110 protein-coding genes and 2 pseudogenes (1 of these 112 only partly in view) are annotated in these 110,295 nt (G+C 69.6%); 43 read left to right on the plus strand and 69 right to left on the minus strand.

Annotation, left to right across the window (positions count from 1 at the left end; translation table 11 throughout):
* Positions 1–503 precede the first annotated feature (503 nt).
* Entirely contained in the window at positions 504–1,499 is a 996-nt protein-coding gene (gene trpS / locus AB0D12_RS29150; protein ID WP_362689048.1) for a tryptophan--tRNA ligase, read from the plus strand.
* 71 nt (positions 1,500–1,570) lie between these two features.
* Here trpS and proC read toward each other — a convergent pair whose 3' ends face one another.
* Together proC and AB0D12_RS29160 are read right to left on the minus strand one after the other, a co-directional pair.
* The gene (gene proC / locus AB0D12_RS29155) at positions 1,571–2,380 is read right to left on the minus strand and encodes a pyrroline-5-carboxylate reductase (protein ID WP_362689051.1); all 810 of its coding nucleotides are present in this window, start codon (positions 2,378–2,380) and stop codon (positions 1,571–1,573) included.
* Positions 2,381–2,560: 180 nt separating this feature from the next.
* A complete protein-coding gene (locus tag AB0D12_RS29160; protein WP_362689054.1) occupies positions 2,561–3,487 on the minus strand; it encodes a L,D-transpeptidase in 927 nt (308 codons plus the stop codon).
* Between the two features lie 137 nt (positions 3,488–3,624).
* Between AB0D12_RS29160 and AB0D12_RS29165 the strand changes: the two genes are divergently transcribed.
* Both AB0D12_RS29165 and AB0D12_RS29170 read left to right on the plus strand, forming a co-directional pair.
* Entirely contained in the window at positions 3,625–4,137 is a 513-nt protein-coding gene (locus tag AB0D12_RS29165) for a SigE family RNA polymerase sigma factor (protein ID WP_362689057.1), read from the plus strand.
* Complete coding sequence (locus tag AB0D12_RS29170; RefSeq protein ID WP_362689060.1) at positions 4,130–4,744, plus strand: hypothetical protein; 615 nt, start codon at positions 4,130–4,132, stop codon at positions 4,742–4,744. Before AB0D12_RS29165 ends, AB0D12_RS29170 begins: the two co-directional genes overlap by 8 nt.
* Here the strand turns inward: AB0D12_RS29170 and AB0D12_RS29175 are convergent.
* Positions 4,741–5,478 (minus strand): ABC transporter permease, encoded by a 738-nt coding sequence (locus AB0D12_RS29175; RefSeq protein WP_327325320.1) that lies wholly within the window; start codon positions 5,476–5,478, stop codon positions 4,741–4,743. The two genes, AB0D12_RS29170 and AB0D12_RS29175, sit on opposite strands and share 4 nt — an antisense overlap.
* Positions 5,475–6,287, minus strand: a complete 813-nt coding sequence (locus tag AB0D12_RS29180; protein WP_362689064.1) for an ABC transporter ATP-binding protein — start codon at positions 6,285–6,287, stop codon at positions 5,475–5,477. The genes AB0D12_RS29175 and AB0D12_RS29180 overlap by 4 nt, the downstream gene beginning before the upstream one ends.
* A gap of 103 nt (positions 6,288–6,390) precedes the next feature.
* Here AB0D12_RS29180 and AB0D12_RS29185 point away from each other — a divergent pair, with 103 nt between their 5' ends.
* Positions 6,391–6,852 (plus strand): hypothetical protein, encoded by a 462-nt coding sequence (locus tag AB0D12_RS29185; protein ID WP_362689067.1) that lies wholly within the window; start codon positions 6,391–6,393, stop codon positions 6,850–6,852.
* A gap of 81 nt (positions 6,853–6,933) precedes the next feature.
* Here AB0D12_RS29185 and AB0D12_RS29190 read toward each other — a convergent pair whose 3' ends face one another.
* From AB0D12_RS29190 to AB0D12_RS29200, 3 genes are all read right to left on the minus strand, one after another.
* The gene (locus tag AB0D12_RS29190) at positions 6,934–7,698 is read right to left on the minus strand and encodes a class I SAM-dependent methyltransferase (protein WP_362689070.1); all 765 of its coding nucleotides are present in this window, start codon (positions 7,696–7,698) and stop codon (positions 6,934–6,936) included.
* Positions 7,699–7,726: 28 nt separating this feature from the next.
* Positions 7,727–8,212, minus strand: coding sequence for a hypothetical protein (locus AB0D12_RS29195; protein ID WP_362689460.1), 486 nt, complete (start codon positions 8,210–8,212; stop codon positions 7,727–7,729).
* Between the two features lie 113 nt (positions 8,213–8,325).
* A complete protein-coding gene (locus AB0D12_RS29200; RefSeq protein ID WP_362689073.1) occupies positions 8,326–8,658 on the minus strand; it encodes a peptidase in 333 nt (110 codons plus the stop codon).
* Between the two features lie 127 nt (positions 8,659–8,785).
* Between AB0D12_RS29200 and AB0D12_RS29205 the strand changes: the two genes are divergently transcribed.
* Positions 8,786–10,930 (plus strand): serine/threonine-protein kinase, encoded by a 2,145-nt coding sequence (locus AB0D12_RS29205; protein WP_362689076.1) that lies wholly within the window; start codon positions 8,786–8,788, stop codon positions 10,928–10,930.
* A gap of 93 nt (positions 10,931–11,023) precedes the next feature.
* Here the strand turns inward: AB0D12_RS29205 and ilvD are convergent, their stop codons facing one another.
* The 4 genes from ilvD to AB0D12_RS29225 all read right to left on the minus strand — a co-directional run bounded on the left by ilvD (position 11,024) and on the right by AB0D12_RS29225 (position 15,404).
* Complete coding sequence (ilvD, locus tag AB0D12_RS29210) at positions 11,024–12,874, minus strand: dihydroxy-acid dehydratase (RefSeq protein ID WP_362689079.1); 1,851 nt, start codon at positions 12,872–12,874, stop codon at positions 11,024–11,026.
* Between the two features lie 93 nt (positions 12,875–12,967).
* Positions 12,968–13,582, minus strand: coding sequence for a TetR family transcriptional regulator (locus tag AB0D12_RS29215; protein WP_362689082.1), 615 nt, complete (start codon positions 13,580–13,582; stop codon positions 12,968–12,970).
* Positions 13,579–14,406 (minus strand): sugar phosphate isomerase/epimerase, encoded by an 828-nt coding sequence (locus tag AB0D12_RS29220; protein WP_327325312.1) that lies wholly within the window; start codon positions 14,404–14,406, stop codon positions 13,579–13,581. Before AB0D12_RS29220 ends, AB0D12_RS29215 begins: the two co-directional genes overlap by 4 nt.
* 23 nt (positions 14,407–14,429) lie before the next feature.
* Positions 14,430–15,404: a Ppx/GppA phosphatase family protein gene (locus AB0D12_RS29225; RefSeq protein ID WP_362689085.1), complete on the minus strand. Its 975-nt coding sequence runs from the start codon at positions 15,402–15,404 to the stop codon at positions 14,430–14,432.
* Between the two features lie 40 nt (positions 15,405–15,444).
* Here AB0D12_RS29225 and AB0D12_RS29230 point away from each other — a divergent pair, with 40 nt between their 5' ends.
* Positions 15,445–16,254, plus strand: a complete 810-nt coding sequence (locus AB0D12_RS29230; protein WP_327325310.1) for a hypothetical protein — start codon at positions 15,445–15,447, stop codon at positions 16,252–16,254.
* Positions 16,255–16,884: 630 nt separating this feature from the next.
* Here AB0D12_RS29230 and AB0D12_RS29235 read toward each other — a convergent pair.
* Positions 16,885–18,576 carry a hypothetical protein gene (locus AB0D12_RS29235; protein WP_362689089.1) on the minus strand — a complete coding sequence of 564 codons (1,692 nt, stop codon included), beginning with the start codon at positions 18,574–18,576 and terminating at the stop codon, positions 16,885–16,887.
* A gap of 168 nt (positions 18,577–18,744) precedes the next feature.
* Between AB0D12_RS29235 and radA the strand changes: the two genes are divergently transcribed.
* Together radA and disA are read left to right on the plus strand one after the other, a co-directional pair.
* Positions 18,745–20,199 (plus strand): DNA repair protein RadA, encoded by a 1,455-nt coding sequence (gene radA, locus AB0D12_RS29240; RefSeq protein WP_362689092.1) that lies wholly within the window; start codon positions 18,745–18,747, stop codon positions 20,197–20,199.
* 44 nt (positions 20,200–20,243) lie between these two features.
* On the plus strand, positions 20,244–21,368 hold the full coding sequence (gene disA / locus AB0D12_RS29245) for a DNA integrity scanning diadenylate cyclase DisA (protein WP_362689095.1): 1,125 nt from the start codon (positions 20,244–20,246) through the stop codon (positions 21,366–21,368).
* Positions 21,369–21,419: 51 nt separating this feature from the next.
* Here the strand turns inward: disA and AB0D12_RS29250 are convergent, their stop codons facing one another.
* Complete coding sequence (locus AB0D12_RS29250; RefSeq protein WP_362689098.1) at positions 21,420–22,214, minus strand: hypothetical protein; 795 nt, start codon at positions 22,212–22,214, stop codon at positions 21,420–21,422.
* A 298-nt stretch (positions 22,215–22,512) separates the two neighbouring features.
* Here AB0D12_RS29250 and AB0D12_RS29255 point away from each other — a divergent pair, with 298 nt between their 5' ends.
* From AB0D12_RS29255 to cseC, 5 genes are all read left to right on the plus strand, one after another.
* Positions 22,513–23,427: an A/G-specific adenine glycosylase gene (locus tag AB0D12_RS29255; protein WP_362689101.1), complete on the plus strand. Its 915-nt coding sequence runs from the start codon at positions 22,513–22,515 to the stop codon at positions 23,425–23,427.
* A 205-nt stretch (positions 23,428–23,632) separates the two neighbouring features.
* Positions 23,633–24,199 (plus strand): SigE family RNA polymerase sigma factor, encoded by a 567-nt coding sequence (locus tag AB0D12_RS29260; RefSeq protein WP_327325304.1) that lies wholly within the window; start codon positions 23,633–23,635, stop codon positions 24,197–24,199.
* Positions 24,187–24,858, plus strand: coding sequence for a hypothetical protein (locus tag AB0D12_RS29265; RefSeq protein ID WP_362689105.1), 672 nt, complete (start codon positions 24,187–24,189; stop codon positions 24,856–24,858). The genes AB0D12_RS29260 and AB0D12_RS29265 overlap by 13 nt, the downstream gene beginning before the upstream one ends.
* A 12-nt stretch (positions 24,859–24,870) precedes the next feature.
* The gene (cseB, locus tag AB0D12_RS29270) at positions 24,871–25,575 is read left to right on the plus strand and encodes a two-component system response regulator CseB (RefSeq protein ID WP_362689108.1); all 705 of its coding nucleotides are present in this window, start codon (positions 24,871–24,873) and stop codon (positions 25,573–25,575) included.
* A complete protein-coding gene (gene cseC, locus AB0D12_RS29275) occupies positions 25,572–26,900 on the plus strand; it encodes a two-component system sensor histidine kinase CseC (RefSeq protein WP_362689111.1) in 1,329 nt (442 codons plus the stop codon). Before cseB ends, cseC begins: the two co-directional genes overlap by 4 nt.
* 45 nt (positions 26,901–26,945) lie before the next feature.
* Here cseC and AB0D12_RS29280 read toward each other — a convergent pair whose 3' ends face one another.
* The 3 genes from AB0D12_RS29280 to AB0D12_RS29290 form a co-directional block, all read right to left on the minus strand.
* On the minus strand, positions 26,946–27,392 hold the full coding sequence (locus tag AB0D12_RS29280) for a VOC family protein (protein WP_362689114.1): 447 nt from the start codon (positions 27,390–27,392) through the stop codon (positions 26,946–26,948).
* Positions 27,393–27,460: 68 nt separating this feature from the next.
* On the minus strand, positions 27,461–27,865 hold the full coding sequence (locus AB0D12_RS29285) for a helix-turn-helix transcriptional regulator (protein ID WP_362689463.1): 405 nt from the start codon (positions 27,863–27,865) through the stop codon (positions 27,461–27,463).
* Between the two features lie 226 nt (positions 27,866–28,091).
* Positions 28,092–29,669 (minus strand): MDR family MFS transporter, encoded by a 1,578-nt coding sequence (locus tag AB0D12_RS29290; protein WP_362689117.1) that lies wholly within the window; start codon positions 29,667–29,669, stop codon positions 28,092–28,094.
* Positions 29,670–29,774: 105 nt separating this feature from the next.
* Between AB0D12_RS29290 and AB0D12_RS29295 the strand changes: the two genes are divergently transcribed.
* Positions 29,775–30,335: a helix-turn-helix domain-containing protein gene (locus tag AB0D12_RS29295; protein ID WP_362689120.1), complete on the plus strand. Its 561-nt coding sequence runs from the start codon at positions 29,775–29,777 to the stop codon at positions 30,333–30,335.
* A gap of 25 nt (positions 30,336–30,360) precedes the next feature.
* Here AB0D12_RS29295 and AB0D12_RS29300 read toward each other — a convergent pair whose 3' ends face one another.
* Positions 30,361–31,026, minus strand: coding sequence for a M23 family metallopeptidase (locus AB0D12_RS29300; protein ID WP_362689123.1), 666 nt, complete (start codon positions 31,024–31,026; stop codon positions 30,361–30,363).
* Between the two features lie 538 nt (positions 31,027–31,564).
* Between AB0D12_RS29300 and dacB (AB0D12_RS29305) the strand changes: the two genes are divergently transcribed.
* On the plus strand, positions 31,565–33,163 hold the full coding sequence (gene dacB / locus AB0D12_RS29305) for a D-alanyl-D-alanine carboxypeptidase/D-alanyl-D-alanine-endopeptidase (RefSeq protein WP_362689126.1): 1,599 nt from the start codon (positions 31,565–31,567) through the stop codon (positions 33,161–33,163).
* Between the two features lie 91 nt (positions 33,164–33,254).
* Here the strand turns inward: dacB (AB0D12_RS29305) and AB0D12_RS29310 are convergent, their stop codons facing one another.
* Positions 33,255–35,780 (minus strand): ATP-dependent Clp protease ATP-binding subunit, encoded by a 2,526-nt coding sequence (locus AB0D12_RS29310; RefSeq protein ID WP_362689129.1) that lies wholly within the window; start codon positions 35,778–35,780, stop codon positions 33,255–33,257.
* Between the two features lie 432 nt (positions 35,781–36,212).
* On the opposite strand from AB0D12_RS29310, the gene AB0D12_RS29315 reads away from it, so the two are divergent.
* Complete coding sequence (locus AB0D12_RS29315; RefSeq protein ID WP_362689132.1) at positions 36,213–36,791, plus strand: SCO3374 family protein; 579 nt, start codon at positions 36,213–36,215, stop codon at positions 36,789–36,791.
* Here the strand turns inward: AB0D12_RS29315 and AB0D12_RS29320 are convergent.
* From AB0D12_RS29320 to AB0D12_RS29365, 10 genes are all read right to left on the minus strand, one after another.
* Entirely contained in the window at positions 36,770–37,105 is a 336-nt protein-coding gene (locus AB0D12_RS29320) for an Lsr2 family protein (protein WP_362689135.1), read from the minus strand. The two genes, AB0D12_RS29315 and AB0D12_RS29320, sit on opposite strands and share 22 nt — an antisense overlap.
* 143 nt (positions 37,106–37,248) lie before the next feature.
* Positions 37,249–37,770, minus strand: coding sequence for an amino-acid N-acetyltransferase (locus AB0D12_RS29325; protein ID WP_362689138.1), 522 nt, complete (start codon positions 37,768–37,770; stop codon positions 37,249–37,251).
* A 9-nt stretch (positions 37,771–37,779) separates the two neighbouring features.
* The gene (locus AB0D12_RS29330; RefSeq protein WP_362689141.1) at positions 37,780–38,175 is read right to left on the minus strand and encodes a BlaI/MecI/CopY family transcriptional regulator; all 396 of its coding nucleotides are present in this window, start codon (positions 38,173–38,175) and stop codon (positions 37,780–37,782) included.
* Between the two features lie 102 nt (positions 38,176–38,277).
* Complete coding sequence (locus AB0D12_RS29335) at positions 38,278–38,451, minus strand: hypothetical protein (protein WP_327325288.1); 174 nt, start codon at positions 38,449–38,451, stop codon at positions 38,278–38,280.
* 14 nt (positions 38,452–38,465) lie between these two features.
* Positions 38,466–39,089 carry a hypothetical protein gene (locus AB0D12_RS29340; protein WP_362689466.1) on the minus strand — a complete coding sequence of 208 codons (624 nt, stop codon included), beginning with the start codon at positions 39,087–39,089 and terminating at the stop codon, positions 38,466–38,468.
* 107 nt (positions 39,090–39,196) lie between these two features.
* A complete protein-coding gene (locus tag AB0D12_RS29345) occupies positions 39,197–39,994 on the minus strand; it encodes a type III pantothenate kinase (protein ID WP_108151068.1) in 798 nt (265 codons plus the stop codon).
* Entirely contained in the window at positions 39,994–41,022 is a 1,029-nt protein-coding gene (nadC, locus tag AB0D12_RS29350) for a carboxylating nicotinate-nucleotide diphosphorylase (protein ID WP_362689145.1), read from the minus strand. Before nadC ends, AB0D12_RS29345 begins: the two co-directional genes overlap by 1 nt.
* 2 nt (positions 41,023–41,024) lie before the next feature.
* Positions 41,025–42,722, minus strand: a complete 1,698-nt coding sequence (locus tag AB0D12_RS29355; RefSeq protein ID WP_362689148.1) for an L-aspartate oxidase — start codon at positions 42,720–42,722, stop codon at positions 41,025–41,027.
* Positions 42,719–43,729, minus strand: a complete 1,011-nt coding sequence (gene panC / locus AB0D12_RS29360) for a pantoate--beta-alanine ligase (protein WP_362689150.1) — start codon at positions 43,727–43,729, stop codon at positions 42,719–42,721. The genes AB0D12_RS29355 and panC overlap by 4 nt, the downstream gene beginning before the upstream one ends.
* Positions 43,726–44,646, minus strand: a complete 921-nt coding sequence (locus tag AB0D12_RS29365) for a DUF2520 domain-containing protein (RefSeq protein WP_362689153.1) — start codon at positions 44,644–44,646, stop codon at positions 43,726–43,728. The genes panC and AB0D12_RS29365 overlap by 4 nt, the downstream gene beginning before the upstream one ends.
* 133 nt (positions 44,647–44,779) lie before the next feature.
* Between AB0D12_RS29365 and AB0D12_RS29370 the strand changes: the two genes are divergently transcribed.
* Complete coding sequence (locus AB0D12_RS29370) at positions 44,780–45,922, plus strand: beta-eliminating lyase-related protein (RefSeq protein WP_362689156.1); 1,143 nt, start codon at positions 44,780–44,782, stop codon at positions 45,920–45,922.
* Positions 45,923–46,113: 191 nt separating this feature from the next.
* Here the strand turns inward: AB0D12_RS29370 and AB0D12_RS29375 are convergent, their stop codons facing one another.
* Positions 46,114–46,338, minus strand: coding sequence for a hypothetical protein (locus AB0D12_RS29375; RefSeq protein WP_362689159.1), 225 nt, complete (start codon positions 46,336–46,338; stop codon positions 46,114–46,116).
* A gap of 104 nt (positions 46,339–46,442) precedes the next feature.
* Here AB0D12_RS29375 and AB0D12_RS29380 point away from each other — a divergent pair, with 104 nt between their 5' ends.
* Positions 46,443–47,567: a DUF5937 family protein gene (locus AB0D12_RS29380; RefSeq protein WP_362689469.1), complete on the plus strand. Its 1,125-nt coding sequence runs from the start codon at positions 46,443–46,445 to the stop codon at positions 47,565–47,567.
* A 132-nt stretch (positions 47,568–47,699) separates the two neighbouring features.
* Here the strand turns inward: AB0D12_RS29380 and AB0D12_RS29385 are convergent, their stop codons facing one another.
* The 3 genes from AB0D12_RS29385 to AB0D12_RS29395 are packed head-to-tail and all read right to left on the minus strand — an operon-like array spanning position 47,700 to position 50,260.
* Complete coding sequence (locus tag AB0D12_RS29385; protein WP_362689162.1) at positions 47,700–48,302, minus strand: AAA family ATPase; 603 nt, start codon at positions 48,300–48,302, stop codon at positions 47,700–47,702.
* 33 nt (positions 48,303–48,335) lie between these two features.
* Positions 48,336–49,019, minus strand: a complete 684-nt coding sequence (locus AB0D12_RS29390; protein WP_362689165.1) for a response regulator transcription factor — start codon at positions 49,017–49,019, stop codon at positions 48,336–48,338.
* 41 nt (positions 49,020–49,060) lie between these two features.
* On the minus strand, positions 49,061–50,260 hold the full coding sequence (locus tag AB0D12_RS29395; RefSeq protein ID WP_362689168.1) for a sensor histidine kinase: 1,200 nt from the start codon (positions 50,258–50,260) through the stop codon (positions 49,061–49,063).
* Between the two features lie 99 nt (positions 50,261–50,359).
* Here AB0D12_RS29395 and AB0D12_RS29400 point away from each other — a divergent pair, with 99 nt between their 5' ends.
* Together AB0D12_RS29400 and AB0D12_RS29405 are read left to right on the plus strand one after the other, a co-directional pair.
* Positions 50,360–51,328, plus strand: coding sequence for an SAM-dependent methyltransferase (locus AB0D12_RS29400; RefSeq protein ID WP_362689472.1), 969 nt, complete (start codon positions 50,360–50,362; stop codon positions 51,326–51,328).
* 80 nt (positions 51,329–51,408) lie between these two features.
* A complete protein-coding gene (locus tag AB0D12_RS29405; RefSeq protein WP_362689171.1) occupies positions 51,409–52,551 on the plus strand; it encodes an NADH-quinone oxidoreductase subunit D in 1,143 nt (380 codons plus the stop codon).
* Between the two features lie 99 nt (positions 52,552–52,650).
* Here the strand turns inward: AB0D12_RS29405 and AB0D12_RS29410 are convergent, their stop codons facing one another.
* From AB0D12_RS29410 to AB0D12_RS29425, 4 genes are all read right to left on the minus strand, one after another.
* Positions 52,651–53,652: a hypothetical protein gene (locus AB0D12_RS29410; RefSeq protein ID WP_362689174.1), complete on the minus strand. Its 1,002-nt coding sequence runs from the start codon at positions 53,650–53,652 to the stop codon at positions 52,651–52,653.
* A gap of 84 nt (positions 53,653–53,736) precedes the next feature.
* Positions 53,737–54,708, minus strand: coding sequence for an ABC transporter substrate-binding protein (locus AB0D12_RS29415; RefSeq protein WP_362689177.1), 972 nt, complete (start codon positions 54,706–54,708; stop codon positions 53,737–53,739).
* 35 nt (positions 54,709–54,743) lie between these two features.
* On the minus strand, positions 54,744–55,421 hold the full coding sequence (locus AB0D12_RS29420; protein WP_362689180.1) for an ABC transporter permease: 678 nt from the start codon (positions 55,419–55,421) through the stop codon (positions 54,744–54,746).
* Positions 55,421–56,155, minus strand: coding sequence for an ABC transporter permease (locus tag AB0D12_RS29425; RefSeq protein WP_327325274.1), 735 nt, complete (start codon positions 56,153–56,155; stop codon positions 55,421–55,423). The genes AB0D12_RS29420 and AB0D12_RS29425 overlap by 1 nt, the downstream gene beginning before the upstream one ends.
* A gap of 126 nt (positions 56,156–56,281) precedes the next feature.
* Here AB0D12_RS29425 and AB0D12_RS29430 point away from each other — a divergent pair, with 126 nt between their 5' ends.
* On the plus strand, positions 56,282–57,436 hold the full coding sequence (locus AB0D12_RS29430; RefSeq protein WP_362689184.1) for a betaine/proline/choline family ABC transporter ATP-binding protein: 1,155 nt from the start codon (positions 56,282–56,284) through the stop codon (positions 57,434–57,436).
* A gap of 54 nt (positions 57,437–57,490) precedes the next feature.
* Here the strand turns inward: AB0D12_RS29430 and AB0D12_RS29435 are convergent, their stop codons facing one another.
* Entirely contained in the window at positions 57,491–58,603 is a 1,113-nt protein-coding gene (locus AB0D12_RS29435) for an alpha/beta hydrolase-fold protein (protein ID WP_362689187.1), read from the minus strand.
* Between the two features lie 145 nt (positions 58,604–58,748).
* Here AB0D12_RS29435 and AB0D12_RS29440 point away from each other — a divergent pair, with 145 nt between their 5' ends.
* The 6 genes from AB0D12_RS29440 to AB0D12_RS29465 all read left to right on the plus strand — a co-directional run bounded on the left by AB0D12_RS29440 (position 58,749) and on the right by AB0D12_RS29465 (position 63,717).
* The gene (locus AB0D12_RS29440; protein ID WP_362689190.1) at positions 58,749–60,578 is read left to right on the plus strand and encodes a phosphatidylglycerol lysyltransferase domain-containing protein; all 1,830 of its coding nucleotides are present in this window, start codon (positions 58,749–58,751) and stop codon (positions 60,576–60,578) included.
* Between the two features lie 131 nt (positions 60,579–60,709).
* A complete protein-coding gene (folP, locus tag AB0D12_RS29445; RefSeq protein ID WP_362689193.1) occupies positions 60,710–61,567 on the plus strand; it encodes a dihydropteroate synthase in 858 nt (285 codons plus the stop codon).
* Positions 61,564–62,010: a nuclear transport factor 2 family protein gene (locus AB0D12_RS29450; protein WP_362689196.1), complete on the plus strand. Its 447-nt coding sequence runs from the start codon at positions 61,564–61,566 to the stop codon at positions 62,008–62,010. Before folP ends, AB0D12_RS29450 begins: the two co-directional genes overlap by 4 nt.
* A 189-nt stretch (positions 62,011–62,199) precedes the next feature.
* Positions 62,200–62,559: a dihydroneopterin aldolase gene (gene folB / locus AB0D12_RS29455; RefSeq protein WP_327325268.1), complete on the plus strand. Its 360-nt coding sequence runs from the start codon at positions 62,200–62,202 to the stop codon at positions 62,557–62,559.
* Positions 62,556–63,179: a 2-amino-4-hydroxy-6-hydroxymethyldihydropteridine diphosphokinase gene (gene folK / locus AB0D12_RS29460; RefSeq protein ID WP_362689199.1), complete on the plus strand. Its 624-nt coding sequence runs from the start codon at positions 62,556–62,558 to the stop codon at positions 63,177–63,179. Before folB ends, folK begins: the two co-directional genes overlap by 4 nt.
* Before the next feature lie 61 nt (positions 63,180–63,240).
* Positions 63,241–63,717: a DUF3180 domain-containing protein gene (locus AB0D12_RS29465; protein ID WP_362689202.1), complete on the plus strand. Its 477-nt coding sequence runs from the start codon at positions 63,241–63,243 to the stop codon at positions 63,715–63,717.
* A gap of 280 nt (positions 63,718–63,997) precedes the next feature.
* Here AB0D12_RS29465 and folE read toward each other — a convergent pair whose 3' ends face one another.
* The 6 genes from folE to dacB (AB0D12_RS29495) all read right to left on the minus strand — a co-directional run bounded on the left by folE (position 63,998) and on the right by dacB (AB0D12_RS29495) (position 71,381).
* Complete coding sequence (folE, locus tag AB0D12_RS29470; RefSeq protein ID WP_362689205.1) at positions 63,998–64,603, minus strand: GTP cyclohydrolase I FolE; 606 nt, start codon at positions 64,601–64,603, stop codon at positions 63,998–64,000.
* 118 nt (positions 64,604–64,721) lie between these two features.
* The gene (gene ftsH / locus AB0D12_RS29475; RefSeq protein WP_362689208.1) at positions 64,722–66,752 is read right to left on the minus strand and encodes an ATP-dependent zinc metalloprotease FtsH; all 2,031 of its coding nucleotides are present in this window, start codon (positions 66,750–66,752) and stop codon (positions 64,722–64,724) included.
* Positions 66,753–66,924: 172 nt separating this feature from the next.
* Positions 66,925–67,464, minus strand: a complete 540-nt coding sequence (hpt, locus tag AB0D12_RS29480) for a hypoxanthine phosphoribosyltransferase (RefSeq protein ID WP_362689211.1) — start codon at positions 67,462–67,464, stop codon at positions 66,925–66,927.
* Positions 67,465–67,515: 51 nt separating this feature from the next.
* Positions 67,516–68,592, minus strand: a complete 1,077-nt coding sequence (tilS, locus tag AB0D12_RS29485; protein WP_362689214.1) for a tRNA lysidine(34) synthetase TilS — start codon at positions 68,590–68,592, stop codon at positions 67,516–67,518.
* A gap of 187 nt (positions 68,593–68,779) precedes the next feature.
* Positions 68,780–69,910 (minus strand): zinc-dependent metalloprotease, encoded by a 1,131-nt coding sequence (locus AB0D12_RS29490; protein ID WP_362689217.1) that lies wholly within the window; start codon positions 69,908–69,910, stop codon positions 68,780–68,782.
* Between the two features lie 67 nt (positions 69,911–69,977).
* Entirely contained in the window at positions 69,978–71,381 is a 1,404-nt protein-coding gene (gene dacB, locus AB0D12_RS29495) for a D-alanyl-D-alanine carboxypeptidase/D-alanyl-D-alanine-endopeptidase (protein ID WP_362689220.1), read from the minus strand.
* Between the two features lie 86 nt (positions 71,382–71,467).
* On the opposite strand from dacB (AB0D12_RS29495), the gene AB0D12_RS29500 reads away from it, so the two are divergent.
* Together AB0D12_RS29500 and AB0D12_RS29505 are read left to right on the plus strand one after the other, a co-directional pair.
* Positions 71,468–71,962, plus strand: coding sequence for an inorganic diphosphatase (locus AB0D12_RS29500; protein ID WP_108151010.1), 495 nt, complete (start codon positions 71,468–71,470; stop codon positions 71,960–71,962).
* Between the two features lie 171 nt (positions 71,963–72,133).
* Complete coding sequence (locus AB0D12_RS29505; protein WP_362689223.1) at positions 72,134–73,786, plus strand: threonine/serine exporter family protein; 1,653 nt, start codon at positions 72,134–72,136, stop codon at positions 73,784–73,786.
* A gap of 77 nt (positions 73,787–73,863) precedes the next feature.
* Here AB0D12_RS29505 and AB0D12_RS29510 read toward each other — a convergent pair whose 3' ends face one another.
* The gene (locus AB0D12_RS29510) at positions 73,864–74,559 is read right to left on the minus strand and encodes a VTT domain-containing protein (protein ID WP_362689226.1); all 696 of its coding nucleotides are present in this window, start codon (positions 74,557–74,559) and stop codon (positions 73,864–73,866) included.
* Between the two features lie 184 nt (positions 74,560–74,743).
* Between AB0D12_RS29510 and AB0D12_RS29515 the strand changes: the two genes are divergently transcribed.
* Positions 74,744–75,109, plus strand: a complete 366-nt coding sequence (locus tag AB0D12_RS29515; protein WP_362689229.1) for a YbjQ family protein — start codon at positions 74,744–74,746, stop codon at positions 75,107–75,109.
* Between the two features lie 73 nt (positions 75,110–75,182).
* Here AB0D12_RS29515 and AB0D12_RS29520 read toward each other — a convergent pair whose 3' ends face one another.
* Complete coding sequence (locus tag AB0D12_RS29520) at positions 75,183–75,941, minus strand: MerR family transcriptional regulator (RefSeq protein ID WP_362689232.1); 759 nt, start codon at positions 75,939–75,941, stop codon at positions 75,183–75,185.
* Positions 75,942–76,165: 224 nt separating this feature from the next.
* Here AB0D12_RS29520 and AB0D12_RS29525 point away from each other — a divergent pair, with 224 nt between their 5' ends.
* The gene (locus AB0D12_RS29525; protein WP_362689235.1) at positions 76,166–77,587 is read left to right on the plus strand and encodes a glutamate decarboxylase; all 1,422 of its coding nucleotides are present in this window, start codon (positions 76,166–76,168) and stop codon (positions 77,585–77,587) included.
* Positions 77,588–77,712: 125 nt separating this feature from the next.
* On the opposite strand, the gene AB0D12_RS29530 is transcribed toward AB0D12_RS29525, so the two are convergent.
* Complete coding sequence (locus AB0D12_RS29530; RefSeq protein ID WP_362689238.1) at positions 77,713–78,354, minus strand: PadR family transcriptional regulator; 642 nt, start codon at positions 78,352–78,354, stop codon at positions 77,713–77,715.
* Between the two features lie 40 nt (positions 78,355–78,394).
* Between AB0D12_RS29530 and AB0D12_RS29535 the strand changes: the two genes are divergently transcribed.
* Positions 78,395–79,045 (plus strand): VOC family protein, encoded by a 651-nt coding sequence (locus AB0D12_RS29535; protein ID WP_362689241.1) that lies wholly within the window; start codon positions 78,395–78,397, stop codon positions 79,043–79,045.
* On the opposite strand, the gene AB0D12_RS29540 is transcribed toward AB0D12_RS29535, so the two are convergent.
* The 3 genes from AB0D12_RS29540 to AB0D12_RS29550 all read right to left on the minus strand — a co-directional run bounded on the left by AB0D12_RS29540 (position 79,042) and on the right by AB0D12_RS29550 (position 82,132).
* Positions 79,042–79,590, minus strand: a complete 549-nt coding sequence (locus tag AB0D12_RS29540) for a DinB family protein (RefSeq protein ID WP_362689244.1) — start codon at positions 79,588–79,590, stop codon at positions 79,042–79,044. The genes AB0D12_RS29535 and AB0D12_RS29540 overlap by 4 nt on opposite strands.
* A gap of 151 nt (positions 79,591–79,741) precedes the next feature.
* Positions 79,742–81,199, minus strand: coding sequence for an aldehyde dehydrogenase family protein (locus AB0D12_RS29545; RefSeq protein WP_362689247.1), 1,458 nt, complete (start codon positions 81,197–81,199; stop codon positions 79,742–79,744).
* A 69-nt stretch (positions 81,200–81,268) separates the two neighbouring features.
* Positions 81,269–82,132, minus strand: a complete 864-nt coding sequence (locus AB0D12_RS29550; RefSeq protein ID WP_362689250.1) for a helix-turn-helix transcriptional regulator — start codon at positions 82,130–82,132, stop codon at positions 81,269–81,271.
* Between the two features lie 312 nt (positions 82,133–82,444).
* On the opposite strand from AB0D12_RS29550, the gene AB0D12_RS29555 reads away from it, so the two are divergent.
* The gene (locus AB0D12_RS29555; protein ID WP_362689253.1) at positions 82,445–82,951 is read left to right on the plus strand and encodes an ATP-binding protein; all 507 of its coding nucleotides are present in this window, start codon (positions 82,445–82,447) and stop codon (positions 82,949–82,951) included.
* 33 nt (positions 82,952–82,984) lie between these two features.
* Here the strand turns inward: AB0D12_RS29555 and AB0D12_RS29560 are convergent, their stop codons facing one another.
* Positions 82,985–83,227 carry a DUF397 domain-containing protein gene (locus AB0D12_RS29560; protein WP_327325248.1) on the minus strand — a complete coding sequence of 81 codons (243 nt, stop codon included), beginning with the start codon at positions 83,225–83,227 and terminating at the stop codon, positions 82,985–82,987.
* A 285-nt stretch (positions 83,228–83,512) separates the two neighbouring features.
* Between AB0D12_RS29560 and AB0D12_RS29565 the strand changes: the two genes are divergently transcribed.
* The 3 genes from AB0D12_RS29565 to AB0D12_RS29575 all read left to right on the plus strand — a co-directional run bounded on the left by AB0D12_RS29565 (position 83,513) and on the right by AB0D12_RS29575 (position 85,707).
* Positions 83,513–83,965, plus strand: coding sequence for a hypothetical protein (locus tag AB0D12_RS29565; protein ID WP_362689256.1), 453 nt, complete (start codon positions 83,513–83,515; stop codon positions 83,963–83,965).
* 386 nt (positions 83,966–84,351) lie between these two features.
* On the plus strand, positions 84,352–84,642 hold the full coding sequence (locus tag AB0D12_RS29570; RefSeq protein WP_327325242.1) for a DUF6355 family natural product biosynthesis protein: 291 nt from the start codon (positions 84,352–84,354) through the stop codon (positions 84,640–84,642).
* A 390-nt stretch (positions 84,643–85,032) separates the two neighbouring features.
* Positions 85,033–85,707, plus strand: a complete 675-nt coding sequence (locus AB0D12_RS29575; RefSeq protein ID WP_362689260.1) for a hypothetical protein — start codon at positions 85,033–85,035, stop codon at positions 85,705–85,707.
* Positions 85,708–85,758: 51 nt separating this feature from the next.
* Here the strand turns inward: AB0D12_RS29575 and AB0D12_RS29580 are convergent, their stop codons facing one another.
* From AB0D12_RS29580 to AB0D12_RS29600, 5 genes are all read right to left on the minus strand, one after another.
* Positions 85,759–86,136 (minus strand): ATP-binding protein, encoded by a 378-nt coding sequence (locus AB0D12_RS29580; RefSeq protein ID WP_362689263.1) that lies wholly within the window; start codon positions 86,134–86,136, stop codon positions 85,759–85,761.
* Positions 86,133–86,342, minus strand: coding sequence for a hypothetical protein (locus tag AB0D12_RS29585; protein ID WP_362689266.1), 210 nt, complete (start codon positions 86,340–86,342; stop codon positions 86,133–86,135). The genes AB0D12_RS29580 and AB0D12_RS29585 overlap by 4 nt, the downstream gene beginning before the upstream one ends.
* A 195-nt stretch (positions 86,343–86,537) precedes the next feature.
* Entirely contained in the window at positions 86,538–87,656 is a 1,119-nt protein-coding gene (locus tag AB0D12_RS29590) for a DUF2786 domain-containing protein (RefSeq protein WP_362689269.1), read from the minus strand.
* A gap of 119 nt (positions 87,657–87,775) precedes the next feature.
* A complete protein-coding gene (locus AB0D12_RS29595) occupies positions 87,776–88,615 on the minus strand; it encodes a nitrilase-related carbon-nitrogen hydrolase (protein ID WP_362689272.1) in 840 nt (279 codons plus the stop codon).
* An 86-nt stretch (positions 88,616–88,701) separates the two neighbouring features.
* Complete coding sequence (locus AB0D12_RS29600) at positions 88,702–89,394, minus strand: lipoprotein (protein WP_362689275.1); 693 nt, start codon at positions 89,392–89,394, stop codon at positions 88,702–88,704.
* 45 nt (positions 89,395–89,439) lie between these two features.
* Between AB0D12_RS29600 and AB0D12_RS29605 the strand changes: the two genes are divergently transcribed.
* A complete protein-coding gene (locus AB0D12_RS29605; protein ID WP_362689278.1) occupies positions 89,440–90,021 on the plus strand; it encodes a sugar O-acetyltransferase in 582 nt (193 codons plus the stop codon).
* On the opposite strand, the gene AB0D12_RS29610 is transcribed toward AB0D12_RS29605, so the two are convergent.
* Entirely contained in the window at positions 90,002–90,919 is a 918-nt protein-coding gene (locus AB0D12_RS29610; protein WP_362689281.1) for an NADP-dependent oxidoreductase, read from the minus strand. The genes AB0D12_RS29605 and AB0D12_RS29610 overlap by 20 nt on opposite strands.
* A 126-nt stretch (positions 90,920–91,045) precedes the next feature.
* Between AB0D12_RS29610 and AB0D12_RS29615 the strand changes: the two genes are divergently transcribed.
* Complete coding sequence (locus AB0D12_RS29615) at positions 91,046–92,314, plus strand: LuxR C-terminal-related transcriptional regulator (protein WP_362689284.1); 1,269 nt, start codon at positions 91,046–91,048, stop codon at positions 92,312–92,314.
* Positions 92,315–92,411: 97 nt separating this feature from the next.
* Positions 92,412–94,097, plus strand: coding sequence for a bifunctional 3'-5' exonuclease/DNA polymerase (locus AB0D12_RS29620; protein WP_362689287.1), 1,686 nt, complete (start codon positions 92,412–92,414; stop codon positions 94,095–94,097).
* 125 nt (positions 94,098–94,222) lie between these two features.
* Here the strand turns inward: AB0D12_RS29620 and AB0D12_RS29625 are convergent, their stop codons facing one another.
* A complete protein-coding gene (locus AB0D12_RS29625) occupies positions 94,223–97,072 on the minus strand; it encodes a BTAD domain-containing putative transcriptional regulator (RefSeq protein ID WP_362689290.1) in 2,850 nt (949 codons plus the stop codon).
* A gap of 269 nt (positions 97,073–97,341) precedes the next feature.
* On the opposite strand from AB0D12_RS29625, the gene AB0D12_RS29630 reads away from it, so the two are divergent.
* A complete protein-coding gene (locus tag AB0D12_RS29630) occupies positions 97,342–98,190 on the plus strand; it encodes a hypothetical protein (RefSeq protein ID WP_362689293.1) in 849 nt (282 codons plus the stop codon).
* 180 nt (positions 98,191–98,370) lie between these two features.
* Here AB0D12_RS29630 and AB0D12_RS29635 read toward each other — a convergent pair.
* The 5 genes and pseudogenes from AB0D12_RS29635 to AB0D12_RS29655 all read right to left on the minus strand — a co-directional run.
* A pseudogene (locus AB0D12_RS29635) lies at positions 98,371–98,673 on the minus strand (transposase); the annotation flags it as partial.
* Positions 98,674–98,738: 65 nt separating this feature from the next.
* Entirely contained in the window at positions 98,739–98,981 is a 243-nt protein-coding gene (locus AB0D12_RS29640) for a hypothetical protein (protein WP_362689295.1), read from the minus strand.
* Between the two features lie 25 nt (positions 98,982–99,006).
* On the minus strand, positions 99,007–99,105 hold the full coding sequence (locus AB0D12_RS29645) for a polymorphic toxin type 17 domain-containing protein (protein ID WP_362689297.1): 99 nt from the start codon (positions 99,103–99,105) through the stop codon (positions 99,007–99,009).
* A gap of 310 nt (positions 99,106–99,415) precedes the next feature.
* Positions 99,416–99,652, minus strand: a pseudogene (locus AB0D12_RS29650) (hypothetical protein); the annotation flags it as partial.
* Between the two features lie 64 nt (positions 99,653–99,716).
* Positions 99,717–99,920, minus strand: a complete 204-nt coding sequence (locus tag AB0D12_RS29655; protein ID WP_362689299.1) for an RHS repeat domain-containing protein — start codon at positions 99,918–99,920, stop codon at positions 99,717–99,719.
* 37 nt (positions 99,921–99,957) lie between these two features.
* On the opposite strand from AB0D12_RS29655, the gene AB0D12_RS29660 reads away from it, so the two are divergent.
* The 3 genes from AB0D12_RS29660 (at position 99,958) to AB0D12_RS29670 (ending at position 101,030) form a co-directional block, all read left to right on the plus strand.
* Entirely contained in the window at positions 99,958–100,455 is a 498-nt protein-coding gene (locus AB0D12_RS29660) for an RHS repeat-associated core domain-containing protein (RefSeq protein ID WP_362689301.1), read from the plus strand.
* Positions 100,391–100,663, plus strand: coding sequence for a polymorphic toxin type 24 domain-containing protein (locus tag AB0D12_RS29665; RefSeq protein ID WP_362689304.1), 273 nt, complete (start codon positions 100,391–100,393; stop codon positions 100,661–100,663). The genes AB0D12_RS29660 and AB0D12_RS29665 overlap by 65 nt, the downstream gene beginning before the upstream one ends.
* 181 nt (positions 100,664–100,844) lie before the next feature.
* A complete protein-coding gene (locus AB0D12_RS29670; RefSeq protein WP_362689307.1) occupies positions 100,845–101,030 on the plus strand; it encodes a hypothetical protein in 186 nt (61 codons plus the stop codon).
* A 1,197-nt stretch (positions 101,031–102,227) separates the two neighbouring features.
* Here the strand turns inward: AB0D12_RS29670 and AB0D12_RS29675 are convergent.
* The 7 genes from AB0D12_RS29675 to AB0D12_RS29705 form a co-directional block, all read right to left on the minus strand.
* Positions 102,228–102,929, minus strand: coding sequence for a response regulator transcription factor (locus AB0D12_RS29675; protein ID WP_362689310.1), 702 nt, complete (start codon positions 102,927–102,929; stop codon positions 102,228–102,230).
* A gap of 171 nt (positions 102,930–103,100) precedes the next feature.
* Positions 103,101–103,859 (minus strand): 3-oxoacyl-ACP reductase FabG, encoded by a 759-nt coding sequence (fabG, locus tag AB0D12_RS29680; protein WP_362689313.1) that lies wholly within the window; start codon positions 103,857–103,859, stop codon positions 103,101–103,103.
* A 75-nt stretch (positions 103,860–103,934) separates the two neighbouring features.
* Complete coding sequence (locus AB0D12_RS29685) at positions 103,935–104,135, minus strand: MbtH family protein (protein ID WP_362689316.1); 201 nt, start codon at positions 104,133–104,135, stop codon at positions 103,935–103,937.
* Between the two features lie 36 nt (positions 104,136–104,171).
* Positions 104,172–105,425, minus strand: a complete 1,254-nt coding sequence (locus AB0D12_RS29690) for a cytochrome P450 (RefSeq protein WP_362689319.1) — start codon at positions 105,423–105,425, stop codon at positions 104,172–104,174.
* Between the two features lie 4 nt (positions 105,426–105,429).
* Positions 105,430–108,450, minus strand: a complete 3,021-nt coding sequence (locus AB0D12_RS29695; protein ID WP_362689322.1) for an amino acid adenylation domain-containing protein — start codon at positions 108,448–108,450, stop codon at positions 105,430–105,432.
* 1 nt (position 108,451) lies between these two features.
* Positions 108,452–110,020 (minus strand): fatty acid--CoA ligase family protein, encoded by a 1,569-nt coding sequence (locus tag AB0D12_RS29700; RefSeq protein WP_362689325.1) that lies wholly within the window; start codon positions 110,018–110,020, stop codon positions 108,452–108,454.
* A gap of 34 nt (positions 110,021–110,054) precedes the next feature.
* On the minus strand, positions 110,055–110,295 hold the 3' portion of the coding sequence (locus AB0D12_RS29705; protein WP_362689328.1) for an SDR family oxidoreductase. Its footprint extends 467 nt past the window's final position; 241 of the gene's 708 nt are visible here — the last part of the coding sequence; its start codon lies beyond the right edge, outside the window; its stop codon occupies positions 110,055–110,057.

Raw genomic sequence — 110,295 nt, forward strand, 5'->3', positions numbered from 1 at the left:
TTCGGCTTTCCGGCGGTTCCGACTCTATCAGATCCTTTCGGGCCTGACCCCCAGTCAGCGGGTTTTGTCTTTCCGGCTGTTGGGCCGTTCCGACGAGTGAGACTTTAGCGGAATCCTGCCCCCCGACGCTAATCGGGGTTGCGCCCATTCGAACGCGGATTCCTCATTTCACAAAAGCGCACAGAAAGTCGGGCGACGGACTGTCGCTCGCTTGTAGTGGGTCTTGCGGAATGGCTGTCCGGGGACCGGCCGAAGTCGGTGCTCACGTCGGACAACTCGGAGAACACTACGGATGCCCGTATGTGCTGTCAACCTCGGGCCCGGCGGCGTACTCTCGAGCGCATGACAACGCGTACGTGCTTCCTTCAGTGGTGGGCCGCCTGACGGCGGCCGGCACTTACGTATGCACTCAACGGCCGCCGCTTCGGCGGCCGTTCTCGTTACTCCCCTCCGGGAGTCCGGCCGCTCGACGCGGCGGCTCCCATCAGGAGACGGAGAGCGGGATGACGCGGATCTTCAGCGGTATCAAGCCGACAGGGCATCTGACTCTGGGCAACTACCTCGGAGCCCTGCGCAGGTGGGTCGAGGTCGATCAGCATCAGTCGGACGCGCTGTTCAGTGTGGTCGACCTCCATGCGCTGACCATGGAGCACGATCCGGCGCGGGTGCGCAGACTCAGTCGGCAGGCCGCGACCCTCATGCTGGCGGCGGGCCTGGATCCGGAGCGGTGCACCGTATTCGTACAGAGCCATGTGGACGAGCACGCGCGGCTCTCCTATCTGCTGGAGTGCACGGCGACGGACGGCGAGCTGCGGCGCATGATCCAGTACAAGGAGAAGGGCACGCAGGCACGGGCCACCGGACAGAGTGTGCGGGTGTCGCTGCTGACGTATCCGGTGCTGATGGCGGCGGACATCCTGGCGTACGGGGCCGATGAGGTGCCGGTGGGTGACGACCAGGCCCAGCATGTGGAGCTGACCCGCGATCTGGCCGTGCGGTTCAACCAGAGGTACGGGCATACGTTCACCGTGCCGAAGGCAACGCATCCGCCGGTGGCGGCGCGCGTCATGGATCTGCAGGACCCCACCTCGAAGATGGGGAAGTCTCACGAGTCCGGGGCCGGGATCGTCTATTTGCTCGATGACGCGGACATGGTGCGCAAAAAGATCATGCGAGCGGTCACGGACAGCGGGCGCGAGGTCGAGTACGACCGGGAGAGCAGGCCGGGGATCGCGAATCTGCTCGAAATCCTGGCGTCTTGCGCAGGCGGGAACCCGAACGAGTTGGCCGGTGTATATGAGTCGTACGGAGCGTTGAAGAAGGACACGGCCGAGGCGGTGGTGGAGCTGCTCAGGCCGGTCAGGGAGCGGCATGCCGAGCTGGCGGCGGATCCGGGACACGTCGATGACGTACTGAGGAAGGGGGCCGAGCGGGCCAGGGGCATGGCGCGACCGAGGGTCGATGCCGCCTATCGGGCGATCGGGCTGCTGCCCGCGTAGCCGAAGACGGGAGACAGGGGGTCGGCTGCTCCCGCCGCCGTGGCGCCACGGCGGCGGGGTAGCGGCGATCGTCAGCCGTTGCCCGAGGCGAGCTCACGGCTGCGGTCGCGAGCCGCTTCGAGGGCGGCGATGAGAGCGGCGCGTACGCCGTGGTTCTCGAGTTCACGGATGGCGCTGATCGTGGTGCCTGCAGGGGAGGTGACTGCTTCACGGAGCTTGACGGGGTGTTCGCCGCTGTCGCGGAGCATCACGGCGGCGCCGATGGCGGCCTGGACGATCAGGTCGTGGGCCTGGGCGCGGGGGAGGCCGAGGAGGATGCCGGCATCGGTCATGGCCTCGACGAGGAAGTAGAAGTACGCCGGCCCCGAGCCGGACAGGGCGGTGGCCGCATCCTGCTGGGACTCGGGGACGCGGAGGGTCTTGCCGACGCCGCCGAAGATCTCCTCGGCATGGGCGAGGTGTTCGCTGGTGGCGTGGCTGCCGGCGGAGATCACGGACATGCCCTCGTCGACGAGGACGGGGGTGTTGGGCATGACACGGACCACGGGGGCGCCTGCGGTCAGGCGCTCCTCGATGAAGGAGGTGGTGATGCCGGCCGCGGCGCTGATGACGAGGCGGTCGGCGGTGATGTGCGGGGCGAGTTCGTCGAGGAGCTTGCCCATGTCCTGGGGCTTGACGGCCAGGATGAGAGTGTCGGCGCGCTTGGCGGCTTCGGCGTTGTTGACGGGCTCGACGCCGTAGCGGGTGCGGAGCTCTTCGGCGCGGTCGGCGCGGCGGGTGGTGACCAGTAGATCGGCGGGGCGCCAGCCGGCGCGGATCATGCCGCTGAGCAGGGCTTCGCCGATCTTGCCCGTGCCGAGGACTGCGACTGTCTGGGTCATGGCTCTGTTCACCTCGCCGGTGGGGATACGTGCCGTCATCCTCGCACCGGGGGCGTGGCTGTGCCGGGCTGTCCGAGGGGCGGTACGGGTGAGCATCGGTCCGCGCCCTCGGACGCCAGGGCCCTCACGGGAGCCGTCGGGACTGACAAGAGCCGCCGGGAATGGCAGGAGCCGCCGGGCCTAGAGGGCGCTGCGGGAGCGCCATTCGGGCCAGGAGAGGTTCCAGTCGCCGTAGCCATTGCCGGAAGCGACCTGGTCCTTGGAGTTGGTGACGCGGATGACGTCGCCCGGGATGATCTGCTCGTAGAAGCGGCGGGCGGTGCCGTCGGAGGGGAGGCCAATACAGCCGTGGGTGACGTTGCCGCGCCCGGCGTAGGTGTTGGCCTTCGGGTTCTCGTGGAGGTAGGTGCCCGAAGTGGTGAGGTGGACGGCGTAGCTGTAGTAGCCGGCATAGGCGTCGCCGAGGTTCACGGTTCGGGAGTTCATGAATACGCGGCGCTGCTTGTCCGAGACGACCATCGTGCCGTTCCAGGTGTCCAGGCCCGGACGGCCCGCGGTGATGGGGATGGTCTGGGTGGCGCCGTCCTTGACCATGGTCATCCGGTGGGCGCGGACGTCGACCGTGGCCACCAGGGAGCGGGCGATGGTGAGGGAGCGGGAGAGGGAGTCGCCGGCCTTGACGGTGACCCGGGTGCCCGGCTTCCAGTAGGTCCGGGGGCGGAAGTCGACGCGCTGGCCGTCGTGGAGATTGCGGTCCTTGATCCAGGCCCAGGCGCCGGTGACTCCAGGGTTGGCGGTGACCTTGAGTTGGCGTTCCACGTCGGCGCGCTGGGACTTGGGTATCGGGTGCTTGAAGGTCACCGATATCGGCAGGCCGACGCCGACGTGCTGGCCGTCGGTGATGTTGATGGTGGCGTCGGCCAGGTGGCCGAGGGTGGCGGCGGACGGTGGGGTGGCCGTTGGCCGTGGTGCTTCAGGAGTGGAGTTGGCGGCGGGCCGGCGCGGTGGCGCCGCGACGGCGTCCGGTGTCCCGCCCGCGCCGGAGCAGCCGGTGATCGACAGGGCACAGATCAGGCCGAGTACGTCGGCCCTGATGTGTCGTGGCATTGAGTTCCCCCCTGGGTCAGCTGATGGTCAGCCGTGTTGGTCCGGCTTCTGTACGCATGGGAAGGGAGGCAGGTTGCACCTGTGGCGGGGATGGTTTTCCGTGGAACCGGCGAGGCACCGGGGCTGTCCTACCGCTCGTGACGGAGGAGGAATTCGACGCCTTCTACGCGAGCGCCTTCCCCCGGCTTGTGGGGCAGCTGTACGCGTTGACGGGCGATCACGGCGAGGCGCAGGACGTGGTCCAGGAGGCGTTCGTTCGGGCCTGGGACCGGCGTGCCTCATTTCTGGCGGAGTCGGCTCCCGAGGCGTGGATCCGTACGGTCGCGATGCGTCTCGCGGTAAGTCGCTGGCGGCGGGCGCGGCGGTGGCTGGAGCTGGTGCGGCACCACGCGCCGGCGGACCGTACGCCGGGGCCCGGGCCCGAACACACGGTGCTCGTGGAGGCGTTGCGGAAGCTGCCCGAGGCGCAGCGGCAGGCGGTGGTGCTGCATCATCTCTGCGATCTGAGCATTGAGCAGATCGCCGCGGAGACAGGTTCACCGGCCGGTACGGTCAAGGCAAGGCTGTCGCGCGGTCGGGCCGCCCTCGCCAGGTTGCTGTCTCCCGGGGAGCCTGCCGACGAGGACGAGAGGGAGGGCAGCCATGTCTGAGACCGGTCGCGAGCGGGACGGACTCGACTCCGCGCTGCGTGTCCTCGCTGCCGGTGCGGAGGCGCAGCCGTCGCTGTCGGGTGGTCAGATCCGGCGGCGCGGCGAGGCTCGTGGACGTCGTCGGCGGGTGGTCGGGGCGACGGCGACGGCCGTTGCGCTGATCGCCGGTGTCGCGGTCGGGGTGCCGCAGCTGATGAGGGCGGACGAAGCGCGGCAGTCGCCTGCGGCGGTGCCGCCGAGCCCGTCCGTGTCGGTGCGGGCTCCGGCAGCCACCATCGAGCGCGGCACGGGGACGCTGACGGTCACCAAGGACGGCGGGCAGCCCCGTTCGGTGGTCGTGTTCCTGGGCAAGGTCGCCCCGGGCCGGCTGACAGTTGTGTCCAAGTCCCCGAAGCGCAAGGTGTCCGCGGACATGATCGGCATGGGCGACTACATGCTCAACGCGAGCTGGGTGGTGGAGCTGTCCAGGCCTGATGGCACCACCTTGTTCGTCACTCAGTCCCCTTCGGACAAGAACTTCTCCAAAAGCATGATCGGAGTGGGTTCCCTGGATGCCAAGTGGCTCTACGACCAGCTCGCGGTCGGGGACGTCATCGCCCTGAACTAGGCGGTACGACGGCGGAGCGTCGCCGCGCCCAGCGCCAGGACCAGGACCGCGCAGGCCGCGACGATCAGGACGTCGCGGGTGAAGTCCGCGGTGGCGTCCGGGTGGCCGAGGACCTGGGTCATGGCGTCGACGGCGTACGACATGGGCAGGACGTTCGAGATGCCTTCCAGGACGGGCTGCATCTTCTCGCGCTGAATGAACAGGCCGCAGAGCAGCAGCTGCGGGAAGATCACGGCCGGCATGAACTGGACGGCCTGGAACTCGGAGGCCGCGAAGGCCGAGACGAAGAGGCCGAGCGCCGTGCCGAGCAGGGCGTCGAGGAGTGCGACGAGCAGCAGCAGCCAGGGCGAGCCGATGACGTCCAGGCCCAGCGCCCAGAGCGCGAGGCCGGTGGCGAGGAGGGACTGGACGACGGCGACGAGGCCGAATGCCAGGGCATAGCCGCCGATCAGGTCGCCTTTGCCGAGCGGCATGGCGAGCAGTCGTTCCAGAGTGCCTGAGGTGCGTTCGCGCAGGGTCGCGATGGACGCCACCAGGAACATCGTGATCAGCGGGAAGATGCCGAGCAGCGAGGCTCCGATGGAGTCGAAGGTCTGCGGGCTGCCGTCGAACACATAGCGCAGCAGGAAGAGCATCACGCACGGCACGAAGATCATCAGTGCGATGGAGCGCGGGTCGTGGCGCAGCTGGCGCAGGACGCGGGTGGCGGTGGCGAGGGTGCGTGCGGTGCTCATCGGGCGTTCTCCTGAAGTGCGTCGGCCTCATCGGTGCCGGCCTGACGGGACTTGGCCTGGCGGGCGTTGGCCTCGTCGACCAGGTGGAGGAAGGCTCCCTCGACCGTTGCGGAGCGAGTGCGGGAGCGCAGGAAGTCCGGGCTGTCCTCGGCGAGGATCTCGCCTTCCCGCATCAGGAGCAGGCGGTGGCAGCGCTCGGCCTCGTCCATGACGTGGGAGGAGACAAGGATCGCCGCGCCGCGTTCGTCGGCGAGGCGGTGGAAGAGGTCCCACAGATCGCGGCGCAGAACGGGATCGAGGCCGACGGTCGGTTCGTCGAGGACGAGGAGTTCGGGTGTGCCGAGCAGGGCGACGGCGAGGGAGACGCGGGTGCGCTGGCCGCCGGAGAGCCGGCCGGCGAGTGCGTCGGCGTGCGAGGTGAGGTCGACGTCGGCGATGGCGCGGGCGACGTGTTCGCGCCGGGCATCGCGGTGGCGACGGCCTGGCTGCAGCACGGCGGCGAAGTAGTCGAGGTTCTGGCGGACCGTCAGGTCGTCATAGACGGACGGGTCCTGGGTGACGTAGCCGATACGGGAGCGGAGTGCGGCATCGCCCGCCGGTTTGCCGAGGATTTCGAGGGTTCCGGTGACCTTGGCCTGGGTGCCGACGATTGCGCGCATCAGGGTCGACTTGCCACAGCCGGACGGTCCGAGCAGGCCGGTGATCCGGCCGGGCGGGACGGTGAAGTCGATGCCGCGCAGGACGGTGCGGTCTCCTCGTACGACAGTGAGGCCGCGGGCCAGGACGGCAACCCCGGAAGAATTCATCATGTGATGAATAATGCTCCTGGAGCTCTGCCGCGTCAAGAGATGGGGGGTGCGTCAGGGGCATCCCCCATGGCGTTCCCGGGGAGGAGCGACGGACCGTGGACATATGAGCCACAACAGTGAGATCTCGAAGGCCGAGCGGCGGCGGCTCGCCGTCGCCGCGGCGACGCTCGGGCCGTGGCGCGCCGCCGCGGCAGTCGGTGCGCTGGGCGGCGGCGTCACCCTCGCACTCGGCACGATCGGCGACGGAATCGGACGCGGTGTGCTGGCCGGTGCGTTGTCGGTCGCGCTGATGCTGTTCTTCATGGTCGGCGGCGCGGGCGCGGTGCTCGGCGACCGGCCGGGCGCGGGCACCGGTGACGACCGCCGGATACGGCGCTGGGCCGCGGCCCACCCGTGGCGGGTCGCGGTCGTGCCCGGCGCTCTGATGGTCGCCACCGATGTGGTGGTACAGCAGGCGCTGACCGCGCGGGGGCTGTTCGGCAGCCTGTGGGACGGGCTGTGGCTGGGGGCGCTGGTGGTCGGTGTCGTGGGGCTGGTCGGGCGGTTCTCCGGTAAGCGGGCCTGAGCGGCCGGCGCTCAGCCCGCGCCCGGGATCAGCGGGATCGCGGCGGGCCGCAGGCCGCAGGCCGCAGGAAGCGATGCGGATCTACAGGGTGGATGTCCCGGGCGCGCGGAATGTGACCGTCAGGTCGACGGCGTACGCCTCCTCGACAACACCGTCGGGGAAGACCGCGAGCAGCTCGGCACGCTCCCGGGCGAGGAAGGCGGCCGTGGTCTCCTTGCCCAGCACCAGGAAGAGGGAGTGGCTGCTGAGGTTGTCGAGATGGGTGTCGAGCGAGACCTGACGGCTCCAGCGCACCCGGCGTGTCACGGAGTCCAGTCTGTCCGGCAGGCGCCGGTCGCGGCCGGCTGCGCCATGGGCAGCGCCGTGTGCCTGGCGACGGATGCGCTCGTCCTGTGCGGCGATCCAGGAGACGTCGGGGTCCGAAACGTTCCACCACAGGGCGAGCGCGCCGCCCGGCCGCAGCACCCGCAGGGCCTCGGGAGCGGAACGGGCCGGGTCGGTCCAGTGCCAGGACTGCGCGTACGTGATGAGGTCGGCGCAGCCGTCGGCCACCGGCAGCGCGTCTCCGAGGCCCCGGACGATCGGGATGTCAGGGAGGCCGCGGCGCAGCTGGTCGGCCATGCCGGGTCCCGGCTCCACGGCGGTGACGCGGGCGCCGCGGTCACACATGAGCCGCGTTGCTATACCGGTGCCCGCGCCGACGTCGATCACACGGGAGCCCTTGAGCGGACGGCCGGTCAGCTCCTCGACCGTGTCGAAGAGCGCGGGCGGGTAACCGGGGCGGGCGGCGTCGTACTGAGCGGCCGCCGAGTCGAAGGAGAGCGCGCGCAGCGTGTGATCCGTCATACGCCCATCCTCACGGGGACGCGCCTACCTACGCTTGGCCTTGGCGCCCTTTTCCCTTACGCGCGGCAGGGTTGCCGGTGCGCTTGCCGCGGCGCTTCTCGTACTGGCTGCGGGCCGTCTCGTACTCCTCGCGCCGCAGCTTCTCGCCCGGCGCCTCGGCGAGGGAGCGGAAGAAGTACGCGAGGAGCGCGCCGACGAACCCGATCGCCTTGAGGCTGCGCAGCGCGTCCTGGGTGGCGGTGCCGGTGGGGCGGCGCGTGAAGCTCTCCCAGGTCTTGCGGAAGGCGACGGCGCTGCAGATCGCGAACATGACGATGACCAGCATGTTGACGAAGCCGCCGACGGCGGCGATCTCCAGGCCCTGGTAGCCGAGGCGCAGGACCAGACAGCCGGCGACGGCGGCGGCGAGCGAACCGACGGCGACGCCGGCACGGCGCAGCCCGTAGCCCCCGTCGCGGCCGACCCAGGTCGTGCCGAAGAAACGGATGGGCTCGGGCTGCGGGCCGGTGCCGATGACGCCACTGCCACTTCCGGTGCCGGTGTGGCTACCGCTGTTCTCGTTCTGGTTGCTCTGGTCGCTCTGCTCGCTCACGAGGTCGATTATCCCCGGGCGAGGCCGCCGTCCCGTCAGGAGCAGCGGATGGTGACATAGCCGTCGCTTCCGGTCTGCACATAGGCGTCCGAGACGAACTGCCCGTTGGCGATGTTGTCCCAGATATTGGTGGTGCCGTACGGACCGCTCACCGACTCGCCCGGCTTCTGGCAGTTGATCGGCACCCGGGCTCCGAGCGGGAGCACCTTGATGAGCCGGTAGTTGGTGCCGGGGCCGCTGCGGACGTTCAGCTGGCACCCCGGTGCGACCGGATAGCGCTTCGCCCCCAGCGACTCGTCCGCGGCGGCCCCGGCCGCCGCCGCGACCTCGACGCCCTCGACCCCGTTCTGTACTTCTTCAACAGCCATCCGACTCTCCCCCGTTGAAACGTGCTCTCTGTACGCCGCGCAGGCTAGCAAGCCACCCCTGCATCGCACGCATCATCGACTAGGCTCCGTGCGTCGCGCTTGCGCACGATCAACACGGGGGTGGGAGATGCCACCGCTGCGCAGCACCGGGCAGTTCCCGGAAGCGGAGCATCCGGAATATGCCGGGCAGTACCGGCTCGAGGCATGCCTGGGCACAGGCGGCATGGGGGTCGTCCATCTGGCCACATCCGCCTCGGGGTTGCGCCTGGCAGTCAAGGTCATCCATGCCGACCATGCCTCGGATCCGGAGTTCAGAGCCCGTTTCCAGCAGGAGGTCACGGCTGCCCGCCGGGTCAGCGGGGCCTTCACCGCGCCCGTCGTCGATGCCGACCCCGATGCCGAACGGCCATGGATGGCCACGCTGTTCATCGAGGGCCCGACGCTCGCGGAGCGCGTGAAGCGGAACGGACCGCTGGATGCGGCGGAGCTGCGCAAGGCCGGCGCGGGACTGGCCGAGGCGCTGCGCGACATCCACCGTGCCGGCGTGGTGCACCGCGATCTCAAGCCGAGCAATGTGCTGCTGGCGCCCGACGGGCCCAAGGTCATCGACTTCGGGATCTCCCGTCCGGCGGACAGTGATCTGCGTACGGAGACGGGCAAGCTGATCGGTACGCCGCCGTTCATGGCGCCCGAGCAGTTCCAGCGTCCGCGCGAGGTAGGACCGCCCGCCGATGTGTTCGCGATGGGCGCGGTGCTGGTCCACGCGGCAACCGGACGAGGGCCTTTCGACTCGGACAGCCCGTACATCGTGGCGTACCAAGTGGTCCACAACGAACCGGACTTGGCAGGTGTGCCGGAGGATCTCGTACCGCTGTTCCGGCGCTGCCTCGCAAAGGACCCGGCGGACCGGCCGACACCGTACGAGCTGATGATCGCGCTGCGTGCCTCCTCGCCGTCGGCCTCGTACGACACCCAGGCCTACATACCTGAACAGCGGACGCCGGACCCCCGGGAAAGCGCGCCGCGTGGTCTCGCGGCCGGAATCCGGACCGCCCCCCGGGCCTGGCGCGGCAAGAGGATCCGGTGGGTGGCCGCCGCGCTCGCGGTGCTGGTCACGGCCGGAATCGTGACCGTATACGCGGTGGCGGACGGCGACAGTGCGGGATCCGCGCCCGACTCGCCACGCGCGGAGCAGCGCTTCCACCCCTGGAGCGTCCCGCTGCGCGGCGGGGACGCGGAGAACAGGACTCCGGTCTGCGCTTCCGCGGGCCCGGCGCTGTACTGCACGGCGCCCGGGATCAAAGCCGCCCGGCTGAGCCCGAACGACGGCGGGATGCTCTGGAAGGCGAAGGCGGGCGGCAGCGCGACGCAGACCGACGAGGGCATGACACCCCTGCTCTCCGGGGGGCTGCTGCAGGTCGTGACGCCCGGCGGGGACCGTCTTGAGGCGCTCGACCCGAAGTCGGGCGAGGTGCGCTGGGACCTGGACATCTCGCCGTACTCGACCGTCCGGCACGCCGCCGATGCGGTGCTGCTGGTGACGGACGGCGGGCTCGTGCGGGCCGTCGACGCCACGACGGGCAAGGAGCGCTGGACCCGCCATCGCGGCGGACGCGGCACCCAGTGGGTCTCCTCCCCAGGCGACGACGGACCGGCCCTCGCCGCGACACCCGCCACGAACGGGGCGTCCACGCTGGTCAGCGCGGTCGACCTGACCAGTGGCGACCTGCTCTGGGAGAAGCGCGTCAAGGGGTCGCTGAGCCCGGTGCAGCTCGCGGGCGGCGCCCTGTATCTGCTCTCCGCCAACATCGACGGCTTCACGGACGCCGTCGTACGGCTCGACACGGCCGGTAAGTCCCGTACCGTCCGCCGCATTCCGCTGTCCGCACCGGTCGACCAGGCCCAGGCGGCGGTGGCCGGTGACACCGTCTATCTGTCCGGCTCCGGAGGCTCCCTCCTCGCCGTCGACACCCGTGCCACCACCGGCACGAAGGCCGCTCAGCTCTGGCGGCTCGAGACCTCGGTCACCCATCTCTCGCGCCCCGCGGCCGACGGCCGCGCGGTCTATGTGACGGCCGGGGACGGCCGGCTGCTGGCCGTGGACGCCACCCGCGGCATGCTGCTCGGACAGTCGAAACCCCGTATGGACGACGGGCGTTACACCTTCGCGTCCGTACTGCCCACCCCTGTCGTCACCGACGGCAGGGTCGTCGCCGGCGCCCCGGACGGCTCGGTCTTCGCGCTCGATGCGCGGGACCCGGCGAAATGGTGAGCCAGGTCGAAGAGACAGCTGCCCGCCGCCCCCTCGGGCGACGGGCACACTGGGCAAGCACCACTGTTCGTGAGGCCGACGGTTAAGCCGTAGTCAGCCGAGTCGGGACACGTCCCGGACCGCACCCTTGTCCGCGCTCGTCGCCATCGCCGCGTACGCCCGCAGCGCCGCCGACACCTTGCGCTCACGCGACTTGGGGGCGTACACGCCGTCCAGCGCCTCGCGGCGGGTGGCCAGCTCGGCCTCGGAGACAAGGAGGTCGATCGAACGGTTCGGGATGTCGATACGGATGCGGTCGCCGTCCTCGACGAGCGCGATGGTCCCGCCCGAGGCCGCCTCCGGCGAGGCATGGCCGATCGACAGACCCGACGTGCCGCCGGAGAAGCGGCCGTCCGTCACCAGCGCGCAGGCCTTGCCCAGCCCACGGCCCTTCAGGAAGGACGTCGGGTAGAGCATCTCCTGCATACCGGGGCCACCCCTGGGGCCCTCGTAGCGGATGACGACGACATCGCCCTCCTTGATCTCCTTGCGGAGGATCTTGTCAACCGCCTCTTCCTGCGATTCGCAGACGACGGCCGGACCCTCGAAGGTCCAGATCGACTCGTCGACACCGGCCGTCTTCACGACACAACCGTCGACCGCCAGATTCCCCTTGAGGACGGCCAGTCCGCCGTCCTTGGAGTACGCGTGCGCCGCGTCGCGGATGCAGCCGCCGGCCGCGTCCGTGTCCAGGCTCTCCCAGCGCTCGGACTGCGAGAAGGCGGTCGCGGACCGCACACAGCCCGGCGCCGCGTGCCACAGCTCGACGGCCGTCTCGGACGGCGAGCCACCCCGGACGTCCCACGTTTCCAGCCAGTCCTTGATGCCGGGCGAGTGGACGCTGTGCACGTCCTCGTCGAGCATCCCGGCGCGGTAGAGCTCACCGAGGATGGCGGGGATGCCGCCGGCGCGGTGCACATCCTCCATGTAGTACGTGCCACCGGGGGCGACGTTCGGGGCGACCTTCGCCAGGCACGGGACACGGCGCGAGACCGCGTCGATGTCCTTGAGGTCGTAGTCGAGCCCGGCCTCCTGCGCGGCGGCAAGCAGGTGCAGGATCGTGTTGGTCGAACCGCCCATGGCGATGTCGAGTGCCATGGCGTTGTCGAAGGCGGCGCGGGTCGCGATATTGCGCGGCAGGACGGACTCGTCGTCCTGCTCGTAGTAGCGCTTGGTGATCTCGACGACGGTGCGGCCTGCGTTCTCGTACAGCGCCTTGCGGGCGGTGTGCGTGGCCAGCACCGAGCCGTTGCCCGGCAGCGAGAGGCCCATGGCCTCGGTCAGGCAGTTCATCGAGTTGGCGGTGAACATGCCGGAACAGGAGCCGCAGGTCGGGCAGGCGTTCTCCTCGATACGGAGGACATCCTCGTCCGAGACGTTCTCGTTGACCGCGTCCACGATGGCGTTGATCAGATCGAGCTTGCGGACCGTGCCGTCGACGAGCGTGGCCTGGCCGGCCTCCATCGGGCCGCCGGAGACGAAGACGACCGGGATGTTGAGGCGCAGCGCGGCCATCAGCATGCCCGGCGTGATCTTGTCGCAGTTGGAGATGCAGATCAGCGCGTCCGCGCAGTGCGCCTCGACCATGTACTCGACGGAGTCGGCGATCAGGTCGCGGGACGGCAGCGAGTACAGCATTCCGGCATGGCCCATCGCGATGCCGTCGTCGACCGCGATCGTGTTGAACTCGCGCGGCACCGCGCCCGCCGCCAGGATCGCGTCGGAGACGATCCGGCCGACCGGCGCGAGGTGGGTGTGTCCGGGCACGAACTCGGTGAAGGAGTTGGCGACCGCGATGATCGGCTTGCCGATGTCCGAGCTCGCTACGCCCGACGCCCGCATAAGGGCGCGGGCACCCGCCATATTGCGGCCGTGGGTGACAGTGCGGGACCTCAGATCGGGCATCGTCGCTCGCTCCTCAATAGGGGTAGGACTGCATTCGAGCGTACGCCGCGACTCCAAGATCTGGACGGCGCGTCCGTTATACGGGACGGCCGCTCACGCTTCGGTCAGGTACCGCTGAAGCGTCGGGGCCACCATCGCCACGATCTCCTCCGGGTCCGCCGAGGCCAGCGGCTCCACCTTGATCACATACCGCAGGATCGCGATGCCGATCATGTGCGAGGCCGCCAGCTCCGCCCGGAACTTCGGATCCGGTACGTCCAGGTCCCCCGCCAGCCGTTCGAGCAGCCGCCGCAGCACGAAGCCGCGCAGCACCTTGGCCGCCGCCTCGTGGGTGAGCGCGGAACGGACGATTGCCAGCAGCGGGCCCCGGGTCGCCGGGTTCTCCCACACGCCGATGAAGTAGCGGGCGAGCCGCTCGCCGATGCCGTCGGTGCCCTGTCCCAGGATCGCCGGGATGACCAGCGCCGGCTCGAAGGAAACCTCGATGGCGGCCGCGAAGACCTCGTCCTTCGTACCGAAGTAGTGGTGGACGAGGGCCGGGTCGACGCCCGCCGCCTTGGCGATACCGCGGACGGTCGTCTTGTCGTAGCCGCGCTCGGCGAACTCCGTACGGGCCGCCTCGAGGATCCGCTCCCGGGCGCCGGGGCCCTCGTCCGCCTCCGTACGGGCCGGGCGCCCGCGCCGCCGCGGAGCCGCAGCGCCCGTCATGATCGGCTGATCCCCGACGCGGCCGAGGCGAGATGGAGCCGGGTGAAGGCGAGCGCCTCCGCCAGATCGGCTTCGCGTTCGGCGGCGGACATCGCGCGCCTGGTGTTGACCTCGATGACGACATGGCCGTCGAAGCCGGTACCGGCGAGGTGCTCGAGCAGCTCGGCACAGGGCTGGTTGCCGCGGCCCGGGACCAGGTGCTCGTCCTTCGCGGACCCCTTGCCGTCGGCGAGATGGACATGGCCGAGGCGGTCGCCCATCCGGTCGACCATGGCCATGGTTTCGGTGCGGGACGTCGCCGTGTGCGAAAGGTCGATCGTGAAGTGGCGGTAGTCCTCCTTCGTGACATCCCAGTCGGGGGCGTACGCGAGCATCTCGCGGTCCCGGTAGCGCCACGGGTACATGTTCTCGACGGCGAATCGGACGTCCGTCTCGTTCGCCATCCGCCAGATCCCGCTCACGAAGTCACGCGCGTACTGCCGCTGCCAGCGGAACGGCGGGTGCACGACGACCGTCGACGCGCCCAGCTTCTCGGCGGCCGCCTGCGCGCGCTGGAGCTTCACCCAGGGGTCGGTGGACCAGACCCGCTGGGTGATCAGCAGACAGGGCGCATGGACGGCGTGGATCGGCACCTGGTGGTAGTCGGAGAGCCGGCGCAGGGCCTCGATGTCCTGGCTGACGGGGTCGGTCCAGACCATGACCTCGACACCGTCGTAGCCCAGGCGCGCGGCAATCTCGAAGGCCGTCGCCGTGGACTCCGGGTAGACGGAAGCCGTCGACAGGACAACCTTCGCATCCGGGATACGCACCACTGGTTCTGCCACGGGAGACAGCGTACGGGCCCGCGCTAGCGGCTCGGGAGCTGGTCCAGACGGGGCGGGAGCTGGTTCAGGCGAGGCGGGAGGTGGTCCAGCCGACGCAGAATCACGCCCTCACGCAGCGCCCAGGGGCAGATCTCGAGCGTCTCAGCGCCGAACAGATCCATCGCAGCCTCCGCGACCACCGCTCCGGCCAGCAGCTGGCGGGCGCGGCCCTCGGAGACGCCGGGGAGTTCGGCACGCTCCTCGACCGTCATGGCGGCGAGTTTGGGGACCCACTCCTGCAGTGATTTACGACTCAGTTCCCGCTGCACGTAAAGCCCCTCGGTGGAGCGCGCTGCGCCCGCGATACGAGCCAGCTGCCTGAAGGTCTTGGACGTCCCCACGACGTGGTCAGGCTTCCCGAACCGGCGGAACTCGCCGACCGTACGAGCGATTTCGGTCCGCACATGGCGGCGCAGCGCCTTCACGGCCTGGGGGTCGGGCGGGTCGCCGGGCAGCATTGCCGCGGTCAGCCGGCCCGCGCCGAGCGGCAGCGACACCGCGGTGTCCGGCTCCTCGTCGATCCCACACGCGATCTCCAGCGAACCGCCGCCGATGTCCAGGATCTGCAGCCTTCCGGCGGACCAGCCGAACCAGCGGCGGGCGGCGAGGAAAGTGAGCCGGGCCTCCTCCTCGCCGGTCAGCACGGCCAGATCCACGCCGGTCTCGGCCTTGACCCCAGCCAGCACCTCGTCGGCGTTGCCGGCGTCCCGTACCGCCGAGGTCGCGAACGGCAGCACCTGCTCGCAGCCCTGGTCCTCGGCGGCCTGCACCGCGCGCCCGATCGTCTCGATCAGCCGGGCGACGCCCTTGGGTCCGATCGCCCCGTCCTTGTTGAGAAGTTCGGCGAGGCGTAGCTCCGCCTTGTGCGAATGGGCTGGCAGCGGCCGGGCACCTGGGTGCGCATCCACCACCAGCAGGTGCACTGTGTTCGAACCGACGTCGAGGACTCCGAGTCTCATGGACCGAACGCTACTGCCGTCGCACGCATACCCTGGTGCTGTGCCAAAGACGAAAAAGGCGAAACCGGGCAAAGCCAAGCCCCCGCAGAAGCTCAAGCACGACGAGAAGGGTCTGGATTTCGCGCGCGCGTGGGTCGAGTTTCCCGACCCCACCGACGACGAACAGGTCTTCCGCTGCGATCTGACCTGGCTGACCTCGCGCTGGAGCTGCATTTTCGGCAGCGGCTGCCAGGGCATCGAGGCGGGCCGCGCGGACGACGGCTGTTGCACGCTGGGCGCGCATTTCTCGGACGAGGACGACGAGAAACGGGTCGCCGAGCATGTTGCCCGCCTCACTCCGGAGCTGTGGCAGTTCCACGACGTGGGTACGGAGTCGGGCTGGGTCCAGACCGACGAGAACGACGGCGAACGCCAGACGCGCCGCTGGGAGGGTTCCTGCATCTTCCAGAACCGTCCGGGGTTCGCGGGCGGGGCGGGCTGCTCCCTGCACATCCTGGCGCTGAACGAGGGCAAGGAGCCGCTGGAGACGAAGCCGGACGTGTGCTGGCAGCTGCCGGTGCGGCGTACGTACGACTGGATCGAGCGCCCCGACGACACGAAGGTGCTGCAGGTCTCGATCGGTGAGTACGACCGGCGTGGGTGGGGCGCGGGCGGCCACGACCTGCACTGGTGGTGCACGTCGGCGACGTCGGCGCATGGGGCGGGGGAGCCGGTGTATGTGACATACCGCCCGGAGCTGACGGAGCTGATGGGCAAGGAGGCGTACGACGTGCTGGCGGAGCTGTGCGAGGCGCGCTTGTCATCGCAGCTCCCACTGGTGGCGCCGCACCCGGCGGACCCGAAGAGGTAGCGAGGGGTTGCCTCCGGCGAGGTGCGGGGTGCGGGTTCTTGTCGGGCGGGGCCTGGGGTCGTCCGGTCTTGCCGGGCGGGGCCTGGGGTCGTCCGGTCTTGCCGGGCGCGGGCTGCCTCCGGCTCCGACGGGGTCTTGTCGGGCGCGGGCTCCGGTGCCCCTACGGGCTCGACTCCTCGAGGTCGGCGGCGTACAGGCCCTTGGTGCGTGACCCCGGTTTTGCCGCCAATCCCCACAAGACCGCTCGCCGCGGGGGTACAGCGGCTCGCCGGAGGAAACCACCCACGAAGAGCAACCCACCACGCCCCCGGCCCACGCTCACCACATGACCGAGCAACTGGCGGGGCCGACCCTGCACGGCACCTCCCCACCCGAACGAGACAAGACCGCTCGCCGCGGGGGTACAGCGGCTCGCCGGTGGAAACCACCCACCGAAGAGCAACCGACAACGCCCCCGGCCCACGCTCACCACATGACCGAGCAACTGCCGAAGCTGCCGCCGGGGGTGTGCGGGCGCCAGCCCCCACGTAACCCTTCCCCCGGCAGGGGGCCTGGGGGCGGAGCCACCAGTTTCGGGAAGGGGCGGGGTGGGGGAACGAACAGGCCCCGCGCCCGGCGCTGCGGCAGGGCTCAGCCCGAGGGCGGAGGCGCGGATGCGGAGTCCGACTCCGTGGGCGACGGGTCCGGCGAGGTGGGGGCCGGCGTCGGGTCCGAAGGCGGCGGGGTCGGGGTCGGGGTCGAAGGCGGTGGGGTCGGGTGAGACGGCGGCGACGACGGGTGAGACGGCGGCGACGGCGTCGCGCCCCAGCCGTCGATCTCCACCACCGCTCCAGACGGGTCAACCCCCACCCTCGCGCTCCACGACCCCGCCGGCTCCCGCCCGTGGTCCACGGTGACGTAGATCGTGATCGACTCGCCCGGGCTCAGCGTGCCCGAGGAGTGGCTCATGTACAGCCACGGCGCGTCCGTCCAGGCCGACCACGTCACCGGGGTGCCGCCGGACGCCGTGAGCGTGATCCGTGTGGTGTCGCCGGACGGCTGCGCCTCGACCGTGAGGCGGCCCGGGCCCGCCGCGCCGGGGCGGGCCGGTGGCGCGGGCGTGCCCGCGCTGATGACCTCGACCGAGACGTCCGAGCGGCTGCCCGCCGTGAACCTCGTGTCCGCTTCCGCACGCGCGTTGCCCGCGTTCTCGTAGTGGTCGTACGGACCGCCGTCGAGCCCGCCCCGCCGGTCCGCCTCGCTTGCGGTGACCGACACCCCGTCGTGCCCCTCCCCCGTCAGCGGCGCGCCGCGGTACGCCGCCCACAGGGCGAGCACCGGCGCCGCCACGACCGTCGCCACGACCGTGGTGGTCACCGCCCGCGCCCGCAGCCGGTCCCGCCGGGCCGCGTGGTCCTTGAGGTCCAGCGGGAAGCCGTCCGAGCCGAAGCGCGGCGCACCCGTACGGGCGCGCGGTACGTGCAGCATCGCGACGTACGCGGCGGCCCGCGGCGCCGCGACCAGCGGCAGCACGGCCGGGGTGACGGCCGACCCCGGCCACAGCCCGCCCGCGCCGGCGCGCTCGGCAACGCGGCGACAGCGCGGGCAGTCGTCGACGTGCCGGACCAGTTCCTGGCGGAGTGCGGCGGAGAGCAGCACCCGGTGGTCGTCGGTGAGCCGGGCGACGGCCGGGCAGTTGCCGGTCTCGACCACGGCGAGCGCGGCACGGGTGCGCTCCACCTCACAGGCCGCGGCGGCCAGCAGCTCGCGCGCCGCCAGAGCGTCCAGGCCGAGAACCGCGGCGACCTGGCGCACGCCGAGGCCGTGCCGTACGGCCAGTTCGAGGGCCTCGCGCTGTTCCGGGGTCGTACCCGCCGCCTCCGGCCAGGCCAGCAGCGTCAGTTCACTGCGGCGGCGCTCCGCGGCCTCCTCGGAGACTCGCGGCCCGGCCTCCTCGGGGACGGCGGGCCGCGCGGGGCGTCCGGTGTGCGTCCCCTGCCGCGTGCGCCGCTGCTCGGTCAGCCGGCGCAGACAAGCCCACCGCGCGAGCGCGTACAGCCATGCCTTCCGCTCGGCCTCGCCGGCCGGACAGCGCCCGTACTGCCGCTCGGCGATGGCGAGTACGTCGCCGAGGAGCCCCGTCGCCGCGTCGTGGTCGCAGAGCACGGAGAGGCAGTAGGTGAACAGGCCGTCGAGATACGGCTCATAGCGCGCGGGCGGGCGCTGCGCCGACGAACGGGGCGCGCGCCGGTGCGCCCGATGTGCGCCGGTGGTGTGCGTGGGTGGTTCCAGCCTGCTGCTCGTCACGTCGTGACCGTAGGCGCGGGACCGGATCCCGTTCATACCTCTTGAACACTTTTAATCCTTACGGGTGAACAGTTCGCCCGAAGGGGGACAGGAATCGTTAATTCCATCCCTAGTGGACCACCGGCGTTCGCCGGATGGCGACGACCCGCCATGACCAGAGACCGCGGCGACCGCGTTGTCAGTGGTCCCCGCTACGGTTTCCGCATGGCTGCCCGTACGAAATCCGCGAAGGACCGGCCGTCCTACCGCTGCACCGACTGCGGCTGGACGACCGCCAAGTGGCTCGGCCGCTGCCCCGAGTGCCAGGCCTGGGGCACAGTCGAGGAGTACGGCGCGCCCGCTGTCCGTACGACCGCGGCCGGCCGCGTCTCCACCGCCGCCGTCCCCATCGGCCAAGTCGACGGCCGGCAGGCGACCGCCCGCTCCACCGGTGTGGACGAGCTCGACCGGGTCCTCGGCGGCGGTCTGGTGCCCGGCGCGGTCGTCCTGCTCGCGGGCGAGCCGGGCGTCGGCAAGTCCACACTGCTGCTCGACGTCGCCGCCAAGGCCGCGAGCGACGACCACCGGACGCTGTACGTCACGGGCGAGGAGTCCGCGAGTCAGGTCCGCCTCCGCGCAGACCGGATCAACGCCCTGCACGACCACCTCTACCTCGCCGCCGAGACCGATCTCTCCGCGGTCCTCGGCCACTTGGACGCGGTCAAGCCGTCCCTGCTGATCCTCGACTCCGTACAGACCGTCGCATCGCCGGAGATCGATGGAGCGCCCGGCGGCATGGCGCAGGTCCGCGAGGTCGCCGGCGCCCTGATCCGCGCCTCCAAGGAGCGCGGGATGTCCACACTGCTGGTCGGCCATGTCACCAAGGACGGTGCGATCGCCGGACCGCGGCTGCTCGAGCATCTGGTGGACGTCGTGCTGTCCTTCGAGGGCGACCGGCACGCCCGCCTTCGTCTCGTACGGGGTGTCAAGAACCGATACGGCGCGACGGACGAGGTCGGCTGCTTCGAGCTGCACGACGAAGGCATCACCGGCCTCGCCGACCCGTCGGGCCTCTTCCTCACCCGCCGTGCCGAGGCAGTCCCCGGCACCTGCCTGACGGTCACCCTGGAAGGCCGCCGCCCGCTCGTCGCCGAGGTGCAGGCGCTGACCGTCGACTCGCAGATCCCTTCGCCCCGGCGCACCACCTCCGGCCTGGAGACCTCACGGGTGTCGATGATGCTCGCAGTCCTCGAACAGCGCGGCCGGATCACCGCGCTCGGCAAGCGCGACATCTACAGCGCGACCGTCGGGGGCGTGAAGCTCTCCGAACCCGCCGCGGACCTGGCGATCGCGCTCGCGCTGGCCTCGGCGGCCAGCGACACTCCACTGCCCAAGAACCTCGTCGCGATCGGCGAAGTGGGCCTTGCGGGCGAGGTCAGACGGGTCACGGGCGTCCAGCGCCGGCTCGCCGAGGCCCACCGGCTCGGCTTCACGCATGCGCTTGTACCGTCCGATCCCGGCAAGGTCCCGACCGGTATGAAGGTCACGGAAGTAGCCGATATGGGGGAAGCGCTGAGGGTGCTCCCGCGCGGGCGGCAGAAGGCTTCCGACGGGGCTCCTGACGCCGTCCCGAGGAGAGAGCGGTCGGAGGCCCCACGGGAGGCCGACACGCGCCGGTAGACTTTGCCCTGGTCTCGCCCATCCGTACGAGCCGGAGGAGTGCAGTGGCAGCCAACGACCGGGCAGCAGCACCCGGAAAGTCCGGCGGAGGCTCCGGCAACGAAGCACTGATCCGCGCCGCCCTGAGCGCTGTCGCGCCCGGCCAGGCCTTGCGCGACGGCCTGGAGCGGATCCTCCGCGGCAACACCGGTGGCCTGATCGTCCTCGGCATGGACAAAACGGTCGAGTCGATGTGCACCGGCGGTTTCGTGCTGGACGTGGAGTTCACCGCGACGCGGCTGCGCGAGCTGTGCAAGCTCGACGGCGCGCTCATCCTTGACAAGGACATCACCAAGATCCACCGGGCCGGTGTGCAGCTGGTCCCCGACGCGTCCATCCCCACCGAGGAGACCGGCACCCGCCACCGCACCGCGGACCGGGTCTCCCGGGCGTGCGGCTTCCCGGTCGTCTCCGTATCGCAGTCGATGCGGCTGATCGCGCTGTACGTGGACGGGGAGCGCCGCGTGCTGGAGGAGTCGGCCGCGATCCTCTCCCGCGCCAACCAGGCCCTCGCGACCCTGGAGCGGTACAAGCTCCGACTCGACGAGGTGGCGGGCACGCTCTCCGCCCTCGAGATCGAGGACCTGGTGACGGTCCGGGACGTGGGGGCGGTGGCGCAGCGTCTGGAGATGGTGCGCCGGATCGCCACCGAGATCGCCGAGTACGTGGTGGAGTTGGGCACCGACGGCCGACTTCTCTCCCTGCAGCTCGACGAGTTGATCGCGGGCGTGGAGCCGGAGCGCGAGCTGGTCGTCCGTGACTATGTGCCGGAGCCGACCGCGAAGCGGTCCCGTACGGTCGACGAGGCGCTCACCGAGCTGAACGAGCTCACCCACGCCGAGCTGCTCGAACTGCCCATAGTCGCACGGGCGTTGGGATACAGCGGCGCCCCCGAAACGCTCGACTCCGCGGTCTCGCCCCGGGGTTACCGGCTGCTGGCGAAGGTGCCGCGGCTGCCCGGCGCGATCATCGAGCGGCTCGTCGAGCACTTCGGCGGACTGCAGAAGCTTCTCGCGGCCAGCGTCGACGATCTGCAGACGGTGGACGGCGTGGGCGAGGCGCGGGCCCGCAGCGTGCGCGAGGGGCTCTCACGGCTCGCCGAGTCCTCGATCCTCGAGCGGTACGTCTAGCGAGCGGTACGTCCGGCCCGTCCGTGATTGAGGACGGGGACCGGCCCCTGCTCAGTCCTTCTCCAGGCGGAACGACGCCGGCAGCACCGTCACGCCCGGGATCTCCGCCTCCAGCAGGTACGTACCGGGCGGGACGGCCCCCGCGGGCGGCGTGGCGCACTGCGGCGCGCTCCGCCTGCGGTCCCACTCCACGGTGTGCGTGATGCTCGCGCCCGCCGGGACCCTCAGCAGCAGACTCCCCGCCGTGCGCGGGCAGTCCTTGGAGGACCACACCTCGTCGTCCTTGTCGTCGGCGACTTTCAGCACCGCCGCCTTGGGCCCGAAGTCCGCCTTGCAGGTCGTCGCCGACGAGTTGGCGGCGACCAGCTGGAACGTGGGCTTCACCCCCGACTCGTACGAGACTTTGAGGCTGCGCAGCGTGAACTTCAGCGCGCCTGGAGCGCAGTCGGGGAGGCTCGAGCCTGCAGGGACCTGCTGACCGCCCGGGCCGCCGCTGGAGGCGCCGCCCGTTCCGGTGTCGCCGTTCTTGCCCGGGTCGGCGCTCGAGCCCGCGTCCGTACCGCCGGTCGCGCCACTGCCGGTGTCGCCACCGGTGTCGCCCGACTCGTCGCGCCCGCCCGGCTGTTCACTGATCGCGGGCCCGGACTGGGCGGGTCCGGGCGTGATGGAGGGCGCGGGAGTCGAGCCGTTGGCGCTGTCGTCGTGCTCGTTCCCCTTGCCGCCGCCGGAACTGAGGGCCCAGGCGATCAGCAGCGCGAGGAGCGCGATCAAAGACGCCGCGACTGCCCTCCGTCGCCAGTAGATGGAGGAGGGGAGCGGCCCGATCGGATTGCGCAGAGATCCCACGGCCCAAACTCTACGAGAGATCCGGGGCAACTCCCGCCCCACCCGCCGCCCGACTTGGCAAGTTCACGGATCATCATCACGGACGGATCGGCCCGCACCCCCAACTTTCGTCAAGGTGTGCTCCGGTCGATCGCTATGGGTGACCGTCCGCGCGCGACAGGTACGGTCCGTGACCATGGAACGCAGGTCCGTACGGGCTTCGTGGTCCGGTTCTGCGGACCGGCCGCGGCCGACAGGCAGCGGCCTCCCGGAGCGTATGCACCGTCCGATCGCCATGACGTGCCAGGATCGGAGTGCCATGACTGACACCACCACAGACCCCGCCATCGCCATGTCTGACGCGGCTTCCCTCCACGCCCCCGTCATCGCCTGGTTCGACAAGCACGCCCGCGATCTCCCCTGGCGCCGCCCCGAGGCCGGCGCCTGGGGTGTGATGGTCAGCGAGTTCATGCTCCAGCAGACCCCGGTCAGCCGGGTGCTCCCGGTGTACGAGCAGTGGCTGGCCCGCTGGCCGCGCCCCGCCGATCTCGCGGCCGAGGCGCCCGGCGAGGCCGTCCGCGCCTGGGGCCGGCTCGGCTATCCGCGGCGCGCGCTGCGGCTGCACGGGGCCGCGCAGGCGATAACGGAGCGGCACGGCGGCGATGTACCCAGCGACCATGGGCAGTTGCTCTCGCTGCCCGGCATCGGTGAGTACACGGCGGCCGCGGTGGCCTCCTTCGCGTACGGGCAGCGGCATGCCGTCCTCGACACCAATGTCCGGCGGGTCTTCGCCCGCGCCGCGACCGGCATCCAGTACCCGCCGACCGCGACGACAGCGGCCGAGCGCAAGCTGGCCCGCGCACTGCTCCCGGAGGAGGAGGCGACCGCGGCCCGCTGGGCGGCGGCCTCCATGGAGCTGGGCGCGCTGGTGTGCACCGCGAAGAACGAGGACTGCGCGCGCTGCCCGATCGCCGGACGGTGCGCCTGGCGGCTGGCCGGGAAACCCGCGTACGAAGGTCCGGCGCGCCGTGGCCAGACATACGCGGGCACCGACCGTCAGGTGCGCGGCAAGCTCCTCGCCGTACTGCGTGAGGCGGTGGTGCCGGTCGAACAGGCGGCGCTGGACGCGGTCTGGCACGAGCCGGTGCAGCGGGCGCGGGCGCTGGACGGACTGGTCGCCGACGGCCTCGTCGAGCCCCTGGAGGACGGTGTCTACCGCCTCCCTCTCGGCTGAACCCACGCCGGGCCGCACCCGGTCCGCACCCGGCTTCGATGCCGTTTCCCACCCGAACCACACCTGAAACATCCGCTGTTACACAACCGATGGACGGCCGTGCGCCCGCCGACGGCTGCTCCGCACAGTGCCGTGACAAGTCCTCCGTAGCTTCTTGGGACGTAGGGCAAGGGCAATGCTTGTCACGGGGACGGAGGCGGTTGGAATGGCGCACGGCGAGGTGCTCGAATTCGAAGAGTACGTACGCACTCGGCAGGAGGCGCTGCTGCGCAGCGCCCGGCGTCTCGTCCCCGACCCGATCGACGCGCAGGACCTGCTGCAGACCGCTCTGGTCCGTACGTACGGCCGCTGGGACGGCATCGCGGACAAGTCGCTCGCCGACGCGTACCTGCGCCGAGTGATGATCAATACGCGTACGGAGTGGTGGCGCGCCCGCAAGCTCGAGGAGGTCCCGACCGAGCAGCTGCCCGACGCGAGTGTCGAGGACGGAAGTGAGCAGCGCGCGGACCGCGCCCTGCTGATGGACATTCTGAAGGTGCTGGCGCCCAAGCAGCGCAGTGTCGTGGTACTGCGACACTGGGAGCAGATGAGCACGGAAGAGACTGCTGCCGCACTCGGTATGTCGGCCGGTACGGTGAAGAGCACGCTGCACCGGGCACTCGCCCGGCTCCGCCAGGAGCTGGAGAGCCGGGATCTGGATGCCCGTGCCCTTGAGCGTGCCGAAGGACGGCGTGAGCGTGACGAACGGGGGCAGGAGCGGTGCGCGGCCTGACAGTCAGAGGCGGCATCAGGACACGAGCGGCGAGCGGCGCGGCGGTGGCCGGGCTCGCCGCTGTCGGCCTGTTCACCGTCGCCTGCTCCACAGGGGGCGCCGGAGTGCAGGACGAGGGCGCGGCCCATGCCGATACGGCGGACAAGGCCACCCCCTCCCCGATCACGCCCTCCAGCAGCACCGCGCGGAAGTCCCAGAGCGTCAACGCGGTGAAGCTGATCATGAGTGACCCTAAGGTCAGCGAACGGGTCAAGGCCGATCTCAAACCGTGCGGCCGGGACTCGTACCCTGTGGACACCTCGTACGGGAACCTCACCGGCGGGACCTCGCCCGATGTCGTCGTCAATGTGCTGACGTGCGGCGACGCGGTCGGCATGGGCACGTACGTGTACCGCGAGAACGGCGACAAGTACGAGAATGTCTTTGCCGCCGAGGAGCCGGCGGTGTACTCCGCGATCGACCGGGGCGACCTGGTGGTGACCAAGCAGGTGTACACCAAGGGTGACCCCGCGACCGGGCCCTCCGGCGAGGAAGTGACCACCTGGCGCTGGTCGGGCGGCAAGTTCACCCAGCAGTACTGGGTACGCAACGATTTCAGCAAAGCGGTCGGTGCGGGCGAGCCCGCCGCACCGGACGCTGCCCCAACGAGCGAGAACTGAGGCACCAGCAGGATGGCCGAGACCCATGTCCTGTTCGTCGAGGACGACGACGTCATCCGTGAGGCGACCCAGCTCGCGCTGGAGCGTGACGGCTTTGTGGTCACCGCGATGCCCGACGGGCTGCTCGGCCTGGAGGCATTCCGCGCGAACCGGCCGGACATAGCGCTGCTCGATGTGATGGTGCCGGGTCTGGACGGGGTGAGCCTGTGCCGCCGTATCCGGGACGAGTCGACCGTGCCCGTGATCATGCTGTCGGCGCGTGCCGACTCGATCGATGTGGTGCTCGGCCTGGAGGCCGGCGCCGACGACTACGTGACGAAGCCCTTCGACGGCGCTGTTCTGGTGGCCCGTATCCGCGCGGTTCTGCGCCGCTTCGGGCACGCGGGCGGACCGGCGGGCGGCGAGTCCGACCCGGCCGGGCAGCAGGAGCAGGGCGCGCTGTCCTTCGGTGACCTGGAGATCGATACGGAGGGCATGGAGGTGCGCAAGGCCGGTGAGACGGTGGCCCTGACGCCGACCGAGATGCGGCTGCTGCTGGAGTTCTCCTCCACACCGGGCACCGTGCTCTCGCGCGACAAGCTGCTGGAGCGGGTCTGGGACTACGGCTGGGGCGGCGACACCCGGGTCGTGGACGTCCATGTCCAACGGCTGCGCACCAAGATCGGGCAGGACCGGATCGAAACGGTCCGCGGCTTCGGCTACAAGCTCAAGGCATGAAGCGGCTCGTACTGCGCACCGGCGTCCGCTGGAAGATCAGCATCGCGATCGCGGCCGTCGGCGCGCTGATCGCCCTGGCGCTGAGCCTTGTCGTGCACAACGCCGCGCGGGTCTCGATGCTGTCCAACGCGCGCGATGTCCAGATGGACCGGGTGCTCCTCGCGCAGCGCTGGTACGAGACGTCCAAGAACAAGGACCCGCGCTCGCGCTTCAACGCCAAGATCAACGACCCCTCGCTGCCCAGGGACCTGCAGAAGCTGATGCGCGAGAAGCGGCGCGGCAGCTATGTGGCAGAGAACCACGGCGGCACGCCCGACATCTGGGCGGCCGTGCCGCTGGCCAACGGCGACGTCCTCTCCCTGCACAGCCAGCTCGCCGGCCGCAGCGCCACTGTGATGAAGGACCTCGACCGGGCGCTGATCATCGGCTCGGTCTCGGTGGTGTTCGGCGGCTGCGCGCTCGGCGTGCTCATCGGCGGGCAGCTCTCGCGCCGACTGCGCAAGGCTGCCGCGGCCGCCGGCAATGTCGCTCAGGGCAATACCGAGGTTCGGGTACGGGACGCGATCGGCGGTGTCGTACGCGACGAGACCGACGACCTCGCCCGCGCCGTCGACGCGCTGACCGACGCGCTGAACGAGCGCATCGAGGCGGAGCGCCGCGTCACCGCGGATATCGCGCATGAGCTGCGCACTCCGGTGACCGGGCTGCTCACGGCGGCCGAGCTGCTGCCGCCGGGCCGTCCCAGTGAGCTCGTACGGGACCGGGCGCAGGCCATGCGCACGCTCGTCGAGGACGTACTGGAGGTGGCCAGGCTCGACAGCGCGTCGGAGCGGGCCGAGCTTCAGGAGATCGCGCTCGGAGAGTTCGTCAGCCGCCGGATCGCGCTGCTGAACCCCGATGTGGTGGTCCGGGTTGTGCACGAGTCGTGGGTCAGCACCGATCCGCGACGGCTCGAGCGGATCCTTTTCAATCTGCTGGCCAACGCCGCCAAGTACGGCGGGGCGCCGATCGAGGTGGCGGTCGAGGGCCGCGTGGTGCGGGTCCGGGACCACGGCCGCGGCTTCCCCGAGGAACTGCTGCGCGAGGGCCCGAGCCGCTTCCGTACGGGCGCCAGCGACCGCGCGGGCACCGGCCACGGCCTGGGTCTGACGATCGCGGCGGGCCAGGCCCGCGTCCTCGGCGCCCGGCTGACCTTCCGCAACGCCGCACCGGAAGGCACCGAGACGCCGCTGGGCCAGTCCGGCGGTGCGATCGCGGTGCTCTGGCTGCCCGAGCACGCCCCGACCAACACCGGCAGCTTCCCGATGATGCAGCTGCCGGACTAGACCGCTACTGGACCAGGCCACGCCGGGGACCAGACCACTGCTGGACTAGCAGGACCAGTCCTTGTCGAGGTCGAGCCCGCCCTCGCGCTGCTGGGTGAAGGAGTACCAGTTGCCCGAGTCGTCCCGCAGGATCGCCTCCGTGCCGTACGGACGCTCCTGCGGCGGCTGGAGGAACTCCACGCCGCGCGCCTTGAGCTTCTCGTAGTCCCCGTGGACGTCGTCGGTGGCCAGCACCCCGGCGCCCATGACCCCCTTGCTGATGAGCGTCTTCATCGCCTCGGCCGCCTCCGGGTCCATCGCCGGCGCGCCCGGCACCATCAGCGTCAGCTCCACATCCGGCTGGTCCTTGGCGCCGACAGTCAGCCAGCGCATACCGCCGTCGCCGAGGGTCATGTCGGTGCGGACCTCGAGGCCGAGCTTCTCGGTGTAGAACTCCTTCGCCCGGTCCTGGTCCAGGACCCAGACGGTGGAAATGGCAAGACCCTTGATCATGAGGTGCTCCTCGGAGTGCGGTTGCCCTGCGTGCCGTGCGTGCCCTGCCACCGTAGGCAGCGGCCCGGTCAGCAGGCTTCTTCAGAATTGCGCTGCTTGCCCCGGCTCTCCCCGCCGGACTGCGTCCCGGGAAAGCCGCCCGCCCACAGCAGGGCGTAGCACCCCGGTATGAGCGCGGCTCCTTGTCCCACATGCCTGGCGCGGTACTCGCTCGGGGTCAGCCCGGTCTGCTTTTTGAACCGGGTCGAGAAGGTGCCGAGGCTGCTGAAGCCGACCAGCGTGCAGATCTCGGTGACGGACAGATTCGCCGAACGCAGCAGCTCCTCGGCCCGCTCTATCCGTCTGCGCGACAGGTACTGGCCGGGCGTCCGCCCGTACACCGCTTTGAAGGCGCGTACGAAGTGGTAGCGCGAGTAACCGGCATGGGCGGCCACCGCGTCCAGGTCGAGCGGCTCGGCCCAGTCGCGGTCCATGGCGTCCTTGGCGAGGCGCAGCTGCCGCAGACGGGCGAGGCGCGCCGGCGCCGCAGTGGTGCTCTCCACACACCTGATGCTGGCACGCACCACTGACAACGGCCCCCGGTGTGCACAGTGGGTGTGCACACCGGGGGCCGTCGGCCGGGGAAGCAGTACGAATCGGAGGGTCGGACCGAGGGTCGAACCGCGAGGGGTCAGTGCGGTGCGGGTCGGACCGTGCGGGTCAGACGGACTCCGCCACCTTGTCCTTGGCAGCGCCGGAAGCGTCATCCGCGGGCGCCGGTCCCGCGCCGCGCAGCGGCACCTCCTTGACGAAGAAGGCCGCGAGGAAGCCGATCACCGCGACCGCCGCCCCCAGCAGGAAGGCCGCGTGCGTGCCGGACGCCACCGCTGACTCGTACGCCTCACGCACCTCGTCCGGCAGCTTCGCCAGGCTCGCGGCGTCCAGCTGCGCGGAGCGCGCGGTGATCTGCGATCCGCCCCGGGCCGCCATCTCGTCCTGGACCCGGCTGGTGAAGAGCGCGCCCATGATGGCGACACCGAAGGAGCTGCCGAGCGTACGGAAGAGGGTGGCTCCGGAGGACGCGACGCCCATGTCCTTCAGCTCGACGCTGTTCTGCGCGACCAGCATGGTGATCTGCATCAGGAAGCCCATGCCGGCGCCGAGCACCGCCATGTAGATCCCGGAGCTCAGCCGCGAGGTCTCGGTGTCCATGGTGGAGAGCAGGAACAGACCCGACATCATCAGCCCGGCGCCGATGATCGGGAAGATCCGGTACTTGCCGGTGCTGGTGGTGACCCGGCCCGCGATCATCGAGACGACGAGCATCGAGAGGAGCATCGGCAGCAGGAGCAGACCGGAGTTGGTCGCCGAAGCACCCTGCACGGACTGCTGGAACAGCGGCAGGAAGAGCACCGCGCCGAACATCACGAAGCCGGCCAGGAAGCCGATCACCGACATGAGAGTGAAGTTGCGGCTGCGGAAGATGTGCAGCGGAATGATCGGCTCGGCGACCTTGGTCTGGGAGAAGACAAAGCCGGTGAGCGCGGCCACGCCGATCGCGATCAGCTCCATGATCACGGCCGAGTCCCAGTCGTACTCCGTGCCGCCCCAGGTCGTGACCAGCACGATCGAGGTGATGCCCACGGTCAGCAGCCCGGCGCCCAGATAGTCGATCCGCGCGTCGGTCCGCTTCTTCGGCAGGTGGAGCACGGCAGTGACCATCGCGAGCGCGACGGCGCCCAGCGGCAGGTTGATGTAGAAGCTCCAGCGCCAGCCGAGGTGGTCGGTGATGGTTCCGCCGACCAGCGGACCGCCGATCATGGCGATGGCCATCACGGCGGCCATCATGCCCTGGTACTTGCCGCGCTCCCGCGGCGGTACGAGATCGCCGATGATCGCCATCACGCCGACCATCAGGCCGCCCGCGCCGAGTCCCTGGATGGCGCGGAAGCCGATCAGCTGCCCCATGTCCTGGGCCATGCCGCTCAGTACCGAGCCGATCAGGAAGATCACTATGGAGGTGAGGAAGATGCCCTTCCGCCCGTACATGTCGCCGAGCTTCCCCCAGATCGGGGTGGAGGCGGCGGTGGCCAGGGTGTACGCAGTCACCACCCAGGACAGATGCTCGAGCCCGCCGAGATCGCCGACAATGGTCGGCATCGCGGTTCCGACGATCATGTTGTCGAGCATGGCCAGCAGCATCGCGATCATGAGCGCGAGGATCACGACCCGCACACTGCGCGGCTGTGGCTGTGACTCAGCGCCCTGCTGTTTCTCGACGTTCGCTCTACCGGCCATCGTTCCCACTCCCCGACACTTACTTGCCGCCCGGCTAGTTGACTACACTGGGGAAGGTAGCCCCGTAACTAGCCGGGCGTCAAGTAAGTTTTCTCAGGAGTGCCCATGGCCAGAGGCAACACCCGTCAGCGCATCCAGGACGTGGCCCTGGAGCTCTTCGCCGAGCAGGGCTACGAGAAGACGTCGCTGCGCGAGATCGCCGAGACCCTCGAGGTCACCAAGGCGGCCCTGTACTACCACTTCAAGACCAAGGAAGACATCCTGATCAGCCTCTTCCAGGACCTCACCAGGCCGATGGACGAGCTGATCGAGTGGGCGCAGACACAGCCGCACACCCTGGAGACGAAGCAGGAGATCCTGCGCCGCTACAGCGAGGCCCTCGTCGGCGCGGCCCCGCTCTTCCGCTTCATGCAGGAGAACCAGGCGACGATGCGCGATCTGAGCATCGGCGAGACCTTCAAGGACCGCATGCTGGCGATGCTGGAGCTCATCAAGGACCCGGAGGCGGCCCTGTCCGACCAGGTCCGCTGCATCAGCGCGCTCTTCACGATGCACGCCGGAATGTTCGTACTCAAGGACGTCGAAGGCGACCCGGAGGACAAGCGCAAGGCCGTCCTCGAGGTCGCCATCGATCTGGTGAGCCAGGCTCACGGCGTCACAGGCTGACGCCGGGTACTACAGGTGCGGTGCGTCAGACGGTGACGCCCGCGGCACGCAGGAAGGCCACCGGGTTGACCGCGGAGCCGTAGTTCGGGGTCGTACGGATCTCGAAGTGCAGGTGCGGGCCGGACGAGTTGCCGGTGTTGCCGGACCGGGCGATGTCCTGGCCCGTCTTCACCGTCTGGCCGACGCCGACGTCGATCTTCGACAGGTGGGCGTACTGCGAGTACTGGCCGTTGGCGTGCTCGATCACTATGGCGTTGCCGTACGCGGAACCGTCGCCGCCGCCGTTCGGGCCGGCCTTCACGACAACACCGCCGTGGGCGGCCTTGACCTGGGTGCCGACCGGGACGGCGAAGTCCTGGCCGGAGTGCTTGTGCGACCACATGGCGCCGCCCTGGTTGAAGCTCGCGGACAGCGTGTAGCCGGTGACGGGCTTGACCCAGGCGACGGCCTTCTTGGCGGGCTTGGCCTTGACTGCCTTCGCCGCGGCGGCCTTCACGGCCTTCACCTGCGTGTTGGCCTGGGCGGCCACGGCAGTGGCGGGATTCGCGACTGCCGTCTTGCCCGCATCGGCGGAGGCGACACCCGCACCGGCTCCGACGACCATCACGGCGCCGATTCCGGCGGCCACGACGGCACCACGGGTACGGAGCACGGACGGGCGGAGACGGTGGTTGATGACGCGCTTCGACATACGGGGTGAACCTCCGGGCATGAACGGACCCGGCGCACTCGCACCGGGCTGGCCATCCCTTGGTAGCCGATACGTCCACTTCCACTCAAACCCCCCATCTACGACATTGCGTCGTAGCCATAGCGTCGCAAATCAGACTCTTGACACCTTCCGGGATGGATCAGGAACCCCGCCGTAGAGCGGTTGAAATATCCGCAGAGGAAGAGGTTTAACCCCATATAGGGACCTAGCGGGGCCGACATTAGCCCCGGATGGGCGCCGCTCCCCCACCTGCGCCCCAAAGGCCCCGCCGCACCCCGGACCGAAGACCCCCGACAAGGGTCGAGCAGTACTCCTATTCCGGCTAGTAGAGCCGGATGGGCATGTGTGCCTTGTCACGGGCCCGGAGCCGACCGGGGCCCGGGGATGTTGCCCACGACACACCAACACACAGGTCGCATATGCCCCATTCACCCCGAAATCGGCACCTGTAAGCCGGACTCACACGGCCGATCTGCGTCCTTCCCGCCCGCACAGCCCTCCGGGATGCTCCTGTGCCATGAGTAGACCCGTGATTCGCACTGACCGGCGCCTGAAGCGCCACGGCTGGATCTGGCCCGCTGTCATCGGGCTCGTCTGCACACTCACGTGGAGCGCGCCCGCCGGGGCGGACCCCTCCGACACCGGACTCAAGGGCGCCATCGACAGGATCCTCGCGGACACCCGTATGGACGGCGGAGCCGCGAGCGTGGTGATCGCCGACGCCGCCACCGGGGAGCGGCTCTACCAACGGGACGGCACCGACCGTCTGATGCCCGCCTCCAACACCAAACTCGCCACCTCCACCGCCGCCATGGCGCTGCTCGGCCCCGACCACCGCTTCCGTACCGACGTCCTGTCCACCGGCAGCCGCCACGGTTCCGTCCTCCGCGGCGACCTCTATCTGCGCGGCGGCGGCGACCCCACCACCCTCGCCAAGGACTACGACCAGCTCGCCGCCGATCTCGCCGCTTCGGGCATCACACGCGTCACCGGCCGCCTCGTCGCCGACGACACCCGCTTCGACACCCAGCGCCTGGGCCGTTCCTGGGCCGCCGACGACGAGTCCTCGTACTACTCCGCGCAGATCTCGCCGCTCACCGTCGCGCCGGACACCGACTACGACTCCGGCACGGTCGTCGTCGAGGCCACTCCCGGGGCCAAGCCCGGTGACAAGCCGCGTGTGAAGCTCACCCCGCCCACCGACTACATACGCCTCGACATCCGCGGAACCACTGTCCCCTCCGGGCAGAGCGACACCCTCACTGTCGAGCGGGAGCACGGCACCAACACCGTCACCGTCAGCGGGAACATCCCCGTCGGCGCGAGCGCCACCAAGGAGTGGGTGACCGTCTGGGAGCCGACCGGCTATGCCGCCGCCGTCTTCTCCGACGCGCTCGGCCGGCACGGCGTACGCGTCACCGGCAGCCCCCGCCTGGGCCGCCCCACCCCGCCCGGTGCCAAGCCCCTCGCCTCGCACAACTCCATGCCGCTCAAGGAGCTGATGCTCCCGTTCATGAAGCTCTCCAACAACATGCACGCCGAGACGCTGACCAAGACGATCGGCTACGAGACATCGGGCCGCGGCACCTGGGACGCCGGACTGGCGGCCATCAGCGGCTACTTGCAGAAGCAGGGCGTGAAGACCTCCACCGTCCGCCAGCTCGACGGCTCGGGCCTGACCCGGATGAACCTCTTTCCGGCCGAGCAGCTCGCCACGCTGCTGCTGTCCGTACGGGACGCCTCCTGGTACGCCGACTGGTACGCGTCCCTGCCGGTGGCCTGCAACCCGGACCGCGCCATGGGCGGCACCCTCCGCTCCCGGATGTGCGCAACGCCGGCGGCTCTCAACGCCCGTGGCAAGACAGGCTCCTTGACGGGTGCGTCAGCTCTCTCCGGTTACGTCACCGATGCGGGCGGGCGGGAGTTGGTCTACAGCGTCGTCCTCAACAACTACCTGGCCTCTTCGGTGAAGAGCATCGAGGACGCGATCGTCGTCACGCTCGCCTCGTCCGACACGGCACACGGCACCATCACCGCCGTACCTTCGAAGGCCGCGCGCAGCACCGAGCCTGCGACCGACCTCGAATGCTCCTGGCAGAAGCCGAAGTTCTGCTGAACGGCAGCCGGACGACCGGAAAATGGGGCTGCCCCGGACCGTACGAGTCGTACGGTCCGGGGCAGCCCCTCTGATCAGCTGCTCAGAACGCTTACGCGTCCTTCGACAGGTTCGGACCGGCTCCGCCGGCCGCCTGCTCGATCGGCGGAACGTCCGGCAGTGCCGACTTCTCCTCGCCGCGGAAGGTGAACTTCTTCTCCTCACCCTCGCCCTCGGTGTCCACGACCACGATGTGACCGGGGCGCAGCTCGCCGAAGAGGATCTTCTCCGACAGGATGTCCTCGATCTCGCGCTGGATCGTCCGGCGCAGCGGCCGGGCGCCCAGGACCGGGTCGTAGCCCTTCTTGGCGAGGAGCGACTTGGCCGTGGGGCTGAGCTCGAGGCCCATGTCACGGTCCTTCAGGCGCTCATCCACCTTGGCGATCATGAGGTCGACGATCTGGATGATGTCTTCCTCGGTGAGCTGGTGGAAGACCACCGTGTCGTCGACACGGTTCAGGAACTCAGGCCGGAAGTGCTGCTTCAGCTCTTCGTTGACCTTGACCTTCATCCGCTCGTAGTTCGACTTGACGTCGCCCTGAGCCGCGAAGCCCAGGTTGAAGCCCTTCGAGATGTCCCGGGTCCCGAGGTTGGTCGTCATGATGATGACCGTGTTCTTGAAGTCCACGACGCGGCCCTGGGAGTCGGTCAGACGACCGTCCTCCAGGATCTGCAGCAGGGAATTGAAGATATCGGGGTGGGCCTTCTCGACCTCGTCGAAGAGGACGACGGAGAACGGCTTCCGGCGCACCTTCTCGGTGAGCTGGCCGCCCTCTTCGTAACCCACATATCCGGGCGGGGAACCGAAGAGACGGGAAACCGTGTGCTTCTCGCTGAACTCCGACATGTCGAGGGAGATCAGCGCGTCCTCGTCGCCGAAGAGGAATTCGGCGAGCGTCTTGGACAGCTCGGTCTTACCGACACCGGACGGGCCGGCGAAGATGAACGAGCCACCGGGGCGCTTCGGGTCCTTCAGACCGGCTCGCGTACGGCGGATCGCCTGCGAAAGGGCCTTGATGGCGTCCTTCTGCCCGATGACGCGCTTGTGGAGCTCGTCCTCCATGCGAAGGAGCCGCGAGGACTCTTCCTCGGTGAGCTTGAAGACGGGAATGCCGGTGGCCGTCGCGAGGACCTCGGCGATCAGCTCGCCGTCGACCTCGGCGACGACGTCCATGTCGCCGGCCTTCCACTCCTTCTCCCGCTTGGCCTTCGCCGCCAGCAGCTGCTTCTCCTTGTCGCGGAGCGAAGCTGCCTTCTCGAAGTCCTGGGAGTCGATCGCCGACTCCTTGTCGCGGCGGACGCCCGCGATCTTCTCGTCGAACTCGCGGAGGTCCGGCGGCGCGGTCATCCGGCGGATGCGCATCCGGGATCCGGCCTCGTCGATCAGGTCGATCGCCTTGTCCGGCAGGAAGCGGTCCGAGATGTACCGGTCGGCCAGGGTGGCGGCCTGGACCAGCGCCTCGTCCGTGATGGAGACCCGGTGGTGCGCCTCGTAACGGTCGCGCAGACCCTTGAGGATCTCGATGGTGTGCGGCAGCGACGGCTCCGCGACCTGGATGGGCTGGAAACGGCGCTCGAGGGCCGCGTCCTTCTCCAGGTGCTTGCGGTACTCGTCGAGCGTCGTCGCACCGATGGTCTGCAGCTCGCCACGGGCCAGCATCGGCTTGAGGATGCTGGCGGCGTCGATCGCGCCCTCGGCGGCGCCCGCACCCACCAGGGTGTGGAGCTCGTCGATGAACAGGATGATGTCGCCGCGGGTGCGGATCTCCTTGAGCACCTTCTTCAGGCGCTCCTCGAAGTCACCGCGGTAGCGGGAGCCGGCGACCAGCGCACCGAGGTCGAGGGTGTAGAGGTGCTTGTCCTTGAGGGTCTCGGGCACCTCGCCCTTGACGATGGCCTGCGCCAGGCCTTCGACGACCGCCGTCTTGCCGACGCCGGGCTCGCCGATGAGGACCGGGTTGTTCTTCGTACGGCGGGACAGCACCTGCATGACCCGCTCGATCTCCTTCTCGCGCCCGATGACCGGGTCGAGCTTGGACTCACGAGCGGCCTGGGTGAGATTCCGGCCGAACTGGTCCAGGACGAGCGAGGTCGAGGGGGTGCCCTCGGCCGGGCCGCCTGCAGTGGCGGCTTCCTTGCCCTGGTAACCGGAGAGCAGCTGGATGACCTGCTGCCGCACCCGGTTGAGATCGGCGCCCAGCTTCACGAGGACCTGGGCGGCGACGCCCTCGCCCTCGCGGATCAGGCCGAGCAGGATGTGCTCGGTGCCGATGTAATTGTGGCCGAGCTGGAGGGCCTCGCGGAGCGACAGCTCCAGGACCTTCTTGGCACGAGGGGTGAAGGGGATGTGCCCGGACGGAGCCTGCTGGCCCTGCCCGATGATTTCCTCCACCTGCTGGCGGACCGCCTCGAGCGAAATCCCGAGGCTCTCCAGGGCCTTAGCGGCGACACCCTCACCCTCGTGGATAAGGCCCAGGAGGATGTGCTCGGTGCCGATGTAGTTGTGGTTGAGCATCCGGGCTTCTTCCTGAGCCAGGACGACAACCCGCCGCGCGCGGTCGGTGAACCTCTCGAACATCGTTAATCGCTCCTCAGAGCGGTCAGGCAGTAAGGGGTCGGTCCCCTCCCTGTCCTTCCGCAGCTTAGTCCCGCAAGCGGGGACCGCTCATTCCAACTGCCGACACCCGTCTGTGGCCTCCTGACCGCTGAACGCCGACAACTGCTCCAACCCGATGGTGCGAGACGATGTTCCCGCAGGCCAGGCAGTTACCCTCGCCATCGCTACGCCGATGGCGAACGCAAGGCGGCCAAACAGGCGTGTCGCCCCTCCCCACTAGGAATGTCTTACCCGTAAGGACTGACAGTCCATGCAGCGCGCACCGGTTCCCTCAGCTACGGGCGAACAACCTTGCGCCCTCGAATGGGCTTGTAGGCCCCCAACTCGGACACCGCGTGCAATCATTCGTCGACTCTGCGTAACTCTCGAGCCGCCTCAGGAGTTCCGGGGGGTATGGCCTTCACCGTTCCGCTCCCCCGTGCGCCCTTCGACGGCGGCACCGCGCAGTGGTACGAGAACGAACTCGGCTGGGCCGTGGCGGACTGCGATCCGGTGCAGCTGCTCACCGGTCTGCGCTTCGACGTACTGGAGCTGCCGGCGGACGCAGGCGCGGCTGTGCTGCGCCGAACGGGGCCTTTCGGGCCTGTGGCCCTCATGGGGCAGCGAATGCGGCTTCTGGTGGCCGTAGGGAGCGCGGACGAGCTGCCTGGGCTGCTCGACTGGCTGGAGTGGGGCGGGATCGCTCTCGATCTGACCGCCATCGGCGCGGGCGGACGGATGACCGCCCCGCCGCCGCCCGGACGGTCCGGCTCGCGGGAGGCCGCCGTATGGCTGCGGCCCCCCGTGCCGGGACGCGAGGTGGAACCGACGTTGCCGGCGCTTGCCCCATTCGGGCGCAGCGCCGGTTCCGGTGGGGGAATCAGCCCCGATCTCGTACGACTCGTGGACACAGCGGCGACCGAGTGCCACCGCGCCCGTTTGCTGCGTACGAATACGCCGCAAACAAATACTCAGCCGTTGGCCTTCTCGTAAGCCTCGCGCACCGTGGCCGGGACGCGGCCGCGGTCGTTGACCTCGAAGCCGTTCGCCTTGGCCCAGGCGCGGATTTCGGCGGTGTCCTTGTTGCCACCGGCCGCGGCGCGGCCCTTGCCCCGACCGGCCGCAGCACGGCCACCGGTACGCCGGCCACTCTTTGCGTACGGCTCGAGCAGACCACGGAGCTTGTCCGCATTGGCGGTGGTGAGGTCGATCTCGTAGGTCTTGCCGTCCAGAGCGAACGTCACGGTCTCGTCCGCCTCGCCACCGTCGAGGTCATCGACAAGAAGGACCTGAACCTTCTGTGCCACCGGATTTCCTTTCATCGAAAATGCAGTACGCGGAAAGGAAACCGCTTTTCCCTGGAAAACACAAACCCTTGGCAGAGGTTCAGAACCTCAAGAACGCGGGAAACGTGCGCGATTCGGACATAGGGATCCGCCTCTTGTGGTGATCACAGGTGCAGAAGCATCCGGCTGTTGCCCAAGGTGTTCGGCTTCACTCGTTCGAGCCCGAGGAACTCGGCGACACCCTCGTCATAGGAACGCAGCAGCTCGCTGTAGACATCTCCGTCGACCGGCGTCTCACCGATCTCCACGAAGCCGTGCTTCCCGAAGAAGTCGACTTCGAAGGTGAGACAGAAAACCTTGCGCACTCCGAGCCGGCGGGCGGTCTGCAACAGCTTGTCGAGCACGTGATGACCGATGCCGGTGCCCTTGAACACGGGATCCACCGCAAGAGTGCGTACTTCGGCGAGGTCTTCCCAGATGACATGCAGTGCACCGCAGCCGACCACCTGGGCATCCTCGTCGCGTTCCGCGACCCAGAACTCCTGGATGGCTTCGTAAAGCGTCACCGTCGCTTTGTCGAGCAGGATGCCTTCACTCACGTACGGGTCGACGAGTCGGCGGACCGACGGCACATCGCTGGTCCTGGCCCGCCGGACGGTGATGGCATTTGCTGCGGCATAAGGCATGGCCCGACGCTATCGCCCCGGCGCGGTCCCACCCTCGGCGGCCTCGTCGCCCTGAACGATGCGGACGGCGGCTTGGAGGGCTTCACGCTGCTCGGGCGACATCATGCCGAAGAAGGCGACAAGTGCGGCCGCGGGGTTGTCGCTCTTGGACCACGCTTCGTTCATGAGTGCGGCCGAGTAGGCGGCGCGGGTGGAGACCGCCGTATATCGATAGGCGCGGCCTTCGACTTCCCTGCGCACCCAGCCCTTCTGATGGAGATTGTCCATTACCGTCATGACGGTGGTGTAGGCGATGGACCGTTCCTGCTGAAGGTCTTCGAGGACTTCCCGGACCGTGACCGGCCGGTTCCATTGCCAGACGCGTGTCATGACGGCGTCTTCCAGCTCTCCCAATTGGCGGGGCACAGCGCCACCATAGTCGGAGATGTCGGAATGGCTGGTTATTGACGTAACAAAAAGGACGTACGGGCATAAAACGTCCGTACGTCCTCGATGCTGAGGAACGCGTCAGTCGCCGCGGACGACCTGCTGTGTGGCCTCCGCGCGAGCGACCGCGGCGTCCACGATCGCGTCCTCCTTGGCCTTGTTCGGGCCGCCCTGGCTCTTGACGATCGTCACGACCAAGAAGGTGAAGAAGGCAGCCATCACCACGGGGGGCAGGAGCGCGGATACGTAGTCCATGGCTCCCAGAGTAGCTATCCGGCGGCCAGCTGTTCCGGTGGGGGCACGGGCTTGCGGCGCGGCGGGAAGGCCTCAGAAGGCTTCGGGACCGGGCGCTCGGTGGGCACCGGCGCCTTGGGCTGGGGTTTCTCCTGCGGTTTCTGCTGGGGCTTCTGCTGCGGCTTCTGCTGCGGCTTCGGCTCGTCAGCGGCGGCGCGGCCGCCGGGGAGTGCGAGCAGGCGGGTGCGCTGGCCCGCGGCGACGGCTGCGGGCACCGCCTCGACCCGACGGCCCGCCAGCCGGGCCCGTACCGACGCTTCGGCGAGCGTCTGGCAGCGGTGCAGCACGGCGGCACCGGCCGCAGTACCGCGCAGGGTGCGCAGCGCGGCCAGATCCTCCGGGCGGGGGTCGTACCCGGCAGCCAGGGCGTCCTGGAGCAGCTCCAGATAGCCGGCGGCGGAGCCCGGGAGCGCTTCGCGGTAGCGGGCGAGATCGGCATGGAGGAACGCTCGCAGCCGGCCGGCCTCGCGGACCGCCTCGTCCAGGGAATCGGCCAGACGCAGACAGTCCTGGATGTCCTCGTCGGCGAGAGGGGCAGGGTGGAGGGCGACGGCGAGGGCACGTCGGAGCACACGCAGCTCGTCTGCGCCGAACGCCATTCCGCCGCGGGATCCGTATGGCGTGGGCATGGGCCGACGATACGTGCCAAAGGGACAAAATCTGGTTAATGCGATGAGTTCCGGCGCGGCGGAATACCGCGCCGGGCTCACATACGGGAGACGTTCCGCTCGTAGACCAGACGCAGGCCGATCAGGGTCAGCCACGGCTCGTGCTCGTCTATCGCCGAGGACTCGCCGAGCACCATCGGGGCCAGACCACCGGTCGCGATCACGGTGACCTCGTCCGGGTCGTCGGCGAGCTCGACCTTCATACGCGCGACAACGCCGTCGACCTGGCCCGCGAAGCCGTACACGATGCCGGACTGCATGGCCTCGACGGTGTTCTTGCCGATGACACTGCGCGGACGGGCCAGCTCGATCTTGCGGAGCTGGGCGCCCTTGACACCGAGCGCCTCGACAGAGATCTCGATGCCGGGCGCGATCACACCGCCCGCGTACTCGCCGCGCGCGCTGACCGCGTCGAAGGTCGTCGCCGTACCGAAGTCGACGACGATCGCCGGGCCGCCGTAGAGATCGACGGCGGCGACCGCGTTGATGATGCGGTCCGCGCCCACCTCCTTGGGGTTGTCCATCAGGATCGGCACGCCGGTCTTGATGCCGGGCTCGACGAGGACGGCCGGGACGTCGCCGTAGTAGCGGCGGGTCACCTCGCGCAGCTCGTGCAGGACGGAGGGGACGGTGGAGCAGATCGCGATGCCCTCGATGCCGTCGCCCAGCTCGTCGCCGAGCAACGGGTGCATGCCCATCAGGCCCTGCAGCAGGACGGCGAGTTCGTCGGCGGTGCGGCGGGCGTCGGTGGAGATGCGCCAGTGCTCGACGATCTCCTCACCGTCGAACAGGCCGAGGACGGTGTGGGTGTTGCCGACGTCGATGGTGAGCAGCATCAGAGGCCTGCCTCGCGCAGGTCGAGGCCGATGTCGAGGATCGGGGAGGAGTGCGTCAGCGCGCCCACCGCGAGGTAGTCGACGCCCGTCTCGGCGTAGGCGCGGGCGTTCTCGAGGGTCAGGCGGCCGGAGGACTCGAGGGCGGCGCGGCTCGCGACGAGCGCGACGGCCTCCTCGGTCTCGGCCGGGGTGAAGTTGTCCAGCAGGATCAGGTCCGCGCCCGCGTCGATGACTTCGCGGACCTGGTGCATGGTGTCCACCTCGACCTCGATCGCGAGGTCCGGGAACTGCTCCCGTACGGCCTTGAAGGCCTGCGCGACGCCGCCCGCCGCCACCACGTGGTTGTCCTTGACGAGCGCGGCGTCGGACAGCGACATGCGGTGGTTGACGCCGCCGCCGCAGCGCACCGCGTACTTCTCCAGCGCGCGCAGGCCCGGGGTGGTCTTGCGGGTGTCGCGGACCCTGGCCTTGGTGCCTTCGAGCAGGTCGGCCCAGGCGCGGGTCGCGGTCGCGATACCGGAGAGGCGGCACAGCAGGTTGAGCGCGCTGCGCTCGCCGGTGAGCAGGTCACGGGTGTTGGTGGTGACGGACAGCAGCTTCTGGCCGGCCTCGACGCGGTCACCGTCCTCGACGTGCCGCTCGACCTCGAACTCGTCGGTGCAGACGATGGACAGGATGGCCTCGGCGATCTGCAGCCCGGCGACCGTGCCCGCCTCACGGGCGGTGAAGTCGCCGGTGGCGACAGCGTCCTCGGGGACGGTCGCCACGGTCGTCACGTCCACGCCGCCGTCGAGGTCCTCGCTGATGGCGAGATGGGCGATGTCCTCGACCTGTACGGGGTCGAGGCCCGCGTCGAGCAGAAGCTGGGCGAGGCCGGGGTCGAGGCCGCACTCCAGCTCGTCGTACCCCTCCTCGCCGGCCGAGCAGCCGCAGGCGTCTCCGCAGCCGCCCGTCGAGGCCGCTGCGGGTGCGCCGATCTGGATCAGCGGTACGTCCACGGGACGCGGACGTTCTTCGGGCGTGCTCACGGTTACGGCTCCCTGGGGGCGTCGGGGACTGTGGGGGCGAATGCGGTGTTCTCGGTGCGGCGGACGACCAGGCTGCGGTCCGGCGCGAGGCGTACGACGAGATGGCGGCGCCAGTCGGCGTCGTCGCGTTCGGGGCGGTCCTCGCGCCAGTGGCAGCCGCGGGTCTCCTCGCGTTCCAGCGCGGCGGCGGTCAGCACACGGGCCACGCACAGGAGGTTGGAGGTCTCCCAGGACTCGACTCCGGGCTCGGCCGTCTTGCCCGAACCTTCCTGGTCCTGCACGGCGTTGCGGTGTACGGCGCCGAGCGCGGCCGCCGCCTCGGTCAGGCTCTGCGCGGAGCGGAGCACACCCGCGCCGTCGGACATGATCCGCTGGATCTCGGCCCGCGTCTCGGGCGCGATGAGCGGCAGCACGGAGGGGGTCACGGGCGCGGCAGGCCGGCCGGCCCGGAGCGGGGCGCGGGAGGCGATGTCGGCGGCGATGCGCTCGGCGAAGACCAGGCCCTCCAGGAGGGAGTTGGAGGCGAGGCGGTTCGCGCCGTGGACTCCGGTGCAGGCGACCTCGCCGCAGGCGTACAGGCCCGGGACAGTGGTGCGGCCGTGCAGGTCGGTGCGTACGCCGCCGGAGGCGTAGTGGGCGGCCGGAGCGACCGGGATGGGCTCGGTGACCGGGTCGATGCCGTGGGCCCGGCAGGCCGCGAGGATGGTGGGGAAGCGCTGCTCCCACATCTCGGCGCCGAAGTGGCGGGCGTCGAGGTACATGTGTGCCGCGCCCTGCTCCTGCATGCGGCGCATGATGCCCTTGGCGACGATGTCGCGGGGGGCGAGCTCGGCCAGTTCGTGCTGCCCGAGCATGAAGCGGGTGCCGGACGCGTCGACGAGATGGGCGCCCTCTCCTCGTACCGCCTCGGAGACCAGCGGCTGCTGGCCCTCGGAGTCCGCGCCGAGGAAGAGCACCGTCGGGTGGAACTGCACGAATTCGAGGTCGGAGATCTCCGCGCCGGCACGGAGCGCGAGCGCGACGCCGTCGCCGGTGGAGACCGCGGGGTTGGTGGTGGCGGAGAAGACCTGGCCCATGCCGCCGGTGGCCAGCACGACGGTGGGGGCGTGGACGGCACCGACGCCGTCGTGCTGGCCCTCGCCCATGACATGGAGCGTGATTCCGGCCGTACGGCCGTCGGCGTCCGTCAACAGGTCCAGAACCAGGGCGTTTTCGATGGCGCGCAGCTTGCTGGCGTGTACGGCCTCGACGAGCGCGCGGGAGATCTCGGCGCCCGTCGCATCACCTCCCGCGTGCGCGATACGGCGCCGGTGGTGGCCGCCCTCGCGGGCGAGCTCGATCTCGCCGGCCTCGGAGGTGTCGAAGTGCGCGCCGGTGGCGATCAGCCGGCGTACGGCGTCGGGGCCCTCGGTGACCAGGGTGCGGACCGCCTCCTCGTCGCACAGGCCCGCGCCCGCGACCAGGGTGTCGTCCAGATGCTGCTCCGGGGTGTCCCCGTCGCCGAGCGCGGCGGCGATGCCGCCCTGCGCCCAGCGCGTGGAGCCGTCGTCCAGGCGGGCCTTGGTGACCACGACCGTGCTCAGCCCGGCGGCCGTGCAGCGCAGCGCGGCGGTCAGACCCGCGACTCCGGAGCCGACCACGACGACGTCGGCCTCGATGGCCCAGCCGGGAGCGGGGGCGTTCAGCCGTATTCCGGTCATGCTGGGGCTCCGAAGGTCAGGGGGATGTTGTCGATCAGGCGCGTCGCACCGATCCGCGCGGCGACGGCGAGGATCGCCTCGCCGGTGTAGTCGTCGGGGACCTCGGTGAAGGTGGCCGGATCGACGAGGGCCAGATAGTCGAGGACGAGCGGCGGTTGGGCGCGCGCGGCCTCGTCGAGGACAGCGCGGGCCGCGGCGCGGACGGCGGCTGCGCAGCCCGGTCCCGCCTGGGCCACCGCGTGCGCGTCGGCCGCCGCTCGGGCCTCACCGATCGCGGACAGTGCGGCGGCGCGGGCGACGGTGCCGTGGGTGGCCTCGGCGCGGGCGTGCAGGGCGTGTTCGGCGGCGAGGCGGTCGTGCGCCGCGAAGAGGGACCTGGACAGGGCGAGGGCGGTACGACGCTCGTCGGCCGCCAGGTAGCGGTTGCGGCTGGAGAGCGCGAGGCCGTCGGCCTCACGGACGGTCGGTACGCCGACGATCTCGACCGGGAAGTTCAGATCGAGGACCATCCGGCGGATCAGCGCGAGCTGCTGTGCGTCCTTCTGGCCGAAGAAGGCGACATCGGGGCAGGTGAGGTGGAGGAGCTTGGCGACGACGGTGACCATGCCGTCGAAGTGGCCGGGGCGGGCGGCCCCTTCGAGCCGCTCGCCCATCGGGCCCGCGGTGATGCGGACCTGTGGCCGGCCACCCGGGTAGACCTCGTCGGCCGAGGGCGCGAACACGACGTCCGCGCCTGCCTCTTCGGCCGTCCTGAGGTCGGCGTCGAGAGTACGGGGGTACCGGTCGAGGTCTTCGCCCGCACCGAACTGGAGCGGGTTGACGAAGACCGTGACGACGACGAAGCCCTTACGTCCGACATGCTCGCGGGCGGCGCGGATCAGGGTGGCGTGGCCCTCGTGGAGGGCGCCCATGGTCATGACGACGGCGGTGCGGCCGGGGACGGCGTGGTGGTCGAGGACGTGGCCCAAGTCGTCCAGAGTCGGCACGAGTTCGAAATCGTGGCTCATCGGACGTCTCCCTCGGCGAGGACGCCCAGCAGGTCCTCGGCGAGCTCCGGTTTGAGCATTCCGTGTGCGAGCGCCCGGTCGGCGGTGGTGCGGGCCATCGCCAGATACCCGGCGACCGTCGCGGGCGCGTGCTTGCGCAGCTCCGCGACATGCGCCGCGACGGTGCCCGCGTCGCCGCGTGCGACGGGTCCGGTGAGCGCGGCGTCGCCGGAGCGCAGGGCATTGTCGAGGGCGGCGCCGAGCAACGGGCCGAGCATCCGGTCCGGGGCGGATACCCCCGCCGTACGCAGCAGCTCCATCGACTGGGCGACCAGGGTGACGAGGTGGTTCGCGCCGACGGCGAGGGCCGCGTGGTAGAGCGGGCGGGCCTCCTCCTCGATCCACTCGGGCTCGCCGCCCATCTCGATGACGAGCGCCTCGGCGGCCAGCCGCAGCTCCTCGGGGGCGGTCACTCCGAAGGAACAGCCGGCCAGCCGCTGGACGTCGACGCTGGTCCCGGTGAACGTCATCGCGGGGTGCAGGGCCAGCGGCAGCGCGCCGGCCCTCGTGGCGGGGTCGAGCACCTTGACGCCGTACCGCCCCGAGGTGTGCACAAGCAGCTGTCCGGGTCGTACGGCACCGGTCTCGACCAGCCCGTCGACCAGCGCGGGCAGCGCGTCGTCGGGGACGGTCAACAGCACCAGCTCGGCGCGTGCGAGGACCTCTGCGGGGGTCACCAGCGGTACGTCGGGGAGCAGTGCGGCAGCCCGTCGTACGGACGCGTCGGAGACGCCGGAGACGGCGACCGGGCGGTGTCCGGCGAGCTGGAGCGATGCGGCGAGGGCGGGGCCGACCCGGCCTGCTCCGACGACGCCGACGGTGAGTCGGGCGGGGCGGTCCCGCGGGTCGAGCGGTTCCTGTGGTGCTGTGGCATTCACGCGGCGGGGCCTTCCGTTCCAGTCCGCGGGGGGTACCGGACGATTTCTCGTCATGCTACGCCAGCGTTTCCCGAGGCCTTCCGGTTGTCCACAGGCTGTGGGCGGCGATCGGCCGGCGGTGCATGATCGGTGCATGGCTGACACGACCGAGCAGGACGAGCGGCACCGCAGGCTTGCCGCATGGCGGGCGTCGGACCGGGTGCTGTGGCGGGCCTCCGCGGACCACCGGCTCGGGGACCGGCTTGCGGCGCTGGCAGCGCACGCGGGCGAGGTGTACGACCTCGACGAATGGACGGATGTATACGGCAACGGGGTCGTCGCGGAGCTGGAGGAGCGGGCGGCGCAGCTGCTCGGGTTCCCGGCCGCGGCGTTCTTCCCGACCGGGACGATGGCGCAGCAGGTGGCCCTGCGCTGCTGGGCGGGGCGTACCGGGAATCCGACGGTCGCGCTGCATCCGACGGCGCATCCTGAGGTGCATGAGCGGGACGCGTTCGGCGTGGTGAGCGGGTTGCGGACGGTGCATCCGACGCACGAGCCGCGGCTGCCGACGGCGGCGGAGATACGTGACTTCGACGAGCCCTTCGGCGCGCTGATGCTGGAACTGCCGCTGCGGGACTCGGGTTTCGTACTGCCGTCGTGGGACGAACTGGTGGAGGTCGTGGAAGCGGCGCGGGAACGCGATGCAGTGGTGCACTTCGACGGCGCGCGCCTGTGGGAGTGCGCCCCGCACTTCGGCCGGCCGCTGGACGAGATCGCGTCCCTCGCGGACAGCGTGTACGTGTCCTTCTACAAGTCCCTGGACGCACTTTCCGGCGCGGTGCTGGCGGGCCCGGAGGACCTGGTGGCCGAGGCCAGGACCTGGCGGCACCGGTACGGCGGCCAGGTCTTCCAGCAGTACCCGGCAGCGCTGTCCGCGCTGCTGGGCCTGGAGCGGGAGCTGCCGCGGCTGCCGTCGTACGTGGCCCACGCGAAGGTGGTGGCCGCGGCGCTGCGCGAGGCCTTCACGGAGGCGGGCGTCCCGTGGTTCCGGGTCCACCCGGAGGAGCCCCACACGCACCAGTTCCAGGTCTGGCTGGCGCACGAGGCGGCGGCTCTGAACGAGGCGGCGGTGCGCCAGGCGGAGGAGACGGGCGTGACGCTCTTCAGGAGGTGGTTCACGGAGGGCTGCCCGCCGGGGGTGTCGGTGACAGAGGTGACGGTGGCATCGGAGGGGCTGGATTGGACGGGTGATGACGTGAGAGCGGCGGTGGCGGAGTTCATGCGGAGGGTGGGGTAGCCGGGGCCGGGGCTGGCCGGGCGCCTGGGGTAGCCGGGGGCAGAGGCCAGCCGGGCGCCTGGGGCAGCCGGGGGCAGAGGCCAGCCGGGCGCCTGGGGCAGCCGGGCGATCGGGGCTGGCCGGGCGCCCGGGGTAGCCGGGCGACCGGGGCCAGCCGGGCGCCCGGGGTAGCCGGGCGACCTCGACCCGGGTCAGCCGCAGTTCGCCGAGTTCGCCGCGCGCGGGTGCAGGAGGCGGGTCAGCGCCGCACGAATGCGGCCGTGGGAGCGGTGGCCGGCGAGCACCGCCTGGAAGCGGCGGTAGTCGCGGAGCTCTCGGATCACCTGCCAGTCGTTCAGGCCCGGCTGTGGCGGCGCCTGCTCGCCCCGCTGCGCCGCACGGTAATTGTCGATCATGTGCTGATGCATGGCGTTCATGCGTTTACGCTGCGCCCGCCCCGCCCACCCCGTCGCGTCGATTGACGAGCCGCGTCAAATGGCGCGAGACCCGCCCCGCGCACCCGCACCATGGAGGCGTGAGCGTGACCATCGATATCGCGGGGCTGCCCCCCGAGCGCATCGTCTTCGACATTTCTCCCCTCGCCGAGCTGGGCGTGGCGCTGCACGCGCTTGCCGAACCCGGGCACCATCCAGGGCTGCACGGCTGGGCCACCGCGACCGCCGCCGGGCTCAAGCCGGACCTTGCGGACCGGCTGCACGAGGCCGACTTCCTGTGGCGGTCCACCTTCTCGGACGTCTTCATGCCGTTCGCCGGGCTGCCCGCGACCCTGGGCGCAGCCGGCGGCCGGACCGGCGCCAACCTCGCCGAAGAGCTGGACATGCTCGACCGGCTCGACGACGAGCGCTTCGTCTCCGCCGCTCTGGAGTTCACCTGCGCCAGTACGTACGGGGTCGGCGGCCCGTCCGCCCTCACCGACCCCGCCAGGCGCGAGCGCGCACTCGAACTCGCCGCCACCCGCGGGCCCAAGCAGCTCGACTTCACCCGCCGGCTGCTGGACGACCCCGCCTCCGTACGCGCCTGGGTACGGCGCCTCTTCGAGGACTGTGACCAGTCCTTCTTCGCCGACACCTGGCGACGCGTCTCCACCCAGCTCGCCGCCGACGCCCGCCACAAGACCGAGCTGCTGCGCCGCAAGGGCCTCGCCGAGGCGCTGCACGCCGTCTCCCCCGCACTCTCGGTGGACGAGGACCGGACCCGTATCAGCGCCGACAAACTCGCGGATGGGCGGACGACCGCCGTCGACCCCGCCGTCGGCGCCGGGCTCTCCCTCGTCCCGTCCAGCTTCGGCTGGCCGCATCTCATGGTGCTGCACGCACCCGGCTGGCGGCCGGTGATCCACTACCCCGTCGGCTCGCCCGAACTGCCGGGCCCCGCCCCCGTGGAGCTGTTGAAGCTGCGGATGGAGGCGCTGGCGCACCCCATGCGCATGCGGCTGTGCCGCAACCTCGCCCGCGCCCCGTACACGACCAGCGAACTGGCGGACGCGTACGGGATCACCGCGCCCGAGGTCTCCCGCCATCTGGCCGTGCTGAAGAAGGCCGGGCTGATCTCCACCCGGCGGCGCGGCCGGTACGTACTGCACCAGCTGGACGTCTCCGCCGTCGCCCGGCTCGGCAGCGACTTCCTGGAGACAGTGCTGCGTTAGCCGCGTGAGAGCTGTGTGAGCAGGGTGAGAGCCGCGTCAGCTGCGTGAGCCGCGTGGGACCCGCGTCAGCTGCGTGAGCCGCGTGGGACCCGCGTCAGCTGCGTGAGCCGCGTGGGACCCGTGAACCCCGCGTCAGTCGAAGCGGATGTGCTTGACGCCCGTCCACGCCTTGCGCAGCCGGTGCCGCAGCGGCCCGTCCCGGTTCGGCTCCAGCGTCAGCCCCGCCGACGCCGCGATCCGGTCAGCCACCTGCGGCACGGCCACCCGGTCCGTACGGATGTGCTCCGCGAACCGCGGCTCGTTCAGCCGCTCCAGGCACTGGTCCAACTGCCGTACCGCGAAGCTCTCCCGCTTGAGTCCGCGCCCCAGCCCCCGCTCCGTCAGCCGGCGCAGCACCGTCTCGCGCTCCGCGAGCAGCGCGAAATGGTGCACCTCGTGGCCCGCTTCGCGCAGCCGCCCCACGGTCTCCTCGAAGTACGCCGGTTCGACCAGCGTCATCGGGGCGATCACCACGCCTTGGTACGTCCGCAGCGTCAGGTCCAGCACCTCGTACACTCCCTGCCGCCAGGCCTGCAGATCCTGGAAGTCCGCGCGCAGTCCGGGCGGCATCATCCGGTGCAGCCCGAAGCCGACATGCTCCGGATCGCAGACGGCGCTGCCGGGCAGCCGCCGATTCAGCTCGTACGCGGTCTGGGTCTTGCCGCCCCCGAAGGGACCGTTGATCCACAGCAGCATGGGGCCACCTTATGAGCGCCATGCCCCGCGTCGTCAGGAAGAGCTCGCCTGTCCGCCGCCCGCCCGCACCAGCCCGGACTCATACGCGAGCACCACGACCTGCACCCGGTCGCGCAGGCCCAGCTTGGTGAGGATGCGGCCGACATGGGTCTTGACGGTGGCCTCGGAGAGAACAAGACGCGCGGCGATCTCGCCGTTCGACAGGCCCTGTGCGACCAGCAGCATCACCTCGCGCTCGCGCTCGGTGAGCCGCTCCAGCTCCTTGTGCCGCGGATCGTGGGAGCTGCTCGGCAGCATCGGCGAGAAGCGGTCCAGCAGCCGGCGCGTCGTGGACGGCGCGACAACCGCGTCGCCGCTGTGCACCGAACGGATCGCGCCGAGCAGCTCGGCGGGCGGCACATCCTTGAGCATGAAGCCGCTGGCGCCCGCCTTCAGCCCGGAGAAGGCGTACTCGTCCAGGTCGAAGGTGGTCAGGATCAGCACCTTGGGGGCGTCCGGCTCGGCGCAGATCCGCCGCGTCGCCTCTACGCCGTCCAGCCTCGGCATGCGTACATCCATCAGCACCACGTCCACGGCGGTGGAGCGGAGGTTCTCGATCGCCTCCGCGCCGTCGCCCGCCTCCGCGACGACCTCCATGTCCGGCTGGGCGGCGAGCACCATCCGGAACCCGGTGCGGAGCAGCACCTGATCGTCGACGAGCATCACGCGGATGGACATGTCGGTTAGGCCTCGATCTGTCGTGGGATCCGGTGGGATCCCTAGTGGGCGGGCTTGAGGGGAAGCAGTGCGCTGATCCGGAAGCCGCCGCCGGGCCGCGGCCCCGTGTCGAGCGTTCCGCCGACCATACCGACGCGCTCGCGCATACCGATGAGCCCGTGGCCCCGGCCGTCGGCGCCGCCGTCCTCGTACAGCTCGTGCGCCGAACCGCGGCCGTCGTCCTCCACCAGCAGTCCGAGGCCGTCGTCGAAGTAGACGAGCCGCACGCTGGCCCCGGCCTCCGGACCGCCGTGCTTGCGCGTGTTGGTCAGCGCCTCCTGGACGATGCGGTACGCGGTGAGCTCGACGCCGGTCGGCAGCGGCCGCGGCGTTCCTTCGATCTTGAAGTCCACCGTCAGGCCCGAGCCGCGCACCTGCTCGACCAGGTCCTCGATCTGCTCGACATCGGGCTGCGGGACGTACTCACCGCTCTCCGGGCCATCGCCGGTACGCAGTACGCCGAGCAGCCTGCGCATCTCCGCGAGCGCCTGGCGGCCGGTGCTCGAGATGGTCTCCAGGGCCTGCTTGGCCTGGTCGGGGGCGGCGTCCAGGACATACGCGGCGCCGTCGGCCTGCACCACCATCACCGAGACGTTGTGCGCGACGACATCGTGCAGCTCGCGGGCGATCCGCGCCCGTTCCGCCGCGACAGCGACCTTCGCCTGCGCCTCGCGCTCCTTCTCCAGCCGGGTGGCTCGCTCCTCGAGCTGAGCGAAGTACGCCCGCCGGGTGCGTATCGAGTCGCCGAGCACCCAGGCGAGGGCGAACGGCACACTCATGAAGATCGTGAAGAAGATCTTGCCGCCGACGCCGGTGTTCGCCTCCGGCCAGCGCAGCTGCGCCAGCGTGCCCGCGGACAGCCCGCCGACCAGCGCCAGCCGGGAGGCCCAGCGCGACCCGTCGTACGCGGCGACGGTGTAGATGATCACCAGCATCGCGAAGTCGGCCGGGTTGACCTCGACGTCCAGCGCGAGCTGGGCGACGCCCAGCGCGGCGGCGAGCACCAGCATTTTCTCCGGCATACGGCGGCGCAGCGCCACCACCAGACTCAGCAGCAGAACGATCAGAGCTGCGGTGATACGGGGCTGGATACCGACCGGTACCTGGATCACCCACAGCATGGAGAACCCGAAGAGGATGACAGCCCAGAAGCTGTCGACGCCCGTCGGGTGTCTGCGGATGAAGTCGTAGAGGCGCTGCACGTAACCCAGCGTAGGGAAAGGAGATAGGTGCAAGGGTCAACCGGAGGAGCGATCCGGTCGGCGGAAGCGTACTCCGCAAGGTGGAGACTTGTGCGCGTGATGGATGAGTCGTGTCAGTGGCGAGGATGGCGGGAAGCGACGGAAGCGGCGCTGTACGGGCCCGACGGCTTCTATCTGCGGCCCGAGGGACCGGCCGGGCACTTCCGTACGTCGGTGCACGCGTCGCCGCTGTTCGCTTCGGCGATCGCCCGGCTGCTGCTCACCACGGCGGAGCCGCTCGGCCTCGACGAGGTGGCACTGGTCGACGTCGGCGCGGGCCGCGGCGAGCTCCTCGCCGGCGTGCTGGCGGCGCTGCCGTCCGGTTTCCCGGTACGGGCGTACGCCGTCGAGCGGGCGGCCCGCCCCGCCGGCCTGGACCCCCGCATCGAATGGACCGCCGAGCCCCCGGCCGGGGTGAGCGGACTGCTCTTCGCCAACGAATGGCTGGACAACGTCCCGGTGGATGTCGCGGAGGCCGACCCGGACGGCGTCGCTCGGTACGTCCTCGTACGCGGGGACGGCACCGAACGGCTCGGCTCCCCGGTCTCCGGAGCGGACGCCGAGTGGCTGGAGCGCTGGTGGCCGCTGCCCGAGCCGGGGATGCGGGCGGAGATCGGCCGCCCGCGGGACGAGGCATGGGCACGGGTGGTGGGCACGCTCAAGGCGGGCCTCGCGGTCGCCGTCGACTACGCACACGCCCTGGAGGCGCGGCCGCCGTTCGGCACGCTGACGGGTTTCCGGGCGGGCCGCGAGGTACGCCCGTTCCCGGACGGCAGCTGCGACATCACCGCACATGTGGCCCTGGACGCGTGCGCGCTGCCCGGTGCGGAACTGCTCACCCAGCGAGAGGCGCTGCGGGACTTGGGCGTCACGGGCGAACGCCCCCCGCTGTCGCTGGCGACGTCCGACCCCGCGGCGTACGTCCGCGCACTCGCCTCCGCCGGGGAGGCGGCCGAACTGACGGCGCGGGGCGGCCTCGGCGACTTCGGCTGGTTGCTGCAGCGGCAACCCGGCCCGTCCGGCGTCTGAGGACCGGGGTCCGGGTCGGCCCCCAGGTGTTCCACGTACTCGGCGCCCCAGCTGCTGCACGTACAGGGGATACTGTCGCCATGACGGAGACGACGGTCGGCATCGGCGGCGCGGCGGAGAGCACCGACATGGTGCTCAACATCGGCCCCCAGCATCCCTCCACGCACGGCGTGCTCCGCCTCCGTCTCGTACTGGACGGAGAGCGCATCCAGCACGCCGAGCCGGTCATCGGCTATATGCACCGCGGCGCGGAGAAGCTCTTCGAGGCGCGCGACTACCGCCAGATCGTGATGCTGGCCAACCGCCACGACTGGCTCTCCGCGTTCTCCAACGAGCTCGGCGTCGTCATGGCCGTCGAGCGGATGCTCGGTATGGAGGTCCCGGAGCGCGCTGTCTGGACCCGCACGCTCCTCGCCGAGCTCAACCGGGTCCTCAACCACCTCATGTTCCTCGGGTCGTACCCGCTCGAACTGGGCGGCATCACTCCGATCTTCCACGCGTTCCGCGAGCGCGAGGATCTCCAGCATGTGATGGAGGAGGTCTCCGGCGGCCGGATGCACTACATGTTCAACCGGGTCGGCGGGCTCAAGGAGGACCTCCCGGCGGGCTGGCTCGGCCGCGCCCGCGAGGCCGTCGCCGCCCTCCGCTCGCGGATGGACATCTACGACAAGCTGGTCCTCGGCAACGAGATCTTCCGCGGTCGTACGCGCGACGTGGGTGTGCTCTCGGCCGAGACGGTCCACGCGTACGGAGTGAGCGGCCCGATCGCTCGCGCCTCGGGGGTCGACTTCGATCTGCGGCGCGACGAGCCGTATCTGGCGTACGGAGAGCTGCAGGACACGCTCAAGGTCGTCACCCGCACGGAGGGCGACTGCCTGGCCCGCTTCGAGGTCCTTCTCCACCAGACGCACAACGCGCTGGACCTGGCGGACGCGTGTCTGGACAGGATGGCCGAGCTGCCGCCGGGCCCGATCAACCAGCGGCTGCCGAAGGTCCTGAAGGCACCCGAGGGCCATACGTACGCCTGGACCGAGAACCCGCTCGGCATCAACGGCTACTACCTGGTCTCCAAGGGCGAGAAGACTCCGTACCGGCTGAAGCTGCGGTCGGCGTCGTACAACAACATCCAGGCGCTGACCGAGCTGCTGCCGGGGACGCTGGTGGCCGACATGGTGGCGATCCTGGGCTCGCTGTTCTTCGTCGTCGGCGACATCGACAAGTAGACAAGCAGTCGACAGGACGACACGCCAACGAGCAGCGCCCGCGACGCTCACGGCGTCCGCGATATCGGGGACGTAGGCGGATGTTCGAGACGTCAGCGGTCAGGAGATCGCGCTGCGCAGCTCGGCGACGTCCAGCTGCTCCGTCTCGTCGTGCGCCGTCAGATCGATCACCTTGCCGACCGCGCGGTCGTCCGTCGCGTCCTGTGCGGCCAGGGCCTCCTCGCCCACCACATCGGCGAGGTCCTCGTTCTGCGCGGCCTCGATCGCCTTCTGCGCACCCGCGTCGGCGGCCGTGCCGAAGAAGTCGAAGCCGCCCTCGGGGCGTGCGCGGCGGCGCTGCGGACCGTACGGAACGATCGCTGCAGCGGCCGGGACAGGACGCCTGGCCGGGACGGGACGAGGGGCGGGGACGGCGGACGACGGGCGGGTGTGCTGCTCTCCCCCGGCGGCCGCCGCGTGCTTCCCCTGCGGCTCGTCCGCCTCCTTGGCTCGCTCGGCGAGATCGCGTAGACGGGCTTCTTCGACGGTGCGCTTCGCCTCCTGCGCGGCGGCGTTGCGCGACAGGTCGTCCAGCGCCTTGGACGCGCGGAGGTACGTGGACGGGCTGGGCGTGGAACCGGCCGGGGGCAGCGCCCTGACCGGCGCCGCCGCTTCGAGCGCGAGCTGCCTGCGGCCCTCGAGCGCGCTGGCCCGCTCGGTCTCGGCCGTCGCGTACCGCCGCAGCAGCGCGGCGTGTTCGTTGCGCAGCGCGGCGAGCTCGACCCGCTTGGCACGCAGCTTCGCGTCGAGCTTGGCGCGCAGCTCACGCGATTCCTCGAGATCCGTCTCGAGCTCGGCCAGGCGTTCCTCGGTCTTCCACTCGTCGCTCGCGCGGGCACGCGTGAGTTCCGCGACGCGGCGGCCGGCGTTCCGGTCCCAACTGCGCATCAGGACCGCGCCGGTGACAGCCGCCACCGCCGCGGCTCCGACCAGGGAACGGAGCACGATTGGCTCCGCCAGAAACCACGCGCCGGCGGCACACAAAACCGACGCTCCGGCTACCGCCGAAGGCGGCAGCAGCCTGTGCAAGGGCGGGGAATGGCGGTGGCGTCCACGTGGCATGGCCTGAAATTTACCGTGCGGAGTCGCCGAATGGGGTGTCGGCCCGGCAAATCTCTGGATGAAGAACGCCGGGCCGGCCCTTCTCTACTTCTTGAGCAGGCCCTTGGACTCGAGAAAAGCCTTCGCCGCGTCCTGAGGCTTCGCGCGCTCGGCGTCCACCTTGCGGTTCAACTCGGCAAGATCCTCGGTCGTCAGCACCTTGGTGAGCTTGTCGAGCGCGTCGGCTATCTCCTTGGCGCCCGCGTCCTTGGCATTGACCACCGGAAGGACGTTGTCGGCGTTCTGGAGCTTCTTGTCGTCCTCCAGGAAGACCAGGCCGTCCAGCAACCCGTCCGTGGTGGTGGTCAGCACGAGCTGGTCGTCACCGTCCTTGACGGCCTGCTTGGACTGGGGGGTGCCGACTCCCTTGGGGTCGATGCCCGAGACCTCGATGCCGTACGTCTTCTTCAGACCCGGCGCGCAGAACGGCCGCACCTCGCACTCGTCGCCTGCCGCGATCTTCACCTTCAGCTTCGACTTCCCAAGATCGGAAAGCGTCTTGAGCTTGTTCTTCTCCGCGAATTCCTTGCTCACCGCGAAGGCGTTCTGGTCGACGGCGGCACCGGCGGGAAGCACCTTGAGCCCGAGCGGCTCGGCGAGCTTCGTGAGCGCCGCCACGGTGGCGGTGACATCGCCGGATGCCACCGGCTTCTCGTCGGGCGCCTTCGGCCCGTTCGCCTTCGCGTTGAGGAATTCGGCGACCGTCGCGGCGTATTCCGGTACGACGTCGATCTCGCCCTTCTCCAGCGAGGGTTCGTACAGCTCACGGTTCTTCACCGTGGTGACGGACGTCTTGTAGCCGGCGTCGGCCAGGATCTGCGCATACAGCTCGGCGAGCACCTTGGACTCGGTGAAGGACGCGGCACCGATGACGAGCGCGCCGTTCTTGCCCGCCCCGCCGCCCGATTCGGAGCCCCCCTTCTCCTTCTCCAGGCTGTCGCCACCGCATGCGGCGAGAGAACCCGTCAGGGCCACCACACCGAGTATTGCGCCCGCGATGCGCGAGGTCTTGCTCATCAGGTTCTCCGTCCACAGCAAAGGGTTGGGCGTCGTCACACGGACGACACGGTCTTACGGAGGGGGCTCAGCAGCCGGTCGGCCGCCACCAGAACCCCTTCCACCAGCAGCGCGAGGAGCGCCGCGAGGAGCGCGCCCGCGACGACCTGCGGGGTGTTGTAGGTGTTGAAGCCGGCGGTGATGATCCGGCCCAGGCCGCCCTGGCCCACCATCGAAGCGATGGTGGCCGTGGCCACCACCTGGACTGCGGCCGACCTCAGCCCGGTCATGAGCAGCGGGTAGGCGAGGGGAAGTTCGACGCGCAGGAAGAGCTGGCCGCCGGACATCCCCATCCCGCGTGCTGCCTCCACCACCGCCCGGTCGACTTCCCGCATACCGACGTAGGCATTGGTCAGCAGCGGGGGCACCGCGAAAAGCACCAGGGCGATGATCGTCGGCAGATAGCCGGCGCTGCGCAGCGGTGTGAGCATGAAGAGGGCGAGGACCGCGAAGACCGGGATTGCCCGGCCCGCGTTGGAGATGTTGACCGCGAGTGCGCCTCCTTTGCCGAGGTGCCCCAGCCAGAGTGCGACGGGCAGGGCGATCGCGCAGGCCAGCGCGAGGGCCACCCCGCTGACGTACACATGCTCGCCCAGGCGGTGCCAGGCACCGCTCTCCCCCGACCAGTTGGAGCCGGTGGTGAGCCAGGTCCACGCGTCGGCCACTACCCCCATCAGCCCGTCCCCTTCGCCGTGCCTACTCGGTTCGCCGGACGTATTCGCTTCGCCGGGCGTAGCCGGGTCCAGGGCGTCAGCAGCCGCTGTGCGCCGAGCAGCAGCAGATCGGCGACGGCCGCCAGCAGCACACAGAGCACGGATGCGGTCAGCACCTGCGCCTTGAAGGTGGTCTGCACGCCGTCGTCGATGAGATTGCCGAGACCGCCCTTGCCGACCAGCGCGCCGACCGTCGTCAGCGCGATCGTCGAAACGGTCGCGATGCGCAGGCCCGCCATCAACGCGGGCAGCGCGAGGGGAAGTTCGACCTCCCAGAGCAGCCGGCCCGATCCGTACCCCATGCCGCGCGCGGCCTCCCGCGCCTCGTCGGGCACCGCGTCGAGTCCGGCCATGATGTTCCGTACGAGGATGGTGAGCGAGTACAGCACCAGGCCGGTGACCACCAGCGCCGCCGACAGCCCGAAGACCGGCAGCAGCAGAGAGAACATCGCCAGCGACGGGATGGTGTAGAGCAGCGTCGTGAGTCCGAGGACCGGGCCCGCGAACCGCGGTTTGGCGCGGGCGAGCAGCGCCAGCGGAAATGCGACGGCGAGACCGATCAGAACCGACACCACGGTGATCCAGACATGCTGAACCGTGGCATCGGTCAATTCCTGGCTGCGGGTGCGGAGGTACTCCCCGCAGATCCAGTCATTGGCCGCCAGACAGCTCTGCGCAGCCTGCTGCGTACTCATGCCCCCACCTCCCCAGCAGTGCCGAACGTATGTCTGGCGACCATATCCCTGACCACTGACAATCACCGAAGGCCGCCACATTGCAGCAACATGGCCTTCACACAACACCCGTCACAATGGGGAACCATGATCCGTTTCGAGCACGTCACCAAGCGGTACCCGGACGGGACGACAGCGGTCGACGACCTGTCGTTCGAGGTCGCCGAGGGCGAACTGGTCACGCTCGTCGGACCGTCCGGCTGCGGAAAGACCACGACCATGAAGATGGTCAATCGCCTTATCGAGCCGAGCAGCGGCCGGATATTCCTGGACGGTGACGACATATCCGCCATCGATCCGGTCCAACTGCGGCGCCGTATCGGCTACGTGATCCAGCAGGTCGGTCTTTTCCCGCACAAAACGGTCCTGGAGAACACCGCGACCGTTCCCCATCTCCTCGGCTGGAAGCGCGGCAAGGGCCGTGAGCGCGCCGCCGAACTCCTCGACCTGGTCGGCCTCGACCCGTCCGTCTACGGCGACCGCTACCCCGAGCAGCTCTCCGGCGGTCAGCGCCAGCGCGTCGGCGTGGCCCGGGCGCTGGCGGCCGACCCGCCCGTACTGCTGATGGACGAGCCGTTCGGCGCGGTGGACCCGGTGGTGCGCGAGCATCTGCAGAACGAGTTCCTGAGGCTCCAGTCCCAGGTCCGCAAGACCGTGCTCTTCGTCACCCATGACATCGAGGAGGCCGTCCGCCTCGGTGACCGTATCGCCGTCTACGGACAGGGGCGGATCGAGCAGTTCGACGCACCGGCCGCGGTGCTCGGCACTCCCGCCAACCCGTATGTCGCGGACTTCGTCGGCGCCGACCGCGGCCTCAAACGCCTCTCGGTCACCCCTATCGAGGAGGGCGATCTGGAGCAGCCGCCGGTCGTCCACCTCGACGACCCGCTGCCACGGAAGCTCGGCTCCCGCTGGGCCGTCGTCCTGGACGCCGAGGACAATCTGCACGGCTGGATCTCGGCCGAGCAGACCGCCGCGTCGGGATCCGTACGCGAACACGCCCGCCGGATGGAGGCGTGGCTGCCGGTCGGCGCCTCGCTCAAGCAGGCTTTCTCCACCATGCTCCAGCACGACGCGGGCTGGATCGCGGTCATCGACAAGGAGGAGACCGGGCGCTTCCTCGGTGTCCTCACGCCGGCCCGGCTGCACGAGGCGCTGCGCCGCTCCATCGACGCGGACGCGCAGGACATCCCGCGTACCCAAGTCGCGCTGGAAACGATCGAAACGGTGAAGACGCTCTGAGCCCCACGACGCTCTGAGCCCCGCGAAACCCTCGGCCCCGCGAAACGCCCAGGCCTACGAAGCGCTGAGCCTGCCGCTGATCCAGGTCAGCGCCGGCGGAATCTCGCGCCGCCAGGTGTTGAAGTTGTGCCCGCCGCTGTCGAGCGTGATCGACGAGACGCGCGCGGGCGACTTCACTTTCTTTATGAAGGCCAGCGTCGACTTGAGGTTGGCCTCGCCCCCCTTCGACGTCGTGACCAGGAAGGACGACTTCCCCTGCGGCAGGTGGTCCAGGCTCCACAGCAGATTGGCCCGGCTCTTCTGCTTCTTGCTGCCGTGGAAGAGATCACCGGTCGTCGGGTCGTCGGCGGCCTTGTAGTACGCGGAGAGGCCCGCGCTCGCCCCGAACTGCTCCGGGTGGTGCATCGCGATCTTCAGGGCGCAGTATCCACCGGTGGAATTCCCCATGAAGCCCCAGTTCTCCGGTTTGGTCCCGACCCGGTACGTCTCCGAGATCGCCTTCGGCAGATCCTTGGCGAAGAAGGTCTCGGTCTGCGGCCCGCCCGGTATGTCCACGCACTCGGTGTCCCGCGGCGGCGCGACGGTCGGCCGCATCATCACCAGGATCATCGGCTGCATCTTGCCGTCCTTGGCCTGCATGAAGGCCGTCCTCGGGTACTTCAGGCCCTTGAGCAGGTTCTCCGCGGTTCCCGGATATCCGGTCAGCACGACGGATGCCGGAAATGTTCTCTTCTCGTATTTCGGCTGGAAATACTCCGGCGGCAGATAGACATACGCCGGGCTGTCGATCTTCGACTTCTCGCCCACCACGACGATCTTCTGTATCTGACCGCCCATCGCGGGCCGCGAGCCGCCCGGCACATCCAGCATCTGCTTGCCGACGATCTTGACGCGCTTACCGGAGGCCGAATGGTCCACCACCACACCCATGTCCTGTTCCTGACCGAAGAGGTCGGACCAGGAGCCGTAGAAGAGGAAGGAGTTGTTCGCCGCGAGGCCAACGGCGGAGAAGAGCGCGAGCTGAGTCGCCAGCAGCAGCCCGATCCTGCCCGTCACGGCACGCCAACTGCGACGCGAGAGCCGCGGCCAGAGCCAGACGGTGGCGGCGAACAGCAGCACGGCCACCATGATCGCCAAGGCCAGGACTTTGTTACTGGTCAGACCCATGAGTCGCGTGAGCTTTCTTCCTTGAGAATTTCCTGTGAATGAGTGAACCCGCCTCCCGGAAGTTCCGTCCTAGAGAGAGCAAATCGTCCGGAGCCACACACCTGAGGCTCGGGACACAGGATCTCTCGCGGAATCACGGGAAGCGATGTCTGCAACGGTAGATGGGGACAAATCAGGATTGGTTCCGGATCGGGTGCGTCGCATATTGCGCGGCCCCCGCCCGGAGGCGGTCCCTGCGCTGGTCGGCACGGCCTCCACACTCGTCGGCCTGATCGACGTTGCCGCCGGGGTCTTCCCCCGATTCCGGCACAGTCGGATGCACTCGATCGCCGAGGTGCTGCCGGGATCCACCGGCCCCTTCGCCGCGGCGCTCTCGCTCTGCGCCGGCGTACTGCTGCTGCTGCTCGCCCACGGGCTCAAGCGGCACAAGCGCCGCGCCTGGCGGGCTGCGGTGATCCTGCTGCCCGTCGGGGCGGTGGGGCAGTTCGTCTACCGCCACTCGGTGATCGGCGCGCTGGTCTCGCTGGTGCTGCTGACGCTGCTGCTGCGCCACCGGAGTGAATTCGCCGCGCTGCCCGACCCGCGCAGCCGCTGGAAGGCGCTCGCCAACTTCATCCTCATGGGCGCCGGTTCCCTGGGCCTCGGCCTGGTCATCGTCAGCGTGCACCCCGGCAACGAGGTCGGCAGCCCCAGCCTCACCGACCGCCTGGAGCACGTCCTGTTCGGGCTCTTCGGCTTCGAGGGTCCCGTCGACTACGCCGACGGGGTGTCCTGGACGGTCGGCTACTCCCTCGGTGCGCTCGGTCTGCTGACCGCCGTCACCACCATCTATCTCGCCTTCCGCCCCGAGCACCCGGCCGCGCGCCTCACCGAGGACGACGAGCGCCGGCTGCGCGACCTGCTCACCCGGCACGGCAGGCGGGACTCGCTGGGGCACTTCGCGCTCCGCCGCGACAAGGCCGTTGTCTTCTCACCGAGCGGCAAGGCCGCGGTCACCTACCGGGTGGTCTCCGGCGTCATGCTCGCCAGCGGCGACCCGATCGGCGATGTCGAGGCCTGGCCCGGCGCCATCGAGCGCTTCATGGACGAGGCCAAGGCGCACTCCTGGACCCCGGCTGTGATGGGCTGCTCGGAGACCGGCGGCGAGGTCTGGACCCGGGAAACCGGTCTGGATGCGCTGGAGCTGGGTGACGAGGCGGTGGTGGACGTCGCGGATTTCTCCCTCACCGGGCGCGCGATGCGCAACGTACGCCAGATGGTGAAGCGCATCGAGCGCAATGGCTACGAAACCCGGGTACGGCGCGCTCGTGACCTCTCCGACGAGGAGCTGGAGGCGATCCGCCTGGCCGCGGCGGCCTGGCGCGGCACCGACACCGAGCGCGGCTTCTCGATGGCGCTGGGCCGGATAGGCGACCCGGCCGACGGCGACGCCGTGATCGCCACGGCGCACAAGGAGGACCCCGATTCTCCGTACGGCGACCTCAAGGCGATCATCCACTTCGTCCCGTGGGGTACGGACGGGATGTCCCTGGAACTGATGCGCCGCGACCGCTCGGCCGACCCGGGCATGAACGAACTGCTGATCGTCGCGGCGCTGCAGGCCTCGCCGGGGCTGAAGATCGAGCGCGTCTCGCTCAACTTCGCGATGTTCCGCTCGGCGCTGGCGCGCGGCGAGAAGATCGGCGCGGGCCCGGTGCTCCGGATGTGGCGCGGCCTGCTGGTCTTCCTGTCCCGCTGGTTCCAGATCGAGTCGCTGTACAAGTTCAACGCAAAGTTCCAGCCGCGCTGGGAGCCGCGCTTCGTGGTCTTCCGCAACACGCGTGACCTGCCGCGTATCGGCTTCGCCGCGATGCAGGCGGAGGGTTTCGTGAACGTCGCGCTCCCCCGCCTCTTTCCGCGCCGCCGCCCGGCCCGCCAGCCGCGCCCCTGCGCACACATGACCGTCAAGGCGGAACGAGAGGTCCGCGCAGCGTGACAGCCGAGCCCTCGACTGTCGGGTATCTCGTACCCCCACAGCCGAGGGCGGGCGGGTGCGGCAGACCCTCCCGGGTCTGCCGGGCCCACCGGCGTGACCTCCGCCCCGCCCGGCGGGCCTAGGCTGGGCGTATGAGTACGTTGCGTGGACGGGGCACGGCCGACGGCCTGCCGGAGTGGGATCGCTGCGCGGTCATGGGAGTCGTCAATGTGACGCCCGACTCCTTCTCCGACGGCGGCCGCTGGTTCAACACAACGGCCGCGGTCAAGCGCGGCCTCGACCTCGTCACCGAGGGCGCCGACCTCGTCGACGTCGGCGGTGAGTCCACCAGGCCCGGCGCCAGCCGGGTCGACGAGGACGAGGAGCTGCGGCGGGTCGTTCCCGTCGTACGCGGCCTGGCGGCCGAAGGCGTCACCGTCTCCGTGGACACCATGCGCGCCACCGTCGCCGAGCAGGCCGTCGCGGCCGGCGCGGTGCTCGTCAACGACGTGAGCGGCGGCCTCGCCGACCCCCGTATGGTCCCGGCGGTCGCCGCGACCGGCGTCCCCTTCGTGGTCATGCACTGGCGCGGCTTCAGCCAGGACATGAACAGCCGTGCCGTATACGGAGACGTCGTCGCCGAGGTCGTCACCGAGCTGCGCGAGCGTATGGAGGCCGTCGTCGCGGGCGGCATCCCGCCCGAACGCCTCGTCATCGACCCCGGCCTCGGCTTCGCCAAGCAGGCCGAGCACGACCTCGCCCTCGTCGCCCACCTCTCCGAACTGCGCGCGCTGGGCCGCCCCCTGCTGGTCGCCGCCTCCCGCAAGCGCTTCCTCGGCTCCGTATTGGCGAAGGAGGGCGCAGCGCCGCCGGCCCGGGAGCGCGACGCCGCCACGGCCGCGGTCTCCGCGATCGCGGCGCACGAGGGCGCATGGGCGGTACGGGTCCATGAAGTACGGGCGACGGCCGACGCCGTCCGGGTCGCGCGGGCCGTCGAGGCCGCCCGGTGAGCCGTACCGACGTAGAACTGGTCGAAGAGGCCAACACCGCGTTCTACGAGACGATGGAGCGCGGAGACTTCGAGGAGCTCTCCGGTCTGTGGCTCGAGGACGACATCTCGTGCATCCATCCCGGATGGCCGCTGCTCTCGGGCCGCGGGGAAGTGCTCCGCTCGTACGCGCTGATCATGGCGAACACCGAGTACATCCAGTTCTTCCTCACCGATGTGACGGTGAGCCTGGCCGGCGACACCGCGCTGGTGACCTGTACCGAGAACATCCTCAGCGGCGGCCCGGCCGAGGAGAGCGGCGCGCTCGGACCGCTCGTCGGGCAGCTCGTCGTGGCCACCAATGTGTTCCGCCGCACATCGGACGGATGGAAGATGTGGTCACACCACGGTTCACCCGTCCTGACGGAAAGCGACGACGAACAGGGCAACGAGACCCCCTCGTAAGTGGGTAGGCGCACTTTTGGGGATTGGAAATCCGGGTCCCGGGTAGGGCGGCTACCAGCCTCGCGGCATGCCCGTCCACAACCCGTGGGCGAGCACTGTCGGTGCTCGCAGGTAGATTCGAATCTGGACACCGAGCCGCCCGCACGTGGCTGTGTGCCCGCAAGACCAACGACAGCAGGAGTGATTCGCGTGGATCGTGTCGCGCTGCGCGGCCTCAAGGCCCGCGGGCACCATGGCGTCTTCCCCCGGGAGCGCGAGGAGGGGCAGACCTTCATCGTGGATCTGGTGCTGAGCCTCGACACCCGCCCCGCGGCGGTCAGCGACGACCTGGCGAAGACCGTGCACTACGGCATTGTCGCGGAGGAGGTCGTCGCCGTCGTCGAGGGCGAGCCCGTCGACCTCATCGAGACGCTGGCCGAGCGGATCGCCCAACAGTGCCTCAAGCACGACGGCGTGGAGGAGGTCGAGGTGGTCGTGCACAAGCCGGACGCCCCGATCACCGTGCCCTTCGACGACGTGACCATCACGATCACCCGGAGCCGAGTATGACCGTATCTTCGTCGTTCCCTTCGGACTGGACGCAGAGCGACCCGACCGTGCAGCCGGTGCCCGCCTCCGTGGTGGAACAGGTCGACGCGGCCGATGTCACACTGTCCAATCCGAAACGGGCCGTGATCTCTCTCGGCTCCAATCTGGGCAACCGCCTGGAGACGCTTCAGGGCGCGATCGACGCGCTCGAGGACACGCCCGGCCTGCGGGTCAAGGCGGTCTCTCCGGTGTACGAGACGGAGCCGTGGGGCGTCGCGCCCGGCAGCCAGCCCTCGTACTACAACGCGGTGGTCGTGATCAAGACCACACTGCCCCCGTCCTCCCTGCTGGAGCGCGGCCAGGCCATCGAAGAGGCCTTCGAGCGGGTCCGTGAGGAGCGCTGGGGCCCACGCACGATCGACGTCGACATCGTGGCGTACGCGGATGTCGTCTCGGACGACCCGGTTCTCACCCTTCCCCACCCGAGGGCCCATCAGCGCGCCTTTGTGCTCGCCCCGTGGCACGACGTCGAGCCGGAGGCCCAGCTTCCGGGCCGCGGCCCAGTCGTTGAACTGCTGGCCGGCATCGGCCAGGACGGTGTGCTTGCCCGGGCCGACCTGGAACTCCGTCTGCCCGAGTAGTCGTTAGGCTCTTCGGATCCGTACGGCACGCGGCACACGACAAACAGATGAGGGGCGCTGGGTGAAGCAACTGCGGCTCGGAGTACTGGCCGGTCTCTTCATCGTGGCCGGGGTACTGAGCTGGGGCGGCGCCCGGCTCTGGGAATCGTTCGGCACACTGCCGAGCGTGCCGCTGGCCGCGCCGATCGTGCTGGCGGTGATCGCGGTCGTCCTCACCGCGACCGCGCTCTCGCTCCGCGCCCGACTGAAGGCTCAGCGCGAGCGGCGCCCCGGCGCGAAGGGCGTGGAGCCGCTGATGGCGGCGCGCGCGGTGGTCTTCGGCCAGGCGAGCGCGCTGGTGGCGGCGCTGGTCTGCGGGATGTACGGCGGCACGGGCGTGTTCCTGCTGGGCTCCCTCGACATCCCGGCCCGCCGGGACCAGGCGATCTACGCGGGCTTCTCGGTGGTGGCGGGCATCGGCGTGATCGCGGCGGCGTTCTTCTTGGAGCGGGTCTGCAAACTCCCGGAGGACGACGACGAAGACGCGGCCCCGGTGTAGGCGGCTCGCGCAGTGCCCTGGTTCACCATGGGCGACGTCCCCTGCTTCGCGCGCCCTGACGACCATCACTTCCGTGACGGTCGTCTGCACGGTCCGGTCCGGTCCGCTCCCCGTCCAAGGTCCACAAGGTGGAGCCGACCCGGACGTTCCTGGCCCGTTCGCGCCCGCCGACCACGTGCACAGTCTGCTCGCTCGGAAGCCCGTACCCGATCGCGATCCCCCTTGATCAGCGATCAACTCCGCTGATCCAGGACCGTATCGGGCACCACTGACCATCCAGCTATCGCGCCAGTATCAGGCTCATCGCCTCGGAGCGCGTGGTGGAGTCACGCAGCTGGCCGCGCACCGCCGACGTGGTCGTCTTGGCGCCGGGCTTGCGGATGCCTCGGACCGACATGCACATGTGTTCCGCCTCGATGACCACGATCGCGCCGCGCGCCTCGAGGATGCGCATCAGCGAGTCCGCGATCTGCGTGGTGAGTCGCTCCTGCACCTGCGGCCGACGGGCAAACACGTCGACGAGGCGGGCCAGCTTCGACAGGCCCGTGATCTTGCCCGTGTCGGCCGGGATGTAGCCGACGTGGGCAACTCCGTGGAACGGCAGCAGGTGATGTTCGCACAGAGATACGATTTCAATGTCCTTCACCAGGACCATCTCGTCGTGCCCCAGGTCGAACGTCGTCGTCAGGACCTCTTCGGGCTCCTGCCACAGGCCGGCCAGGAGCTCCCTGTACGCGCGCGCCACGCGGCCCGGCGTCTCCCGCAGGCCCTCGCGGTCCGGGTCTTCCCCGACCGCGATGAGGAGCTCGCGTACGGCGTTCTCGGCCCGCTTCTCGTCGAATTCGCCGATCGTGCCTGCGCCGTCCAGCGTCACCGGGTCGGTCATCTGTGCCTCGTTCCTGTGCTTTCGCGTGCGTGCATACAAGAATGCCGCGCCCCCCAGGCTAAAACCTGGGGGGCGCGGCATTCATTCCGGGCCCCATGTGACCGGAGCGACGGCAGGGTCAGCCCTCCGGACGCTCCTCCGGGACCGCCTCGACGGCCGGAGCGGCATCCGTCGGCTGCGCGCCGTTGGAGCCGTTGGAGCCGACGGCGCCGTTGGTCAGCGCCAGCTCCTTCGGCGAGAGCACCGGCGGCCGCGTGGACGGCGTACGCCGCGAGGAGCCGGTCCACGCAGGGCGGGCCGGGCGCCGCACGAGGGGCGCGAAGATCTCGGCGATCTGCTCCTTGCCGAGGGTCTCCTTCTCCAGCAGCTGGAGGACCAGGTTGTCGAGAACATCGCGGTTCTCGACGAGGATCTCCCAGGCCTCGTTGTGCGCCGTCTCGATGAGCTTCTTGACCTCTTCGTCGACGAGCGCGGCAACCTCTTCCGAGTAGTCGCGCTGGTGACCCATCTCACGGCCCAGGAACGGCTCGGCGTTGTCGCCACCGAACTTGATCGCGCCGAGCCGCTCGGTCATGCCGTACTGCGTGACCATCGCGCGGGCCGTGGTCGTGGCCTTCTCGATGTCGTTGGCCGCACCGGTGGTCGGGTCGTGGAAGACAAGCTCCTCGGCCGCGCGCCCGCCCAGCATGTACGCCAGCTGGTCGAGCATTTCGTTGCGCGTGGTCGAGTACCTGTCCTCGTCCGGCAGGACCATGGTGTAGCCGAGCGCACGGCCGCGGGACAGGATCGTGATCTTGTGGACCGGGTCGGAGTTCGGCGAAGCCGCCGCGACCAGGGCGTGACCGCCCTCGTGGTACGCGGTGATCTTCTTTTCCTTGTCCGACATGATCCGGGTCCGCTTCTGCGGGCCCGCCACGACACGGTCGATCGCCTCGTCCAGGGCGTGGTTGTCGACCAGCTTCTTGTCGCCGCGTGCGGTGAGCAGCGCGGCTTCGTTCAGCACGTTCGACAGGTCCGCGCCGGTGAAGCCGGGCGTACGACGGGCAACAGCGCCCAGGTCGACGTCCGGGGCGACCGGCTTGCCCTTCTGGTGGACCTTGAGGATCTCCAGACGGCCCTGCATATCGGGACGGTCGACGGCGATCTGCCGGTCGAACCGGCCCGGGCGCAGCAGCGCCGGGTCGAGGATGTCCGGCCGGTTGGTGGCGGCGATCAGGATGACGCCGCCCTTCACGTCGAAGCCGTCCATCTCGACCAGCAGCTGGTTCAGCGTCTGCTCGCGCTCGTCGTGGCCACCGCCGAGACCCGCACCGCGGTGCCGGCCGACGGCATCGATCTCGTCGACGAAGACGATCGCCGGGGCGTTCGCCTTGGCCTGCTCGAAGAGGTCACGCACTCGGGAGGCACCGACGCCGACGAACATCTCGACGAAGTCGGAACCCGAGATCGAGTAGAAGGGGACGCCCGCCTCGCCCGCGACGGCGCGAGCGAGCAGCGTCTTGCCCGTACCGGGCGGGCCGTACAGCAGCACACCCTTCGGGATCTTGGCGCCGACCGCCTGGAACTTGGCCGGCTCCTGCAGGAACTCCTTGATCTCGTGGAGTTCCTCGACGGCCTCGTCGGCCCCCGCCACATCGGCGAAGGTCGTCTTCGGGGTGTCCTTGGTGATCAGCTTGGCCTTGGACTTCCCGAAGTTCATGACTCGGGAGCCGCCGCCCTGCATCTGATTCATCAGGAACAGGAAGACCACGACGATCAGGACGAAGGGCAGCAGCGAGAGCAGCACCGAGACGAACGGGCTCTGCTTCGACGGCGAGACGGTGTAACCCTTCCCGATGTCGCCCGCTTCGTACTTCTTCTGCAGAGTGGTCGCAAGATCAGCACCCTGGGTGCCGATATAGCTGGCCTGGATCTTGTCGCTGCCCTTGACCTTCTGGCCGTCCTTCAGATCGACCTTGATGATCTGTTCGTCGCCGGTGGTCAGCTTGACCTGGTCGACCTGGTTCTTGTCGATCGCCTGGACGACCTCGCCTGTGTCCACCGTCTTGTAGCCGCCGGACGAGCCGACGACCTGCATCAACACGACCACGGCGAGGACGGCCAGCACGATCCACATGACCGGCCCACGGAAGTATCGCTTCACGTCCATCCATACGGAGCGAAATCGCCCCGTCCCTCCTGCCCGTAGGTAAATGCCGCTGTGAGAAAAGACTGTTCTTCGGACGGTACCCCAGCATCGTCACCGCGACCGCACGGTACGGCTGACAAACCCGCCCTCCCATGCTCCAACGGCGAGAAGGGGGCTGAGGTTCCCGGCGGGGTCAGCCGCCGTAGACGTGCGGCGCGAGTGTGCCGACGAAAGGCAGATTGCGGTACTTCTCCGCGTAATCCAGCCCATACCCGATAACGAACTCATTCGGGATGTCGAAGCCGATCCACTTCACGTCGATCGCCACCTTTGCGGCATCCGGCTTACGCAGCAGAGTGCAGACCTCGAGGGAGGCCGGCTCGCGCGAACCGAGGTTCGACAGCAGCCACGACAGCGTGAGGCCGGAGTCGATGATGTCCTCGACGATCAGGACATGCTTGCCCTTGATGTCGGTGTCCAGGTCCTTGAGGATCCGGACCACGCCCGAGGACTGGGTGCCCGCGCCGTAGGACGACACCGCCATCCAGTCCATCGTGACGGGGGTGGACAGGGCACGCGCCAGGTCCGCCATCACCATCACGGCGCCCTTGAGGACACCGACGATGAGCACATCCTTGCCCGCGTACTCCGCGTCGATCTTCGCCGCCAGTTCAGCCAGCTTCGCGTCGATCTCTTCCTTGGTGATGAGCACCGACTGGAGGTCGGTGCTCATGTCCTTCTCGTTCACCCGGGTCACTTTCGTTGTGCATTCGCTGCAGCTGCGTCAGCCTTGCCGGATGACCAGTCTGCCACCCTGCCGCCGCGCCTCGACGCGCCCCGGCAGATTGATGGCTCCCTGACCGCGCCAGCTCGTGATCAGCCGGTCGACTTCCTCGACGTGCCGGGCGAAGAGCGAACCGGCCGGCGCACCGGCCTCGATGGCAGCCCGGCGCAGCACCCGGCGGCGGACGGCGGGCGGCAGCGCGTAGAGCTTCGCGCACTCGAGCCGCCCGGCGTCGTCGCGTACGGAGGAGTCCACGTCGGCGGCCCAGGTGTCCAGGGCGTCAGCATCGTCGCGGGAGAGCTGAGCGGTACGGGCCAGGGCCTCGACGACGCCCTTGCCGAGCGCCTTCTCCAGGGCGGGCAGGCCCTCGTGGCGCAGCCGCGAGCGGGTGTAGGCCGGGTCGGCGTTGTGCGGGTCGTCCCAGACGGGCAGCGACTGGACCATGCAGGCCTTGCGGGCGGTCTGCCGGTCGAGCTGGAGGAAGGGGCGACGGTAACGGCCCGCCGCCCCCGAGACGGCCGCCATTCCGGAGAGCGAACGGATGCCGGAGCCGCGGGCGAGGCCCAGCAGGACGGTTTCAGCTTGATCATCGCGGGTGTGGCCGAGCAGAACGGCCGCGGCGCCGTGGCGCTCCGCGGCGTCGTCGAGGGCGGCGTAGCGGGCATCGCGGGCCGCGGCCTCGGGGCCGCCCTCGCGGCCGACTCGTACGGCGATGGCTTCGACGGGGTCGAGCTGCATCGCGGTGAGCCGTGCGGCGACTTCGGCGGCGCGGAGGTCGGAGCCGTCCTGGAGGCCGTGGTCGACGGTGATACCGCCGGCCCGGACGGAGAGTTTGCGGGCCTCGAAGGCGAGGGCGGAGGCGAGGGCCATGGAGTCGGCGCCGCCTGAGCACGCCACAAGGACGAGCGGCTGCTCGCCTGAGGGCGCGGTGTGGAGGGGGGAGGTCGCGGAGGAGGAGTGCGCGGGAGCCGCGTGGCCCACGGAGCGCGAGACACGTTCGCAGTGTTCGGTGAGTACGTCGTGGAGTACGCGGCGGACCGCCAGGCGTATCGCCGCGACCGCAGGATGGGGACCCATGTCCGGTGCCCTTCGTGAAAGTTGGGGGGTGCCTCGGTCGGAGTCGGGACGGAAGATTCAGTCACTCAGAGTGCGTCGATGGTGACAGAACCGGGCCGATACCCGAGCATTGCACGCCTACCCATTGCCTACGGTCCCTCGGATGGGTGATTACGGGGGCGTCCTTCTGCCGTCGGACGCCTCCCGCTCACGACTCTGTTTTACGGTGCACCCTCGCGACCCAGTCCGCCGGTTTGGCGATCTCCGCCTTGGTGGGGAGGGTGTTCGGGGACGTCCAGACCCGGTTGAATCCATCCATACCGACCTCATCGACCACGGAGCGAACAAAGCGCTCGCCATCGCGGTACTGACGCAGCTTGGCGTCGAGCCCCAGGAGCTTGCGCAACGCCTGGTCGAGACGGCTCGCGCCACGGGCCCTGCGCTGCTGGAACTTCTCCCGGATCTCGGCGACGGACGGCACGACATCTGGTCCGACGCCGTCCATGACGAAGTCCGCATGGCCTTCCAGCAGCGACATCACGGCGGTCAGCCGACTGAGGATCTCGCGCTGGGCGGGGGTCTGCACCAGCTCGACGATGGAGCGGCCGCCCTCGTCCTCCTCGCCCTCGGGGCGGGCGCCGGAGAGCGACTGGGCGGCCTCCCGGAACCGCTCCAGAACGGTCATCGGGTCGACCTCGGTCTCGCCCAGAAATGACTGGATCTCGCCCTCGAGATGGTCCCGAAGCCACGGCACACCGGTGAACTGGGTGCGGTGGGTCTCCTCATGCAGGCAGACCCAGAGCCTGAAGTCGTGCGGTTCGACCTCGAGTTCACGCTCGACATGGACGATGTTCGGGGCGACAAGGAGCAGCCGCCCGCCGCCGTTCTGACCGGCGGGCAGCTCGCGGGTGGCGGGGGCGAAGGTCTCGTACTGTCCGAGGACCCGCGAGGCCAGGAACGACAGCAGCATGCCCAGCTCGACGCCGGTCACCTTGCCGCCGACCGCGCCGACCAGTGCGCCTCCCGGGCTGCCGGAACGGCGCTCCTGCATCTTGTCCAGCAGCGGCTTCAGCAGCTCGCGGAAGCCCGCGACGTTCGCCTTGACCCAGCCCGCCCGGTCCACGACGAGGACTGGGGTGTCCTGCGGCTCATGGCCTTCGGGGATCATCCGGGTGAAGGCCCGCACATGCTCTTCAGAGGATTTGGCATGCCTGCGCAGCTCGGCGACGACGGCACGCGCCTCGTCCCGGCTCACGTCGGGGCCCGGCCGCACGAAGCGGGTTGCGGTCGCCACAGCGAGATTCCAGTCGACCATCTCGACACCACCGATGCTCGTCATGCGTCAACCGTACGTTGTCGGCTCCGGCGGCGGTCAGGTGTCGGAACCGGTCGATTCGCCGGGTACGTCACGAAGCCAGTGCGGCGGCCAGCCGGTCCAGGGCGGGCTGGGCGGCCTCCGCGGACGGGGTGCTCCCTGCCAGGAAAGCGAAGGCGAGGAGGCGTCCGTCCGGGGCTACGACCGTGCCTGCCAGGGCGTTGACGCCGCTCAGGGTGCCGGTCTTGGCGCGCACCAGGCCGGTGCCGGGCGAGGTGGCGCCGTAGCGGGTCTGCAGCGTGCCGCTGAAGCCGGCGACCGGGAGGCCGGTCAGGACCGGGCGCAATTCGGGGTGGGCCGGGTCGGCGGCGCGGGTCAGCAGCGCGGTCAGCAGGCTCGCGGAGAGTTTGTCGTCGCGGTTCAGACCGCTGCCGTCGGCGAAGTGTGCGCCGGTCAACGGGAGCTTCAGTTTGGCGAGTTGCTCGGTGACGGCACGCGCGGCCCCGTCGAAGCTCACCTCCTCGCCCGTCGCGATCGCGGTCTGGCGGGCAAGTGCTTCGGCGATGTCGTTGTCGCTGTTGGTCAGCGCCCGCTCGACCAGCGCCGAGAGCGGTCCGGAGAGCACCTTGGCAAGAGGGACCGAACCGGCGGCGGGCCGGCCGGAAGCGGGCTCCGCGGAGGTGTTGATGCCTCGCTCGGACAGCAGGCGCCCGAAGGCGCGGGCCGCGTCACCCGCCGGGTCCCCGGTACGCCGGGCGTTGCCGGTGGTCCTGTCGTCGATCCGGCCCTCACCGACCATCAGCGCGCTGACCGGGGCGATGTTGCCATTGGGGCCGATGGGGTGCTGCCCGGGGCCCGCGTAGAGCGAAGTGTCGTACGTGAGGCGGACCGTGGTGGTCCCACGGTCGCGCAGGGCACGTGCCGTCCGGTCGGCGAGCCTGCCCAGACCGGCCCTGTCGAGGCTCGCGTCGCCGCCGCCGACCAGGGTGAGCGTCTTGCCGTCCTTGGACGCGACGACCGTGGTGGGGATGCGGTGGTCGGGGCCGAGCGCCGACAGCGCGGCGACCGAGGTGGCGATCTTGATGGTGGAGGCCGGTGTCATCGGGTCCGCGGCCCCCTTCCCGTACAGCTGCCTGCCGGTCGCCACATCGACGACCGAGGCCGTATGGACCGCTCCGAGGCCGGGGTCGCCGACGAGCGGTGCAAGCAGCTTCGCGAGCCCGGCGGGTGCGGTTGCCGGGGCCGTCGCGGGTGCGGTCGCTGGAGCGCCGAGCGCGGCGAGCACTCCGGGGGCGCTGGGCGCGGGCGCCGGCCGCCTCGGCCTGCGGACCTCGTGATGTGCGCCACCCACGTCGCTCTGGGCAGCCACCCGCTGCCTCTCGGCCTTACGCTGACCGGAGTCCCAAGGACCGGCCGCGGCCACCGCCCCGGCAGCGAGGGCGAGGCCGACCACGGCGGCGCCCGCAGCGAGCTGCCACGTCCTGACCTCTGGCACCTCGCACCAGCCCCTTTCGCGATCACACACCTGCGTGAGGGACACTTAACCACCAGACGTATGTGTTGATCATGGAGGAGCCACCCGTGGAGTTCGACGTCACCATCGAGATCCCGAAGGGTTCGCGGAACAAGTACGAGGTGGACCACGAGACCGGTCGGATCCGCCTGGACCGTCGACTCTTCACCTCGACCAGCTACCCGGCCGACTACGGCTTCGTCGAGAACACCCTCGGCGAGGACGGCGACCCGCTGGACGCGCTGGTCATCCTTGACGAGCCGACCTTCCCCGGCTGCCTCATCAAGTGCCGCGCCATCGGAATGTTCCGGATGACGGACGAGGCAGGCGGCGACGACAAGCTGCTGTGCGTGCCGGCCTCCGACCCGCGAGTGGAGCACCTGCGCGACATCCACCACGTGTCCGAGTTCGACCGCCTGGAGATCCAGCATTTCTTCGAGGTCTACAAGGACCTGGAGCCCGGCAAGTCCGTCGAGGGTGCGAACTGGGTCGGCCGCACTGAGGCCGAGGCGGAGATCGAGGCCTCGTACAAGCGCCTCGAGGCGCAGGGCGGGGCTCACTGAGCTCCCGCTGGACGGGCTCGCTGAGCCGGCGCTGAGCGCGTAATGATACGCCGCTGAGCTGCTCGTACGGGCGGTACACCCTCCGGGGTGTACCGCCCGTCGTTCGTGTGGCCAGGTGTCCGTGCCCATACTGAGCTGACACGGCGACACGAGAGGGAGCGAGGACAGCACGTGGTGGCGGAGCCGGAGGGTCCGGAAGACCGGAAGCCTCAGTCCGACGAGGCGCACAGCGCCTTCACCTCACCAGCGGGGGTGGGACAGCCGGAAGCGCCCGAGGAGGACCATCCATCCTCGGAGTTCGCCGTTCCGGCCGGGATCGGCACCGAAGCTCCGGCCGAGCCGGAGGGTTCCGCTTTCGCCCCGCCCCGCACCTACAGCGCCAAGGACTCACCGCCCGCCTTCACCCCCGCGCACGGCATCCCCGCGGTCCGGCTCACCAAGGACGGGCCCTGGCAGGACCGGATGCGGGCGATGCTGCGGATGCCGGTGGGCGAACGGCCGGTTCCCGAAGCGGTGCAGAAGCACGACGAGGGCGGTCCCGCCGTTCCCCGCGTGCTGGACCTGACGCTCCGTATCGGCGAACTGCTGCTCGCGGGAGGCGAGGGCGCGGAGGACGTCGAGGCCGCCATGTTCGCCATCTCGCGTTCGTACGGCCTGGACCGCTGCGAGCCGACCGTCACCTTCACCCTGCTGTCGATCACGTACCAGCCCTCGCTGGTCGACGATCCGGTGACGGCGAACCGGACGGTACGGCGGCGGGGCACCGACTACACCCGGCTGGCGGCCGTCTACCGCCTCGTCCACGACATCAGCTCCGAGGAGATGGAGATCTCCCTGGAGGAGGCCTACCGGCGGCTTGCGGAGATCCGGCGTAACCGGCACCCGTACCCGGGCTGGGCGCTCACCGCGTCCGGCGGTCTGCTGGCCGGCGCGGCATCCGTGCTGGTCGGCGGTGATGTGGTGGTGTTCCTGGCGGCGGCGATCGGCGCGGTGCTCGGCGACCGGCTGGCCTGGCTGTGCGCGGGGCGCGGGCTGCCGGAGTTCTACCAGTTCGTCGTCGCGGCCATGCCGCCGGCCGCGATGGGTGTTGCCCTGACGCTCTCGCCGCTGGACGTACGCGGCTCCGCGGTGATCACCGGTGGACTCTTCGCGCTGATCCCGGGAAGGGCTCTCGTCGCCGGTGTGCAGGACGGCCTGACGGGCTTCTACATCACCGCGGCCGCCCGGCTGCTCGAGGTCGGCTATCTCGTCGTCGGCATCGTCGTCGGCGTGCTGATGGTGCTCTATCTGGGCGTCGCGCTGGACGCGGGCCTCAACCCGGAGACCGCCATCCACAGCGTGGAGCGGCCGGAGATCCAGACGCTGGCGGCGATGGCGCTGTCGCTCTGCTTCGCCGTACTGCTGCAGCAGGAGCGCAACACAGTGCTGCTGGCGGCGCTCAACGGTGGAGTGGCCTGGGTGGTGTACGGGGCGCTGGCGGACACCGCGGGTGCACCGCCGGTCGCCGCGACGGCCGTCGCGGCCGGTCTGGTGGGCCTGTTCGGGCAGATGCTCTCGCGCTACCGGTTCGCGTCCGCGCTGCCGTACGTCACCGCTGCGATCGGGCCGCTGCTGCCGGGTAGCGCGACGTACTTCGGGCTGCTGGAGATTGCCAGGAACGACCTCAACGCGGGCCTCGCCTCACTGTCCAAGGCGGCGGCGCTGGCGCTGGCCATCGCGATCGGGGTGAACCTGGGTGGGGAGATCTCCCGGCTGTTCCTGCGGGTGCCGGTCACCGAGGGGCCGGCCGGGCGCCGCGCGGCCAAGCGGACACGCGGCTTCTAGACCTCCGGCTTCGGGATCCTGCGGCGGGACTTCGGGACCCTCCGGGGGAACTGCTGGACGTTCCCGGCGGGAAGGGGTCAGCGCTTGGCGTGGCGGCCGCGCTGGGCCGACGGCACATCGGCGGCCGGTCCGGCAGCGGCGGTTTCCTTCTTGTTCTTGGAGCGGGCCCGCAGGAACTCGATCCCGATCGGGACGACCGAGAGCAGCACGATCAGGATCAGCATCGCTTCGATGTTCTTGTGGACGAACTCGACGTTGCCGAGCGCGGCGCCTAGCAGGGTGACACCCGCGCCCCAGAGCGTGCCGCCGATGACGTTGAAGGTGATGAACGAGCGGTAGTTCATCCGGCTCACACCGGCGATGATCGGCGTGAAGGTCCGCACGATGGGCACGAAGCGGGCCAGGACCAGCGACTTGGGGCCGTACTTCTCGAAGAATTCGTGCGCCTTCTCCACGTTCTCCTGCTTGAAGAGCTTGGAGTCGGGGCGCTTGAAGAGAGAGGGGCCGACCTTTCGGCCGAAGAGATAGCCGACTTGGTCACCGACCACCGCGGCAAGCACCACCAAGGCGCACACCGCCCACAGCGGAAGGCTGTTCAGGCTCCCGGTCGTCACCAGCAGGCCGGTGGTGAACAGCAGCGAGTCACCCGGCAGGAAGAAGCCGATGAGCAGGCCGGACTCGGCGAAGACGATGACCAGGACACCGATGAGGCCGAATGTCCCGATCAGATAGTCCGGGTCCAGCCAGCTCGGTCCGAGCGCAAGGGTGGTCACGAGGTCCGGGCTCCTGAGTCGATAGTCGGTCGATCGGCGATCGGCATGGTCGGCCGCCCAAAGGTATCAACGCCTTCGGGCAGCTCCACGTTCCATCCGCCTGTTCAGGATGCACTGTGCGCGGACTGGGACGAAGCTGTGCGTCACAAGCCCCGGACGGCAGCGGTACGGAAGGTGGACGCAGATGGGCATCGAGGATTACGGCGGCGGACAGGGCCCGCAGTCCGACGTACTGGTCGTCACCACGAACGACGTACCCGGATTCCAGGTGCAGGAGGTCATCGGCGAGATCTTCGGTCTGACGGTGCGCTCGCGGCATCTGGGCAGCCAGATCGGCGCGGGCCTCAAGTCGATGATCGGCGGCGAGCTGAAGGGGCTGACCAAGACCTTGGTCGAGACCCGCAACCAGGCGATGGATCGGCTCGTCGAGCAGGCGCGGTCGCGCGGCGCGAACGCGGTGCTGATGTTCCGCTTCGATGTGACGGAAGCGGCGGATGTGGGCACGGAGGTCTGTGCATACGGTACGGCGGTGATCCTGGCCCGTACCTGAGCCCTGGACGGGCCAGAATCCGGACCGGACGGGCCCGAATCCGGACCAGGAATCACCCACCCACAGGAATCACTCAGCTGTTGCGCACCGCGTTGGCGAGGATCGCGTCACGCAGATGGACGGCGAGGCCCGGCCGGGTGGAGTCGTAGAAGGCGCGGAACCGTTCGTCCGACACATACATCTCGCCGAGGCACGTGTGGATCTCATAGGTGCACTCGTAGAACCACTTGGTGATGTGCTGCCGGTGCTCCTCGGCCAGGTCCATGGCCCTCTCACCGGTCGGCGGCTCGCCGTCCGCCATCAGGGCGTCGTAGCGCGCGCCCCAGTCGGCGACCTCGGCCTGCATGCGCTTCCAGTCGTCCTTGGTGTAGCCCGCGGCCCGCCGCTGCGACTCGGCGTAGGCCGCGGTGCCGCCCCAGCGCTGCTCGGCCTCCTCCGCGTACTGCTCGGGGTCCTTGTCCCCGAAGACCTCGAACCTCTCCTCGGGCGTGAGGTTGATGCCCATCTTCTTCGCCTCCATGGCTTGTTCGACGGCGGCGGCCATCTGCTGCAACCTGGTGATCCGGGCGGACAGCAGCTCGTGCTGCCGGCGCAGGTGTTCCTGCGGGTCCGCATCCGGGTCGTCGAGCAGCGCCGCGACCTCCTCGAGCGGGAAGCCAAGCTCCCGGTAGAACAGGATCTGCTGCAGCCGGTCGAGGTCGGCGTCGTCGTAACGCCGGTGGCCCGCACCACTGCGGCCGCTCGGGGAGAGCAGTCCGATCTCGTCGTAGTGATGCAGTGTGCGCACCGTCACTCCGGCGAAACCGGCGACCTGTCCCACGGAGTAGCTCATCGCCTTCCGCTCCCTTCGTTTCTCGGTACGCGCCTCAGCCTGAGTCCTCACGTCACGTCAGGTGCAAGCCCAAAAGTGCGACGCGGCCTCACCGCCGCCCGACGAGCCATCAGTCCGCTTTGTCCGTATCGTCGCGCTTGAACTCATCGTCGCGCTTGAACTCATCGCGGCACGTGAACTCATCGCGCTTGAACTCATACGGGCCGAGGAAGGCAGAGCGACGGATGCCACTCCACAAGGGCGCAAGCGACTCCCCCGACGAGCAGGTGCGGCGCCGGCTCGCCCTCAATCCCTTCTTCGGGGAGGCCGACCCGGTCAGTGGAATGACCTTGGCTCCGCCCAGGCACCGGCTTCCCGACGGTCCGATGCCGCCGGCGACCGCGTACCGGCTGGTCCATGACGAGCTGATGCTCGACGGCAACTCCCGGCTCAACCTCGCCACCTTCGTCACCACCTGGATGGAGCCGCAGGCCGGGGTGCTGATGGGAGAGTGCCGGGACAAGAACATGATCGACAAGGACGAGTATCCCCGCACGGCCGAACTGGAGCGGCGCTGTGTGGCCATGCTCGCCGACCTCTGGTGCGCCCCGGATCCCGGCGCCGTGGTCGGCTGCTCGACCACCGGCTCCAGCGAGGCCTGCATGCTCGCCGGGATGGCCCTCAAGCGCCGCTGGACGCAGCGCAACAGCGACCGCTACCCCGCCACCGCCCGGCCGAATCTCGTCATGGGCATCAACGTCCAGGTCTGCTGGGACAAGTTCTGCAACTTCTGGGAGGTCGAGCCGCGCCTCGTGCCCATGGAGGGCGACCGTTTCCACCTCGACCCGCAGGCCGCCGCCGACCTCTGCGACGAGAACACCATCGGCGTCGTCACCGTGCTCGGCTCGACCTTCGACGGGTCGTACGAACCGGTCGCCGAGGTCTGCGCGGCCCTGGACGCCCTCCAGGAGCGCACCGGCCTGGACATCCCCGTTCATGTCGACGGCGCTTCCGGCGCGATGGTCGCGCCCTTCATCGACGAGGAGCTGGTCTGGGACTTCCGGCTGCCGCGGGTCTCCTCCATCAACACCTCCGGGCACAAATACGGCCTGGTCTATCCCGGCGTCGGCTGGGCGCTGTGGCGCTCGTCCGCCGAGCTGCCCGAGGAGCTGGTCTTCCGGGTCAACTATCTGGGCGGCGACATGCCCACCTTCGCCCTCAACTTCTCCCGGCCCGGCGCGCAGGTCGTGGCGCAGTACTACACGTTCCTGCGGCTGGGGCGGGATGGCTACCGGGCCGTCCAGCAGACGACCCGGGATGTCGCCCTCGGGCTCGCGGACGAGATCGCGGCCCTGGGCGACTTCCAACTCCTCACCCGTGGTGACCAGTTGCCCGTGTTCGCCCTGACCACCGCACCGGACGTGCAGAACTTCGATGTCTTCGACGTCTCGCGACGGCTGCGCGAGCACGGCTGGCTGGTGCCCGCGTACACCTTCCCGGCGAACCGCGAGGATCTCTCGGTGCTGCGGGTGGTCTGCCGCAACGGCTTCTCGGCCGACCTCAGCGAGCTGCTGCTCGAAGACCTGCGGACGCTGATGCCGGAACTGCGCCGCCAGTCCCACCCCATGAGCAAGTACACGGCAGCGGCGACAGCCTTCCACCACTGACTTCCGCCGGTTCCGGTGTCAGCGGCCGAGCCGGCCGGGCGACGCGCCCAGGTACACGACGAGGCGAAGATCCACGACGAGGCGAAGGTCCACGACGGGACGAGGGCCCGATGGGACGGACCTGATCAGCTCTGATCCTCCTCATGCGGCTCGCCCGTCGCGTACGGGTTCTCCTCGCCCTCGGCGAGCACCCCCACAAACGGCTCGCCCTCCCCCGCGAAGGTGTACGCCCCGTCCTCGATCCGCCGGATCAGGCCCTGCGTCCACTCCGCACCCGAGTCCGCCGAGGAGACCCACATATTCATGATCTCGCCGATGTGCCCGATCGACTCGGGGCCGTCCTCGGGCGTGTAGTAGTCCGTCACCGAGGACCGCCACTCCTGGAGTCCGCGCACCCGCTCCTTGAGCAGCGCCACGGCCTCCTCCCGCTTCAGATCGACGACGAAGCCGATCCCCGCCGAGAGCACGTCCATCTTCTGATCGTAGGACGTCAGCGACTCGCGCAGCAGCGCGAAGTACTCCTCGGTGCCCTTCTCGGTCATCTCGTACTCGGTGCGCGGCGGCCCGCCGGCCGTGGACGGAGCGATCTCATGAGCGTGCAGCAGCCCTTGCTTCGCCATCTGCTTCAGCGCGTGATAGATCGAGCCGGGCTTGGCGTTGGACCACTCATGCGCGCCCCAGTACTCCAGGTCGTTGCGGACCTGGTAACCGTGCGCCCGCCCGTGCTGGCGTACGGCTCCGAGGACGAGCAGCCGGATCGCAGACATCCGCGTACCTTTCTATTCAACTTTGACTAGAGTAGCTGGCATGGCCGAGAAGACGATTCCGATCCTGCCGTGCCAGACCCTCCAGCCGGTGCTCGACTTCTACACTGCGCTCGGCTTCGAGGTGACCTTCCAGCAGAAGAGCCCCAATCCGTACGCCGTCGTCGAGCGCGGCAGCATCCAGCTGCAGTTCTTCGGGATGAAGAAGTACGACCCCGCCGGATCGTTCAGCACCTGCTACGTCGCCACGGACGAGGTGGACGCGCTGTACGAGTCCTTCCGGACCGGTCTGAAGGCAGCGTACGGAAAGATCCCGACGCGCGGTCTGCCGCGCATCGGGATGCTCAAGGACATGAGCTACGGGGTGCGCCAGTTCCTGATGACCGACCCCGGCGGCAACTGCATCCGCGTCGGGAAGCAGATCACCGAGGACCAGCACCACCGGCCGGCTCACCGGGAGACCTTCGCGCGTGCTCTGCACATGGCGACGCTCTTCGCCGACTCCAAGGACGATCCGGCGGGCGCCGCGAAGATCCTGGACCGGGTGCTGGGCCTGGAGGACGAGCAGCCCACCCCCGTACAGCTCGTCCAACTCCTCGCGCTGCGGGCGGACGTCGCCGAACAGCTCGACGACGACGACACGGCGGCCCGTCTGCGTGCACGGGCCGCCGCGGTGGAAGCCGGGGAGTCCTAACCCCAGTCCTGCCCACTCTCCAGGGCCACCAGCTCGAAGGCGGTCTTGCCGTCCAGCGACTCACGGACGATGTCCGCGTGGCCCGCGTGCCGGCCGATCTCCTCCACCAGGTGCAGCAGTAGCCAGCGCATCGACACCGCACCGTCCTTGGGGTACCAGGGCTGCGCGGGCAGCGGGAAGGTGTCGTTCAGACTGGGCACGGAGTGGATGAACTCGGCGGTCTCCTTGGCCACTTCGTCCCAGAAGGCCAGCACCCCGGGAACCGTCTCGCCCTCGACGAGACGGAAGCTGTCGCCCCAGGTCTCCTCGGTGCGCTGCCTCTCGTTCGGCTTCTGCTGCGCCAGCCGGAGCCAGCCGAGTTCTGTCTCCGCGACATGCTTGAGCAGTCCGGAGAGCGAGAGCTCGCCGGCGCTCGGGCGGCTTGCCGCCTGCCCCTCGGTCAGTCCGAGTACGGAGCGGCGGATCGCGCCGCGCTGCGCCTCGACGAAGGAGAGGAGCGCGCCGCGCTCGTCGCCGTGGGCCTCTGCGGGAACGTGAGTGACCATGATGTCCGCCCTTCCGGGTGCTTCACGGAGAGGCTGTCCGCCCTCCTTCTGACACCACTCACGCTACGGACCCTTGCGGTCAGGTTCTGTCCGCAAGGGTCCGTGGGCGCAAAGTCGAAGCAGGGTCGGGCAGAGGGGTTGGACACCAGGGTCAGAACGGGAACTGCGAGCGGCCGTGCTGCACCGAGATCCACTTCTGGGTGGTGAACGCCTCGATCATCGACTCACCGTTCAGCCGCCCGCTGCCGGAGTGCTTCTCGCCGCCGAACGGGACGATGGGCTCGTCGTGAACCGTGCCGTCATTGATGTGGATCATGCCCGTGTTGATCCGCTGCGCGATCCGTACCCCGCGCTCGACGTCACCGGTGTGCACGGCGCCGCTCAAGCCGTACGGAGTGTCGTTGGCGATCCGGACCGCCTCGTCCTCCCCGTCGAACGGCACGATGAGCGCCACCGGACCGAATATCTCCTGCGAAAGGATCGGCGAGTCGTCCGCCAGGTCGGTCAGCACCGAGGGACCCACCAGATTGCCCTCGGCGGTCCCGCGCAGCAGCGCGGTCGCGCCGCCCTCCACCGTCTGCTCGACGAGCGATGTCACCGCGTCGGCCTGCGTGGAGTTGATGAGCGGGCCGATGTGGGTCTGCGGGTCCGCCGGGTCGCCGACCTTCAGAGTCTTGACCTTGGCGACGAACTTCTCGGTGAACTCCTTCTCCACCGTCCGGTCCACCAGGATGCGGTTGGCCGCCATGCAGACCTGGCCCTGGTGCACGAAGCGGCTGAAGACCGCCGCGTCCACCGCGTAGTCGACATCGGCGTCGTCGAGCACGATCAGCGCGCTGTTGCCGCCGAGTTCGAGGATGGCTCGCTTGAAGTTCGCCGCGCAGACGGTGGCGACATGCTGCCCCACCTTGTCGGAACCGGTGAAGGAGATCACCTTCGGCACCGGGTGCGCGATCAGCGCGTCCCCTATCTCCGCTATGTCGGTGATGACGACATTCAGCAGACCGGCCGGCAGGCCCGCCTCCTCGAACACCTTGGCCACCAGGGATCCGCCGCAGATCGGGGTGTTCTGATGCGGCTTGAGCACCACGGCGTTGCCGAGCGCCAGCGCCGGCGCGACCGACTTGATCGACAGCAGGAAGGGGAAGTTGAAGGGGCTGATGACGCCCACGACGCCGACCGGCAGGCGGTAGACGCGGTTCTCCTTGCCGTCGGTCGGCGAAGGAAGGATCCGGCCCTCGGGCCGCAGCGCAAGCTGCACCGCCTCGCGCAGGAACTCCTTGGCGAGGTGCAGCTCGAAGGCCGCCTTCAGACGGGTGCCGCCGAGCTCCGCGATGATCGTCTCGGCGATCTCCTGCTCGCGGTCCTCGATGACCCGCAGAGCACGCTCGAAGACCAGCCGGCGGGTGTACGGATTGGTCGCGGCCCAGCCCTCCTGCGCGCGCTCGGCGGCGCGGTAGGCCTGGTCCACCTCCACAGCGGTGGCGACCGGGATCGAGGCCAGCTTCTCGCCGTCGTACGGGTTGAAATCGATGATGTCCCAGGAGCCGCTTCCCGGCCTCCACTCGCCATCGATGTACTGGTGGGCCAGCTCGGTGAAGAAGGACATGTGATCCGATTCCTAACCTCAGAAGACTGCAGAGGCAGATGCCTGATGTGACGTCATCGTACTGACGTTTCAGGTGAGTTGGAGAAGACCACGGAGAAGGTCACGGCTCTCGGCCGGATCCGGACTGTCCTCCTGCAGTCGCCGCATGACCCGTTCGTACTGAGCGACCTCCTCGCGCTTGTCGAGATACAGCGCGCTGGTGAGCTGCTCCAGATAGACGATGTCGGAGAGGTCCGACTCCGGGAAGCGCAGCATGGTGAAGGCTCCGCTCTCGCCCGCGTGCCCGCCGAAGCTGAAGGGCATCACCTGCAGTGTGATGTTCGGCTGTTCGGAGATCTCGATGAGATGCCTCAACTGGCCCTGCATCACGGCCCGGTCGCCGTACGGACGGCGCAGCGCGGCCTCGTCGAGCACGGCGTGGAAGCGCGGCGCGCGCTCGGAGACGAGAACCTTCTGGCGCTCGAGACGTAGCGAGACCCGGCGGTCGATCTCGGCCCGCGGCGCGTCGGGGATGCCGCGGGTGACGACGGCATGGGCATACGCCTCGGTCTGCAACAGGCCGTGCACGAACTGCACTTCATAGATGCGGATGAGTGAGGCGGCGCCTTCCAGCCCCACATATGTCTGAAACCAGCCGGGCAGCACATCGCCGTAGCTGTGCCACCACCCGGCGACATTGGCCTCCTTCGCGAGGCCCAGCAGGGATCCTCGTTCTGCTTCGTCGGCGACTCCGTAGAGCGTCAGCAGATCCTCGACGTCCCTCGCCTTGAAGCTCACCCGTCCCAACTCCATGCGGCTGATCTTGGATTCGGATGCGCGAATGGAGTACCCAGCCGCCTCACGGGTGATGCCACGCGATTCGCGCAGCCGCCTCAGCTGTGAGCCCAACAGGATGCGCCGTACCACGGAACCGCTCGACTCGCCTGCGGTCACGACCCCAACCCTCCCCATCGCCTCATAGGTATGCCTGACGGAGCACCCCCGAACCCCGAGACCCGGGATTCTGCCACCAAAACGCTTCAGCCCGTACTCATTCGATTACGGAAATGAGAAGGCTTCGGGAAGGGGGGCGAAAGAGATTGGAGGAAGAAATGAGCAAGAACCGGCACGGGAGCGGACAGGTCCGGCGCGTGCACGTGCATCTGCCCTTGCATCTGCCCTACGCATTCGGAACCATGGTCCTCGCGCACCTGCGTGCTCGTTCGTGTTGTAGCGTCACAGCCGCGATTCCCGGGAGTGCCTCGCATGGGGATGAATGGATCGACCATGCTCGAGCCGTTACGGCAGGGGCTTCCCCCCATCGATCCCGCAGCGGTTTCCAGCTCAGCCTCGTGCGCCCTGCCCGCCCGCTATGAAGCGGTGCGCGGAGCGCGGCAGTTCACCAAGGCGACGCTCGGCCAGTGGGATCTGAGCGACAGATTCGACGATGTCGCGCTGGTTGTCTCCGAACTCGTCACCAACGCCCTACGGCACGCGCTGCCCGCGGAGACTCCGCGGGAGGTTCAGGAACCGCCCGTACGGCTGCACTTGATGCGCTGGACGAGCCGGCTGGTGTGTGCGGTGCGCGACCCCAGCCATGCCAGTCCGGGGACCGGCGAGAGCGACGACATCCCTTTTCCCGACCCCAGTGGTGCGGCCGAGTCGGGCCGCGGTCTGTTCCTGGTGGACTCCTTCAGCGACAGCTGGGGCTGGCACCCGCTCGCCGGGGCGCTGCACGGAAAGGTTGTCTGGGCGCTGTTCCTGCTGGGTTAGCGCCGGGTTGAGCCGGGCCCGCCTTCGGGCGGGCTAGCTCCCCACGATCAGGTGATCGAACTCCCCGTCCTTGACTCCCAGAAGCAACGCTTCTATCTCGGCAGGCGTATATACGAGTGCGGGGCCGTCGGGGTGCCGTGAGTTGCGCATCGCCACGTCTCCGCCCGGCAACTTGGCGAACTCCACGCACGACCCCTGGGAGTTGCTGTGTCTGCTCTTCTGCCAGACGACCCCGTGGAGCTCCGTGGCCGCGATGCCGTTGTACGCGTGGTGCACGAGTCGCTCCCGGGGACAAGGTGCATAGGTCAACTGTCCCGGATCATAGCTCTGTTCATATGCCAATGCATGAGCAGATGCACGTGCACGCGGGGTGGCCCTTCGGTTACAGCTTCTTCGGCGTCTCCCGCGGCGCCGAATCCTTCGTACACAAGGAAGAGACGTGTGCCGCGCCGTTCCGGCTCCCATGTTCAGGTAATCGATCGACCTGGAGGACCCGGAGGGGTGCGCAAGTCCTCCTGGTAGCTTGGCGCGGTCTTGCAAACCGACATGGGGGACCGATAAGTGCACAAGCTCGTACGTAGGTCAGTCGCCGCGGCGGGACTTGTCGCCGCTCTCGCGCTGACCGGCTGTGGCAGCAGCGACGACGCGGCCAAGGACAAGCCCTCCACCACGCCGACGCAGGCCGGCGGCGGGGGAGGCGACGCCGCGAGCGGAAACGTCGAGGGCGCCTGGGCAGGCGTGACCGAGAGCAAGGCCGTGTCCCTGGCCGTCACCGGTACGAAGGCGGTGCTGCTGGCCGACGGGCACGCCTGCACCGGCGAGGTGTCGGACATGGGCAAGCAGATGCTGTCGCTGAAGTGCGCGGACGGGAACACCGACCGCACGATGGGGACGATCGAGTCCAACGACGGCAAGACGCTGGTCATCTCGTGGGACGCGGGTGCGAAGGACACGCTGACCAAGTCGGCGGGCAAGCTGCCGACGGGGCTGCCGACAGGCATCCCGACTCCCTGACGCAGGGCTGCCGACAGGCATCCCGACTCCCTGACGCAGGGCTGCCGACAGGCATCCCGACTCCCTGACGCAGGGCTGCCGACGGGCATCCCTACTCCCTGACGTACGACGTCGGTTACGGGCCTCGGACCTTCACGGGTCCGAGGCCCGTCGTCGTGCGGCCACTGGCCAGCGCGCGGCCACGACGGAGCAGGGTCGGCCGGCCCGGGACCACCGCGGAGGACGAACTTCTGCCGGCGGCGACCAAACGGTCGGCACTCGATCCAGTGCACTCCCTCACTCGTGCGAGCGAGATCGCGTGACTACCCGGATCGACTGGCGCAATGGTCTCCAGGTGCACGGGTGATCAGTACTCGGGCATCGCGTTCTCAAGAAGGAGACTTCCCATGCGTGTTCGCCGTTCCCTGTTGGCCGCTGTCGGCGCTGCAGCTCTTGTCCTCGGTCTGCCCACTGCGGCATCCGCCGCTCCCGGCCCAGTGGCCGCGATGAACCCCTGCGGGTTCTACGAGACCAGCAGCGACGCCCACTACAACCACTGCACGAGCGACGGCTCACACGTAGTCATCGAGGTCGAGGTGTTCGGGCCCAACTACGAGCGGTGCGTGGCCCCCGGCGACACCTGGCTGGGATCGGCCGACAAGATCCAAGGTGCGTATTACGTCGGGCGCACCTGCTGATCTCGGCATGACTACGGGCCCGGGGTGCAGCGTCCCGGGCCCGTCCTGCGCAGTTGCAGCGCACAAGTTCGGGGCCGGAGTTGCCTAGAGCAGGCGGGCGGCGCCGGGCGGGGCTTCTTCCGTCCGCACCGCGCCGGTTGCTCAGCCCCGGGTGGCGGCATCCGCGGGCCGCTGCCGCTGCCGCCGCACAGGGTTCCTCACGGGCCGAGCCGACGCAGCCGCCAGTTTCACCCTAACTACAACTTTGCCTCCTCTTGGTGTGGCTGCGGAGGCTGTTGGGACAGCCTCGCATGCACAGGCGGTGAGCTCGGAGGCGTACCGGGACCCTCAACTCTCGGACAGAGTCGTCCGGTTCACCGGCCCCCAATGCACAACGCGAAAGGCACCAGGATGACGATGAACCGCGCCATGCGGCACGGCGGCCGGTTACTGGCCATAGCAGTGGCAGCATGCGGGACAGCGGCGGCGGCCGCCCCGTCCGCGGCCGCCGAGGAGCAGCCGACACGGCAGCAGCTCACGGCGGACTGCGCCTCGGACGAGGGCAAGTGCACCTTCAACTCCCCTCAGCTCGGCGAGGCGTACCTGGGTGGGTTCCGCCAGGTCTCCGACTCGCTCTTCAACTGCAGTACGTCGGACGCAACTCAGTCCATGACCTGGAGCGACACCGTCGGCTCCACCGACTCGGTCGGCGTCTCGGTCACCGCGGGCGGCAAGATCGCGGGCATCATCGACCTGAGTGTGACGGCGAGCTACAGCCACAGCTGGTCGAGCACGCACTCGGAGAGCAGCTCCCTGGGCATGACTGTCAAACCCGGTGAAGTGGGCTGGATCTCCCGCGCCCAGGTGATGCAGCAGGTCTCCGGCACGTGGCAGACCCACTACGACAGCCCCAAATGGGGTCACTACTACTGGTTCTGGCAGGACACCGTCACCGGCCCGGCCCCGAACGGCACGGACGGCACGAGCAACGCGGTGGTCGTCAAGAGCCGCAAGATGACCGCAGCGGAGAAGAAGTCCTGCTCCGCCGACGCCCACGACGGCCGGGCGTTCGTCCAGCAGCGCTGATCCACGGCCCCCTGCCCTGTCTCAGGGCGGGGCAGGGGGTGCGCCGTTGGACTACGCGTCGCCCAGCTCGCACCACACCGTTTTGCTGTCCTCGCCCCGGACCACACCCCAGCGCAGGGACACCGCGTCCAGGAGGGCGAGGCCGCGTCCCGACTCGTCGTAGTCGGCAGCCCGAGCGGGCACGGGTATGGCGCCCGGGTCGGGGTCGGTGACCTCGACGCGGGTGAGCCCGCCGTCAGCGCCGCTGACACGGAGGGTGACCGGGGTGCCCTCGCCGAGGTGCAGGATCACATTGCTGAGCAGTTCACTGACGCAGAGCTGTACGTCGACGCACTCCTTGCCAAGATGCTGCCGCACGGTCTGTCGCAGAGCGGCCACCGCCTGCGGGACGGCGAGCAGTTCGAGCTCGAGCCGACGCCCCAGCCTCACTGCGCGGCCGCCTTCTGCAGGGCGGCGGCCAGCTCGCGGGCGGTGGCTGTGTTGCAGTTGCCGAGGGCCACGAGGCTCGGTGGGCTGCTGCCGGCGAAGGTCAGGGGATCGACGCCGAGGGAGGGCAGGGTGATGCCGAGGGCCGCCAGTGCGGTACGGAGTTGCTCGACGCAGTCGTGCGCGTCGTGGGGGGCGGGATCGTTCATGCCCGTATGCCTTTCCAGTGCACTGTGTGACGAACCGCTTACACAGTGACGCGGTTCGTCGCGCCGTGAAAGGGTTCAGGGCTCCACAGAGCGAGCCGTGGAACGGTGAACCATGGCTGCACGCAAGGACATTGACGGCTCGGCGAGCATCCGCGCTGATCCCCGCCCGCACCTGGGCCGCCTTCATCGCGGGCATCAAGTAAGCGGAGGGTGCGCCTTCGGCATGTGCGCGCTGTCCGCCGCCGTTGTGCCGTGCTCCCAACCCGCCAGGTCCGTCACCCCGCGCACCCGGGTGCTCGTCGTCCGCGGGAACATCCGGTCCGCGTGATCCGTGACCGCCACGTCCCGGGACGCCAGCACGGGCAGCAGGTCCTCCGCGGCGGTCACGCTGTTGGTCGCAGCCGCCAGCCGCTCCCCCAGCCGGCTCGCGTACGCCATCAGGAACGATTGCCGGAAAGTCTTCGTCCGCTTGCGGCCACCGGCGCGCTGGCCCGCCTCCGCCCGCGTCATCGCCGCCGTCCCCTGCACCAGCAGCGAGGTGTACAGCAGCTCGACACCCTCCAGATCGGCCTCGAAGCCGACGACCGTCGAGAAGCCGAAGCCGCTGTTCCACACCGCGCGGCAGCGGTTCGCAGAGGCGACCGCGTCGAGCAGGATCGCCTTGGCCGTCTCGTACGGCGCGTCCACGCCGATCCGGCGGGCCGCGGGCGCATCGGCCCGGTGGGTCTGCGCGGCGAGCACCGCCTCGTCGATGCTGTGCCGCGCCATCAGCTCCTGTGCCTTGGCCGTGAGCGCCTCGGCCTCCTCCGGATAACCCGTCGCCTCCGCCTTGGCGAGCAGCGCGCGGATCCGGGTGAGCATGCGCGGTTCCCCGGCCGACGGGGCCACGTACAGGGCGGAAGCGCCCGGCACCGGGCCGACGGGCTCGATCGAGGGCAGCCGGACCAGCAACCGGTACAGCTCCAGCACCGCCGTCGCGTACGAGAAGCGGTCAGCGCGCCACTGCCCCGTCTCAAGATCGGCGAGCTGTGCGGACCAGCGGGGCGGCAGCCGCTCCCCGTACCGCTTCGTCTCCTCGGCGATCAGGCCGCAGACGAGCCGGACATGGTGTTCGTCCAGGTCGCGCCGGACGATCCGTACGGCATCGGCCGGCTGCCAGCCCCGCTCCCACGCCCGGCGGACAAACTCCTCGCCGCGCAGCCGCAGTTCCGCATCGGCCGCCCGGTCCGCCGCGAGCAGCGAGGCCGCGGTGTCCAGCGCCGAGTCGTCCGCCACGTACAGCGCACCTGCCAGCGCCTTCTCGACCGTACTCACGTACCGATGATCCCAGGTGGTACGGCCGGCCCCACCCCGAGGCCCGAGTCACCCCACCTCGACAGTCACCCGACCCCGACCGGCATCCATCACGGCATCGGCGGAGCGGTATGTACGACCTAGCTGTCCCCGCCCTCGTCGATCAGCCGCCGTACCTCGCGGTCGATCAGCCCGAGGCGCGCCTCCGCCACCAGCGGCACGGCCCGACGCTGGCGGCGCGCCTCGTGGACGTCGATGTCGACGGTGACCAGGCCGGGCTCCCACTTGGGGGCCTGGGCCACCACGGCTCCGCGCGGGTCCACGACGCGGGACCCGCCCCAGAACGACGCACCGTTCTCGCTCCCCACCCGGTTCACGAAGACGACCCAGCACTGCAGCATCCGTGCCGTGTAGGACAGCAGCATGTCCCAGTACAGGCCTGTGTCCATCGCCTCCGGATCGAGGCTGGCCGCGCTGTTCGTGGGCACGACGATGACCTCGGCGCCGTCCTGCACTGCCAGCCACGGCAGCACCGGCTGCCAGGCGTCGTTGCAGACGAGGGTCGCGGCCCGGCCCTGGCCGCGCGGCAGATCGTACGCGCGCACCGACTGGCCCGGACTGACGTGCTTGCGCTCCTCCCACGCCAGATAGTTGGGGAGGTACAACTTCCGGTGCGCGTGCAGCAGTTCACCGCCGCTGTAGTACGCGGAGGTGTTGTACGCCCGCAGCCGGGTGTGCTCGTGCAACCCGGCCACCACATCCGGGCCGAGCGTCCCCAGCTCCAGCAGCCGCGGATCGCGCGCCTCCACCGAGGTGTCCCGCTTCAGCGCGCCCAGGTGGTAGCCGTGCAGGCTCAGCTCCGGGAAGACGACGAGGTCCGCGCCCTGGGCGGCGGCCTGCTCGATCTGCTCGCGAGCCGTCCGGAGATTCTGGTCCACCTCACCCAGTGCGCAGTCGGTCTGTGCCAGTGCCACTCGCATGGACCAAGCCTCGCAGTGCCGCGACGATCGGGCACTTCGGGCGGGCCCGTACGGATACGGGCCCGCCCCGGGAAGAGCGCGGCCCGTCAGGCGCTGCGCACGCTCTTCTTCGCCAGCTCGTAGGCCGGGAGCATCTGCTCGTGCTCCTCCGAGTCCAGTCCGCCGAGGTGCAGGACGACCACACCGCGCGGGGTCGTGAAGGCGAGCGCCCGCTCCTTCTTGGGCGCGTCCAGGAACTCGTTGGTGTTGAGGTAGGTCACTTCGGCGGCGGCGTACCGGCCCGCCTTCGTCGCGCTGTACGCGACCTTGTCACGGCTCTTGGCCTCCGCCGCGACAAACGCTTCGAGCGCCTTGCGCGCATCGTCGCCGCTGCCGCCGCCGGTCCAGACACGGAGAAAGCCGATGTTCCCGGCCGGCTTCGCGTCGATCTCGCAGACGAGAGTGACGAGGCCCTGCTTCGGCAGCCCGAACTCCGGGTCGTCCTTGACGGCCTTCGGCTTCCAGTCCGCCGCGAGGTCGAACGAGACGGGCAGTGCGCACGGCGAACCCGCGGCTCCGACCGCGCCGCCCTTCGCGGCTTTCTTCGTCCCGCCCTTCGCGGCACTCTCCGTCCCGCTCTTCGCGGCAGTCTTCGCCCCGCCCGCCGGCCCGTCCGGCTCGGGCTCCGACGAACAGCCGGTCAGCACCACCATCGCCAGCACCGCCGGGACCAGTCCCACAGCTGTGCCGCGCATCAGACCTCGCACCACGATTCCCCACCCCTGGGTCAGTTCGAACACGCATGATCGATCCTAGAGAGGCCGACCGCCGTGGAGGGACGTGGGATGGGCGAGAACAAGGACCGCATGCTGGCCGGCGAGTGGTACCTCCCGGACGACCCCGAGCTGGGCGCGGACACCGAGCGGCGCTCCGCGCTCTGCGCCGCGTACAACGCGAACGGCGGCGCGTCCCCCGGCCGACGCGCGGAGATCCTCGCCGAGCTGCTCGGCTCGGTGGGCGAGGACGTACGCATCCGGCCGCCGTTCCAGTGCGACTACGGCCGCTACATCTCCATCGGCGACCGTACGTTCGTCAACTTCAACGCGGTCTTCCTGGACGCCGCTCCGATCACGGTCGGCGCGGACGTACAGATCGGACCGAACGTCCAACTCCTGACTCCCGCGCACGAGTTGGACACCGAACGACGCCGGGCAGGCTGGGAGACTGCCTCCCCCATCACCATCGGCGACAACGTCTGGCTGGGCGGCGGGGTGATCGTCTGCCCCGGCGTGACCATCGGCGAGAACACCGTGGTCGGCGCCGGCTCCGTGGTCACCAAGGACCTGCCGGCCGGGGTGCTCGCAGTGGGCAACCCGGCCCGCGTCGTCCGTACGCTCACGCCCACGGTCACCCCTCGGACGGAGTGATCACCAGCTTTCCGCGCACATGGCCCGTCTCGCTCAGCGCGTGGGCCTTGGCCGCCTCCGCCAGCGGGAAGGCCTCCGCGACCGGAATCCGGATCCTGCCGTCGGCCGCCAGCCGGACGTGCTCCGCCAGAGCGATCTCCGGCGGCTCCGTGCCGCCCGCCGAGAAGCGGACTCCGTGCGCGGCCGCGTCCGGGTCCGCGATCGTGATGATCCGGTCCGTGGTACCGCCACGCAGCTCGACCGAGGCCGGCAGCGCGTCCTTGCCCGCCGCGTCGAAGACGGCGTCCACACCCTGGGGAGCGGCCGCGCGGACGCGCTCGACGAGACCGTCGCCGTACGCGACCGGAGTCGCGCCCAGCTCCCGCAGAGAGTCGTGGTTGGCCGGGGATGCCGTGCCGATGACCGTCACACCGGCCGCCACGGCGAGCTGGACGGCCACCACGCCGACCACCCCCGCGGCCCCGTGCAGCAGCAGCGTCTCGCCGCTGCGCACGCCGAGCAGATCGAGCACCCGCTGGGCGGTCTCGGTCGCGACCGGCAGGGCCGCGGCCTCCGCCCAGTCCAGTCCGGCCGGCTTGGGGACAAAGGACTCGGCCAGGGCGTACTGCGCATACGCACCGGTGGTGGTCCAGCCCAGCACCTCGTCGCCGACCGCGGCGGTCGTCACGCCCTCGCCGATCTCGTCGACGATCCCGGCGAACTCCAGGCCCGGGATCGCGGGAAGCTTCGTCGGGAACTGCTGCTCCATCCAGCCGTAACGGATCTTGTAGTCGAGCGGGTTGACCCCCGCGGCCATGACCTTCACCCGCACCTGGCCGGGACCGGCGTGCGGCTCCTCGGCCTGCGCCGGGCTCAGCACCTCGGGTCCGCCGAACTCTTCGAAGACGATCGCTTCCATGTCTGGCTCCTTCCGCCGGGATCAACCCTCGGTCTCCGGCAGGCCAGGAGCGGCCAGTCCTTCGGACGGTTCGACCTGGCCGAAGGGAGAGCCGCCCGCGCCGCCCGCGGCCGTACGCTGGCCGTCATGGAACTCACCGGATCCGTGCCCGCCGCGCCCGCCCTGGCCGCCGCCTACGAGGTGATCCGGCAGCCGCTGGGCCAGATCCTGCCGCGGCTGTCCGCGATCCTGGGCACGATCGTCCCGCATCTGGCCGCCGCCGAGCTGTCGACGAACTGCGCGCACTCGCCGTTCAAGACGTACGGCGACAGCGGTTCGCCGGCCGGACGGATCACCGCTGCCGAACTGCATCCGCTGGTTGCCTCGGTACCCGCCGGGCAGCCCTGGCAGGGCACGGCCGGCATCGGCGGGGCCGAGCATCCGGTGCTCGTGGTGGCCAGCGACGCGACGCCGCGAGGGGCGCTGCTGGTCCTCGTACGGAGTGAGGACAGCGTCCTCGCCGCGTCCGACACCGCCGTCGTACAGGCCATGTGGGACCTGGTGACCAGCCATCGCGACCGGCTCGCCACCGAGGCCACGCCGGGCACGCTCGCGCAGTCGCGGGCCTCCGCCGGGGAGCGGGCCAGGGTGATCGCCGAGCTGACCGAGACACATGCGACGGCGCTGTCCGGGCTGCTCGGCGTGTTGCGCAGCCGGGGTATGGACGACGCGACCGCCCGCACAACGGCCGTCGAGCTCGCCGTCACCGCGCTGGTCGAACTGCGCGCCGAGACGGAACGGGACCAGGCGGTCGCCGAGGAACCCGCCGGGCAGGCCTTCGCCCGGCTCGCGGACTCGCTGCGGCCGATGCTGCGCTACAGCCCCGTCCGACTGGAGCTGGGCGCGCCCGACAGCAACCGGCCGCTGGCCGCCGATGTCGCGCACGCGGCGCGCGCGGTCGTACGGGCGGTGCTGCTGACCGTTCTCGAGCAGGACGATGTGAACCGGATCCATGTCGGCTGGCATCTCACCGGGAACGAGCTGCGCGCGACGGTACGGGACGACGGCCCCGGCGAGCTCTCCACCTGCACGCTCGGCCCGCACCGGGTCGGCGAGCGGCTCGAAGCGCTGGGCGGGCGGCTGGACGTGGACGCGGTGCCGGGCTGGGGCACCACGGTCATGGCGACGATCCCGCTCGGAGCGCCGGAGACCCCGCGCGCCGATCCGCTCGCCTCGCTGGGGGCCCGGGAGCTGGAAGTGCTGACGCATCTGGCCCGCGGGCACCGCAATCGCCTGATCGCGCAGGAGCTGCACATCAGCGAGTCGACGGTGAAGTTCCACGTCGCGAACATCCTGACCAAGCTGGGGGTGGCGTCGCGCGGCGAGGCGTCGGCGGTCTTCCACGCGGTGGCCTGACACTCCGCGCTCTGCGTTGTCGGGTCCGCCGCGTTGTCGGGTCCGCCGCGTTGTCGGGTCCGCCGCGTTGTCAGACCCGGCTGCCACACTCGCATCCATGAGCGAACGATGGGCTCTGGCGGCGGCGGAGGGTGACGGGGCGCGGCTCGTCCCCCTCGGCCCCGACGGCCTGCCCGCCGGGCCCGTCCGGGAGGAGCCCGACCTGGTCGAGGCCGTCTGCTCCCGGCCGGAGGTCGGCAGGTGGGTCTGGCGCTCCACCGCCGAGATCTATCCGCGGCTGCTGGCGGCCGGGGTCCGGGTCGAGCGGTGTTACGACATCGAGGACGCGGAGCTGCTGCTGCTCGGCCACGAGGGCCGGCTCGGGGAGCCCCGTTCGGCGGCGGCAGCCTGGGCGCGGCTGCGCAACGCTCCCGTACCGCCCGATCCGCCGCAGCGCGCGGCCGAACCGGGCTCGCAGTCCTCGCTCTTCGAGCCGCAGCCCGTGTCCGTACCGCTGGAGGCTCTCCTCGAGGTCTACGCCGATCAGCAGCGAAGACACGATGCCGCCGAGCATCCGGGGCGGATGCGGCTGCTGACCGCGTGCGAGTCGGCCGGGATGCTGGTGGCCGCCGAGATGAACCGCTCGGGGCTGCCGTGGCGGGCGGACGTGCACCGGGCGCTGCTGCACGAGCTGCTGGGCGAGCGGTACGCGGGCGGCGGCGAGCCGCGCCGGCTGGCGGAGCTCGCGGACGAGGTGTCGGCCGCATTCGGCCGACGGGTGCGGCCGGATCTGCCGGCGGATGTGGTGAAGGCGTTCGCGCAGGCCGGGATCAGGCTGAAGTCCACGCGGCGCTGGGAGCTGGAAGAGCTCGACCATCCGGCCGTGAAGCCGCTGATCGAGTACAAGAAGCTGTACCGGATCTGGACGGCGCACGGCTGGGGCTGGCTCCAGGACTGGGTCCGTGACGGGCGGTTCCGGCCCGAGTATCTGCCAGGCGGCACGGTCTCGGGCCGCTGGACGACCAATGGCGGCGGGGCACTTCAGATCCCGAAGGTCATCCGGCGGGCGGTGGTCGCCGACGAGGGCTGGCGGCTGGTGGTCGCGGACGCCGACCAGATGGAGCCGCGCGTGCTGGCCGCGATCTCCCGCGACCCGGGCCTGATGGATGTGGCGGGACACGAGGGCGATCTGTACGCGGCCCTGTCCCACCGCGCGTTCTCCGGCGACCGCGACCACGCCAAGGTCGCGCTGCTCGGCGCCATCTACGGCCAGACGTCGGGCGACGGCCTGAAGAACCTGGCCATGCTGCGGCGCAGATTCCCGAAGGCCGTGGCATACGTTGACGAGGCGGCACGGGCCGGCGAGGAGGGCCTGCTCGTACGGACCTGGCTGGGCCGGACCAGTCCGCGGGCGGCGGGCTCGGGCGACGACGACGAGGCGGGGATCCCGCAGGCGAGCGATGAACTCCCGTCCGCAGAAACCGAGTTCACGCCCGGATACGCCTCGTCGAACGCGCGGGCGCGGGGCCGCTTCACCCGTAACTTCGTGGTGCAGGGCAGCGCGGCGGACTGGGCGCTGCTGATGCTGGCGGCGCTGCGGCAGGCCATTGCGGAGATACGGGCCGAGCTGGTGTTCTTCCAGCACGACGAGGTGATCGTGCACTGCCCGGCGGAGGAGGCGGAGGACGTCGCGAAGGCGATCCGGGCGGCCGGGGAGCTGGCCGGGCGGATCGCCTTCGGGGAGACGCCGGTGCGGTTTCCGTTCACGACGGCGGTGGTTCAGTGCTACGCGGATGCGAAATGAGGGACCTTGTGGCCTGAGGGACCTTGCGGCTTGAGGGACCTTGTGGCCTGAGGGACCTTGCCGCTTGAGGCACCTTGCCGCTAGCGGGCCGCGAGCCACACCGGGTCCGTGGCGATGGCCTTGTTTCACGCGGGCACGGACCGGCCGCCCAGCAGCTCCCGCAGCTCCTCCAGGAGCCGCGCATGCTCCCCGTCCAGCGCCTCCAGCGCGGTGAAGGCCCGGCGCCACCGCTCTCGCGCCTCGCACTCGCGGCCCTCCGCGCGCAGCAGCAGTCCACGCTGATGGTGGACGAGCGCCTGCATATGCGTGTCCGCCCGTGACTCGGCCCGCTCCAGCAGCAGCCCGCACTCCCGGTGGGCGTCCTCGGCGCGGCCCAGTTCGCGCAGGGCACGGACCCGGCCGATGCGGGACTGGGACTGGCCGTGCCAGTCGCCGTCGTCGCCGAGGATGGCCAGCGACTCGTCGAAGTGCCGTGCGGCTTCGGCCGGTTCGCCGAGGGTGAGATGGGCGAAGCCGATATTGCAGTGGGCGGTCTGCCGCAGGATCTCGCTGTCCAGCCGTACGCCGGCGGCCAGGCTGCGCTCGTGGTAGCCGATCGCTGCGCGGGCGTCGGTGTGCTCGTACAGATTGCCCAGATGGCTGAGGACGACCGCTTCACCGTGATCGTCACCGAGCCTGCGGGCGTACTCGATCGCGGACTCCAGCGCACCGGCCGCCTCCTCGTACCGGCCGAGGCCCTCGAGCAGCATGCCGCGGTTGCCGAGGCCGCGCTGGATGCGGCGGTCCTCGCCGAGGGTGCGCCAGATCGCGACGGCCTGTTCGTTCAGGGAGAGGGCACGCTCGGGCCTGCCGCTGAGGAAGTTCCGGCCCGCGAGGTCGGTGAGGGCGTGCGCCTCGGCCTCGGCGTCACCTGCCGCGCGGGCGGCGGCCAGGGCCAGTTCGCCGAGGACGGCCAGTTCCTGAAGCCTGCCGCGGCGCTGGAGATAGATGAAGCAGGACCGCACGAGCAGCAGCGCTGTCGGGGACACGGCCGCGTACCGCTCGGTCAGCGCCACCAGGTTGGCCAGTTCGAGGTCTCCCCAGGCCAGGGCCTGTTCGGCGGTGTCGAACGGTGCGGCGTCGCCGATCGGGGGCGGCAGCCGCAGCTCGGCCTCGTGGCCGGACGGGAGCAGCGCGACACCGGTCTGGCGGGCGGACTCGGCGTACCAGCGCAGCACGCGCTCGGCGGTCTGCGGCCGGTCGCCGTCCCGGTCGGCCAGTTCGCGGGCGAAGTCCCGTACCAGGTCGTGCGGGACGAACCTGCCGTACGAGACCTCCTCGAGGAGCGACACGTCGACGAGCCGGTCCAGGGCGGCCGCCGCGCGCCGTTCATCGGTCTCCATCAGCCGGGCAACGGCGGGCGCACCGTACTCGGGCAGGTCCACCGCGCCGAGACGGCGCAGCGCGAGCGCCGCGTCCGGGTCGAGGCCGTCGTGCGCGACGGCGAGCGAACCGCGCACGCTCAGGTCGTCGTACTCGAGATGGTCGAGCCGGCCCGCCTCGGCGTCCAGCAGCCCGGCGAGTACATCGGCGGTGAGCGCGCGGCGGGCGGCGAGGCGGGCGGCGACGACGCGCAGTGCGAGGGGCAGCCGCCCGCACCGTTCGACGAGCCGCTCCAGACCCTCGTCGAGGCCGCGTCCTGATACGGACCGCAGCAGCGTCCCGCTGTCCTCGGCCGACAGCGGCGCGAGCGGGAAGCGGGCAGCGCCGTCGAGCGCGGTCAGCGGGGAGCGGCTGGTGACGACGACCGCGCAGCCGCTCCCGGCCGGCAGCAGCGGCCGCACCTGCGCGGCGGACGCCGCGTCGTCGAGCACGAGCAGGGTCCGGGTCGGCGCGAGGGTGGAGCGCAGCAGGGCCGATGCCGCGTCCATGTCGTCGGGGATCTGCCGCGGGTCGACGCCGAGGTCGCGCAGCAGCGCGGCGAGTGCGTGACCGGGGTCGAGCGGGGCCACGCCGGGGATGGCGCCGTGCAGGTTGAAGTACAGCTGCCCGTCGGGGAATTCGTCGCGCAGCGCGTGGGCGACATGCACGGCGAGGGCGGACTTGCCGACTCCGGCCATCCCGGAGACGACGGCGGGGCTGCCGGCGCGACGCATGAGGACGGCGCTCAGCTCGGCGACGAGCGTGTCGCGACCGGTGAAGTGACCGGGTGCGGGCGGCAGCTGGGCGGGCCGCGGCGGCCGCGGCCCGGGCGCCGCGGCGGGTGTACGGAGCACCTGCTGGTGCGCCTCCTGGACGGCCGGGCCGGGTTCGACGCCCAGCTCCTCCACGAGCGTGCGGCGCAGCGACCCGTAGGCGGCGAGCGCCTCCGCCTGGCGTCCCGTACGGTGCAGGACCAGTATCAGCTGCCGGTGGAAGGCCTCCCGCAGCGGGAACTCCGCGACCAGTGCGGCCAGTTCGGGTACGAGCCCGTCATAGCGGCCCAGCTGCATCTCGGCGTCGTACCGCCACTCCAGCATCAGCAGCCGCGACTCCCGCAGCCGCTGGACAAGTGCCGGGGTGCCCTCGTCAGGGTCGTACAGACCGGCCAGCGGGCTGCCGCGCCACAGCGCGAGCCCCGCGCGGGCGGCCTCGGCCACGGCGGTCCAGTCGCCCTCGGCGGTCGCGGCACGGGCAGTGCGCACGCGTGCCTCGAAGACGTCGGTGTCCAGCTCGCCCGGCTCGACCCGCAGCAGATAGCCGGGCGGTACGGCCCGCAGCCGGTCCGCCTCGGCGAGCAGCCGACGCAGCCGCGTCACATGGTTGTGCAGGGAGGCATGAGCGGAGGCGGGCGGCTCGTCGCCCCACAGGGCCGCCTTCAACTCGTCCACCGGGACCACCCGGTTGGGCCGCAGCAGCAGCGTGGCGAGCAGGGCGCGGAGCTTGGCGCTGCCGAGGGGGTGCGGCTCGCCCGCGGCATCGTGCACTGCCGGCGGACCCAGCAGGCCGAACCGCATCAGCGTCCTCCACTTTCAAGCCACCGGTATGACTGTTGGCCATATGTTAGCGATCCGTTGGAGAGGACTGTTTGGATCGATGCACCGGATCCGGCCCGCCGGTGCTCGGCGTGGACAGCCACACTCGGGGGAGTGTCGCCGCCGTGGCCGGATCCGCTGATTCCCCGGTACTCCACAGACCTGGTACCACCTGGTACTCCTGCGGACGTACCGGTGGTGTCTCCGCCCGGACGATGCGGTCTCACCCCGTCCGGGCGGATGCTTCCCCCATGACCAGCGCAGACCTCAGGCACCGGCTCAGGCACCGGTTGCGAGACCAGCTCAGGCAGCAGCTCGGGGACCAGCTCGACCAACACCAGCACCGGCTCGAAGAGCGCCGTCGGCCGCGCGCGGTCGAGCGCCTCTGCTACGTCACCGGCGCCGTCCTGATCGCGGCAGGCCTCTTCCACCTGGGCGTCTTCTTCGTCGACGGCGGCCCGTGGACCGGCCCGGTCTCCTGGCGCAAGCCCTTCACCTTCGGGGTCTCCTTCGGCCTGACACTGATCGCCGTCGCGTGGGTGACGTCGTATCTGCGGATCGGCGCCCGCGCCCGCTCCGTACTGCTCGGCCTCTTCGCCGCCGACTGCGTGCTCGAGGTCGGCGGCATCACCCTCCAGGCGTGGCGGGGCGTGCCGTCGCACTTCAACCGCGAGACGCCCTTCGACAGCGCGGTCGCCACGGCGCTCGCGGTCGGCGGCGTGCTGCTGGTCGTGGTCCTCTCCACGTTCGCGATCGCCTCGTTCAGGCACCGCCCCGAGGGCCCGGCGGGTATGCCCCTCGCTCTGCGTACGGGCTTTGCCGTGCTGCTCGTGGGTCTTCTCTCGGGCGCGGCGATGATCGCGTACGGCGTCGTGGTCACCCGCACCGACAGCCAGGAGGCGGCATACCACTCCACCGAGGCGCTGAAGCCCCTGCACGGAGTGGCCCTGCACGCGGTCCTGATCCTGCCGGCCCTGGCCCAGCTGCTGACCCTTACCTCCTGGCCTGCCGACACCCGCCGCAAGCTGGTGTCCTCGGCATCGGCCGCGTATCTGACGGCGGTCGTCGGCGCGGGCGTGTGGGCAGTCATCCAGCGCTAGGTCCCGCCGCCAACTGCTCGCGGCTTCCGGGGTGTCCGCGTCGACACGCCACTTCGGCAGCACGCATGAGAAAGCTTCTCAGGCTGAGACGTTGCCACGAAAAAGCAAAGCCCCAGGTCACGGCGAGTGAGCCCTGAGGCTTTTACAGAGCCGCCTTCGGCCCGAGACCTATGCGGCGTCGTCCATGTCCAGCAAGCCGGCAGCTCGTAACTCGGCCAGCAGCAACTCGTGCAGCCGGGGCCAGACGCCGGCTTCCGTCCAGTCCCGCAGGCGCCGCCAGGCCGTCACTCCGCTGCAACCGACCTGCTCCGCGGGAACGTCCCGCCAGCTCACGCCCTTGCACAGCACGTAAACGATGCCCCGCAATGCAGCCCGGTCATCCACCGGCAACCGCCCGGGATACCGATGCCGCCGAGGCGCACGGGCCGGCAACAGCGGCGCGACACGTTCCCACAGGTCATCAGGCACCAGGTCAACAGACACCTACCAAATCCTGCCGACACAACACTCAACCGCCAAGCCCCACACCGAAATTCATTCTGAAACGATCAGTAAGAGTAGTCCTCGTGCTTGCGGTCCCGTCCCGTCGGTTGCAGTTCCTCCCGCTCGAACTGCACCAAGAAGTCGTGGTCGTCCAGCATCACTGCATAAGCCGGTGGAGTGTCAGGGTTGGTGGGCTCGGTGATTCCGAGGATGGCCCCCATCCGGCCCTCCAACTCCGGACGCCTGGGTGAACTGACCACCCGGACTTCCGCGTAGAAGTGGAACTCGTCCTCCGCCGCCTGCCCCATACCGATACTCCAGCCCCTCCCTGTGTCACTTGCGCTTGATTTCCCCGTCGAGGGAAACAACCAGATGACTGCCGTCCCGGCTGAGCCAGCCCAGTTCGGCCCGCCCCTTCATACTGAGCTGCACATCCCATTCGGTCAGGCGGCCCTGCGACGTCGTGTTCGTACGTCGTGCGGCCGGCGCGGCGGATGAGGTTGCCGTTGAATTCGCTGTCGCCGGAGGATTCGTGGGCGGGGGCTGTGCGGTCGATGCGGTCGATGCGGTCGATGCGGTCGAGGTCGAACCGGCTTGTGCCCGAGTTCAGTTCGCGGATCTCGGTGAGGTAGCCGTCTTCGCGGTAGGCGTAGGTGCAGTGCTGGAGGAGACGATCGGCATCCGCGGCTCGTGCTGTCAGGGACTGGGTGGCCAGGCGGTCCACTGCATCCCAGGACTGGCTGAGGGTGATGCCGTCGCCGAGGCGGCGCTCGATCTCGCGGCCCGCGGCGTCGTAGGTGAAGGTCAGCGAACCGGCCTCGGTGCCGATTCCGGCGTGGCGGCCAGTCGCGTCGTAGGCCCAGTGCGAACTCAGACCGGATGGGGTGGTTCGCCGGCTGACGCGGCCGAGGACGTCGTACTCGTAGGTGATGGTACGGCCGTTGACGGTTTCGGTGAGCGTGCGGGCTGAGCGCGTCACGTTCGATGACGACCTCTGCGTCCGCGTTGGCTGTGTGGATCAATTCACCCGTCGTGCCGTATGCCTACGTGGTGATGTCACCTTCGTCGGTGCGCTGCTCTGTGATGCGGCCGAGCGCATCCCGCGTGAATCGGATGGTCTCGCCCGCGCCGTTCGTACGGGACGCCAGGCCGCCCGCCGCGTCTCGCGTGTATGCCAGCGTCCGGCCGTTGAAGTCGGTCTCCGAGATCAGACGGCCGGCGTCATCGTACGCGTATGACCAGGTCAAGCCCTGCGGGTTGGTGACCCCGGTCAGGCGCAGTTCGGTGTCGTATGCGAAGGCGCTCCGGGAGGCCGGCGCATCACTGCTGGCCCAACTGACCGAGGACACATCCACCGACTACGGCACCCGCTTCCACGCCGTCATCACGGATGCCCTCGGCACGCCGGCGGAATTGGTCACGCCTGACGGCGTACTGGCCTGGCAGCGCCGCACGACCCTATGGGACACGGACTTTCCCGCCCCGACGGATGCGACGTCCGTGGACTGCCCACTCCGCTTCCCAGGCCCATACGCAGACCGCGAAGTCGGCCTGAACCACAACCACTTCCGCTACTACGACCCCGAAACCGCCCGCTACATTAGCCCGGTCCCGCTGGGCCTGGAACCGGCAGACAACCACCACGCCTATGCCGTGAACGCCTTGGGCTGGACAGACCCGCTCGGCCTGGCGCCCAAGTGCGGGATAGACCTTTCGAATGCGACTCCCACAGCGGGCGTTTCCCCAAGTCGACCGATCCGGGCGAAGTCCTGTGCGCCGTAAAGAGGACGGGAGCGTGACTGCCTACGCTGTGTACGACGAGGATGGACTTCCGCCGAAGCGGGTCGATGTGGACCCTGACTCCAAGCCGCACGGAGGGGTACCACCATCCCACGTACTGAAAACACATAGGGACGTTAACCCCAAAACCGGCCAGGTATTCCTCACTTGGGGGAATCGCCGTAATAAGGACACTCGATGGACCCCATGAAGGACGCGCAGATCAAGAGATGGACAGAAAGCGCGGGTGTCGACCTCGATTACCTGGACTTCCTCTCCCAGCACGTAGGGCTGTCCGAATAGATCGCCGTGTTGCGCGTGTTCCTGCCGCAGTTCGTCGAGGGGAGGGGTGCGTCTTGTGGGATCGTTCGTACGAACCCGACAATTTTCGGATGTGGCACAACGCATTGAAGGGGAATGTTGTCTCGATCGAAGCGACCCTCAATCAATTCAAGCTGTGGCAACACATCGATATCGACGAAGACGCCGAATCCGAGGCCAATGCCTTCGCACTGTCTCAGGAGATCGCGACATCGTGGCGTCTCTCTCGGGCAGGCATTTCCGCAACGAAGATTTGACGTACAGGCAACCGATACGGTGGACGGTCCGATCGTGTCTTTCACAAGTCTGGCGTAGGAGCGCGTCCCTCCTGCTTGCGTTGCTCCCGGCCTCGCGTCCTGCCTGCGCTGCTCCGCCTCGCGCTCATGCACCAGCCGTCGGGTGCGGGCCCGGCACGGCGCGCGGTTTCAGGCGGGCTCGTATGCCAGGTCGGCCCTCATAGGCGACACCGTGACGTCCTGCCCCGGCGTCCCCGGGGCGTCAAGAGGTGTCCAGAAGAACGCCGATGCCGACGACGGATCAACGCCCGCGCAGTCGTCGACGCCTTCCGCAACCTGGACCACCCCCAGCCCCCTGCAGTCGGCTGGGGCCACGGCTGCTTCGAGCCGTCGCAGGACCCCGCGACTTACGCCGGTCGCCCCACGGCGGCCGTCCACGAACATCCGAAAGCGGCGCGCCCCCCGGAAACAGAACGGGTAGACCAGCCGCGCGACGGTCGGCGCGACAAGCACGCACCGTGGCCACCCTCTGCACGCGCGCTGCGCACATGGCCACCCGAGGCCCACCCCTTGCTCACGCAGCCCATGACACGGTGTTCGGGCAAGCCCGCCCGGTGGATCCAGACATGGAAAAGGCCCAGGTCACGGCAAGTGAGTCCTGGGCCTTTCCGGAGCCGCCTTCGGGATTCGAACCCGAGACCTACGCATTACGAGACCATGAGCGATCGTGTTGCGTGGTACCACGTGGTGCTGTCGGATGCTGTTTTTCCTGATCAGAGTAGACGCACTCGGTTGGACCATGACACCTCGTGCTGCACCATCCAAAGGCGTCCGGCCACCCCATGGCCACCCCTGGCTCTCTGCGTCCGCCTCGGCACGCCACGGACAGCTTCTGTGGTGCTGCGGCTTCCTTGAAGCACGCTTTGGAGGGCCCCCACAGAGAGGTGCCATGTGACGGCGTCCAGGCCATACGAGCGCCCCAGCCCGCCGGCTCCTTCGACGGCGAAGCGACGTTCGGGCCACTGCTCGCACCAGCGCATCAGCTGGCGGAAGGTCCCGCGTTGACGACGAATCGGCGCTGGCCGATCTGGTGGCCTGCGGTGTCGACACCGATCAGGATCACAGGACGCTGGCCTTGCACTCGATGAGACAGGGAAGGGAGTGCGGCGGGCACCCTGACCGTTCGGCCGCAGCGACCGTCGCGCAGGACAGGCCCAATCAGGCCGCCTCTTCCAACGACGCCCTGTGGACAGCCAGTCGGAAACCGACCCCACGCACAGTTTCGATGAGCATCGGCATCCTCAGCTTCTTGCGAAGCCCCGTCATGTGGACGCCGAGCGTCCGCGTGTCCCCCGCGCCGTCGTGCCCCCAGACCTCGCTCATGATCTGCTCGCGCGTGAACACCCGGCCCGGATTCGTCGCCAGCAACGCCAGGACGTCGAATTCCTTGCGTGTCAGCATGACCTCGTGGCCGCTTCTCAGCACCATTCGGCGTTGCATATCGATGCGGACCGGGCCGAACTCGTGGACCTCGCCATCCGGCGCCGCCCGGAGCCCCCAGGAATTCCGGGCGCGCCGGTGCACCGCCTCGATCCGGGCAGCCAGTTTGCGCAGACTGCAGGGCCGCACGACGTAGTCGTCGGCTCCCAGCTTCAAACTCAGCACCTGGTCGAATTCGTCATCTTGCAGGCCCATGACAATTACTGGCACGGGAGAAGTGGCCCGAAGGACCCGGCACGCCTCAAATCCGTCGATATCCGAGAGAGTGAGATCGAGCAGTATCGCATCGACACTCCTGCTCTTTTCCAGTGCCGGACGGATACCGCTTTCCCGCTGAACCTGAAACCCCTTGCTCCCCAGCCCTTCCGCCAGCTCTCCGGCAAAGTCAAGATCATCGGCAACAATTAGCACCTGCGTCATTATCCCCCGCTCTCTGGTCACGCCGTAGCTTCGCCCTATAGCGGACCAAACACTCCGTCGTCAATTAGCCAGAAGCACCAACTTTAACTAGTGTACAGTCGATTCATTTGCTGTCAAGATAATTTAATCTTAAACAAGTGTCAGCAATGGTCGATAATCAGCCAATCGACGTTACTGCGGCCCTCCGTCCACGTAGATGGTCTGGCCGGTCAGGTACGCTGCATCCGCACTTGCCAGGAACGCCACCACGCCGGCGATGTCCGATGGTGAACCAACCCTGCGCAGCGGCACCCTCGATGCCACCTTCTCCCGCAACTGCACCGGGTCGGAGCCCAGCCGTCGGGCCGTGTCGTCGGTCATCGCGGTGGCGATGAAGCCGGGGGCCACCGCGTTGACCGTGATCCCGTGCGGACCGAGTTCGACCGCCAGGGTGCGGGTGAGTCCCTGGACGGCGGCCTTGGCGGTCGCATAGTTGGCCTGACCGGGGTTGCCCAACGCCGCGATGGAGCTCAGGTTGACGATCCGCCCCGAGCCCTGCCGCATCATGTGCCGCTGTGCTGCGCGGGCCGTCCGGACGGCGCCGTGCAGATGCACGTCGATGACGGTGTCCCAGTCCTCATCGCTCATCATGAAGAACAGGTTGTCGCGGGTGACCCCGGCGTTGTTGACCAGGATGTCCAGACGGCCGAACTCCTCGGCCGTGCGGTCGATCGCCGCCTCCACCTGGTCGGTGGCCGTGACGTCGCAACCGATACCGACGCACCGGCCGCCAGCCGCGCGAATCGACGAGACGGTGGCAGCGGTGTCCGCCTCGAACCGTTCGATGACGGCGACGGCGGCACCCTCGAGGGCGAGGCGTTCGGCCGTGGCTGCGCCGATACCCCGTCCCGCTCCGGTGACGATGGCGACTGTGTCGGCGGCGAGGCCCATGCGCGGTCCTTCCTCTGCGGGGCTGTCGGTGGCGGCACTGGCTCGATCTGGACACTGTCCGGACCGGTGACCCTGCTACGGGCGGAGCAGACTCTTCGGACGCAGGTCGGTCCACTGGGATTCGATGTGCGTGAGGCATGCCGAGCGATTGTCCGGCCCCAGCACGACCCGCCATCCGGTCGGCACGTCAGCGAATTCGGGCCAGAGCGAGAACTGCTCCTCGTCGTTTCGCAGCACCAGATAGCTGCCGTCTTCATCGTCGAACGGGTTGGCCATGACCTATACCTTTCCGCAGAGGTTCTTGAGGGACCGTCAGGCCGTCTGCGGCATGTGGCGGCCATCGGCCTTGAGGGAGACCGGCAACGAACTCATTCCCTGCAGGACGCTCGAATAGATCCACTTTTCGGGCGCCGTCTGCTCGAAGTCGGAGACCGTGCGGCGCAATCCGTCCAGCACCGCCTCGACCTCCATACGGGCGAGGAAGTGGCCGAGGCAGTAGTGCGAGCCGGTGGCGAACGTCAGGTGCTTGTTGGGCGTGCGGTTCAGGTCGAACCTGTCCGGGTCCGCGAAGGTCCGCTCGTCCCGGTTGGCCGAGGCGAACCAGACACTGACGATCTCGCCAGCCTTGATGAGCTGCTCGCCGTTCACCACGGTATCCGCGGTGGCGTAGCGGCCACCGTGCAGAGGCGGCACGGTCCACCGCAGGACCTCTTCCGTGGCGGTCTTCAGATCCGCCTCGCCCCGCTTGAGCGCCTGCCACTGATCCCGGTGCTCCATCAGCGCGAGCAGCCCGCCGGTGATCGCGTGGCGGCCGGTCTCGTCCCCTCCGATGATCAGCCCGTAGCAGTTGGCCATGAGCTCGGCAGCGTTGAGCGGCTTGCCATCGATCGTGCTGTTGGCCAGCAGGCTCACCACATCCGTCTCGTCGCTGCCCCGGCGAGTGTCCGCCAAGTCGGCGAAGTACAGAAGAATTTCGTTCTTGGCTACCGCGCCCTCCTCCGGCGGAGCGTCGGCATAGTCCGAACTCAGGACGTGGCCAGTGAGGTTGAGCAGATACTTCCGGTCCGCCTCCGGAATGGCGAGCAGGTCGCAGATCGCCGCGAGCGGGACGTTGCCCGACACATCGGTCGCGAAGTCGCAGTCCCCGCCGGCTGCCGCATCGGCCAGGAGTTGGTCGACCGTCCTCGTCAGGGTGTCCTTGATCTTCATCAGCATCCGCGGCGAGAACGCCCTCGTCAGGATCGCGCGCATCTGCGTGTGCCGGACGCCGTCGGTCACCGCCAGCATCGTACGAGCGGCCGAGTCGCCGCCGGCGACCAACATCGGCAGGACGTTGCCCTTCTCGGCGGTGAAGTTCTCCCGGTCCTTGTACACGGCGGTGGCGTCGGCGTGGCGCGTGACCGCCCAGAAACCGGGTTGCGAACCACGCGGGCGCTGCCAGTAGAACGGGCGCTCCTCCCTCAGGTGGCGCCACACCTCACTGAGATCGTTCTCCGCGTGCAGCCTGGGATCTGCCAGATCGATGTTCTCGAGCTCGTGCGGCGGGACTACCGGTGGTGCGGTCATCGTCTTACCTTCCATTTCCGTCCGTCAGAGCTGCCGCGCGTGCCGGTGCTCGGTCGACACTGCCCGCTACTGCGGCAAGCGCTTCGACAGTCGGGTTCATGACGAGATCCTTCGGCGAGATTGCCAGACCGGCCTTCCGCGCCTTCTGGATCACGGCTATGGCCACCATGCTGTTGCCGCCGAGCTCAAAGAAGTTCCTGTCGGCATCCACCGGGGGCACGCCGAGCACTTCGCCGAAGATCTCGCTCAGTGCCTTCTCCTGCGGGGAGACGGGAGCCCGCCCGGTCGACTCGGGCTCGATCGTCGGCGCCGGCAGTGCCCGACGGTCGAGCTTGCCGCTAGGCGTCAGCGGAAGTGAGTCGATCAGGACGTAAGCGCCCGGAACCATGTAGTCGGGTAGGAAACGTCCGGCGTGCCGGCGAAGCTCCGCCGTGGCCGGTGTGGCACCGGAGGGGATCAGATAGGTCACGATCTGCCGTGCGCCGGCCCGGTCCTCACGGATCACTGCGACAGCCCGGTCGACTGCGGGGTGCGCGGCAAGGGCGGCCTCCACCTCCCCGAGTTCGATCCGGAACCCACGCAGTTTCACCTGCTCGTCGGCGCGGCCGAGGAAGTCGAGGGCCCCGTCCGGCCGCCAGGACACCACGTCACCCGTCCGGTACATGCGGGAGCCGTCAGCGGCGAACGGGTTGGCGACAAACCGCTCGGCGGTCAGTGCCGGACGCCCGAGGTAGCCGCGTGCGAGTCCGGCACCGGCAACGTACAGTTCGCCGGGCACTCCCGCAGGCACCGGGCGTAGTGCCTGGTCGAGTACGTAGCACGCCGCGCCAGCGATGGGCCCGCCGATCGGCGGCGTTGCCGCGGCCGACAGCGGCTCGCTCATCGTGGCACAGACGGTCGCCTCGGTCGGGCCATAGGCATTGATCACTCGACGGCCGGTCGCCCAGCGCCCGATGAGGTCGGCGGAGGCGGCTTCGCCGGCGAGCACGAGGGACCGCAGATCCGGCAGTGCCTCGGGGGACACGCTCGCCGCAGCCACCGGCGGAAGGACCGCGTGGGTGATTCGCCGGCTGATGAGGACGTCGGACAAGGTGTCGCCGGCCAGAATGGCGGCAGGCGGAATGACCAGGGTGGCCCCGGCGTCGATGGTCGCGAGAAGTTCCGTCAGGAAGGCGTCGAAGCTCGGAGACGCGAACTGCAGAATCCTGCTCTCCTGATCGACGTCCATCCGCTCGACCTTGGCTGCCGCGAGGTTGGCGAGACCGGCGTGGGTGACCGCGACGCCCTTCGGCTTCCCGGTGGATCCGGAGGTGTAGATGACGTAGGCGAGTCCTGCGGTCGACAGCGGGCCCCTGCCGTCGCAATCCCCGAGGTTCTCATCGGACAGCCGGTCCGTCTCGGCGACGACGGCCGCATCGTCCAGCACGATGTGCTGAGGCTCCTGCGGCAGCCCGGCCGCCGCCGCCCGGTTGGTGCACAGGAGCACGGGGCCGGCATCGGCCACCATGTAGGCGACGCGATCAGCGGGGTAGCCGGGGTCGATCGGCAGGAAGCCTGCGCCCGTCTTGGCCACCGCGAGTATCGCGACCACCATCTCGATCGAGCGGGGAAGGGCCAGGGCCACCAGCTGTTCCGGTCCGGCACCTCGGGCGGCCAGCAGCCGCGCCAGCCTATTGGCGCGACGGTTCAGCTCGTCGTACGAGAGGGTCTCACTGCTGGAGACCAGCACGGTGTTGCCCGGGCTGCGCTCGACCCTGCGCTCCACCAGGTCCGCCAGGGTGACGGCAGGCACGATCTGATCGGTGCTGTCCGAGTCGAGCAGGATCCTGTGGCGCTCGTCGCCGTCGAGCATACGCACCCGACCGACGGGCTGCGCCGGCTCCTCGGCGATCGCGTCGAAGATCCGGCACAGCACGTCCAGCACCCGCTCGGCTTCGGCGCGGGCGAACAGGTCCGGCCGGAAGTCCAGCACCAGCCGCAGCCCGTCATCGATGCGACGTACGACCAGGGCGAGTGCGGCGCCGAAGTCCTCGTGCTGCTCCACCGAGACGATGCGCAGCTCAGGGAGGGCGCCGAGGTACCGGGCCGGATCGGGATCCGCGTCCTCAAGCACCGCGACCGTGTCGAAGAGCCTCTGCCGGCCGGCGAGGGCATCGATCTCCGCCGCGCGGAGGGGCGCGTGTTCGGCGATCCGCGCCTGCTCCCGCTCCAACCGGGACAGCACCTCCACGAGCGGCTCGGCCGCACTCCACCGCACCGGCACCGGCAGGATGTCGGAGAAACCACCCACCATCGACTCGATGCCGGGGAACCTCGGCGGGTCCGCGTGGATGCCGCCGAAGACGACCTCTCGACGGTTGGTCAACCAGCCCAGCAGCAGTCCCCACGCACCCTGGACCACCGTGGCGAGCGACAGCTGATGGTCACGCGCCTGGGTGAGTACTCGGGCTCCGACCTCGGCCGGGAGTTCGCAGACGACTCGCTCCAAAGGCATCGGCTTCCCGGCGGGGACCACCGGCGCCACCAGGGTGGGTTCGTCCGCTTCAGCGAGCCTCTTGCGCCAGGTGTGTTCGGCAGCGGCACGGTCCCGCTCGGCCAGCCATGCGTCATAGTCGTCAGTGGACGTCGGCACGGGCAGGTCGGCCACCTCGAGGGGCTTGACGTACCAGTCGAGGAGTTCACCGAGGAGCATGCGATGGGATCGGGCATCGAGCATCGCGCGATCACTGGTCAAGCGGAGCCGATGGGTGGTGGCTCCCAGCCGCACCAACGTCAGGCGGAGTGGGACTCCGGCGGCTGCTCCCTGCTCCTCCTCCGACTCGAGCCGGTCCAGCTCGGCTCGGCGCCGTTCCTCGTCGAACTCGCTCAGGTCGACAGCACGCCAGGACAGACCTGCGGCAGACCCGGGGTGACGCTTCGCCAGGACAACGGCGGCGGCGGCGAGCGCTGCTGCATCGACAGAGCCCTCGATATCGACCAACGACACCACACTGCCGGGCAACATGACCATGTTGTTCTCCGTCATCTCAGGACTCCTCTTCGCCGTGGGTGGCCGCGAGACGCGCCAGGGCATCCGCACGGAGCCGCAACTTGTCCGGTTTTCCGAGGCCGATGAGCGGCAGGCTCCTCCGCAGCTCGATGTCGGTCGGAGCGTGATTGGCGCTGAGAAGGCTCTCGACGTGCTTCCGGAGTTCGTCGGGAGCAACCTCCGTGCCCTCCCGCAGGACGACCGTGGCGCAGATGCACTCAAGGCGGTCTGCGTTCTCCACCCCGAACACCGCCGCCTCCGCGACAGCGGGGTGCTCCAGCAGTGCACGCTCGACCGAGGCGGGATAGATCTTGATTCCGTTCGCCTTGATCACATCCGCGATCCGGCCGTACAGGTGGAGGTAGCCCGCGTCGTCGAGATGCCCGATGTCCCCCGTGTGGATCCATCCGTCTCGCACGGTGCGCGCGGTCTCATCGGGATCGTTCCAGTAATGTTCCATCGACCAGGGCGAGTTGACGCATACCTCGCCGGACTCGCCGGGCGGCAGCACCCGGTCGTCCTGCGGATCTCGGATGGTCACCTGCAGCCATTCGAGCGGACGCCCCACCGTCGCGCGCAGGGCGTCATCTCCGTGCTCGTGCGGCAGGAGCCAGCTGATCATGTTGGTCTCGATCGTGCCGTAGACCTGCATGAGCACCGGCCCGAAGACCTTCGCGGCCACCGCCAGTCGCTCGGGCGAGGCGGGCAGGCCGGTGTAGAAGAAGTCGCGCACACTCGACAGATCGGCCTGCGCCGTGTCCGGGTGGTCGGCCAGCGCGTACAGCTGCGGAGCGGACAGCACCAGTCGGTTGACCTGGTGCAGGGCCACCGTCCGCAGGACCTCTGCCGCGTCGAAGCCGGGCAGCAGCACGACCGTGCCGCCGGGAACCATCACATCGTCGGCGGCAAAGCCGCTGGAGTGGGTCAGGGGTGCGGTGATCAGGCTGGTCGCCTTCTGCGCCCGGAGGGCGGACGCCGTGACCATCTCGTTCTTCACCCTGAACGACCAGCTCGCTCCCTTGGGCCGGCCGGTCGAGCCGCTGGAGTAGGTGACCACGGCGATGTCACCGCTGCGCGCCATGTCCGGCCGGAAGGCATCCGCAGGCAGGGCCGTCAGGTCAACGACGTCGCTACCCAGATCGCCGAACCCGGCGAGCAGGGGGCGGTCCGCCATCGTGCCGCAAATGGCCTGCGCGCGGCCGAGATTGGCTTCGTCCACGGTGATCATCGCGGGCGCTGCCTCGGCTACGATGCCGCCCTGCGAGTCCATCGAGAGCTGGTCGGCAGGATTGACCGCGTTGACACCGGCAAGGTGGACCACGGTGGCGCCGAGCAGATTCGCCGCGTAGCGCGACACCAAGGTCGCAGGGGTGTTGGGATCGGTCAGAATGCCGACCACGCTTCCCACCCCGACACCGTGCGCGCCCATCACCGCGGCCGCCGACGTGACCGAGTCGGCCAGGTCGCCGGCCGTCGTGGGCACGTCGCGGTGGACAAGCGGTACGCCGGAGGGGTTGGCTCGGAAGGCGTTCAGGATCTGACGGACATAATGCTCGTTGCCTTGCAAAACACATTCTCCAATCCAGCTGACGGGGCGAGGTTCAGACCATTTCCTCGTCGCCCACATGGACGACCTGACCGGTCACCGATGACGCCCCATCGCTGACCAGGAACGGCACTGCCGCAACGATCTGCGCCGCGTACCGCGGCCCGGCCGCATCGGCGATTCGTGGGCCGGCACCGGCCCGGATGTCCGCAGCGGGAGGTGCGGGCGCGATGGCGTTCACCGTGATCCCGAACGCCCGCAGCTCCAGCGCGATCGTCCTGGTGAACCCTTCGAGG

This window comes from Streptomyces sp. NPDC048479 (genome assembly GCF_040651435.1).
Classification (GTDB): Bacteria; Actinomycetota; Actinomycetes; order Streptomycetales; family Streptomycetaceae; genus Streptomyces.

What these genes read in the sequence shown, in the direction of transcription:
- AB0D12_RS29295 (WP_362689120.1), top strand. Translation starts at nt 29,775, where the DNA reads ATGGCCAGAGGCAACACCCGTCAGCGCATCCAGGACGTGGCCCTGGAG.
- AB0D12_RS29695 (WP_362689322.1), bottom strand. Translation starts at nt 108,450, where the DNA reads ATGACGGAGAACAACATGGTCATGTTGCCCGGCAGTGTGGTGTCGTTG.
- AB0D12_RS29410 (WP_362689174.1), bottom strand. Translation starts at nt 53,652, where the DNA reads ATGCCACGTGGACGCCACCGCCATTCCCCGCCCTTGCACAGGCTGCTG.
- radA (WP_362689092.1), top strand. Translation starts at nt 18,745, where the DNA reads ATGGCTGCCCGTACGAAATCCGCGAAGGACCGGCCGTCCTACCGCTGC.
- AB0D12_RS29235 (WP_362689089.1), bottom strand. Translation starts at nt 18,576, where the DNA reads ATGAACGGGATCCGGTCCCGCGCCTACGGTCACGACGTGACGAGCAGC.
- AB0D12_RS29280 (WP_362689114.1), bottom strand. Translation starts at nt 27,392, where the DNA reads ATGATCAAGGGTCTTGCCATTTCCACCGTCTGGGTCCTGGACCAGGAC.
- dacB (WP_362689126.1), top strand. Translation starts at nt 31,565, where the DNA reads ATGAGTAGACCCGTGATTCGCACTGACCGGCGCCTGAAGCGCCACGGC.
- AB0D12_RS29540 (WP_362689244.1), bottom strand. Translation starts at nt 79,590, where the DNA reads ATGGTCACTCACGTTCCCGCAGAGGCCCACGGCGACGAGCGCGGCGCG.
- ilvD (WP_362689079.1), bottom strand. Translation starts at nt 12,874, where the DNA reads ATGCCCGATCTGAGGTCCCGCACTGTCACCCACGGCCGCAATATGGCG.
- AB0D12_RS29440 (WP_362689190.1), top strand. Translation starts at nt 58,749, where the DNA reads ATGTCTGCAACGGTAGATGGGGACAAATCAGGATTGGTTCCGGATCGG.
- AB0D12_RS29180 (WP_362689064.1), bottom strand. Translation starts at nt 6,287, where the DNA reads ATGATGAATTCTTCCGGGGTTGCCGTCCTGGCCCGCGGCCTCACTGTC.
- AB0D12_RS29285 (WP_362689463.1), bottom strand. Translation starts at nt 27,865, where the DNA reads ATGGACCGCGACTGGGCCGAGCCGCTCGACCTGGACGCGGTGGCCGCC.
- AB0D12_RS29185 (WP_362689067.1), top strand. Translation starts at nt 6,391, where the DNA reads ATGAGCCACAACAGTGAGATCTCGAAGGCCGAGCGGCGGCGGCTCGCC.
- AB0D12_RS29190 (WP_362689070.1), bottom strand. Translation starts at nt 7,698, where the DNA reads ATGACGGATCACACGCTGCGCGCGCTCTCCTTCGACTCGGCGGCCGCT.
- AB0D12_RS29610 (WP_362689281.1), bottom strand. Translation starts at nt 90,919, where the DNA reads ATGGAAGCGATCGTCTTCGAAGAGTTCGGCGGACCCGAGGTGCTGAGC.
- AB0D12_RS29530 (WP_362689238.1), bottom strand. Translation starts at nt 78,354, where the DNA reads ATGTCTGCGATCCGGCTGCTCGTCCTCGGAGCCGTACGCCAGCACGGG.
- AB0D12_RS29525 (WP_362689235.1), top strand. Translation starts at nt 76,166, where the DNA reads ATGCCACTCCACAAGGGCGCAAGCGACTCCCCCGACGAGCAGGTGCGG.
- AB0D12_RS29545 (WP_362689247.1), bottom strand. Translation starts at nt 81,199, where the DNA reads ATGTCCTTCTTCACCGAGCTGGCCCACCAGTACATCGATGGCGAGTGG.
- AB0D12_RS29670 (WP_362689307.1), top strand. Translation starts at nt 100,845, where the DNA reads ATGTGGCACAACGCATTGAAGGGGAATGTTGTCTCGATCGAAGCGACC.
- AB0D12_RS29665 (WP_362689304.1), top strand. Translation starts at nt 100,391, where the DNA reads ATGCGACTCCCACAGCGGGCGTTTCCCCAAGTCGACCGATCCGGGCGA.
- AB0D12_RS29520 (WP_362689232.1), bottom strand. Translation starts at nt 75,941, where the DNA reads ATGAGCTACTCCGTGGGACAGGTCGCCGGTTTCGCCGGAGTGACGGTG.
- AB0D12_RS29315 (WP_362689132.1), top strand. Translation starts at nt 36,213, where the DNA reads ATGGCCTTCACCGTTCCGCTCCCCCGTGCGCCCTTCGACGGCGGCACC.
- AB0D12_RS29340 (WP_362689466.1), bottom strand. Translation starts at nt 39,089, where the DNA reads ATGGCGTTCGGCGCAGACGAGCTGCGTGTGCTCCGACGTGCCCTCGCC.
- AB0D12_RS29585 (WP_362689266.1), bottom strand. Translation starts at nt 86,342, where the DNA reads ATGAACGATCCCGCCCCCCACGACGCGCACGACTGCGTCGAGCAACTC.
- folP (WP_362689193.1), top strand. Translation starts at nt 60,710, where the DNA reads ATGAGTACGTTGCGTGGACGGGGCACGGCCGACGGCCTGCCGGAGTGG.
- AB0D12_RS29595 (WP_362689272.1), bottom strand. Translation starts at nt 88,615, where the DNA reads ATGCGAGTGGCACTGGCACAGACCGACTGCGCACTGGGTGAGGTGGAC.
- AB0D12_RS29490 (WP_362689217.1), bottom strand. Translation starts at nt 69,910, where the DNA reads ATGACGAGCATCGGTGGTGTCGAGATGGTCGACTGGAATCTCGCTGTG.
- AB0D12_RS29355 (WP_362689148.1), bottom strand. Translation starts at nt 42,722, where the DNA reads ATGACCGGAATACGGCTGAACGCCCCCGCTCCCGGCTGGGCCATCGAG.
- AB0D12_RS29605 (WP_362689278.1), top strand. Translation starts at nt 89,440, where the DNA reads ATGGGCGAGAACAAGGACCGCATGCTGGCCGGCGAGTGGTACCTCCCG.
- AB0D12_RS29685 (WP_362689316.1), bottom strand. Translation starts at nt 104,135, where the DNA reads ATGGCCAACCCGTTCGACGATGAAGACGGCAGCTATCTGGTGCTGCGA.
- AB0D12_RS29435 (WP_362689187.1), bottom strand. Translation starts at nt 58,603, where the DNA reads ATGGGTCTGACCAGTAACAAAGTCCTGGCCTTGGCGATCATGGTGGCC.
- AB0D12_RS29175 (WP_327325320.1), bottom strand. Translation starts at nt 5,478, where the DNA reads ATGAGCACCGCACGCACCCTCGCCACCGCCACCCGCGTCCTGCGCCAG.
- AB0D12_RS29630 (WP_362689293.1), top strand. Translation starts at nt 97,342, where the DNA reads ATGACCAGCGCAGACCTCAGGCACCGGCTCAGGCACCGGTTGCGAGAC.
- AB0D12_RS29170 (WP_362689060.1), top strand. Translation starts at nt 4,130, where the DNA reads ATGTCTGAGACCGGTCGCGAGCGGGACGGACTCGACTCCGCGCTGCGT.
- AB0D12_RS29430 (WP_362689184.1), top strand. Translation starts at nt 56,282, where the DNA reads ATGATCCGTTTCGAGCACGTCACCAAGCGGTACCCGGACGGGACGACA.
- fabG (WP_362689313.1), bottom strand. Translation starts at nt 103,859, where the DNA reads ATGGGCCTCGCCGCCGACACAGTCGCCATCGTCACCGGAGCGGGACGG.
- AB0D12_RS29370 (WP_362689156.1), top strand. Translation starts at nt 44,780, where the DNA reads ATGGCTGACACGACCGAGCAGGACGAGCGGCACCGCAGGCTTGCCGCA.
- AB0D12_RS29385 (WP_362689162.1), bottom strand. Translation starts at nt 48,302, where the DNA reads ATGCTGCTGTGGATCAACGGTCCCTTCGGGGGCGGCAAGACCCAGACC.
- AB0D12_RS29310 (WP_362689129.1), bottom strand. Translation starts at nt 35,780, where the DNA reads ATGTTCGAGAGGTTCACCGACCGCGCGCGGCGGGTTGTCGTCCTGGCT.
- AB0D12_RS29300 (WP_362689123.1), bottom strand. Translation starts at nt 31,026, where the DNA reads ATGTCGAAGCGCGTCATCAACCACCGTCTCCGCCCGTCCGTGCTCCGT.
- AB0D12_RS29575 (WP_362689260.1), top strand. Translation starts at nt 85,033, where the DNA reads ATGACGATGAACCGCGCCATGCGGCACGGCGGCCGGTTACTGGCCATA.
- AB0D12_RS29675 (WP_362689310.1), bottom strand. Translation starts at nt 102,929, where the DNA reads ATGACGCAGGTGCTAATTGTTGCCGATGATCTTGACTTTGCCGGAGAG.
- AB0D12_RS29200 (WP_362689073.1), bottom strand. Translation starts at nt 8,658, where the DNA reads ATGGCTGTTGAAGAAGTACAGAACGGGGTCGAGGGCGTCGAGGTCGCG.
- folK (WP_362689199.1), top strand. Translation starts at nt 62,556, where the DNA reads ATGACCGTATCTTCGTCGTTCCCTTCGGACTGGACGCAGAGCGACCCG.
- trpS (WP_362689048.1), top strand. Translation starts at nt 504, where the DNA reads ATGACGCGGATCTTCAGCGGTATCAAGCCGACAGGGCATCTGACTCTG.
- AB0D12_RS29420 (WP_362689180.1), bottom strand. Translation starts at nt 55,421, where the DNA reads ATGGGGGTAGTGGCCGACGCGTGGACCTGGCTCACCACCGGCTCCAAC.
- AB0D12_RS29620 (WP_362689287.1), top strand. Translation starts at nt 92,412, where the DNA reads ATGAGCGAACGATGGGCTCTGGCGGCGGCGGAGGGTGACGGGGCGCGG.
- AB0D12_RS29205 (WP_362689076.1), top strand. Translation starts at nt 8,786, where the DNA reads ATGCCACCGCTGCGCAGCACCGGGCAGTTCCCGGAAGCGGAGCATCCG.
- AB0D12_RS29375 (WP_362689159.1), bottom strand. Translation starts at nt 46,338, where the DNA reads ATGAACGCCATGCATCAGCACATGATCGACAATTACCGTGCGGCGCAG.
- cseB (WP_362689108.1), top strand. Translation starts at nt 24,871, where the DNA reads ATGGCCGAGACCCATGTCCTGTTCGTCGAGGACGACGACGTCATCCGT.
- AB0D12_RS29415 (WP_362689177.1), bottom strand. Translation starts at nt 54,708, where the DNA reads ATGAGCAAGACCTCGCGCATCGCGGGCGCAATACTCGGTGTGGTGGCC.
- AB0D12_RS29215 (WP_362689082.1), bottom strand. Translation starts at nt 13,582, where the DNA reads ATGACGGGCGCTGCGGCTCCGCGGCGGCGCGGGCGCCCGGCCCGTACG.
- folE (WP_362689205.1), bottom strand. Translation starts at nt 64,603, where the DNA reads ATGACCGACCCGGTGACGCTGGACGGCGCAGGCACGATCGGCGAATTC.
- AB0D12_RS29255 (WP_362689101.1), top strand. Translation starts at nt 22,513, where the DNA reads ATGACTGACACCACCACAGACCCCGCCATCGCCATGTCTGACGCGGCT.
- AB0D12_RS29570 (WP_327325242.1), top strand. Translation starts at nt 84,352, where the DNA reads ATGCGTGTTCGCCGTTCCCTGTTGGCCGCTGTCGGCGCTGCAGCTCTT.
- proC (WP_362689051.1), bottom strand. Translation starts at nt 2,380, where the DNA reads ATGACCCAGACAGTCGCAGTCCTCGGCACGGGCAAGATCGGCGAAGCC.
- tilS (WP_362689214.1), bottom strand. Translation starts at nt 68,592, where the DNA reads ATGGGTCCCCATCCTGCGGTCGCGGCGATACGCCTGGCGGTCCGCCGC.
- AB0D12_RS29615 (WP_362689284.1), top strand. Translation starts at nt 91,046, where the DNA reads ATGGAACTCACCGGATCCGTGCCCGCCGCGCCCGCCCTGGCCGCCGCC.
- AB0D12_RS29260 (WP_327325304.1), top strand. Translation starts at nt 23,633, where the DNA reads ATGGCGCACGGCGAGGTGCTCGAATTCGAAGAGTACGTACGCACTCGG.
- AB0D12_RS29325 (WP_362689138.1), bottom strand. Translation starts at nt 37,770, where the DNA reads ATGCCTTATGCCGCAGCAAATGCCATCACCGTCCGGCGGGCCAGGACC.
- AB0D12_RS29690 (WP_362689319.1), bottom strand. Translation starts at nt 105,425, where the DNA reads ATGACCGCACCACCGGTAGTCCCGCCGCACGAGCTCGAGAACATCGAT.
- hpt (WP_362689211.1), bottom strand. Translation starts at nt 67,464, where the DNA reads ATGAGCACCGACCTCCAGTCGGTGCTCATCACCAAGGAAGAGATCGAC.
- AB0D12_RS29640 (WP_362689295.1), bottom strand. Translation starts at nt 98,981, where the DNA reads ATGGGGCAGGCGGCGGAGGACGAGTTCCACTTCTACGCGGAAGTCCGG.
- AB0D12_RS29290 (WP_362689117.1), bottom strand. Translation starts at nt 29,669, where the DNA reads ATGGCCGGTAGAGCGAACGTCGAGAAACAGCAGGGCGCTGAGTCACAG.
- AB0D12_RS29405 (WP_362689171.1), top strand. Translation starts at nt 51,409, where the DNA reads ATGACGGAGACGACGGTCGGCATCGGCGGCGCGGCGGAGAGCACCGAC.
- AB0D12_RS29535 (WP_362689241.1), top strand. Translation starts at nt 78,395, where the DNA reads ATGGCCGAGAAGACGATTCCGATCCTGCCGTGCCAGACCCTCCAGCCG.
- AB0D12_RS29555 (WP_362689253.1), top strand. Translation starts at nt 82,445, where the DNA reads ATGGGGATGAATGGATCGACCATGCTCGAGCCGTTACGGCAGGGGCTT.
- AB0D12_RS29345 (WP_108151068.1), bottom strand. Translation starts at nt 39,994, where the DNA reads ATGCTGCTCACCATCGACGTCGGCAACACCCACACCGTCCTCGGCCTG.
- AB0D12_RS29425 (WP_327325274.1), bottom strand. Translation starts at nt 56,155, where the DNA reads ATGAGTACGCAGCAGGCTGCGCAGAGCTGTCTGGCGGCCAATGACTGG.
- panC (WP_362689150.1), bottom strand. Translation starts at nt 43,729, where the DNA reads ATGAGCCACGATTTCGAACTCGTGCCGACTCTGGACGACTTGGGCCAC.
- AB0D12_RS29625 (WP_362689290.1), bottom strand. Translation starts at nt 97,072, where the DNA reads ATGCGGTTCGGCCTGCTGGGTCCGCCGGCAGTGCACGATGCCGCGGGC.
- AB0D12_RS29160 (WP_362689054.1), bottom strand. Translation starts at nt 3,487, where the DNA reads ATGCCACGACACATCAGGGCCGACGTACTCGGCCTGATCTGTGCCCTG.
- ftsH (WP_362689208.1), bottom strand. Translation starts at nt 66,752, where the DNA reads ATGGACGTGAAGCGATACTTCCGTGGGCCGGTCATGTGGATCGTGCTG.
- AB0D12_RS29225 (WP_362689085.1), bottom strand. Translation starts at nt 15,404, where the DNA reads ATGAGACTCGGAGTCCTCGACGTCGGTTCGAACACAGTGCACCTGCTG.
- AB0D12_RS29335 (WP_327325288.1), bottom strand. Translation starts at nt 38,451, where the DNA reads ATGGACTACGTATCCGCGCTCCTGCCCCCCGTGGTGATGGCTGCCTTC.
- AB0D12_RS29400 (WP_362689472.1), top strand. Translation starts at nt 50,360, where the DNA reads ATGGATGAGTCGTGTCAGTGGCGAGGATGGCGGGAAGCGACGGAAGCG.
- AB0D12_RS29390 (WP_362689165.1), bottom strand. Translation starts at nt 49,019, where the DNA reads ATGTCCATCCGCGTGATGCTCGTCGACGATCAGGTGCTGCTCCGCACC.
- cseC (WP_362689111.1), top strand. Translation starts at nt 25,572, where the DNA reads ATGAAGCGGCTCGTACTGCGCACCGGCGTCCGCTGGAAGATCAGCATC.
- AB0D12_RS29515 (WP_362689229.1), top strand. Translation starts at nt 74,744, where the DNA reads ATGGGCATCGAGGATTACGGCGGCGGACAGGGCCCGCAGTCCGACGTA.